Below are 115,343 nucleotides of genomic sequence, written 5' to 3'. Positions count from 1 at the left end.
CGACACGCACGGCGCCGAGGTGCACGTCACCCCCGCACCCCTCCACGGCGCGGAGATCGACTGTGGCCTCGCCGGTACGGTCATGCGTTTCATCCCGCCGGTAGCCGCGCTTGCCGATGGCCCCGTCACCATCGACGGCGACGACCAGGCCCGGCAACGACCGCTGAAAGTGATGCTGGACGCACTGCGCGAGCTGGGTGTGGAAGTGGAGGGCGACGGCCTGCCCGCCACGCTGAGCTCCCCGGGCGTTCCGGCCGGCAGGGAGATCACTATTGATGCGTCGCAGTCCTCGCAGTTCGTCTCCGGGCTGTTGCTGTCCGGCGCGCGCTTTACTAACGGGCTCACCCTCCGCCACGAGGGCGGCGCGCTGCCGTCGCTGCCGCACGTGGAGATGACCGTGGGCATGCTGCGCGCGGCCGGTGTCACCATCGATTCCGACGACACCTCGTGGACCGTGCACCCCGGCCCGATCAAGGGCGGGACGTGGAACATCGAGCCGGACCTCACCAACGCCGCGCCCTTCCTCGCCGCGGCGGCGGTCACCGGCGGGCGGGTAACCATCAAGGATTACCCGGCCTCCACCCGCCAGCCCGGCGACCGGTTCCGCCACATCCTCATGGATATGGGCGCGACCATTAACCAGGAGCCGACGTTTTGCACCGCCCTCGGCGCCGCAGACGGGCAGCTGCACGGCATCGACATCGACATGTCCGACATCGGCGAGCTCGTCCCCACTGTCGCAGCGCTGGCGGCCTTGGCAGATTCGCCCACCCGCATCCGCGGCGTGGCGCACCTGCGCGGCCACGAGACAGACCGCCTCAACGCCCTGGCCACGAACTTGAACTCGCTTGGCGGCGACGTCACCGAAGAAGCCGACGGGCTCACTATCAACCCCGCCCGCCTGCACGGCGGCACGTGGCAGGTCTACGGCGACCACCGCATGGTCACCGCCGGCGCCATTCTGGGCCTGCGGGTAGAAGACGTGGTCGTCGACGACGTCGCGGCAGTATCCAAGACCATCCCGGGATTCGACCGGATGTGGCAGACCATGCTCGACGAGGGCATGCAGGAGCGCAATGGCTAAACGCAACCTCTCTTCCTACGACGAATCGGACGTGCGCGTCCGCCCGAAGAAAACCTCCCGCCCGCGCACCAAGGACCGCCCCGCGTACAAGAACGCGGAGTACGGAATGGTCATCACCAAAGACCGCGGCCGCTGGGGCGTGGCCCTCGATAACGGACCCGAGGTCACGTGCATCCGCGCCCGCCAGCTGGGGCGCACCTCCATCGAGGTCGGCGACCGCGTTGGCGTTGTCGGCGATACGTCGGGGAAAAAGGACACGCTGGCGCGCATCGTCAAGCTCGCGGAGCGCCAGTCAGTGCTGCGCCGCACCGCGGACGACACCGACCCCTACGAGCGCATCGTCGTGGCCAACGCGGACCGGCTGCTCATCGTCACCGCGGTGGCGGATCCCCCGCCACGCGCAGGGTTTGTGGAACGCGCGCTCGTCGCCGCGTTCGTGGGCAACGTCCACCCCGTGTTGTGCCTGACCAAGACGGACCTTGCGGATCCGGAACCGTTCGCCCGCGAGTTCGCCGATCTTGATATCACCGTGGTGCACGCGGGTGTCGATGACGACCTCACCGAGGTCAAGGACGTCATTGCCGGCCACGTGACCGCCCTGGTGGGCCACTCCGGCGTGGGCAAATCCACCCTGGTCAACCGGCTCGTCCCCACGGCCGCCCGGGAAACGGGCGAGGTCTCCGCGGTGGGCAAAGGCCGCCACACCTCGACTCAGTCGGTGGCGCTGAGCCTGCCGGCCAACGCCGGGAACGGGGACGGAGACGGGGACGGGCACGGCGGGTGGATCGTGGATACCCCCGGCATCCGTTCGTTTGGGCTCGCGCATGTCGATGCCGACACCGTCATCGGGGTCTTTTCCGACCTGGCCGCGGTTACCGATGCCTGCCCCCGCGGCTGCACCCACATCGGACCGCCGGCCGACCCGGAGTGCGGGTTGGACGATCCGGAGCTCATCCCGCCGGGGACCGCGACCGCGCGGCGCCGCGATGCCGTGCGCAAGCTGCTGGTCGCGCTGCGCACGAACGTCGAGTGGGAGAACTAAAAGCTAGAGCAGCTCGACGATAAACGGCAGCTCATCCGGGTGGTAGAACGCCATGAAGTTGTCGAGCGCGTCGCCCACGATGAGCTCGGCGTCCTCGTCGGCGAGATCGGCGGCGTCGATGGCCTCAATGGCCTTCTGGGTAGCCGCCTCGGATTCTTCGATGTCGACGTGGATCGCCGCGAGCATGTCCGGCGTGATCTCGGCCGGATCGAGCTTGACCACGGCCTCGCCCATCTCCGGGTCTGGGTGGACGGCGGAGGAGTTCACGTCCGCCGAGATGACGACGCGGCGGTGTGGGAAGGTTTCATCGCCAATCGCCAGCAGGCGGATGGACGCCAGCGCGGCCTCCTGGAACGCCGAGTAGGCGATCTCCTCTTCATCACCCGAGGTGAAGTACTCCTCGAGCGCCGGGGTCACGCTGAAGGCCCAGCCGTTGCGCGCGTGGACCGCGCCCTGTTTGCTCAGCTGGTCGAGCATCTCGAAGGTGGCGGGGACGTACACCCGCGTCTTCGTGGGCACTTAGAATTCCCCCTCGATGTCGAAGACGGCCTGGACCTCCACGCTGGTGCGGTCGAAGACCGTGTACAAGAGGCCGAGCAGGCCGAAGTCGACCGCCGCGCGGATGTTGAGCACGGAATCGTCAACGAACACGCAGTCGGACAGCGGCAGGTCGAGCGCGTCCGCCGCCGCCTCGAAGGCAGCCTTTTCCGGCTTCTCAGCCCCGATGTCACCGGAGAGGATCACCGCGTCGACGTCGCCGCGGAACTCCCACTCGCGGATGGGCTCCGCGCCCGGACCGCCCTCGTCGTTGGAGAGGATGGCGATGGACACGTCGGCAGCCTTGATCTCCTTGAGCAGCGTCCGCCAGCGCTTTACTTCTTCTTCCGGACCGTCCAGGACTCCGACGTAATCCACGATGAGACCGCGCATAATTCCTTCCCTCACAACGACACGGGGTGGGCACTTACTGTGGAGAAAGTATAACTAACTCGCTTATTACCCGTTCGGGCCTCCCCATGCCATCCGGGGCGTCCTAGGCCGTGCGGAACGGGGCGCGGCGTGGGAAGATGAGCGCCGAAGGAGCTGCCCTATGTATACGCCTATTCCCGGCTTCGTCCATTTGCACGCCTACCGGCCCCAGACGCGTGCCGTGCCGCCGCACCAGGCGCGACCACACGAGGCGACCCCACACGCGGAACTCAGTGCCGCCGACCTGCCGGCGGAATCCAGCATTCGTGCCGAGGTCACCGCCCTAGCGCGCCTGGCCATCGACGTGGTCGGCGGCCTACGGCCGGTTTCCCACCTCGACGAGGAGCGCTTCGATACGGCCGTGCTCCGGCACCTGCGTGCCTGGCGGCGCCGCAGCGGGCAGGGCGGCCACGGCGCGCGCATGCTGCGGCTGCACGTGCGTGCCGATGGCGAATTCTTCGGCACCGCACAGGTAGGTCCCCGCCACCATGCCTTTACCGGCACGGCCGACGGGGACCACTTAACGTCGTTCCGGCTCATTTAACCGCCAGAGCCGGCGACGCCTCTTCGCGCTTACTTCGCTTCTTCCTTGTCGAACTGCTTGCGCAGCAGGAACAGCTGGCGGACGGTCTCTTCCTTGATGCCGTCGTTCATGGCGTGAAACATGTCGCCGCCCTCGCGCTGGTACTCCACCAGCGGGTCACGCTGCGCCATCGCACGCAGGCCGATGCCCTCCTTGAGGTAGTCCATCTCGTAGAGGTGCTCGCGCCACTTCTGGTCAATGATCGGCAGGATGACCATGCGCTCGGTGTTGCGCATCTGCTTCTCGCCGCCGATCTCGGAGATCTTGTCCTCCAGCTCGTCGTACTGGTGCTCGGCATCGGTCACCAGCGCATCGCGAAGCTGCTCTGCGGATAGCTCACCCGGCTCGCCGTACTCGGAGCCGTCGACCAAATCCTCCGGGCGCATGGTCGGGCCGTACAGGGAGTCGAGCGCGTTCCACAGCTGATCCAGGTCCCAGTCCTCGACGTAGCCGTTGGCGGTGGCGCCCGCGACGTAGCCGGAAATGGTGTCGTCGATCATCGAGCGGATGTTGCCCTGGATGTCGTCGGCGTTCAAGATGGCGTTGCGCTCGCCGTAGACGACCTTGCGCTGCTCGTTGAGCACCTCGTCGTACTTGAGCACGTTCTTGCGCATCTCGAAGTTCTGGTTTTCCACCTGGGCCTGCGCGCCCTTGATGCGGTTGGACACCATCTTCGAGTCGATCGGCACATCGTCCGGCACGTTGAGGCGGTTCATCATGTTCTCCATCGCTTGGCCGACGAAACGCACCATCAGCTCGTCGCGCATGGACAGGTAGAACCGCGTCTTGCCCGGATCGCCCTGACGGCCGGAGCGGCCGCGGAGCTGATTGTCGATGCGGCGCGACTCGTGGCGCTCAGTGCCCAGGACGTACAGGCCGCCGGCCTCGCGGACCTCGTCACCGAGGCGCTTAGAGCGCTCGCGCTCCTCATCGATCTCGGCGTCCCACGCCTCCTGGTAAGCCTCCTCGTCCTCGAAGGGGTCGAGGCCGCGGTTGCGCAGCTTCTCATCGAGGATGACCTCGGCGTTGCCGCCGAGCACGATGTCGGTACCACGGCCGGCCATGTTCGTCGCCACGGTGACGGTGCCGGGGCGCCCGGCGCGCGCGATGATGCGGCCCTCTTCCTCGTGGTACTTCGCGTTGAGCACCGAGTGCTCGATGCCGCGTTTCTGCAGCAGCTGCGACAGGTACTCCGACCGCTCGACGGAGGTCGTGCCCACGAGCACCGGCTGGCCGGCCTCAGCGTGCTCGGCGATGTCATCGACCACCGCCGCGAATTTGGCCTCCTGGGTCTTGTAAATGCGGTCCGGCTCGTCCTTGCGGATCATCGGCTTGTTCGTCGGGATCTGCACGACGTCCAGACCGTAGGTGGAGTTCAGCTCGGCCGCCTCCGTCTCGGCGGTACCGGTCATGCCGGAGATTTTGTCGTAGAGGCGGAAGTAGTTCTGCAGCGTGATGGTCGCCAGGGTCTGGTTCTCGTTTTTGATCTCGACGTTTTCTTTCGCCTCGATCGCCTGGTGCATGCCTTCGTTGTAGCGACGGCCGGCCAGGATGCGGCCGGTGAAGCTATCGACGATGAGGACCTCGCCGCCGCGGACAATGTAGTCCTTGTCGCGGGTGAACAGCTCCTTGGCCTTCAGCGCGTTGTTGAGGTAGGACACCAGCTGCGAGTGCTCCGGGGCGTACAGGTTATCGATGCCCAGCTGGTCCTCCACGAACGCGACGCCGTCCTCGAGCACGCCGACCGTGCGCTTCTTGTGGTCCACCTCGTAGTGGATGCCCTCGCGCATGCGCGGCGCGAGCTGGGCGAAGACGCCGTAGAACTTGCCGGTGCCGTTCACCGGACCGGAGATGATGAGCGGGGTACGTGCTTCATCGATAAGAATGGAGTCGACCTCGTCGACGATGCAGAAGTTGTGGCCGCGCTGGACCACGTCGTTCAGGCTGCGGACCATGTTGTCGCGCAGGTAGTCGAAGCCGAGCTCGTTGTTGGTGCCGTAAGTGATATCGGCGTCGTAGGCCTTCTTGCGCTCCGGCGGGCGCATCTCGGACAGGATGACGCCCACGGAAAGCCCCAGCCAGCGGTGGACACGGCCCATCATCTCCGCGTCACGCTTGGCCAGGTAATCGTTGACCGTCACGATGTGGACGCCCTTGCCCTCCAGCGCGTTGAGGTAGGCAGGCAGAAGCGAGGTCAGCGTCTTACCTTCACCAGTCTTCATCTCGGCGACGTTGCCGAAGTGCAGGGCCGCACCGCCCATGATTTGCACCTTGAAGTGCTTCTGGTTGAGCACGCGCCACGCCGCTTCGCGCACGGTGGCGAAAGCCTCAATGAGGATGTCGTTGAGCGTTTCGCCGGCGGCCAAGCGTTCCTTGAATTCGTCAGTCTTCGCCTTCAGCTCTGCGTCGGAGAGGGCGGAGTATTCGTCATCCAGATCAATTACGTTTTGCGCCATCTTGTCGAGGCGCTTGACCATGCGCCCCTCACCGGCGCGCAAAAGCTTGGACAGTCCAAACACCTAAGGAAATCCTTCTTGTCTCGTCGCGACTGTAAGTTAACTCCCCGCTATTGTACGCACGCGCCGCTCGCCCACTGCGCGTACGGCCCAGGCGTTCCGATAACAAGTAACGACAAGGCCCCAGCAACCACGCTCAACACACACCCAGTGCTGGGTGTGCATAGCGGGTGGCTGGGGCCTCGGGTGCTGCGCGATGTGCAGGCGCCTGCCCTGTCGCTAGCGGTCAGCTTTACTGCGCATCCTCGGTCAGAGAGATGAGACCGTAGTCGTAGGCGTGGCGGCGGTAGACCACCGACGGCCGCTGGGTCTCTTCATCAATGAAGAGGTAGAAGTCGTGGCCGACCAATTCCATCTCGGACAGCGCGTCGTCCACGCTCATCGGGGTGGCCGGGTGCTCCTTGCGGCGCACGACCTGGCCGGGGCGGACGTCCTCGATGGAATCCGCGTAGGGGTCGACGTAGCGGTCTTCCTTCTGCTCTGCCGCCGCAGTCTGGTCCTCGGCGCGGGACTTCTGCGCTTCCGCGACCATCTCGGCCGCCATCTCGCCGGTGCCCTTGGCGGCGCGGTGACCGGACTTCACGTGCTCGCGGCGCACCTTGACCTTGCGCAGGGAGCGCTCCATCTTCCCGATCGCCGTTTCCAGCGCGGCATAGAAGGAGTCTTCCTTTGCCTCGGCGCGCGCGAGGTGGCCCTTGCCGGTCGCGGTGATCTGGATGCGGTCCGACTCGGAATCCCGGCGCGGGTTCGGCTCGTGCTGGAGCTCGACGTGGAAGAACGTCAAGGTGGGATCGAGGCGCTCGATCTTGGACAGCTTGCCGGCCACGCGCTCTTGGAAGTGCTCCGGCACCTCCACATTGCGTCCCGTGATGGTGACCTGTGCGTTGAGATCGCCCGTTGGCTCGGTCATGACGTGCCTTCCTTTCCCATGACTGGACGGTTCTTTATTATGTTGTCGTTCACAACGAAGAACTGCTGTGACACTTCACATTCTAGCAACGTAGAGTGCGCTGTTAGGCATTGGGTGTGCTGTTAAGCGTCTGCGAGAACCAGCGCGCCTGCCACGGAAATCCCAGCTCCGCGCAGGCGCCGCGCGCTTGCCGCGAGAGTGGCGCCGGTGGTGATGACGTCGTCGACCACAACCACGGGCCGCGGCGCGCGGCCGGATATGCCCGCCTGCGGCACCAGCTCGATGGCGTGCACCATATTCGCCCACCGATCCGCGGCGCTCAGCGACGTCTGATCCGCCACCCTGCCGCGGATGCGCAGCACCGAGCGCACCTGTGTGTGACCACCGAGCTGCTGCGCGGCAGCCTGGCACATGTGGGCGACCGGATCCCCGCCGCGCTGGCGGGCCGAGCGTGACCGTGTCGGCGCGGGCACCAGGTCCACCGCGCCTGGAAGTTCACCGCGGGCCTGCAGGTGCGCTATCCCCGCCGCCACCACCGCGCCGACAAGCGGGCGGACCGGCTGGTTGTTTTTCTCCTTCATCCCGATGATCAGGTTGCGCCGCATCTGCGAGTACGGCCCCAGAGCGAAGACGGGCACGCCAATATCGTTCGGCCGCGTCACCGGGTGCGGCGGGCGGCGCAGCTCCTCGCGGCAGCGAGCGCACAGGACGTCTCCGGGCCGCTCGCAACCGCAGCACTGCCGCGGCAAGATAAGCTCCCCGATGCCGCGCAGCACATCCCCCGTCCGCATTGCGTGTCTGCCTAGTGCGCCACGATGGGCGCTGAGCGCACGCCCTGCATGCCGGGGACCTCACGCCAGAAGCTGGAGTCGGCGTCTTTGTGCAGCTGCAGCATCGCGTGTTGGTCGGTGACGTAAAGGGCCGAGGCCGAGGCCGCGAGCGTGACCACCGGGGCGGTGATGTTGCCGCTGGCCAGTGCGCTTGCCGATGACCCGTCCTCCTCCACGCGCCACACCGGCGTCTCGGAGGTATTCGTGCCGATCGCCAGCGACCCGTCTGCCTGCCAGTCGAGCGTGAGCGCGGCCCCACCGATCTCCGGGGCGACCTCGCGCACATTGACAATCCGCAGCTCTCCGGAGCTGCGGCGCTCGACGACGCCGATGTAGATGTTGCCATCGACAAGCATCGCCACGCGGGAGCTGGTTGGGGAAAGCCGCAGCACCGAAATGTCGCCGTCGATGCCGGCCTCGTCCAGCGCGGAGGTATCCACGCGGGTCTCGGCAGCCTCGCCGGTGGTCGACGACCGCACGACGCGGACCACCTTCTCGCCGTCCACAACGACCCACGCCGCCTGGCCGCTCAGCTCGAACGAAGGGCGCGAGATCGTTTCGGCGGTCATCGCCTTGGCCTGCTCGCCGCCAATCTCGCCGATGCTGAGCTGGTATTTGTCCTTCGGCGCCCGGCGCACCGCCGCCACATTGCCGTCGCTGCTGATGTCCGCCGACTGGATGTCGCCGCCCGTACCCAGCCCGTCAGGGAGCGGCTCCGCCTTGTCCGAGCCCACCTTGAGCAGGTTGCCCTCGTGCAGCGCGAACAGCGGCTGGATGGTGTCGTTGGGCTCGCGCGGGTTGAGATCAGCAAAGTCGTCGGGCTGGAGCTCCTCCAGGCCCTCGGCCAGCGGCGCGCCATCCACGCTGACCCGGTACGGGGCCGGAATACCCGCGCTGGCCAAAGTCCAGGTTAACTGCGCGCCGAAGTGCAGCCGATCCTTCTCGCTCATTTTGCTCATGCCGGTGAACTGGTACGTGCCGTCCTCGATACCGGCGAACGCCGCTCCCTCGGACGCGGCCGTGGACGCCGCCGGTTTGAGATCCTCCGACGGGCCCTGCATGAGCAACGTGATGAGCTCGGTATCGAGCTGATCCTGCCCGCCGTAAATCCACCGCCGATCCGAGACCAGCGCCTGCCCGGTCTTGTCCATGAAGTACAGGGAGTTCGGCTGGTACTGATTGCGCAGCTCGTTGCGCTCAATAACCACGCCGGCCGGCAGATCGGAGATGCGCCACTCGCCGTTTTCGCGCTGCATCTCGATGGTCGACTCATACGACGCGCGCTCCGGCACGTAGGACCCGCCCGTTTGCAGCGTGCCGATGACCGAGCCGCGCACCTGATAGGAGCGCTCATCGGTTTGCACCCGCTCGCCCGGCGGGGTGGTGATATCGATGGAATCAACCACGATGATGGGTCCCTGCGGCGTCCACTGCGAGGCGGCCTTTTGGGTGAGGAACTGTCGGGGAGCCTGGTAGTCCCCGGCAGGCACCGCCGAGGCGCTGAAGAAATCGCGCAGGAGCAGATCCGGTTCCTGGCCCGGCTGTGGACCCACCGCCGGCTGATCCTCGCGGGAGGGATCGAAGGTGCGGATCACCTGCGGTGACGCATCTCGCGGCAGCGTGGAACACCCCGTGATGACGAGGCAGCTGGCCGCGATACAGGCCATGGCTGGGCGAGCGTGCTCTCGCGCCGTGCGCTTCATGTGGGCCACTACGCCTCTCCCTCCGGCTCGGTGTCGCGCGGCATGTCGGTTAACTCCCCACTATGCGCGTCAAAGCGGTGCGATGTCGGCTTACGGAACTGGGTGGTGCGCTCAGCGGCGTCCGCAGGCTCGGAGTCCGCGGCAGCGGACGCGATAACCGCGCTCGAGGTGCCCGCCACTGCCATGGTCTCGCCGTCGGTCGTCTCGCCTTCTGCTTTCTCACCAGCCGGCTTCTCGCCCTGCGCTTGAAGCTCCTTGCCGTCCGTCATCCCGGGCAGCTCGAGGGCGATCGGCTCGTCGTCCACCTGGCCATTCGGCGTGCGCGGAATGATGAGGCGGAAGCGGGATCCCACCCCGGCCGCACCCACGGCATCGAGCGTGCCGCCGTGCAGCACGGCGTCTTCGCGGGCGATGGCGAGTCCCAGGCCGGTGCCGCCGGAATGACGCTTGCGGGAGGAATCGGCGCGCCAGAAGCGGTTAAACACCAGCTCTTCTTGCCCTTCCTTAAGGCCCACGCCCTGGTCGGTGACGGCCACACCCACGGCCCCGTCGTTTGCCGCGAGGTCAACCGTGACGGGGTTGCCCTCCGAGTGATCGATGGCGTTCGCGAGCAGGTTGCGCAGGATGCGCTCGATGCGCCGTGAATCCACCTCCGCGGTGACCGGTTCTTCCGGCATGCGCAGGCGCACCTCCACGCCGAGCTGTTCGGCGAGGTGATCCACCTGGGTGAACGCCGATTCCACGCAGCGCCGAATGTCCACCGGGACGGCAGACAGGTCGGCCACGCCGGCATCGTGGCGCGAGATCTCCAGCAGGTCGGCGAGCAGCTCCTCGAAGCGATCGAGTTCGCGGGTCATGAGCTCGGCGGCGCGGCGGTGGTGCGGGGCCAGCGATTCCGGATCGTCGGTGATCATGTCCGCGGCCATGCGCACCGTTGTGAGCGGCGTGCGCAGCTCGTGGGAGACGTCCGAGGTGAACTGCCGCTGCAGATCGCCGTACTCCTCCAGCTGCGTGATCTGCTTGGACAACTTGTCGGCCATGTCGTTGAACGAGCTGGCCAGCCGGCCCATCTCGTCCTCGCTGTCCACCGGCATGCGCTCGCGGAGGTGGCCGGCGGCGAAACGCTGCGCGATGCGGGAGGCGGAGCGGATCGGGGTAATGGCCTGCTGGGTTGCCAGCCACGCGATGCCCACGAGCAGCACCACCATGACCACGCCGGCAGCGGAGAGGAGTCCGCGCATCAGCGCCATCGTGGACTCTTCGCTCTCCATCGACATCACGAGGTAGACCTGCGCGTCGCGGATGTCCGAGTGGGTCGGCGAGCCCACCATGAGCGCGTGGTAGGAGCTGCCGTCGGCCTGCTCGATCGTGGTGAATTGATCCGCGATATTGCCGTCGCTGACCAGCTCGCGCAGGTTATCCGGGACGCGGTAGCCCTCCGGCGAGGTGACGATGGACCCGTCCGGGTTTTCCACCACGATGACCGGCTCGTACGTCGCCTGGCGGTCGCCGCCCTGGGCGGAAAGCTGGCTGAGCGCCGCGCGCGCAGAGTTGATGCGCACCTGCGTGGAGTTGGCGGTGCCCGACGCATCGATCTGCTGCTCCACCGCCACACGCGCGCGATCGATCTCCTGGCTGGCGATGTCCCGCTTTTGGTCAACGAGGCGCTGGGTAAGCACCGAGATGAGCGCGTACGCCAGGATTGAAATCACCACGGTCGAGGCCACGAGGATCATGCCGATCACTCGCAGCTGCAGCGAGGTGCGCCACGCTTCTACAAAAGCGTCCTTGAACTGTTGGAGGCGACGGAGGATGACTTAGTCCTCCGCAATTTTGCCGGTCTTGTACCCCACGCCGCGCACGGTGAGAACGATCTGCGGATCCTCCGGATCGCGCTCAATCTTGGCGCGCAGACGCTGTACGTGCACGTTGACCAGCCGGGTGTCGGAGGCGTGGCGGTAGCCCCACACGGACTCCAACAGCGCCTCGCGGGTGTGCACCTGGCCGGGCTTGCGGGCCATTTCCACCAAGAGATCGAACTCCAGCGGGGTCAGCGAGATTTCCTCGTCCTGCCCATCCGGGTTCTTGCGCACCACGGTGTGCTCCGGCACGTCGATGCAGGGTTAAGGGTCAAAAAGTGTGTCCGGAATCGCGGATTTTCACGGATTGACCTGTAGGTTTCCGGAAAGTATATGCTCCGGAAGCATATATCTAGCCCCCGACGGGAAATCCTCGGTGTGGCAGCCGTGATGTGCTATGCGCGGCGTGGTGTGGTGTCGCAATGTCGAAGAACCAACCACGCTGCCACTGCGGCGGTGAAATGAAACGCAACGGCACCACCAGCAAAGGCACCACCAGATGGCGCTGCAAACAATGCGGCGCCTCCAGCGTCAAACGTCGAAACGACATCACCAACGCGGCAGTGTTCACCCAGTTCATCGAGCATTGCACCACCGCAATATCACTCGACGACCTAGCCAAACGAAACGGTGTTAGCCGCGCCACCATGAAGCGGCGCTTCAAGTGGTGCTGGCTCGTTGATGTGCCTGACCCCACCGCCGGCCACCACAAGCGGATCTACGACCAGGTATTTCTCGATGGCACCTACACCGCCGGTGGCTGCCTGATCGTCGCGGCGACCATCGACCACGTGATCGCCTGGCACTGGTGCAAACACGAAACCACCCGCGACTACCAACTGCTGCTTGAACGCATCGAAGCCCACTCATCGCCGTCATCGACGGCGGCCAAGGCGCATACAGCGCAATCAAAAAGTGCTGGCCGACTACGAAAATTCAACGCTGCCTCGTCCACGCCCAACGCGTGGTCCGCCGCCACCACCACCAACCCACGCACCGATGCCGGGCGCACCATCTACCGACTTGCGCTGAAACTGACCCGGATCACCACACTGGATGAAGCCGCCGCGTGGGGTGTGCAACTGCACGAGTTTTCAACGATCTACCGGGAATGGATGAACGAGAAAACCATGATCAAAGACCCCAAAACAGGTGCATGGACCCGCGTGTGGACCCACCACAACGTGCGCAAGGCCTACAACAGCCTCAACCATCTTTGGCGGTCCGAGATGCTGTTTGTCTACCTCAACCCGCCAGCAGGAGTCCTTGCGCCCGAGCGGATCAAATCCACCACCAACAGCTTAGAAGGCGGCATCAACGCCCAGCTCAAACTGCTCGCCAGAACCCACCGCGGCAGATCAGGCGAACGACAACGCCGCATGCTGGATTGGTGGCTCTACTTAAAAACGGAACTGCCTGACGATCCAGTACGAATCGCCAGGCAGTCCGACTGGGGCCAGGGCCAACTCGCCAAAGTATCCACCCTGACCCAAACCGAGAACCAAGCCGACCACGAAACAGGACGCCCAGCCCTCTACGACAACGCTATCGACACCGACTACACCCACTCAATCGGCATTCAAAAAGGCCAAATCTAACCCCCGCGACACGCCGAGCCAGACACACATTTTGACCCTTAACCCTCGATGCACAGATCCCCGATCTCCAGGGTCTCGCCGGACGACGAATCGCTGCGGCGCAGACGCGCGCGGATGCGGGCGATGAGCTCTTTCGGCTTGAACGGCTTGGTGATGTAGTCGTCCGCGCCCGACTCCAGGCCCAGCACGACGTCGACCGTGTCGGTCTTGGCGGTGAGCATGACGATGGGCACCGCCGACTCGTGGCGGATGGCCCGGCAGATGTCCACGCCATTCATGCCCGGCAGCATCAAATCCAGCAGGATGAGCTCCGGGGCATGCTTGTGGAATGCGGGCACCGCATCGTTTCCGTCCGCGACGGCGATAGGATCCATGCCCTCGGATTCGAGGACGATGGTAAGCATCTCCAAAATCGCGGGATCATCGTCAACTACGAGAATCTTCGGTGCCACTGCCACTCCCTACTATCTCTTGTACGGCTCGGATAATCTTATCGCCATCAGCAGTGGCTATCCAACGCCCTGCCCACTCTTCCTCCGCCAGCCGGCTGTAGTACTCGGCGGTGCGGCGCTGCAGCCCCGAGTCTTTTTCGTATTCGTCTTTCGCGCGTGACGCGTCTGTCGATGCCCGGTCCGCAGCCCGCACCGCCGCAACCTCGGGCGCGGTGTCCAAGAAGATCTGCAGGTCCGGCACCGGCAGCTCGAGCCGGGAAAACTCCAGTTCGCGCACCCACTCGATCACGCCGGCATCGCCCAGCCGGGCGGCGCTGTAGGCCGCATTGGACGCCACGTAGCGGTCCAAGATGAGCAATTCCCCGCTGGATCGTGCAGCCTTTTGCAACGTCTCGCGGGCGCCGTGGCGGTCGAGCGCGAACAGCGTGGCCATGGCGTAGACAGAATCGGTGAGATCCCCCATCCGCCCGTAGAGCGCCTCGCGTGCCAGCTGGGCGTGAATGGACTCGGCATACCGCGGGAACGCGAGCGTGCGCACTTCTACCCCGCCGCCGAGCTCTCCGCGGATGCGCTCCACCAGGGTGTTTTTGCCCGCGCCGTCAATCCCCTCAATCGCAATGAGCACTTAGGACAGCGCCTCCAAAAACGGGTCGAGGTCGAAGTCGCCTTCCACCCCTTCCAGTAGCTCCGCGGCCTTCTCATTGAGGTCCTCGTCGCCGGAGCCTGCGAGATCGCGGATAAACGGGTAGTCCTCGACCGTCTTGCCGGCGGAGAAGGGCGCGCCCGCCCAAATGGCGGCGATGGTGGCGGCGGCCAGTCCATTGGACTCTTCCTCGTCCGTTTCGATGTCGCCCTGCGCCGCCAGGGTCACGGCGTCGCGGACGGCCTCGACCGCCTCGGCATCGTCAAGCGCTGCCAATTCGTCCAAGAAAGCGACGTTGTCATCGCTGGAAAAGATGGTTTCATCCCAGGTGGTCATTATCTCCTTCTCCTTTTCTCGAGGGGTACTGTACGGCGCGGGCGAGTGCGTCTGCTACCTGCCGCACTCAACACGGTTCTCATAAGTTGCGGAAGATGGTACTGTCGTTACCGACTTGTTACCAGATTTTGATGAGGTGGGACGGTGAACGCAGAAAAACGCGGCTTTATCACCTTCGTCTCCCTCGGCCTGCTCACCGCAGCCGGGGTGGGCGTCGGTGTCTGGCACGCCAGCTCCCCCAAGCCTGCTTCCGTCGTGAGCCAGGGCGCCACCTCCTCCATGGAGCAGCCGACCTCGGAGGCTTCCACGACGAGCGAGACTCACTCGGAAAAGCCGACGGACGACAAGTCCGATGGCGATCAAGATCGGGACCGCAAAAAGTCCGGCGACGATGAGGTAGAAAACAACGCCGCGGCGGGCAACCGTACGGGCGCCGGCCGCGCCCCCGGCATGGAAGACGATCCCTTCCTCGCGCCGCACGCTCGGGTCAACACCGAAAAGCGCGAGGTCGAGCCGACCTATTACTACCACCCCGGCAACATCTCCGATTCCGCAGGCGATGCCGAACCGGTCAACCCGAACGGCACCGGTAACGGCACCGGTTCTGGTTCTGGCGCGCAGAACCAGAACGAGCCGACGCAGCAGCACAACCAGAACGGCACTTCCCAGGGCCACACCGGGGAGCCGACCGATCCGAACACCCCGGCCAATCCGGACAACCAGGACGGCTCGGGCGACTCGGGCACCACGCCGAACGATCCGAACCAGCCGGACCGCCCCGGCGACAATGGTTCGCAAGGCGAGTCCAACGGCAACCAGCCAACGCCGACCCCGACTCCGAGCCCGGAGCCCAACGGCGGGTCGGACAAGAACAACCAGTCCCCGAACCGCCCGACGGAGACCACCCGCCCGGACGGAAACGGGAGCGGCACCAACGGCACGTCACCGCAGCCGCGGCAACGCAACGCGCAGCCGCAAAGCGACCAGCAGGGCGAGCAGTATGGCCCAGAGCCGACGGCCGATGGCGCGGCGTCGCAGGCGCCTGCCGATGCCAACGGCACCGAAAACGGCAATGGCGCAGAGCCCTCCGCCCCGGGCGAGGTTCACCCGGCAGGACCCGCGCACTCGCTGTCGAGCCACTAAGCGCGCGGTAAAAGCCCTAGCCGGGCGGCAAGCTCTAGTCGTCCACGCCGACGCGGACGACGAAGATGGTGGCCGGGCCGCCGGCCTGGACAGCCGAATCGCTCGCCGACATCCAGGCGGCCTGGCCGGGCTGCAGCTCGAGTTGGTCGCCTTCCCCCGCAGCAGCGGAAGCAGACGAAAGGCGCGCCGTGCCCGCCACGCACAGGGCGATAACCGGCCCGCGGGACGGGAGCGCGAAGGTGGATTCAGCGTCGGGGAGCTCGACGCGGGTGACCGCAAACTCATCGACCGGCACCGGGTAGTTCCACGCTTTGACGCCACCGGTTGTCCCCGCGTCTTGTCCTGATACCGAATCGGTGGCTTCGAGCTCGGCCGCGACGCGCGGGTCATCTGCGGCGGCGAAGTTCAGCACCTTCACCAGCTCTGGGACGTCGACGTACTTCGGGGTCAGACCACCGCGCAGGACGTTGTCGGAGTTGGCCATGACCTCGACGCCGAGGCCGCGCACGTAGGCGTGCAGGTGGCCTGCGGCCAAGAAGATCGACTCGCCGGGCGCGAGGTGGATGTGGTTAAGCAGCAAGGCGCCAAGCACGCCGGCATCGCCCGGGTAGCGCTCGTTGAGATCCACCACGGTGCGCAGGTCATCGACCATCCACTGGTCTACCCTCGCGGGCAGGCTGTGCGCCGCCTCAGCGATGAGCCGGCGGGCGGCGTTCACCACGGCATCGACAAGCTCCTTGCGGGCGGCAGTGGGAATGGAGATCCACGTGGTAAAAAGCGCCCGCAGGCCGGCCTCGTCGTCGTTGTCCGCGGCAGTGCCGTCGAGCATGGTCACGTACCGCTCGAGCTCCGGGCACTTGAGCGCGCCGAGCAGCTGACGGGTGCGCGCGACCGGGCGGAATCCGGCCATGGCGTAGAAGTCCGTCAGGGCGATGATGATCTCCGGCTTGTGGGACGGATCCTTGTAATTGCGCTTGCGGTCCGTCAGCGGAATGTCCGCTTCGTTTTCGCGGGCAAACCCCTCCTGCGCCTGTTCCATCGTCGGGTGTGCCTGCAGGGACAGCGGTTCCGCGGCCGCGAGCAGCTTGACCAGGTAAGGCAGGCGCTCGTGCGGGAACTTGTCCGTCACCGCGAATCCCAGCTCCGCCTGCGGGTCTGCCGCGATGATGTCGTCGAGGTTCTTGCCGTCCACAGTGGACGGATCGTTGGGGTGCGCCCCGAACCAAATTTCCGCGACGGGGCTATCCGTCGGCTCCTCCCCCACGAGCTCCGGGATGAGCGTGCGTGAGCCCCACGAGTAATTGCGGGGGATGCCGTGCAGCAATCGCATTGGTTGTCCTTTCCACACCACGAATGGGCTGGCGGGAGGTGATAAACGAGCAGGTCGCGGGAGACATTTCCTCCCGCAAAGCACTCATTAGGGTAGCAAAGCCTGGCGGCAAGATACGGCCGGCCACCGCAACAGGCACCAACTTCCCACCCGGCGCGCAGACCGCACCCATGTCGCGGCGCTGAGCCCCCACTGAACCACTTGGTTTCCTAGCAGTGAACTACACTGTCTATCCATGTTGTCTCCCACCGATACCGCAGACCACCCCACCGACGCTGGGCATCACGCGCCCCACCCGCGTGTCACGCTCATCGGCGGCGGCCCCGGCGCGTGGGATCTCATCACGGTCCGAGGCATGCACGCCCTCCAAGACGCCGACGTCATCCTCACCGACCACTTGGGCCCGGCGCCGGAACTGCACCGCCTGTGCGACGTCGATGCCAAACAGGTCATCGACGTGTCCAAGCTGCCGTATAAAAAACAGACCTCCCAGGAGAAAATCAATTCCCTGCTTGTTGAGCATGCCCGCGCCGGCCGCGCCGTCGTGCGCCTCAAAGGCGGCGATCCCTTCGTCTTCGGCCGCGGCTTCGAAGAGGTACAAGCTCTTTCCGCAGCGGGCGTCTCCTGCGAGGTCATCCCGGGCGTGACTAGCGCCGTCGCCGTCCCCGGGTTGGCCGGTGTCCCGCTGAGCCAACGCGGCGTGGTCCACGGGTTCACGGTGGTCTCCGGGCACCTGCCGCCCGGCCACGAGCGTTCCCTGGTGGACTGGCGGGCTATCGCCCAGTCGGGCGCGACCATCGCGGTCATCATGGGCGTGCGCAACGCCGGCGCCATCGCGGATGCCCTGCACGAAGGCGGGCTCGCCGCAGACACGCCCGCCGCGATCATTCAGGAGGGAAGCCTCGCCACCGAGCGCGCCTTCCGCTGCTCGCTGGGCTCGTTGGCAGAAACCATCGAGCGCGAAGAGATCGGCCCGCCGGCGGTCTACGTCATCGGCGAAGTCGCGGGGTTGCGTGCCTAGGGGATTGCGCGCCTAGTTCGCTGACTGCGGGGCGGGATCGGGGTCTTGCGCCGCGGGCTCGTGCTCGTTTTCCGCGTCCACCCCTGCCGCCCGGGCCCGGCGGGCACGCAGCGCTCCGCGGACGGTGGCGGCGACGCCGATTGCCCCGACGAGAAGCTTCGCGGCGGTGAGCCAGCCGGCGGAGATATCCACATCCGCGAGCTGCTCGACACCGCCAGCGACGCGGTCGATGTTGAGCACCACGATGGCGGTGCCCACCAGCCCGCCGAGAAGCACCGGGTTGATGCGCGAGATGAGCCAGGCGGCGATGGGCGCGGCGATGGCGCCGCCCACCAGGAGGGCCACCACCCACGAAAAATGCGTGACGATGTCGTCCCAGAGTCCGACGACAAAACCGGCCGTCGCTCCGAAGGAGACGAGGAACTCCGCGGTGTTGACCGTGCCGACGATGCGCCGCGGTTCCTCCCGCCCGACGGCCATCAGGGTCGACGTCGTCACCGGGCCCCATCCCCCGCCGCCGGAGGCGTCGACGAAACCGCCGAGTGATCCCAGCGCGACCAAAAACGGGGTCGAGTGCGCACGGGCGGTGTGATCGCGGCGGACCCGCCCGCGCGAAAAACGCCACACCAGGTTGCAGCCCACCGCAACGAGGATGGCGGAAGTGACGGGCGCGGCGGCTTCCATCGAGATGCGGGACAACACCGTCGCGGCCACGCAGGCGGCAATCCCGCCGGGCAGACCGAGGGTTAACACCACGCGCCAGTCGACGTTGCCGAACCGCCAGTGGCTCATGCCGGACACGACGGTCGTGCCCAGTTCCGCGGTGTGCACGACTGCCGATGCCTGCGCCGGCCCCAACCCCGCGAGCAACAGGATGGTGGTCGAGGTGACGCCGAAGCCCATGCCGATGCCACCATCGACAAGCTGGGCAGCCAGACCCGCCAGCGCAACAAGAATGAGCTCAAGCATTAGCCCTGCCTTTCGCTAGTGGGCATCGCGGCTGAAGGCGTAGTCGCCAGCGCCGCGGCGGTGTCAGCGTAGCGCTGGGCCACGACATCCGCCAGCGCTTCCCGCAGCGGCGGGAGCACCACGATCCGGTCGTGCACCGTGTCGCCGGCCTCCGCATCGCCGCCCTCGCGGACGGCTTGGGAGAGCCGATCGAGCAGGAGACCGGCGGTGACAAACAGCGGGATAACCACCACTCGTTCGCCGGGCTGGCACGCCCGCGCGGCGTCGAACACGGCCTTCACCCCGCCGCGGGTGGCAAAGGCCGCGGTAGCCGGCACGCCAAGGCGACGCCCGACGCGCTGGGCAAACTCGCCGACTGCCTCATTCGCGCCAGGGGTGGCGGATCCGACCGCGTAGACCACGACGCGCAGCCGCTGACCGCTATCGGTGTAAGCGGACCGCCGCACGTGGCGGGCGAGGCACTCTTCCACATCGGCGCCGAGGCCCAGCCCCGGCGCGCGAAGCAGCGTCAGGCCGGAGGCCGCATGTGCTGCGTCCAGCTCCGCGGGAACGTCGACCCGTTGATGGTAGCCGTTGCTAAACAGCAAAGGCACGACGATGGCCGCGCGGTGGCCGCGTTCGGCGAGGGCAATGGCGGCATCGCCAAGCGTCGGCTCGTTGAACTCCAGGTGCGCCGCGGCGAAATCACCACTCCCAAACCCCTGGGCCTGCGCAGCCGTCTGTGTGAGCGCCTCGATGCCGCGGGCGGCGGCGGGGTGGCGCGAGCCGTGGGAGAGGGTGAGAAGGCTAGGCCGTGCCAGGTGTGCCAGGCTCATCGCTTTTCCTTGCTTCGTCTTCCCCAGCCGCGCTTTGGCCCGGCTCCACGGCCGTGGAATGCTCGCGCTTGCGCAAAGACTCCTGCAACGCCTCATTGGTCGAGTGCGCCGGCAGGGGCGCGGAATCCAGCTCATCCTGGCCGAAGAAACGCACGCTGAAGACGCGGAGGCACTCCTGGCAGGACCACGCGAAGTCGTCTTCCTCGTTGGGAAACAGCTGCGTGCCGCTGCAGTACGGGCAGAACTGCGGGTGGTTGCGGTTGGGGTTGGGGGTGCGCCGGAACTTCATTTCAGCAACTCCTCGTCTGCGTGCAGGACCCAGTCGCGGAAGGACTCGCCGGAGGCGCGGTCGTCCTTGTAGTTGGACACCACGCGCACGACGTAGTCGGCCACCTCGTCGCCGCGCACCTTGTGGGCGCGTACCTTGCGGCCAAAACCGGGGTCGATGCCCAAGGCGCCGCCCAGGTGCACCTGGAATCCTTCCAGGCGGTTGCCGTCGTCGTCCGTGATGGTTTGCCCCTTGAACCCGATGTCGGAGACCTGCGTGCGCGCGCAGGAGTTCGGGCAGCCGTTCAACGTGATGTTCAGCGGGACGTCGAGATCGCCCAGGGCGTCTTCCAATTCATCGACCAGCTTGATGGCCGTCGCTTTCGTGGTGGTGTGCGCGAGTTTGCAGAACTCTAGGCCGGTGCACGACATGACGCCGCGGCGGAACTCCGACGGGTTGGAATACAGCCCCGTCTCGTCCAGGGCGTTGCGCAACGGCTCGAGCTGCTCTTCCTCCACATCGAGGAAAACCAGTTCCTTGTACGGGGTGGTGCGGATGCGCTCGATGCCGAATTTTTCGGCCACGTCCGCAATGGCGATGAGCTGCTCGCCGGTCGCGTGCCCCACCGTCGGCTTCACGCCCAGGTAGTACTTGCCGTCCTTTTGCTTGTGGGTGCCCAGGTGATCGCGGCTGCCCGGGTTAATCCGGGTCGGTTCGTTATCCACCAGCGGCGCGTCCAGGTACTCGGTTTCGAGCACCTCGCGGAACTTGTCGATGCCCCACTGCGCCACGATGAACTTCAACCGCGCGCGGTTGCGCAGGCGGCGAAAGCCGTAGTCGCGGAAGATGCCGGCCACACCAGCCCATACCTCGGGCACGCGCTCGAGCGGGATCCACGCCCCTAGCGATTGCGCGAGCATCGGATTGGTAGAAAGGCCCCCGCCCACGAAGCAGTCGAAGCCCGGTCCGTACTCCGGGTGGTTCGCGCCGATGAAAGAGACGTCCTGGATCTCGTGGGTGACGTCCTGGCGGGCGTTGCCGGAAATTGCGGTCTTGAACTTGCGCGGCAGGTTCTGGAACTCCTCGCGGAGGATGAGGTCCTGCTTGATCTTGTCGATGGCCCACGTGCCGTCGATAATTTCGTCCTCGGCCACGCCCGCCACGGGAGAGCCCAGGATGACGCGGGCGACGTCGCCGCAGCCGTTCAGCGTGGACAGCCCGACGCCCTCGAGCTTGTCCCAGATAGCCGGTACGTCCTCGATCTGGATCCAGTGCAGCTGTACGTTCTGCCGGTCCGTGAAGTCCGCCGTCGAGCGCGCATAATCGCGGGAGACCTCCCCCACCGCGCGCAACTGCCGCGGCGTGACGCGCCCGCCGTCGAAGCGGATGCGCATCATAAAGTAGTTGTCCTGCAGTTCCGTGTTGGACAGCTTGGCGGTCAGCTCGCCGCCTAAGTTCTGGTTGCGCTGGGTGTACAGTCCCAGCCACTTAAAGCGCGGCGCCAGGTCGTCGGCGGGGATGGAGGAAAAGCCCTCCTTGGAGTAGATGTCGATAACGCGCTGCCGGGCGGCCATGCCCGGATCTTCCTGCTTGACCTCTTCGTCGTGGTTCAGCGGGGTTCGGCCATCGATCTTCCACTGCCCCTCCGGCTTTTTCTTCCGCGCTCGGGTTCCGGTTCGAACAGCCATGACAACGCCTTTCCGCCTTGAGGGTACGAGTAATCTACGTTGCACCAAACGTATCCACACCGTGCGGTCTACACAATCTAGACCGCTTGGTCTTTATGGGCGTGCGGGCTCAGCCCGCCCTACTGACTGCGGGAATGCCGCGTCGCACAAACAGAAAGGCTGCGAATTAAAATTGTGCGGTCCTGGAAGGACGCACTTTATGGGCGCGCCCCGCGCAGGTGCGCTGGGGCTACCCCGGCGGCGCCTACGTGCGGATGATGCCCAGCACCTCGTCGACGATGCGGTCCACTTCGTCCTTGGTCTCCGCCTCGGCGTTGAGGCGCAGCAGCGGCTCGGTGTTGGACGGACGCAGGTTGAACCAGGCCTTGGAGTCCCGCAGTTCCACGGTGACGCCATCCAGCTTGTCGATGTCCGCCCGATCCGCGAACGCCTCCACCACCGCGTCCATGGAGGCCTGCTGGTCGTCCACGGTGGAGTTGATCTCGCCGGACGCCGCGTAGCGCGAGTAATCCTGCATCAGCTCGCTGAGCGGCTTGTCGGAGGTGCCCAGCGCCGCCATCACGTGCATCGCAGCCAGCATGCCCGAGTCGGCGTTCCAGAACTCCTGGAAGTAGTAGTGCGCCGAGTGCTCGCCGCCGAAGACGGCCTTCTGCTTGGCCATCTCCGCTTTGATGAAGGAGTGGCCGACGCGGGTGCGTACTGCCTTCCCGCCGTGCTCTTCGATGATCTCCGGCACGGTGTGGGAGGTAATCAGGTTGTGGATGATGGCCGAGCCTGGGAACTTCTCCAGGTAGCGCTCTGCCACCAGCGCGCAGATGGCCGACGGGGATACCGGCTCGCCCTTCTCGTCGACGACGAAACACCGATCCGCATCGCCATCGAAGGCAAGGCCGATGTCCGCCTTCTGCTCGGCGACGAACTTCTGCAGATCCACGAGGTTCTTTGGATCCAGCGGGTTTGCCTCGTGGTTCGGGAAGGTGCCGTCGAGTTCGAAGTACAGCTCGCGGATATCCAGCGGCAGGTTTCCAAGTACCTCCGGGACAGTGTGGCCACCCATGCCGTTGGCGGCGTCCACCGCGACGGTCAGCGGGCGAACGTCTGAGAGATCCACCAAGTCATTGAGGAACTTCGCGTAGTCTTCCAGAACATCGCAGCGGTTGTTGGCCCCCGGCTCGTTGCTGCTGTCCGGCACGCCATCGAGAAGCATCTGCTTGATCTCCCCCAGGCCGGTGTCCTGCCCCACCGGCCGAGCCCCGGAGCGGCACAGCTTGATGCCGTTGTACTTAGCCGGGTTGTGTGAGGCGGTGAACATCGCGCCGGCGCAGTCGCGGTCGCCGGAGGCGAAGTACAGCTCATCGGTGGAGGTCAGCCCCAGGTGGAGCACGTCCAGCCCCTGGGAGCGAACGCCCTTGGCAAAGGCGACGGCCAAATCCGGCGAGGACGGGCGCATGTCGTGGCCGACGACCACGCGGTGCTCGCCTTCTTGCCCCACGATGTGGGCGAAGGCCGCTCCGACATCCTGCACAAAGTCTTCGTCGATATCCTCGCCCACGACGCCTCGCACGTCGTAGGCCTTCACGACTGAATCAATCTGTTCACGGGTGCGCATAGCTCCACACTGTACTGTGCTTTCGCCCGCTACGCGCTGCAACGCCGGAGGCGTTTTACTGTGAATCCCCTTGGTTTTCTTCGTCCGGGACAACGCTCAAGTGTGCCCGGCGGTGCGCACGCATATCGGCCACTCGGCGTGACCGGAACACCGGGTGGTTTGAGCGCGACGGGTCGGCTCCGTCGAAGGTCGGAGCATACGAAATCGGATCGTCGCCCGAGCCGACAGACGAGTCATCGACCAGCCCCGTGGTCACCCGGCCGCCCTCGCGGACGGCCTCGGCCAGCGCCATCAGTTCCTCGTCGCCGTCTTCTTCAATTTCGATGTGGTCGACACGGACCAACTCCCAGCCGCGGGGCGCGGTGATGCGCTCGGAATGCGCCTCGCACAGATCCCAGCTGTGCGGGTTTTCCTCCGTGACCAATGGGCCGACGACCGCGGTCTGTTCGGAATAGGCGTACGTCAACGTGGCCACAGCCGGGCGGCTGCAGCCGGGGCGGGAGCAACGACGAAACTCATTCACGCCGAATAAGTCTAAACCCTCAGTTGATGTTTTCCGGTCTGCTGTCTCGGCGCGCCACACCAGGAACGGCGCCGTGCAGGCCGTAACATGACCCACCGTGACCACGCAGCGTACCCACCTCCGCCCCTTCCACGACCGCCGTGGGCGCGGTGTGCGCGGGCCGCTGCTTCCACCGCAGACACCGCGCTTTCGCACCCGGCGGGAGGAATTCGACGCGGCCGTCCTGGAGGCCTACAGCCCGATCCAGAACGCCTTCACCCAGGAGCTGTCGGGACTCGACTTGGCTGTCGATACCGTGCCGCGCATGCGGTTGCGCGCAGACTTGACCATCCTGCCGGACGAAATCGTCGCCGACGGCCCCGTCCCCCTCGGGCGAATCCTGCCGGCCGGCGTCAATGCCGAGGGCAACCCGACGCGCGCCCGCCTGGTCATTTTCCGCATGCCTATTCAGACGCGGTGCGCTACCCCGGATGAGCAGGCCAATCTGTTAAGCACCGTGCTCACCGCGCTGGTGGCGAACTATCTCAACGTGGAGCCGCAGGATATCGATCCGCGGTTTAGCTGGGAATAAGATACCGGCTGCCAGCCGGATTGGTGACCGATCAAAAAGGCGGCGGTGTTATTCAACCGCCTGCACACAATCACCCTCGGGCTGGAGAAATCTCTACCGCCTAGCCGATCTCACGCTTGAGGCGCCGGCGTTCGCGATCCGACAGCCCGCCCCAGATGCCGAAGCGCTCGTCATGCTCGAGCGCGTACTCCAGACATTCGTCGCGGACAGGGCACGCCTGGCAAATCCGCTTCGCCTCACGGGTCGAGCCACCCTTTTCCGGGAAGAATGCCTCCGGGTCAGTCTGCGCGCAGAGGGCCTGATCCTGCCACTCTTGCTCGACCGCCCCAAACAGCTCGTCTAGAGATAACTCCGCCGCGGCACCGCCACGGAGAATGGCGTTATTTGCCATGTCTTCCACGCCGAACCCTTTCTCCGTAGTGTCAATTCCTCAAAGTGCCAGCTTCCCCGCGCCGCCAGTGAGTGACGGCTTGGCCGCGGGGTTGTTTCTTACACTGATGTCATTTCACACCGGAGCACTAAATATCGTCAACCTAGAAAGAACGGTTCTGGGAGAAAAACTGCGAAAACCCACGCCATTAATCCCATTAGTCACATCAACCACACGCCACTGATCGCGGGGGTGGGAGCCGGGGGTACTACATATAGGTGTGGGGAGGATCTCCACTCACAAGCGCGCAGCTGACGGCGCTGCCGCGCAAGTAAGGGGATCCTTTTTGGCGTGGGATACCGTTTACGCGTCGGAGGAAAAGCGCACGCCCGCGTCCGGGATGTCCACCCCGGGGAACACGCGCATGCCGTCCTTCAGCTCACAGCGCGCGCCCACGTGCGCGCCCTCGCCGATGACGCAATCGGTGATATGCGCGTTGGCGCCGATGTGCGCTCCGGACGCGATGATGGAGTTGGTGATGACTGCGCCCGGTTCGACGGTCACGCCATCGAACACGACGGTCCCCTCCAGGCGGGAGCCGGCCCCAATTTCGCAGCCGCGGCCTACGGACGTGCCGGAGAACAGGAGGACCCCACCGGCGATACCAGCCGACTCGTCCACGATGGACTCACCAGTTCGCCCCTCGAGCAGCGGCGAGTAAGCAATGCCGCGGACGAGATCCGACGAGCCGCGCACAAAGTCCTCCGGCCGGCCCATGTCGCGCCAGTAGGCGTTGTCCACGTGGCCGATGACCTTCTTGCCGGCGGCCAGGACCGACGGGAACGTCTCGCGCTCGACGGAAACCATACGCCCTGCGGGGATGGTCTCAATAAGGGACTTGTCAAAGACGTAGCAGCCCGCGTTGATCTGGTTCGTCGGCGGATCTTCGGTCTTTTCCAAAAAGGCAGTAACGCGCCCCTCCTCATCGGTGGGCACGCAGCCGAACGCGCGCGGATCCGCGACCTTGAGCAGGTGCATGGTCAGATCGGCTTCCTTCTTGCGGTGCGTTTCCAGGATGCCGTGAAGATCCATGCCGGACAGGACGTCACCGTTGAACACCATGGCGGTGTCGTGGTGCAGATGATCGAGAACGTTGCGGATGCCGCCGCCGGTGCCGAGCGCCTCTTCCTCGACGACGTACTCGATGTCCAGACCGAGATCAGAGCCGTCACCGAAGTATTCCTCGAAGACCTCGGCCTTGAAGGAGGTGGACAACACGACGTGCTGGATGCCCGCGGCCTTAATGCGCGCGAGCAGGTGCTGCAGGAAGGGGAAGTTTGCAGTCGGCAGCATCGGCTTCGGCGTGCCAATGGTCAGCGGGCGCAAACGCGTTCCACGGCCGCCGACCAAAATAACCGCGTCGACAGACGCACCGAGCGATTCCCGCCCGTCCAGATCGGTACGGGAGGTGTCCTGTTCAACCATCAAAAGTCCTTGTACATCTTCCTGTAGACGACGAAAAGTCCGAGCAGGCCGTCAGCATGCCACGGCGCCACCGCACTTCTTAAGCAGAGATTGTAAAAGCCACCCCGGACAAAACCGGGCTACGACATTTCAACGGCGTGGCGCAAAAAGGCCACACCGCATCGCCTCCCTACCGCGAACCGGCGAGGCGCTCGAGCACGAGTCGCGCCTTGAGCCCGGCACGCAGCGCCCATCGCAGGGGTGCCTGCCACCACTTTGGGTGGCGATCGGCTTGGAAGCGGTAGGCCGATGCGTGGTGCGCCTTCAGCATCGGGCCGGCGTGCGCTTTGGTGGAGTGCCCCTGGGCGTGGGAAATACGGGCCGCCGGGCAATACACGTTGGTGTACCCGGCGCGCTGCAGGCGATCGCCGAGGTCGACGTCTTCGAGGTACATGAAGTAGCGCTCATCAAAGCCGCCGATAGCCGCGAATGCGTCCCATCGCAGGAGCAGGCACGATCCGGACAGCCAGCCGGCGGTGCGCTCGGTGTCCATGTCCTCTCCCCGGCGGTACCGGGCCGTCCACGGGTTCTGCGGCCACAGGCGCGAAAACACCGCGTGCCCAATACCGTCCCGCAGCGTGGGCACCTCCCGCGCGGAGGGATAGGTAGATCCGTCCGGCTCGACAATGCGGGGGCCTGCCGCCGCCGCTTCCGGGTGGCGCTCCAGACAATCGATGAGCGCGTCAATACTTCCTGGCGTGAACTCGACATCGGGATTGCTCAGCAGAAGATAGTCCGCGCCCACCTCGCCGCGATTGCGCGCCGCGCGGAGGTAGCGCTCCCCGGCATTCATCCCGCCGCCGTAGCCGACGTTGCCGCCAGTAGGAAGGAGCGTCACGCCGGGGCGTTTACCCGCGCGCTCGGGGACGCCGTCGCGCGAGCCGTTATCGGCCAACACGGTGAGCGTCTCCCTGTCGGTGGCGGCAGCCAGCGAGGTGAGGAACCTATCCAGGTACGCACCCGGTGAGTACGTCACGGTCACCACCGCGAGCGGCAACGCATGTTCGCGGGACGTAGATTCATTCAGTGGGCTCACGGTCTGTAGAGACTAGACCCGTACAACGGGCGGGATACCGACCGACACATCGCACCCGCTCCCCACGCTGGTTGGTGCTTAGACTAGGGCTGGTGCGCGATCTGACTTAAGATAAACAGATCGCATTGTCGTCCTCGTTGTTCTTGCCCGTCTACGACCTACTGGAAGATCTCGCTCGTGAGCTTTGAAACCCCGCGCCGGGCCCGTGATATTCAGGCCGCCCCCTCCCGGTCCGTCGATCTCAAGCAAATCGGTTCTACCCCGGTGAAAGCCGTTCTGGCCATCTTGAGCGTCATCATCTTGACCGTGACGGGCGTCGCGTACGCGACCATCGGCCGCCTCGGCGGCGGGCTCTCGTCGGTCAACAACCTGGATCTCAACGACGAGGGGTTCTCCCAGGGCAACGCCCCAGACGGCGCGGTGGACATCCTCTTGGTGGGCAACGATTCGCGCACGGACGCTAAGGGCAATGAGCTGAGCAATGAGGAGCTGGAAAAGCTGCATGCCGGCTCCGACGAGGGCGAGTCCAACACCGACACCATCATGCTGATCCGCGTGCCTAACGATGGCTCGCGGGCCACCGCCGTATCCATCCCGCGCGATACTTATGTTCATGACGCGGACCTGGGCAACACGAAGATCAACGGCGTTTTCGCAGGCCACAAACAGGCCAAGGTGGACGAGCTGGAGGCCAGCGACTCTGGACTTACGAAAGACGAGATTGAAAAGAAAGGCATCGAGGCGGGCCGTAAGGCGCTGCTCGACCAGGTGCACTCCCTCACCGGCATCGACGTCGACCACTACGCCGAGGTGGGCCTGCTCGGCTTCGTCCTGCTCACCGAAGCCGTAGGCGGCGTGGACGTGTGCTTGAACGAGGACGTCAAGGACCCGATGTCTGGCGCGGACTTCAAAGCGGGCCCGCAGACGCTGCAGGGTGCCGATGCCCTCGCTTTCGTCCGCCAGCGTTACGGTCTGCCGCGCGGCGATCTCGACCGCATCACCCGCCAGCAGGCGTTCATGGCATCGCTCGTGTCCAAGGCACTGGCTACCAACACGCTGACGAACCCGAACAAGCTGCGCAAGATCTCCGCCGCGGTGGAGCGCTCTGTGGCCATCGACGAGAACTGGGACGTTACCCAGTTCGCCACCCAGCTGTCCGACCTGGCGGCCGGCAACGTCACCTTCAACACCATCCCGGTGACCTCCGTCGACGGCGTCGGCGACTACGGCGAATCCATCATCACCGTCGATCCGGACGAGGTCCACGAGTTCATGGAGGAACTCGCAGACCCGAAGGACAAGGCGGACGACGCCGACGGCAAGGGCAGCGAAGGTGCCGCAGCTGACGGCTCCGCGCTTGACGATGCCACGACGGTCGACGTCCTCAATGCCGGCACCCGCGAAGGCCTGGCCGGCGGGGTCGGCTCCTGGTTGAAGGACAACGGGGTCAAGGTCAACAAGACGTCCAATGCCCAGCCCGGGGTGTACACCTCCTCGCAGATCGTGACGGCCAACGCCGACGACGAACGCGCGCACAAGTTGTCGGAAAAGCTGGGCGGCATCCCCATCACGGTGAACGAAAACCTAGATGCGGATTCGCTCATCGTCGTCACCGCCGATGATTACGCGGGCCCGCTGGATGAATCCAAGACGAGCGATGCCGACGACAGCACCGCAACCGATTCAGACTCGGACGGTGCGGATTCTGACACCGACTCGGGCTCGAAGGCCCCGGTGGGCACCCCGGGTGGTGACTTTGGCGCGGCCGAGGTCTCCCCGGAGATTGATGCAGGTGGCAACGGCCCGCGGTGCGTGAACTAGAAAGCACATCACCGTAAGTTACACACCTCACATTCAGGCTTCACATACGATGTAGGTCACATCGGTTTGAAGCTACTACGTGAGGAGTGCTCCCCCATGCCCACTACCGATACTGACTCCGATACCGCACATCATTCCGCGCGTATCGATGCCGCGGACATCGATACCGGGAACATCGATACCGGGGACAACGACCGCAAGCCCGCTGGTTCCACCGCCACCTGGGTGATGACACTCTTCGGCACCGCGGTCGGCGCCGGCATCCTCTTCCTTCCCCTAGACGCCGGTAAGTACGGATTCATCCCCCTAGCATTCGCCACTGTCTTTATCTTGCCGCTGGTGTATTTCTCGCACCGCACATACGCGCGCATCGTCAGTGGCGCACCGAAGAAAGACCACGGCAAGGACGTCCTCGAACTCGTCACCAAGTACCTGGGCGATAAGAAGGGGCTCGTCGTCGCCATCTTCTACTGGCTTGGCATCTACCCCACCGTGCTGATTTACGGCGTGAGCATCACCAACGCGGTCAACAGCTTCATCGTCAATCAGCTCAACGGCCCGGAGGTTCCACGCCCCATCCTGGCCACGCTCTGCGTCGGGATCATGACCGGCGCATTCGCCTTCGGCCGGCGCCCCATGCTGTGGCTGGCGCAAATCTTGGTCTACCCGCTCATCATCGCCCTGGCGGCGGTGTCCGTCTACCTCATCCCCCGGTGGGATTTTCAGAGCTTCTTGCACTACGAGAGCAGCGCCCATGACTTCGGGGTCCTCCAGGGAATCCTGCTTATCCTGCCGGTTCTAGTGTTTTCCTTTAGCCACATGGCAGGCCTGTCCCAATTCTCCTTGGACATGCAGCCCACCTACGGCGACAAGACCGAAAAGCGCGTCTCCCGCACGGAGCTGTACACCGCCATTGCCTTGGTGTTTTTCACCATGTTTTTTGTCTGGTCCTGCGTTCTCGCACTCGGCGCGGACGGCATGGAGGAAGCCTCTGCCCAAAACGTTCCGGTGCTGTCCTACTTTGCCAACGTCACCGGCACGCCGTTCATGCAGTACATGACCCCGGTGCTCGTGATGTGCGCAATCATCACCTCCTACTTCGGCCACATGTTGGGCACTGAGGAGGGCACCGAATACCTGCTCAAGTCGGCGGCACCGCAGTGGACTGAGCGCCTCAACCCCACCGTGTTGAAGCACGGCATCTACGTCTTCGTCTTCGTCACGGTCACGCTCGTTGCCATCCTCAACCCGTCCATCATGGACCTCATCTCTGTCGTGGGCGGTATCTTCGTCGTGTTCCTCGTCTACTGGCTGCCGGTCTATATCTTCAAAACGGTGCCGGAATACAAGCGCTTTGGACGCGATCCGTGGAACTACTTCGTCGTCGGCATGGGTGTGCTTACCGCCGGTGTCACGGTGTGGAACCTGTTTCACTAACCGACCGGGCTCGACGCCTGGGCGTGGCCGGACTGCCGCAGCCTCTCTACTATGGGGCGCCATGCAGTTCCTGGCTCACCTGTTGCGCTCCGATCCGAATTGCCCGCGCCTGACCGTCTACAACGAATCAACGGGCGCGCGCATGGACTTTTCCGCACAGACGCTGGACAACTGGGTCGCCAAAATCTCCAATATGCTCGATGAAGAACTCGAGCTCGACGCCGGCGACGCCATCGCGATCGATCTTCCGGTCTCTTGGCAGGCGGCGGTCATCGCCCTGGGCGCCGCAGCCCGCGGAGTGGATTTCCACTTCCGCTCGGCCACTGCCACCCAGGACGAAGACCTCGACCCGACCACGTGCGCTGCAGTCTTCACGGAGCCGGATAAGTTCGGCGCCTACGCCGACGGCGGCGACATCGTCCTCGTGACCAATAACCCGTTCGGCCGCGGCGTGGAGGAAATCGGCCAGGAGCTTCCCGTCGGCGCCATCGATTTCGGCCCGACGGTGCGTTTCTTCCCCGACGCGTACGGCTCGCGCACGCCGGCGCTTCCCGATGTCTACCCCACCGAACAACCGGCAGAACGCGCTCTTTCCACGGGGTGGACCACCACGGACGAATTCGTGCGCACCGTCGTCGAACCACTGTCCGCGGGCGGATCCGCTGTCATCGTTGCTGGCCTTGTCGCTGCTGAGCGGCTGGATGAAATTGCTCGCAACGAAAAGGTGACCTCGCGGCTGTAATCGTCTATCCTTGGGCACCGTAAGGTTGTGTGGCGCTCGGTGTACCACCCCCCGAGTAGCCGAGCAGCCCCGCCTTACTTTCCGACTGCCCCGTCGCGCATCCCCCCGAAGCGCGGCGGGGCAGTTCCCTTTTGCCGCGGGCACCTCCACCGTCACCCACGTGGCGGCGCGCTATTAACAGTGCTTCGGCAGAAATTACACTTTCATCCAGCTTTTCACATGCAGAACTTCCGGCACTTCAGTTTTGCTGCCTCCCACTATCCCGGAACGTTGATCCGTACATATTTTCACTGACACGTAAACAAAATTGGGGAGCGTTTACCCCGCCCAATCCATGACTAACCCACCGTTTGTCAGACTTTTATGCCCTTCAATCTGGCGCGAAATGGGTCGAAAATACGCAGTTCACAGCAGGGTTCGTCGCCTCGGCCAAGACGGCGCCGACGCGTCAGGCTCACCCCCGAAATGACGCGCCGCCCGCCGTGCGTTCGGATCATCACGGGCAAGCACCCGCCCCAACCCCGGCTAATTACCCCCACAATAGGGTATTTTGACCCGATGACGTCGCTAGCGATTTCCGATCAAAAATCCGGCGTATGAGCCGAGAATTTCCGTTGTATTCGCAGGGCTACCGGCATACACGGCGACGGCCGGGCCGGGCCGGGCGGAGTCAACAACCGTTGCAGTTTTTCCTGTCTTTCAGCTTTAAACCCTTGCCACGTTCTGAGGATCCCCTTAGCCTACGAATATCGCATTCAGGTCAATGCGTTTGAACTTCACTAGCTGGTTTCCAAGGAGAGTAAGTCATGAATATTCGTCGCCGCGTTTCCGGCATCGCCGCCGGCGTCGCTCTGGCTGGCACTCTGTTCACCCCGCTCGCGGGCGCAGATACCCAGACCGAGTCCCACCCTGAGACCCCGACCACCAACCCGGATCTGCCGATCGTCCACACCTCCCACGGTTCGGACCACATCAAGGCAAACATCCTGAACCCGCACCCGGTCTGCAACTCCGCCGAGGACTTCCGCACGGTCGTCTACAAGGCCACCGACACCTTTGCCCCGGCTGGCACCATCTCCACCACTAACCAGACCGACAAGAGCATCAAGCTCCAGCAGGATCTGTCCAAGTCGCAGGAGATCAGCGTCTCCATCAGCGGTGACCGCACCGAGACCACCGGCTTCAACCTCGGTGGCGAGGGCTCCAAGAGCGGCCTGACCGGTTCCGCCGGCATCTCCCACGAGATCGCCAAGAAGATCAGCGGTTCCGCTTCCTACTCCCTGTCCTGGGAGGCTGGCCAGTCCATCGGACCGTACGACGTTCCGCCGAACCACACCGGTGAGGCCACCTACGGTTTCCGCGTTCTGAACATGACCGGCACCCAGCAGTACTGCAAGCCGAACGGCACCTGGTCCACCCCGACCTTCTGGTCCGCGCTGCAGCCGATCAAGAACGAAGTTCGCGTTAAGAACTACGACAAGCTGTCGGATTCCTACGCGCCGAACAAGAACGCCCAGACCACCACCGACGCGAAGAACCCGCAGGTTGGTCAGGAAGACAAGGATCCGGAGAAGGACGCCGAAGAGCTGAACTCCACCGAGTCCAACGAGGGCGATGCCCCGAAGGACAAGGTCGGCGACGAGATCGAGGGCGTCGAGGATCAGGATCTGGATTCCGACGGCAACAGCAAGGACAACTCCGACGTCAAGGAGTCCGAGGACGAGGGCGACAAGGAGTCCGACTCCAAGGAATCTGACAAGAAGGAGACCGAGGCTACCGCCGACGACGAGACCCAGAAGATCGGCGAGGACGAGGATTCCGACTCCGAGGACTCCGACAAGGTTGAGACCAACCAGGACGAGAACGCCGAGGAGAACCAGGGCCCGGACGTCGACTCCGAGCCGGCCGACACCGACGAGATCTCCGACGCGAAGGACCGCGACTCCGAGTCCGCCGAGGACCTCGACCTGAAGCCGTACCTGCAGACCTCCGGCATGAAGGCTGAGGGCTTCGCAGGCACCGTCGCCCTGCACGTTGAGAACGTGGGCAAGAAGCGCTACTACGGCGAGTACCCGGCAACCCAGTTCCGCGTCGACGTCAAGACCGACGAGGGCCCGGAGAAGGTTGACCGCCTCATCACCCCGCGTTCCTCCAACGGTGCGCACATCCGCGACCTGGGCTACGACTACGACAAGGGCGTTCGCTCCTTCGAGGTCACCCTGTCCAACCCGGTCAACCCAGGCGACAAGGCCCGCGTTGCAAACCTGGACTTCGGTGACGGCCTGACCAAGGAAGGCCGCATCAAGAACTACATCGAGGTCACCCAGACCAGCCGTCTCGATGGCGACAAGTCCAAGGACAACGACCAGAACGTTGACTCCCACGACAAAACCGTCACCGACTTCGGCAAGAAGCACAGCGGCCTGTTCTAAGGCCCGCTAGCTAGCTCCTCCCCTGTGAGGGGCTAAAGCTTCACCCGGTTTCCCGCCCGCTTTACAAGCGGAAAGGAAACCGGGTTATTTTTATGCAAAATTCGCCTTTTTGTGACGGCGATCATATAGCCTGGATCACACCCCTGACATCAAGCATGAGGAGTCATTCAGGCATGCAGGAAAAACTACACACACCCCACCCCGACGCGGAGGACACTCCGCTCCATAGCGGACGCTCGCAGGTCAGCCACAGCGCACAGGGCGGCCACGACCAAGGCAGCCACGGCCAAGGCGGCAAACGGGGCATGGACGCCATGTGGACCATCACCCTGTTTGGCACCGCGGTCGGCGCGGGCATTTTGTTCCTGCCCATTTCCGCCGGCAGCTTCGGATTCTGGCCGCTGCTCATAGCCACGGTCCTCATCGGGCCGATGACCTTCTGCGCGCACCGCGCCTTTTCCTGGATGATGAGCTCCTCCCGCCTCTCGGGAGAAGACGTGCTCGAGGTACTCACGGATTACTTCGGCAAAAGCTCCGGTGTCATTCTCGCCGTCATCTATTGGTTCACTTTCTTCCCCGTGGTTCTCATCTACGGCGTGAGCATCGTCAACACGGTCGACAGCTTCATCGTCAACCAACTCCACGGCCCAGAAATCCCCCGCGCAATCCTCGCCCCTGTACTGGTCGGACTTATGACCCTGGCGCTCGCCTTCGGGCACAAGATCATGCTGGCTATTGCCCAGTTCATCGTGTACCCGCTCATTTTCGCGCTCGCGGCGGTCTCGCTCTACCTCATCCCCCAGTGGGACCTGGGTTCTTTCATGGAGGCAGGAGACTCCAGCGCGGGCGGGCTAATCCGCTCGATGTTCCTCATCCTGCCGGTGCTTGTCTTTTCCTTCTCCTTCGTGGCGGCCCTGTCTCAGTTCTGCCTGGAAATGGAAAAGCACCACGGACCAGATCACCAGGAGCGCTCTACCCGCGTCATTGGCTGGACCACCCTGCTTCTGACCGTATTCACCATGTTCTTCGTCTGGTCGTGCGCTTTGGCGATGGGCGCAGACGGCATGGCGACCGCCAACGAGAACAACCTGCCGGTGCTGTCCTACTTCGCCAACGTCACCGGCACGCCGTTTATGGCCTACATGGCGCCGGTCGTGGTGGTTTGCGCCATCGCGTCGTCGTACTTCGGCCACGCGCTGGGCACGGTCGAAGGCACCCAGTACCTGTTCAACCTCGTTGCGCCCCGCGCTACGAAAAAGCTCAGTCCGCGCGCGCTCGACCTCTGGACCTACCTGTTCATCTTCATCTGCGCGAGCCTGGTGGGCATTTTCAACCCGTCGATCCTGGACATGATCACCCTGGTCGGCGGCATCTTCTTCGCGCTGATGACCTATCTGCTTCCCATGTACGCGGTCCACCGTATGGATGCACTGAAGAAGTACCGCGGTCGGCCGAGCAACTACTTCGTCATCGTCATGGGCTCCATCGTGCTGGTGGCCACCATTTGGTCCCTGTTCGTATAATCCGCCCCCACACACTAAAACCCGGTCGGAGGTTGGCCCTCTGACCGGGTTCTTGACGTGGAAAGCCTTCGTTCGGGTTCTTAACGTGGAAAGCCTTCGTTCGGGTTCTTGACGTGGAAAGCCTCCTGAGGGCTTTCCACGTTAAGGCTTGGCGATGTAGTGCACTTCCACGTACTCGTGGATGCCCTCCGGGCCGCCTTCGCGGCCAAAGCCGGAGAACTTTACGCCACCGAAGGGCGCAGCGGCATCGGAAATGCCCGCGCGGTTGATACCCACCATGCCGGCGTCGAGGTGGCGGGCGAAGTACTCGGACGTCTCGAAGTCCTTTGAGAACGCGTAAGCGGCCAGACCGAACTCGGTGTCGTTGGCCTTGCGCACGGCCTCCTCGACATCCGAATAGGTCGTGATGGTCGCCACCGGGCCGAAGATCTCCTGGCGGAGGATGTCGGCGTCGTCCGGGATGTCGGTGATGACCGTCGCCGGGTAGAAGTAGCCCTCGCCCTCAATCGGCGCGCCGCCGGTGCGGATGGTGGCGCCGGCGTCGCGGGCGGCATCGACAAGCTCGGCGATCTGGTCGCGCTGCTTGGCGGAGACCAACGGGCCCTGCGTGGTGCCCTCAGCAAGACCGTGGCCACGGGTGTAGGACTCCATCATCTCCACCATGCGGTCAGCGAACTCGGCGGCGATGTCCTCGTGGACGATGAAGCGGTTCGCGGCGATGCACACCTCGCCGCCGCCGCGCATCTTCGCCGTCTTCGCACCCTCAATGACCTCGTCAAGGTCGGCGTCGCGGTGCACGATATACGGCGCGTTGCCGCCCAGCTCCATCGAAGTACGCTGCAGGTTCTCGGCGGACTGTTCCACCAGCTTCTTGCCCACGGCCGTCGAACCGGTGAACGTCACCTTGCGCAGGCGGGGATCCGCCATGAGCTCGCGGGAGAGATCGGTGGACGACTGCGACGGGACGATCGAAATGACCCCGGACGGGACGTCGTACTCCTTGAGCACGTCGGTGGCGATCTGCCCGAACAGCAACATCGTCAGCGGGCTTTCCTTCGCCGGCTTGACGATGATGGGGCAGCCCGCCGCCAGCGCCGGACCAATCTTGCGGGTCGGCATAGCGAGCGGAAAGTTCCACGGGGTGATTGCCAGTGCCGGGCCGACCGGGCGCAGCGACGTGGTAATCGAGCCATTGCCCGCCGGGGACGCGTAGTGGTTGCCGTACATACGCACGGCCTCCTCGCCGAACCAGCGCAGGTAGTCCGCACCGTAGGTGACTTCTGCCTTGGCGTCGGCGTAGGTCTTGCCCATCTCCAGGGTCATGAGGGTGGCAAAGTCATCGGCCCGGTCCATGACGCGGTCGAAGATCTCGCGCAGGATGTCGGCGCGGGTCCGGGGCGCAACGGCAGCCCATTCGTCGCGGACGGCATCGGCAAGCTCGAGTGCGCGCATCCAGTCCGCCGACTGGGCGTCGGCCACCTTGGCGATGACCTCCCCCGTGGCCGGATCCTCAACCTCGAATGTGCCGTTACCCGTGGCCGGGGTGTCCTCGTGGCCCAGGCGAATGCCGGTGGGGACCCCGTCCAAGAGGTGGGTGACCTCCGAGTAATCGAACGTAGCCATTGCTAACTCCTTCCGTATGTGCGTGTCCTCCTTTCTACACTGCCGCAGTCCAGCCCCGCTCCCGCCCGCCGCGGCGGGAAATGCGTATCGTCGGCACCACGCGACGGGCACGCATGGAAGAGACATGCGCGCCGTACCCAAACGCGTAATAGATAAGGAGTACGTGTGATGAATAACCTCAACGATCCCCGCACTCTCTACCCGTCCATCGAACCGCGCCGCCAGGTTCAGGAAGAGCCAGGGCTGGATACCCACATGGATCCGGTTCCGGACATCGGCCTGGATACCTACGAAGGTTCCGGCAAGCTCAAGGGCCGCCGGGCGCTGGTGACCGGTGGTGACTCCGGCATCGGCGCGGCCGCGGCCATCGCCTACGCCCGCGAGGGTGCCGACGTTGCCATCGCCTACCTCCCCGCCGAGGAAGAAGATGCGCAGCGCGTGATCAAGGCCATCGAGGACGCCGGCCAGAAGGCGCTGGCCCTGCCCGGTGACCTGGCCGAGCGCAAGCAGTGCGAGAAGATCGTCGAAGAGACCGTGAAGGCCTTCGGTGGTCTCGACATCCTGGTCAACAACGCCTCCCGCCAGATCTGGCAGGAAAACCTGGAAGACATCTCGGACGAGCAGTTCGACCGCACGATGAAGACCAACATCTATGGCTCCTTCCGCGTGACCAAAGCCGCGCTGAAGTACCTGGAGGCGGGTTCGTCCATTATTTTCACCTCCTCCATCCAGGCCTACGACCCGACCGAGACGCTCATGGATTACGCCATCACCAAGGCCGCGCTGAACAACTTCAGCAAGGGCCTGGCCCAGTCGCTCGGGCCGCGCGGCATCCGCGTCAACGCCGTGGCACCCGGCCCAGTGTGGACCGCTCTGCAGCCCAGCCACGGCCAGCCGCAGGAAAAGATCGAGAAGTTCGGCAAGGACACCCCGCTGGGCCGCGCTGGTCAGCCGGCGGAACTTGCCGCGGCGTACGTCCTGCTGGCCTCGGACGACGGCTCCTTCATCTCGGGCGAGACCCTCGGTATCGCCGGCGGCCGCCCGACGCCGTAAGTGGCCAAGCGCACTCGCTGGGGCCTTAAGCTCACCTGAACCTGCGGTCTAAGATGCTGTTATGCATCAAGACTCCAGTGATTCAAGGGAGCATCCCCTCATCCTGGCGATCACGGCGTGTCCCACCGGGATCGCCCACACATATATGGCGGCGGAAAACCTGCAGGCCGCCGCGGACAAGCTCGGCTACGAACTCAAGACCGAGACGCACGGGTCCATTGGCGTGGAGGGGACGTTCACCGACGACGACATTGCACGCGCGGCGGGTGTGGTGGTGGCGGCGGACACCGTCATCGACAAGCACCGCTTCGCCGGCAAACGGCTCGTGGCCACCGGGGTGGACGCGGCCATCGACACGCCCGATACCCTGCTTGAGCAGGCGCTGAGCTCCCCCGAGTGGCACGAGGACGCCCACTCCGCGCACGCCGATGACGACAGTCCCGCGCTGGGCGCGCCCAGCGCGAGCGGCGTGGGCTCTAACCTGTACAAGGCGCTGATGAACGGCGTCAGCCACATGATCCCATTCGTGGTCACCGGTGGTCTCCTCCTCGCGGTCTCGCTATCCATTGGCGGGCAACCCACCCCGGAGGGCCTGGCCATCCCGGAGGATTCCTTCTGGTTCACCATCTCGCAGCTGGGCCAGTTGGCATTCTCCCTGATGGTGCCGGTTCTGTCGGGCTACATCGCGATGGGTATCGCGGACCGACCGGGGCTCGCCCCCGGAGTGATGACGGGGCTTATCGCCACCACCGGATCCCTGTACGGATCGGAGGCGGGCGCCGGCTTTATCGGCGGCATCGTCACCGGCATTCTGTCTGGCTATGTGGCGCTGGCGATCAAAAAGATTCCGGTGCACAAGTACATCCAGCCGATCTGGCCCATCATCGTCATCCCGATCGTCACCACGCTCGTCGTGGGACTGGCCTTCGTCCTCCTCATCGGCGCGCCGCTGTCGTCCCTGTTCGGTCTGCTCACCCACTGGCTGTCCGGGATGGAAGGCGCGTCCACCATCGCATTGGGCGCGGTCATCGGCGCGATGATCGCGTTCGACATGGGCGGGCCGTTTAACAAGACGGCGTTCCTCTTCGGCGGCGGCATGATCGCGGCCGGCAACGCGGGCCCGATGGGCATGGCCGCCACCGCGATTGCGGTTCCCCCACTGGCAGTGGGCGTGGCCACGCTTGTGCGGCGCGGCTGGTTCACCAAGGCCGAAAACGACTCCGGCATTGCCGCGCTGTTCATGGGCTTTTTCGGCATCACGGAGGGTGCCATCCCGCTCGCCGCGGCGCGCCCCTTCCAGGTCATTCCCGCGAACGTCATCGGCGGCGCGGTCTCCGGCGCGCTGGCCGGCCTGTTCATGGTGGAAGACAACGTCATGCACGGCGGGCCCATCGTCGCCGTCCTCGGTGCCGTGGACCACGTGGGCGGGTACTTCCTCGCGCTGGCCGCCGGCGTGGCGGTCACGGCCCTGCTCATCGTCGTGCTCGTCGGCGCGTCCCGGCGGAAAGACCTAGCCACAACCGCAGCCGCGGCTGGTACAAAGAAGGCAGCAGCCGATGCGGATGCGGATGCGGCCGCAGATTCAAGCGCGCATGCAGGGGCCGACAGCCAGCTGCTGCCCGAGGACGCGATTCTGTTGGACGCGGAGTTTGAGTCCCGGGACGCGGCCATCGAAGCATTGAGTGCTGCCGCGGTCCGCGTCGGGCGCGTCAGCAATGCGCGGGAGCTTGCCAGCGCGGCGCTTGACCGCGAGGCGCAGCATTCGACGGGCGTGGGCCACGGGGTGGCCATCCCGCACGCCCGGTCGGCCGCGGTGACCGCCCCGGTGCTGTGTTTCGCACGCGTGGCCGAGCCCGGCATCGAATGGGCGGCGGGTGAAGACCCGACGCGCCTGGTCTTCCTCATCGCGGTGCCCGAAGACGCCGGCAAAAAACATCTCAAGCTGCTGTCCACACTGGCGCGATCGCTGATGAAAGATACGTTCCGCTCCGAGCTCTACGCGGCGCGCACCCGCGCAGAGGTCAGCGACGTCGTGCGGGGTGTACTAACCACAAAGAAGAAGGCGGCGGCGCAGGCGAGCTAGTTTGCATATTATCGCTATGCACGTATAACTTTGAGCTCATGTCGAAGTCCGAGTCCGCTGCCGAGCACTCTTCCGCGCTCACCGATCCCGCCACCAGCGCCCCCGGCGCCGCGTCCGGTACCACCACCGACGCGGTGCCGGTTTCTGCGTCGGGCGGGGCATCGGCAAGCACGGGCGCCGGAGTCGGTGCTGATACCGACTCCGCAACGGGCACGAGCAAGGCCAGCGGCTCCACGGCAACGTGGGCTATCACCCTGTTTGGCACCGCGGTCGGCGCGGGCGTGTTGTTCCTGCCCATCGACGCCGGCGCCTTCGGCTTTTGGCCACTTTTGGCCGGCACCCTATTAATCGCGCCGATCTGCTTCTACTCGCACCGGATGTACTCGCGCATCGTCAGTGCGTCGTCGGTGCACGGCGAGAACCTCTTGGAGCGCGTCACCAACATCATGGGCCGGCCCTTCGGCCTGGCTCTGGGGTTTTGTTACTGGATGGGCTCCTACCCCACGGTGCTGATTTATGCGATCTCGGCGACGAACACGCTCGATAGTTTCTTAAGCAACCAGGTGGGCGTGGACGTGCCGCGCAACGCCATCGCCATCGGCTCGGTCTTGCTGCTCACCGGGGCGTACGCACTGGGGCGGCGGCCGATGTTGTGGCTGGCCAACCTGATGATTTACCCGCTCATCGCCACGCTGTTTATCACCTCGGTCTACCTCATCCCGCGCTGGGATTTCTCCAGCTTCTACCACTACGCCGACTTCGGCCTGTGGGACTTTGTGAAGGCGACCTTCCTCATCCTGCCGGTGCTGATGTTTTCCTTGAGCCACGACGCGGCCCTGTCGCAGTTCTCGCTCGACATGCAGCGCGCGCACGGCAAGAACGCGGAAAAGCAGGTCACCAAGACCGAGCGTTACGCGACCGTCTTGCTCGTCGTCTTCGTCATGTTCTTCGTGTGGTCGTGCGTGCTGGCGCTCGGTGCCGACGGCATGCACGACGCCGAGGCGCAAAACATTCCGGTCCTGTCCTACTTTGCCAACGTCACCAACACCCCGTTCATGTCGGTGATGACCCCGGTCATCGCGCTGTGCGCGGTGTGCTCGTCCTACTTCGGGTTCATGCTCGGCTCGGAGGAGAGCACGCAGTACCTGTTCAAGACGGCCGCGCCCAAGACCGCGGAGCGCATGGGCGCGAAGAAGCTGAACTGGGCGACCTACCTGTTTGTCATCGTCACGGCGTCGGCGGCGGCGATTATTAACCCGTCGATCCTGGACCTCATCTCCATCGTGGGCGGCATCTTCGTGGCCACCACGGTGTTCATCTCCCCGATGTTCGTCTACCAAAAGCACAAGGACTACGCGAAGTACCGCCACCTGCCGTCGAACTACTTCGTTTTCGCCTGCGGCATCGCGCTCATCATCACCACGCTCATCGATCTCTTCGGCTAACTGGCCGCGACCTGGCTTATAATAAACCGGGTCAACACCAGTTGCGTGAAGGAGCGAGATTGTCTGATTCTGCGAAGCGGTCCGGTGGGAAGAAACCTGGGGCGCGGCCACGGTTGCGCACCAGGTTCCCGGGCCAGCGCACGCGCGACCGGATAGGGCGCGTAGTAGACAGCACGGACCCCAGCGGCAAGAAGGTCTCCATCGGCCTTTTGGCCCTGGTCACCACCCTGGGCGGGTTCCTCTTCGGCTACGACACCGGCGTCATCTCCGGCGCCCTGCCGTACATGCACATGCCCAAGGAGGCGGGCGGCCTCCACCTCACCGCGGTGGAGGAAGGGCTCATCGGCGCATTACTTCTGCTGGGCTGCGCGTTCGGCTCCATTATCTTCGGCGCGCTCTCCGATCGCATCGGGCGCCGCCGCAACCTGCTCGTCCTCGCCGTCGTGTTCCTCATCGGCGCGGTGGGCTGCTCCCTGGCGCCCAACCTCGCGCTGCTCTACCTCGCGCGCTTCGTCCTGGGCCTCGCGGTGGGTGGCGCGTCCGCCACCGTCCCGGTCTTTCTGGCCGAGATGGCCCCGAAGAACCTGCGCGGGTCGATGGTGGCCATCGATCAGCTCATGATCGTCACCGGCCAGTTCGCCGCCTTTGCCATGAACGCCCTCCTCGCCGCCCTCCAGGGCGGCCCTGAGGCCACCGTGGCGGACGATCCGTCCGGGAAATTCGCCGCCGGCGAAACCGTCGCCTGGGACATGCTCGCCGGCATCAACGGCGTCACCGTAGACGGGGGCAACGGCGCAGTGTGGCGCTGGATGCTCATCGTGGCCAGCCTGCCGGCCATCGGCCTGTGGTTCGGCGTGCGCCTCATGCCGGACTCCGCGCGCTGGCACATGGCCCGCGGCGAGATTGCTGCGGCGGCCGCCGAACTCAAGCGCGTGCGCAGCAACGAGCAGGAAGTCGAAACCGAGCTGCGCGAGATGTACACCAGCCTGCGCAAGGAAAAGCGCCGCAAGAACTTGAGCCTGCGCAAGGCGATGCAGGTGAAATGGCTGCGCTCCCTTGTCATCCTCGGCGTTTCACTGGCGGTGCTCCAGCAGCTGACCGGCGTGAACACGATGATGTACTACGCACCCCGCGTGCTCCACGCCGCCGGCTTATCGTCGGAGGCGTCCATCATCCTCAACATCTTCACCGGGCTGGCCTCAATCATCGGCGCGGTCATCGGCATCGTGGCGCTGCGTAAACTGCCGCGCCGCACGGTGCTCCTCGGCGGCCAGACCATCCTCACTATCGCTCTGCTGCTCATGACGCTGCTGTTCCTCTTCGGCATCTCGCCGTACATGCAGGACGACGGCACCATCTCGCAGGACATCCCGAACTACCTGCCGTACCTGGCTGTCGGCGTCATCGTCATCTTCATGATCGGCATGCAGGGCGGCCCCGGCCCGGTCATGTGGGTCATGCTCTCGGAGCTGTTCCCCAGCAAGATCCGCAGCTCCGCCACCGGCGTGTCCGTGTTCATGAACTGGATGACCAACATGCTGGTCACTCTGCTCTTCCCCGTCATCATGGACGGCGTTGGCCCGGTATTTACCTACGGGCTTTTCGTGGCCATCAACGTCGCGGCGTGGATCTACTACTCCCGCCACGTGCCCGAGACCTTCAACTCCTCCCTGGAGGAGCTGGAAGAGCGCTTCAAACAGGAAGGGATCACCGCCGGCAAGTAGGCCCTGCCGTATCCTGGGCTGCCATGAGCGATCCCAGGGAATACACGGTGGACTACGACTGGCTGTGGGATAACCCGCCGCACAACGACGGCACCCCGGCCACGGTGCGGTTGACGGTGACCAACGGCCAGCGTGACGATGCCGAAAGCCACGTCGACGCCTGGCTGGCCCAGCTGGATTCCGACGGCGAGGGCAACTACTTTTCCGGCGGCTGGGGCGTGCGCGAGGCCATGCGTGACGATGCCCAGGTGGTCCTCGAGATCACCTCCGGCGGCGAAGACGTCGCCGACGGGATCGAGGACGGCACCCAGTCGGCCTACGCGCACCTCGGCGAGGGCACCGATCTTGACCTGCACTGGGAGCAGTTACCGCGCTGCTAACCTGCCGTTCATGTGAATGTTACAGTTCAGGAGCCATTATTAGTTCCTGAAAGGTATCCCCATGGACGCAGCTACGTGGGAGCCGACCTTGGATGCCGGTCCCCTACTCGGCGTTGCAGCCGCCGCCATCATTGTGAGCCTGGTTCTGATCATCTGGTTCAGAATCCACGCGTTTTTGGCACTCATCATCGTCTCCGCACTGACCGCCATCGCGGCCGGAATCCCGCTGAGTGAGACCGTCGGCATCATGACTGACGGCTTCGGCGGGACCTTGGCGCCGGTCGCCCTCTTGGTCAGCCTAGGCGCAATGACCGGCCGCCTGGTCGAACAATCCGGGGGCGCGCAGTCGCTTGCCGATGCCCTCGTGCGGAAATTCGGCGAGGACAAAGCGCCCCTGGCGTTGGGTGTCGCCTCCCTCATGCTGGGCTTTCCCATCTTCTTCGACGCCGGGCTCATCGTCATGTTGCCCACCATCTTCGCAGTCGCCCGCCGCTTGGACGGGCCGGTGCTCGCCTACGGCATCCCTGCCGCCGGCGCGTTTTCGGTCATGCACATCTACCTCCCGCCGCACCCCGGCCCGGTGGCGGCCAGTGAGTTCTTCGGCGCGGACCTCGGCCTCGTCCTCCTTTTCGGACTCTTAGTCGCGCTGCCCACTTGGTACTTCTCCGGCTACCGCTGGGGCCTGTTTCTGGGCAAGAAGTATCCCGATTTCAAGGTCACGGATGTGCTTATCGGCCGGGAGACCGCGCCGGAGGAGCAACCGGCACAGCCGGCGACCGCTGGCGCGGTCATCAGCATCCTGCTCATCCCCCTGCTCCTCATCTTCTGCAATACGGGCCTGACCGCGCTCACCAAGACCGGAGCGGTCAACGGGGACGCGCGCTGGGTGCACCTCTTGGTCTTCCTCGGCCAGACCCCCATCGCGCTCCTCATCACCACGCTCGCGGCTATGGTCATCCTGGGCACCGCGCGCGGCATCCGCGCCAAGGAGATTGAAAAGTCCCTGGAGTCCGCGGTGGGTCCGGTGTGCTCGGTCATGCTGCTCGCCGGCGCGGGCGGCATGTTCGGCGAGGTGCTGCGCGCCTCCGGCATTGGCGATGCCCTGGCCGACAGCATGGCGGGCCTGGGCATCCCGGTCATCGTGGCGTGCTACCTCACCGCCGCCCTCCTGCGCGTCGCGCAGGGTTCGGCCACGGTGGCGCTGACCACCGCTGCCACGCTCATGGTGCCCGCGGTGGAGGCGGGCAACTTCACCGAGCTGCACGTCGTCTTCATCGTGCTCGCCACCGCCGCTGGCTCCATCTTTGCCAGCCACGTCAATGACTCCGGCTTCTGGCTCATTGGCCGGCTGATGGGCATGGACGTTGCCACCACCCTGCGCACCTGGACGATGAACCAGGTGCTGGTCTCGGTGATCGGCTTCGCCTTCGTATTGCTCTACTACGGCATCTACCAGCTGGTGCTGTAGCAGCCCCCGCAAGGCGGGAACTCCCTTCCCGGGCCGCTACCCCGAACCTCGAAACCCGACACCCGCGCTCGTGCCTAGCGCCTCGCCGCGGAGGCATCCAGCGCCGGCGGCGGCACCGGGGCGCCCGCCGGCGGGGCAATCTTCGGGTACTGACGAGTGGCCGCAGGCCCGGCTGCCGCAGACCCACCTTCCGCAGCAACGTCTGCGTCGCTGTCCGTATCGGCCTCCGTATCCGTGCCACCGCGGTGCGGGGCCGGATCCCACCGGCGCTCGACCAAGCGCTTCTGCGACCACAGGCCCAGCCCGAAGATGACGGCGCCGATGACGAGAATGAGCGCGGTTCCTGCGCCCTGCCCCAGGTGGGACGCCCCACCGAGCAGCAGGCCGAACCAGCCGAAGTCGGTATCGCCGAACGTGGTGTCCGCCTCGCGGAAGCTGCCAAGCACGCCGAGCAAAAACGCCGGCAGGAACGTGATGAGCAGGCCGTTGGCAAAGCCGCCGAGCACCGCACCGCGGCGCCCGCCCGTGGCGTTGGCGTACACGCCCGCCGCGCCGCCGGTGAAGAAGTGCGGCCCCAGTCCCGGCAGGATGAGCGCGACGCCGAAGGCGGGATTCAGCCACAGCGACAAAACAGCAAGGCCCACCAGGCCGCCGACAAACGAGGTGAGGAAGCCGACGAGCACCGCGTTCTGCGCGTACGGGAAGACGATGGGCGCGTCCAGCGCCGGGATGGCGCCGGGAACGACCTTGGCGGCAATGCCCTGGAAGGCGGGCACCAGCTCGCCGAGGATGGTGCGCACGCCGAAGAGGATGACGGCGACGGATACGCCGAACTGCAGGCCCTGGGTCACCGACTGCATGAGGTAGTTGCCCACGTTTTCCGCGCCACCCTCGAAGGCACTAAACGCCTCCTCGGTCCCCGCGCGAGCGATGAACAGCACGGCGAGAACGACGTACATCAGCGCCATCGACAAGGCAGTGGCCACCATCGAGTCGCGCAGGAACCGCAGCCCCTCCGGGAGTTTGAGCTCCTCGGTGGACGTGCTCTGGCGGCGGCCCTTACCGCCTACTGCCGCGCCGATCGCCCCAGCGGTGATGTAGCCGGCGGTACCGAAGTGTCCGATAGCAATGGAGTCATCACCCGTTACCTTCCGCGTCCACGGGTGGGCGATGGCCGGCAGGGACACCATGAGGATGCCCAGGAGTAACGCCCCGGCGAGCACCACGATCCAGGAGTTGAATCCGGCCGAGGCCAAAATGATGGTGATCATGGTGGCCATGAACAGCACGTGGTGGCCGGTCAGGAAGACGTAGCTCAGCGGCGTAAACCGGGCCAAAAGCAGGGAGACGACGAACCCGAGGATCATCAGCCAGGCGACCTGTCCGCCGTATTCGGCCTGCGCGATGCCGGCGATTGCCTCGTTGGTGGGCACAACACCGTGGGCGCCGGTGGCGCCCTCGATCATCGCGCCCAGCGGTTCGAGCGAAGCCGTGACCAGTCCGGCGCCGGCGCCAATGAGCAGAAAGCCGAGCGTCGCTTTGATGGCGCTTCCCAGCACCTGCCCTGTCCCGCGCTTCATGGCGGCCATGCCCACGGCGGTAATGATGCCGATGAGGAAGGCGGGGACGGCGAGGATGTCGTTGACTACGAATTGCGCAATGTTGAGCAGAATGTCCATGTCGAGCGTCCCTTCCAGTTACACCGCGTACAGCGAGCGCAGCGCGCGGTCGATTTCGATCTCGTCGGTGAAGTCGTCGATGACGTAGACGGGAACGCCGACATCGCCCAGCGTGCGGGCGATCTCCCCGGAGGTCAACAGGAAGTCGGCCTCCTTGGCCCGGCCCTTGGCCGAAATCGTGTCGGTCGCCTCCACGGTCAGGTACTTCGCCCAGCCCCACTGGGTAAGCACGTCTTCGAGGGTGTTCTTTAAAAACAGCGAGGTACCCAGCCCGTTGCCGCACACCGTGAGGATCTTGCCCTTGGACGGGACGGTTTCCTCGTCTCGCGGTGCCGATGTGTCAGCCGCCGGATCCGCTGCGGCGCCGGTGCTTGCCGATGCCGCCTTGTGCGCCGCCGCCGTTTCCGCCGCGGGTTTGTCCACCGGCGCCTGCTTCTCGGACCCGTCGAGCACCTGGCGCAGTTCGCTGGCCGAGGTGACGGTGTCGAGGCGTTCGCGCTTGGCGCGGTTGCCCAGCAACTTGGCCAGGTCTTTCATCGCGGAGGTGTGCGCGGAATCGTTCTGTGCAGCCAGCGCCACGACGAGTGTGACCGGATCGTTTTTCGCATGGCCGAAGTGGATGGGGTGTTTCAGCCGTACCCAAGACAGGGCGGTTTCTTTCACCGCCTCACTGGGTCGCGCATGCGCGAACGCGAATCCCGGCGCGACCACGATGTACGGGCCATTCGCGTCGACGCTATCGACCATCGCGTCCGTGTACGCCGACGTGATGCTCCCAGTGTCTTCCAACAGCCCGCCAGCCACACGAATGGCTTCACGCCAATCGCGCACAGTCACATCGAGTGCGACGGCGTCGTCTCTTAAGAGACCACTGAGGTCGGACATTGCACACCCACTCCCCTTGTTTCGACTCGGCCGTGCGGCGACGAAGCGCCGGCACGCGGCCGGGTAACCTGCAGTTCACTGAATTTTAACCTGACGTCGAAGGTGCGCCGAAAGGGAAAGGGGGGCTGCGAAATGCAGCCCTCGGCCTTAGCGCGTCGCCTTTTCCAGCAGCTCGAGGATGTGGTGGTAGTCCTCGCCGGTGGCGCGGGTCAGCCCCAGCTCGCAGGTGCGGTTGGTGGAGGCGTGGTACTGCGCATTCAGGCGCTTGGCCTCAGCGGCCTCGGCCTTGGTGGCGGAGTGCGTGAGCTCCGGGTGGAGCATGCCGCGGTCGCCCGCGTAGCCACAGCAGTTCCAGTTCACCGGGAAATTAACGGTCTCGGCGGCGGCTTCGGCGACGGTGCGCAGGTCATCGAAAAGCCCCAGCTGGTACGCCGAACAAGTCGGGTGCAGGGTGACGGACTCAGCCTTGTGGGCCGGCTTTAGCCGTGGCACGACGTGCTCCGCGGTAAAGGAAATGGCGTCGATGACGGTGATGCCCACCTCCTCGGCGATCTCCTGGAAGCCGGCGGTACAGCTGGACGCGTCGACGACGACGGGCAGGCGCGCGTTGTCGGAGGCGCGCATGAGGGATTCCTGCACACGCTGTTTCATCACGTCGTGACCTGCGGCCATGCCCTTCGAGGTCCACGGGGTGCCACAGCACAGGCCGTCGATGTCGTCTGGGACAACCAGCGAGACCCCGGCGCGCTCCAGGAGCGCCACGAACGCGTCGGTGACGCCCTTACCGTCGCCCTGCGGGCCGAACATGGAGTTCACGCACGCCGGTGCGTAGACCGCGATCGGCTTTTCAAAGCGGTTGCCCACCTGGGCGCCAAACCGGCTGCGGGGCTTGCCGCCCTTGGTCAGCTCCGGCTGGTACTCCGGCACCAGATCCGTGCTGGTGAGCGCGCGGGCCACGTCGGTGACCTTCTGCACCAGGCCGGTGGGCAGGTAGTGCGCACCAGTCAGCGCCAGGGAGGCGGCCCGATTACCGGGCGCCCACACCTTCGCGGCGGCCTCCCAGCCCGCCTTGACCGGGGCGGCGTTTTTCTCCTTGCGCAACTCCTTGATGAACTTGCCGGTGTCGATGCCGACCGGGCAGGCGGTGACACACATCGAGTCCACCGCGCAGGTTTGGATGCCGTCGTAGTCGTAGTCGCGGTCCAGCTCGCGCACGGTGTCCATATCACCGTCCTCGAGGGCCTTCGCGCGGGCGCGGCGGATGACGATGCGCTGGCGCGGCGTCATGGTCAGATCCCGCGACGGGCACACTGGCTCGCAGTAGCCGCACTCCACGCAGCTGTCGATGCGGTCTTCGACCTTTGGGTTGAGCTTCATGTTCCGCATGTGCTCTTTGTCGTCATCGGTGATGATGACGCCCGGGTTCATCGTGTTCGCCGGGTCGACGGCGCGCTTGAGCGCGCGCATGACGTCGTACAGTTCGTCGCCGTACTGACGGCGCACGTACGGGGCCATGACGCGGCCGGTGCCGTGTTCCGCCTTGAGGTTGCCCTTGGCGGACAGGATGAGGTCGACCATCTTCTCGTTGAAGCTGTCGTAGCGCCCCAGCGCCTCGTCGCCCTCGAAGCGGTCGGTGATGAGGAAGTGGATGTTGCCGTCCTTGGCGTGGCCGAAGATGACTGCTTCGTCGTAGCTGTGGGCATCGAAAAGCTCCTGCAGGCCCCCGCACGTATCGGCCAGGTCGGCGACCGGGACCACGACGTCTTCCAGCAGCGCGGTGGTGCCGGACGGGCGGGCCTCGGCCACCTGCGCGTAAAGCCCCTTGCGGAAGTTCCAGGCCTTGGCCGCCTGCTTCTTGTCGGTGGAAAACTCGGCGGCGGACTCCAGGTCCAGCTCGGCGAGGATGTCCGCGCCGGTCTTTTCGTACTCGCGGAGTTTTTCTTCCTCATCCGCGTGGTACTCGATGAGCAGGGCGGCCTGCCCGTCGACGTCGAAGCCGGTGATCTCCTCCGGCACGGCATCGAAACCGCGGCCGACGGTGATCGAGCGCGAGTCCATCAGCTCCAGGGTGGCCGCCTCGGAATCGAAAAGATCCGGCAGCGCCCGGGTGGCGGCGTCGATGCTTTTGAACACGGCGATGCTGGTGGTCTTCAGCTTCGGCACCGGGATGGTGCGCAGGACGGCCTCGGCGATGAACGCCAGGGTGCCCTCGGAGCCGACGAGGAGGTGCTCGAAGATCTTGACCTGCGAATCGAAGTCGAGGAACGCGTTGAGGGCGTAGCCCATCGTGTTTTTCAGCGAGAAGTGCTGCTCGATGATCCGCACCGACTCGTTGTTGTCCCGCACCCGGCGCTGGAGTTTCTGGAGGGTATCGAAAAGTTCCGGCTCCTGCGCCTTGAACTGCTGGTCGGCGTCCGCATCGGCGGTATTGATGACCGTGCCGGACGGCAGGACGAAGGTCAGGGACTCCAGGGTGCGGTAGGTGTTGTACTCCGTGCCGCAGGCCATGCCGGACGAGTTGTTGGCGATGACACCGCCCATCGTCGCGGCGCTCTCGGAGGCCGGGTCGGGGCCGAGCTTCCGGCCGTACAGGTTGAGCCGCGCGTTGACCTGCCGCACCGTCGCGCCTGGCTGGACGCGCACGCGCTTGCCGCCGTCGAGGACCTCGACGTCACGGAAGTGCTTGCGCACGTCCACCAGAATGCCGTCGCCGGAGGACTGCCCGGACAGCGACGTGCCGCCCGCGCGCAGGGCTACCGGAACACCGCGGGTTGCGCCCGCGCGGAACGCGGCGGCGACGTCGCGCGCGTCCTTGGCCTCCACCACAGCCTGCGGCGTGTAGAGGTAGTGCGACGCGTCGTGGGCGTACTTCAAGCGGTCGATGAGCCGGGTGTGGATCGCCTCGTCGCGGCCGATTTCGGACGCGAGGGCGTGGGCCACATCGGCCCGTTGTTGCCGGGGCTTTTGACCGGCAGACGTGCGGGAATTCAAAACTGGGGTGCTCATAGTTAAAAAATTACGCCGCGGCGCGCGAGCGTCGAAACCGAATGCGGTGGGACAATTGTCACGACAGCGGGGCGACTGTCGCCGCGATACCACTTCCGGCAATAAGGGTGAACGGCCGCATAGTTTTTCACTACTATGTGCCAAAACACATACGGACGGATGTATCCCCACACACGCCGGAAGGCCGTTTCCATGAACACCTCGCTCACCACCGACCAGAGCACCCAGACCGAAATCGCCCACAACATCTTCACCTTCATCGCCACCTGCGATTTTTCCGCCCGCACCAAGGGCCGGGCGATGGCATCGAAGGTCTTCACCGACACCTCCAGCGTCGGCTGGGTGCCGGCGAACCTGGGCATCGGCCCGCTCGGTCACATCGTCGACGACCTGCCCTACGGCGCGTCCGGGGATTTGCGGTTGCTTGCCGATGCCTCCTCGCGCGCCACCATCACCGGCATCCCCGGGCAGGCGGATCTGGACTACTGCTTTGGCAACATCGTCAACACCGACGGCAGCCCGTGGGAATCCTGCTCCCGCACGTTTCTGAACAACACCGTGCGTACCCTGCGGGACAAGTACGGCATCACCTTCACTGCCGCGTTCGAGCACGAGTTCGTGGAGCGAGCCACGACCCGCTACCCACACCCGTTTTCTTTTTCCAACTTCATGTCCGCCGAACCGGTAAGCAGCACGCTGTTCAAGGTGCTTGAGGACGCGGGAGTGGAGCCGGAGTGCTGGCTGCCGGAGTACGCGCAGCACCAGTACGAACTGACCATGAAGCCAGCCGAGCCCGTGGTGGCCGCCGACCGGGCGCTCCTGCTGCGCGACATCACCACGAACGTCTACCGCGCCTTCGACCGTGAGGTGACGTTCACCCCGGTCACTCATCCCGAAAAGGGCGGATCGGGTGTACACATCCATTACGGTCTTTACGCCGAGAACGGCGACTCACTCGCCTTCGACGCCGATCGCCCCGGCCGCGTATCCAAGCTTGCGGGCGTGTTCAACGCGGGCATCATCAAGTACGCGCCAGAGCTCACCGCGATTTTCGCTCCCCTGACCGTGAGCTACCTGCGCCTAAAGCCCGACAACTGGTCCACCGCCCGCGCCTTCTGCGGACTGCAGAACCGCGAGTCGCTGGTGCGCGTGTGCCCCACCAACGAGATTGGTGGCAAGGATCCGGCACAGCAGCTGCACTTCGAGTTCCGCGGCGCCGACGCGGGCGCGAACCCGTGGCTGCTGCTGGGCGTCATCCTGCGCGCCGGGTTGGCGGGGCTGGACGAGGGGCTCGACCCAGTGGACATCGTCGAGGGCGAGCTGGACCTCGAAGACGATCACTCGGAGCTGGCCAAGCTGCCGGAAACCCTGTCCGAGGCCCTAGACGTGTTCGAGGCCTCCGAGACGGTGCGTTCTTGGTTCGCGCCGGCATTTTCGGACACCTACCTCAAGGTCAAGCGCGACGAGGTCGAGCAGCTGCGCGGCAAGTCTTTCGAGGAGCAGTGCGATATCTATGCCGCGGTCTACTAATTCTCAGCGCGAAATGGTTGACGGGCTGCCGCTTTTTGATCACCACTGTCACGGGGTCATCGAATACGACCTTTCGGCGGCCGAATTCGAGTCGCTCATCTCGGAGTCTTCTCGCCCCGCAGCGCCGGGCACCACGCGCTTCGACTCGCAGATTGGCGTGCAGGTGCTGTCGCAGTGCGCGCCCGTGCTCGGCGCGGAGCGTTTTTGTTCGCCCACGGCCTACCTCGACGCCCGCGCCGCGCTGGGCGCCGATGAGGTAGACCGCCGACTGCTCAAAGCGGCACGCCTGACAACCCTGGGGGTAGACACCGGCCACGCTGCCGGGCTCATCACGGGACCGGAGCGACTCGGCGAGCTCGCGGGCGCGACAGCCCACGAGGTCGTGCGCTTGGAAAGCCTCGCGGAAGGCGTCGCGCACACGATGCGGGCAGAAGAAAACCCGCTTCCCCCCTCCCGGGATAACGCCGCGCTCTTCCTGCAGAAACTGGAGGACCCGCTGGATATGCGGCTCGCGCGGGCCATCGGGGTGAAGTCCATTGCCGCGTACCGCTACGGGCTCGACTTTCTCGCCGCGCGCCCCGCCACGGACGAGGTCATCGCCGCCGCCGTAGAGTTTTTATCCCAGCCTGCAACCATGCGGCTCGACGACCCGGTACTGATCCGGCACCTGCTCTGGCTCGCCATCGACAGAAAGCAGGTCATCCAGCTGCACATCGGCTACGGCGACGACGACGTCGACCTGCACCGCTGCAACCCGCTGCTGCTGACAGAGCTGTTGCGCACAACCCGCGACACCGGCGCGCGCTTTGCCCTATTGCACTGCTACCCGTTTGTGCGCGAGGCCGGCTACCTGGCAGACGTGTACGAACACGTCTACTTCGACGTCGGCCTAGCCATCAACTACACCGGCAGCCACTCGCCGCGCGTGATCGCGGAATCCTTGGAGCTCGCCCCGTTTGGAAAGATCCTGTTCAGCACGGACGCGTTCGGCCTGCCGGAGTTGTACTTCGTGGGCGCACAGCTGTTCCGCCGCGGGCTTGCGGAAGTGCTCGACTACTACCAGCGCGAATGGGGCTGGCCGGACCACTACTGCAGGAAGGTCGCCGAGCTCATGTGCTACGACAACGCCGCCCGCCTCTACGGAGTGGATGACCGGAAGAACTAACCAAGGAGCGTGACCATGTCTGATCTTTCGCAGTTGCTTGACACGTGGCTGCGCCGCCTGCCCGCGCAGCTGCCGGCCGCGCACGAGCTGCGCCGCGCAATCCACGCGAACCCGCGGGTAAGCGGTGACGAGCAGGCAACGACCGATGCCGTCGCCCGGGCGATGAGGGTTGAGTTCGACCAGGTCGCAAATACCGGGGCGATCACGCGCTTAGGCCCTACAACCGGTCCGTCGGTCGCGCTGCGCGGGGAGCTCGACGCCCTGCCCGTGCGGGAGGAGACGGGGGTGGGGTGGGCATCGACAAGCGGGGCCATGCACGCGTGCGGGCACGACGTCCACCTGGCGGCGCTGACCGCGGTGGTGCGCGCCGCGGCGGACCTCGACCTCCCCTACGGCCTCGTGCCTTTCCTCCAGCCGCGGGAGGAAACCTACCCCTCCGGCGCGCAGGACATTAAGAACTCGGGCCGCTTCGCCGATCTGCAGGTCACCCACGCGATTGGCGCCCACGTGCACCCAGGCGTGCCGCTGGGCGCGGTGGCGGCAGGCGACGGGTTCGTCAACGCCGCGGCCGGGGAAATCACCATCGAGGTCACCGGCGCGGGCGGGCACGGTGCCTACCCGCACCAGGCCACGGACGTCGCCGTGTGTGTCGCCCAGATCGTCACCGGGCTGGCGGAGGTCGTCCGCCGCTCCAACGATCCGATGGAACCAGCGCTTATCAGCGTGGGCACGATCCAGGTGGGAAACGGCGCGGCGAACGTATTACCCCACAGCGGCCGAGTCTTCGCCACCATCCGCACCACCAGCACGGCGGCCACGGAACGCGTCGTCACCGCCGTGGACCGCTTTGCCCGCGGCACCGCCGAGGCCTTCGGTTGCCGGGGTGAGGTCACCCACGTTCCGGGCGAGCCCGCGCTCATTAACGATGCCGCCCTGTCCGCCCGTTTCGCAGACACCGCGCGCCGCGCCGGGCTGGGGTCCGCCCCGATCATGCGGTCGCTGGGAGCGGACGACTTTTCCTTCTACGGCGACATCGTGCCGACGCTGATGTGCTTCGTCGGTGTCGGCACTGGGGCTAAGAACGCGCCGTCACTACACGATGCGAAATTCCTGCCGCCGGAGGAGGCAGTGGAGATGACCGCCCGCGCACTCATCGCCGGCTACGTGGCGGCGGCAGAAGAAATCCGGGGCGACTAACGGGGCTCGATTACTTCCAGTCCGGCCTCGCGGCACGCCTCCCCGAGCCGCTACGCACCGCGCCGGGGCCGAGCACAATTGATGTGCGTAACCGAGTTCACAGGGCCACGTGGGCGGCGCTACACTGTCCGTGGCTTAGTCCCATACCACTTAAATTTTTATTCATTAAGGAGGGCGCATGGCAGGCTCCGACCTGTGCATTGACCTCAACGCTGACTTAGGTGAAACGACCGGCGGAAACCCGGTGGCTGATGACGCGGCGATGCTGGAGATGGTCTCCAGCGCGAACGTGGCCACCGGCTTCCACGCCGGCGACCCGTACTCGATTTCGAAGACGGTCAAGGCCGCTGCCGAGCGCGGCGTTGTCGTGGGCGCCCACGTGGGCTACAACGACATGGCCGGTTTCGGCCGTCGCTTCATTGACTACAACCCGGCCGAGCTGGCCAGCGAGGTCACGTACCAGATCGGCGCACTCGAGGCGCTGGCCCGCGCAGCGGGCACCCGCGTGCAGTACGTCAAGCCGCACGGCGCGCTGTACAACACCATTGCGCGCGACGAGAAGCAGGCGAAGGCCGTGGTCGACGGCGTGCGCGCCTTCGGCGACATCCCGCTGATGCTGCTGCCGGGTGGCGTGGCCGTCGACGTGGCCGAAAAGGCAGGGCTGACCGTCGTGCGCGAGGCCTTTTCCGACCGCAATTACAACCCGGACGGCACCCTCGTGCCGCGCAGCGAGGACAACGCGGTGATGCACGACGCCGACGAGGTGGTCAAGCGCGTCTACGACGTGGCCACCACCGGCTCCATCACGGCGGTAGACGGCACCACCTTGCAAGTCGACGCGCAGTCGGTGTGCACGCACGGCGATTCCCCCGGTGCGGTGGAGCTGCTGCGCGGTATGGTTCGCCGCCTCGCGGACGATGGCATCGAGATCCGGAGCTTCCTGTAATGCAGATTCACAAGGTAGGAACACGCTCTCTCCTCATTGACTTAGACGACCTCAACCAGGTCATGGCCTGGCACGCGGGGCTGACGGCGCAGCCGCTGCGCCACCAGGTGGACTGTATCGCGGCGGCGACGACGATCCTGCTGAGCTTCGATTCCCCGGATGGCGCGACCGACGCCGCCCGCGACTTGGAGGACTACCGGCCGTCGAAGTCGGCGCACCGCGATCCGCGCACGGTGGACATTGACGTCCAGTACAACGGCGAGGACTTGGACGAGGTGGCCGATTTCCTCGACATGTCCCGCGAGGCCGTGGTCGACTGGCACACCTCCACGCTGTGGACCGCTGCGTTCGGCGGCTTCGCCCCGGGCTTTACGTACTGCGCCCCGGAGGATCCGGCAGATAGCAAGGCGGTCCCGCGCCGCCAGGATCCGCGCACGGCAGTGCCCGCCGGCGCGGTGGGCATCGCAGGTGATTTCACCGCGGTCTACCCGCGCCGCTCCCCCGGCGGCTGGCAGCTCATCGGCACCACGAACACGCCGATGTGGGACTCGCACGCCGAGCCGCCCGCGCTGGTGCAGCCCGGCGACCGGGTGCGTTACCAGGCGGTGGACAAGCTGCCGGATATCTCGGATAACTCCGACCGCGTGAAGCAGTCGCCGCCGCGCCTGCCGCGCCTGGAGGTCGAGGACGCCGGCCTGCTCACCCTGTATCAGGATCTGGGCCGCCCCGGCTTCGGTGACTTGGGCGTGACCCCGTCCGGTGCCGCCGACCGCGGTGCTGCGGCCACGGCGAACATCGCGGTGGGCAACCAGCGCACCGCCACCGTGCTGGAAAACGTCGGTGGCATGGAGCTGCGCGCGCTCACGGACACCGTGGTGTGCGTGACCGGTGCGCGCACCCGCATCCTCTACAACGACTACCCGGTGCAGCTGGCCAAGCCGATCCTCATGACCGCGGGCAGCCACCTGGTCATCCAGCCGCCGGTACTCGGCTTCCGCAACTACATCGCGGTGCGCGGTGGCATCGTCGCGGAGTCGGAGCTCGGCTCGGCGGCCACGGACATCCTGTCCGGCCTCGGCCCGGATCCGGTCCGCACCGGCGACGTCATCGGCGTGCTGCCGTTTACGCACACCATGACCGATGCCCAGCTGTCCAACCCGCTGCGCATCCAGGGCAAGCCCGGAAAGACCGAGGGCGTGCTGCGCTGCATCCGCGGCCCGCGCGATGACTGGTTCGCCGAAGAAGAGCTCGCGCGCTTCGTGGACACGGAATGGACCGTGACCACGGAGTCCAACCGCGTCGGGCTGCGGCTGGCCAACGACGAGGTGACCTTGGAGCGCAACCGCGACGGCGAGCTGCCGTCGGAGGGCATGGTTGCCGGCTCGGTGCAGATTCCGCCGAACGGCAAGCCGGTCGTCTTCATGCGGGATCACGCCGTCACCGGTGGCTACCCGGTTATTGCAACTGTTGTGAAAGAAGATATTGATATCGCGGCGCAGCTCCCGCCGGGGGCGCGCGTTCGTTTTGAACTCGTAGGAGAAGAGTAATGGCCATTCAATCTGTTCTCATCGCCAATCGCGGTGAAATCGCCGTGCGCATCGCGCGCGCTGCCCGCGATCTGGGCATCCGCTCCATCGCCGTCTACTCCGAGGCGGACGCCGGTGCCCTGCACACCCGCGTCGCCGACGAGGCCTACGCCCTGCCGGGCAATTCCGCGGCGGATACCTACATGAACGTGCCCGCGCTTCTCGATGTCGCCGTGCGCGCCGGCGCCGATGCCGTCCACCCGGGCTACGGCTTTTTGTCGGAGAACTCCGAGTTCGCCCGCACCGTCACCAGCGCCGGCCTGACCTGGGTTGGCCCGTCCCCGGACGCCATCGACCTGCTGGGCGACAAGATCGCCGCCCGCCGCGTGGCCACCGAGGTCGGCGCCCCGCTGGCCCCGGGCACCTCGGATCCGATCGATGACTGGCAGCAGGCCCGCGAGTTCGCCGAGGAGCACGGCCTGCCCATCGCCATTAAGGCGGCCTACGGCGGCGGCGGACGCGGCCTCAAGGTGGTCGACGAGATGGAAGGTATTGAGGACGCCTTCAACTCCGCCGGCCGCGAGGCCATGGAGGCTTTCGGGCGCGCCGAGTGCTACGTGGAGAAGTTCCTCACCCACCCGCGCCACGTGGAGGCGCAGGTGCTGGCCGATACCCACGGCAACGTCGCCGTGCTGGGCACCCGCGACTGCTCCACGCAGCGCCGCTTCCAAAAACTCATCGAGGAGGCCCCGGCCCCGGGGCTCACCGACGAGCAGCTCAACGGCATCCACGAGGGCGCCCGCGACATCTGCCGCAAGGTGGGCTACACCGGCGCCGGCACCGTGGAGTACATCGTCTCCGAGGACGGGACCATCTCCTTCCTCGAGGTCAACACCCGTGTCCAGGTCGAGCACCCGGTCACCGAGGTGGTTACCGGCGTGGACATCATCGCCGAGCAGTTCCGCATCGCGGCCGGCGAGAAGATCTCGTTCGTCACCGAGGATCACCCGGATCCGGAGATCCAGGGCCACGCGTTCGAGTTCCGCATCAACGCCGAGGACATCTTGAACGGCTTCGCGCCCTGCCCCGGCACCGTGGTCTCCTTCGAGCCGCCGACGGGGCCGGGCCTGCGCATCGATGCCGGCGTGCGCTCCGGTTCCATCATCCCGCCGTACTACGACTCGTTGATGGCCAAGCTCGTCGTGTGGGGCCCGACCCGCGAGGTGGCCATCCGCCGCGCGCAGCAGGCCCTCGCGGAGTTCGAGATTTCCGGCGTGCGCACCGTGCTGCCGTTCCACCGCGACATGATCCACAACGAGGCGCTCATCGGCGAAGAGCTGGGCGTTTACACCGACTGGGTGGATCACAACTACCGCCCGGCCGCGGCGAACAAGACCGAGAAGGTCGACGCCATCTACACCCAGCGCCGCAACGTCGCCGTGGAGATTGACGGCAAGATCATCAACGTCGGCCTGCCGGTCGAGTTCTTCAACGCGCCGACCAACGCCTCGGGCGCCGCGTCCACCGCCCCGTCCTCCGCCGGCCCGCAGGCCGCCGACGACAACGCGGTGACCTCCTCGTTCGAGGGCAACCTGGTGGAATGGAAGGTCTCCGACGGCGACGAGGTCTCCGAGGGCGATGCCATCGCCACCATCGAGGCCATGAAGATGGAGTCTTCCATCAAGGCGCCGAAGTCCGGCACCATCTCCCTTCAGGCCAAGGCGGGCGACCGCCTGACCCCGGAGACGGTGATCGCCACCATCGACTAGAAAGTTCTGGCTGGGACTTTCCGAGCGTGTCTATCGTGGAGTGCGATAGACACGCTTTTTACTTTTTAGGAGAGTTCCCACCATGAAGATTGCAGTTGTAGGTGCCAGCGGCAACGTCGGCACGGCGGTACTGCGCGCGCTGCACCGCGATGCGGAGGTCACCGAACTGGTCGGCATTTCCCGCCGCGTGCCGCCGCAGGTTGAGCCGTATACGGACGTGGAGTGGCACAGCATCGACGTCACCGCCGAGAACGCACCGGAGCGTCTCGCCGACGCGTTCGCGGGTGCCGATGCCGTCATCCACCTCGCCTGGCTCATCTACCCCAACCACGACCGCGAGCTCATCCGCCGCATCAACGTCGCCGGCACCGAGGCGGTTCTCGATGCCGTAGAGCGTGCCGATGTCCGCCGCGTTGTCGTCGCCTCCTCCGTCGGGGCGTACTCCGTGGATGCTGCGCGCCAGGAGGTCTCCGGCCCCGAGGACACCCCGCCGCTGCGCGCGGAGGACTTCCCGGCCCGCGGCGTCGAGGGCTCGCACTACAGCGAGGACAAGGGCAAGGTCGAAGAGCTGCTCGAGCAGTTCACCGCCGCCCACCCGGACATCTCCGTCGCCTGGCTGCGCCCGGGGCTCATCTTCCAGGACGACGCCGCCTCGGAGGTGCAGCGCTTCTTCCTCGGCGCAGCAATGCCCGTCGAGCTGCTGGACAAGGGATCGCTGCCGGTCCTGCCGCTGCCGAAGAAAATGGTCACCCAGGGTGTGCACGCCGACGACGTCGCGCAGGCCTACCTTCTAGCCGCCAAGAACCCGGCGGCAACCGGCCCGTTCAACATCTGCGCCGACGACATCCTCCACCCGCAGGACTTCGCGGACATCTTGAGCAACGGGCGCTTCATCGAGGTGCCGCCGCAGGTCGCCCGCGCGGGCATGGCCAGCGCCCACAAGTCGGGTGTGCTGCCCGCCGATCCGGGCTGGCTCGACATGGGGCTCGGCGTGCCGCTGATGGACAATGCCCGCGCCAAAAGCGAGTTGGGCTGGCAGCCGGCGACCTCCGCGAAGGACGCGCTGGCCTCGTTTACCCGCGCGATGATCGAGGGCGCCGGCCACCCCTCCCCCAGCCTGTGGGCACTGGACGATTCCGAACGCTTCGTGCCGGCACTGGGCCTGCCGATGGACGATGCCGTGGCCGCCCCCACCTCCGGCCCGCGCACGGAGGCGGGCTCAGACGACAACATCGAGCGCGAGCTCGTTTCGACCTACCTGGCCAACCACCTGGCCGCCCAGCGCGGCACGGTCGAGCGCGCCGACCAGATGACGCTGAACTACCAGGACACCCCGGTATTCAAGGAGATCGGCGAGGTCGCCCAGGCGGAGCGCACCGACCGCGCGTTCCTCGAGCGGGTGATAAAGCAGCTGGGGCTGGAGACCAAGCCGACTCAAAGCGCCGCCGCGTGGGCCGGGGAGAAGCTCGGGCGCTTCAAGCCCAACGGCCGGGCGGTCTCCTCTTCCCCGCTGGCTCTCCTCGTGGAATCGGAGGCGCTGTACGCCGCCGCAGCCGCCAAGCACTCGCTGTGGCGCACGCTGTTCTTGCAGGCCGATAACCTGGGGCTCAACGCCGATGCCTGCCACGCACTGGCGAAGAGCGCGCAAAAGCAGCTGGAGGCCACCGAGGCCATCCACGCCTACGCCGCGCAGACGGCATTCGCTGACTAGGGCCAGGGTTACACCTACAGGTTATTTGTGCGCTGAATCACTGCGGGCGCCGGTTTTTCGGCGTACAAATGGCCGTATGACTGAATTCCACCTTGAGAACCCGAACAACGGCCAATCCGAAGAAGCTTTCTCCCGCATCGACAATGACGGCATCCAGGATGTCCTGACCCGCACCACCAAGGCATTCGCTAGCTGGCGCGAGACGGACATCGACACGCGCGCTGCCGTGCTGGAAAAGACTGCCGATATCTACGAGCAGAAAACCGACGAGCTCGCCGACCACATCGGCCGCGAGATGGGCAAGCCCACCGACCAGGCCAAGGCGGAACTGCAGATCGTCGTCGACATCTACCGCTACTACGCGCAGCACGCCCACGAACTGCTTGCGGACCAGGAGCTCTACTCGGACGACGCGCAGCGCACCTTCGTGGCCAAGGAGCCGCTCGGCCCGCTCGTGGGCGTCATGCCGTGGAACTTCCCCTACTACCAGGTCGCCCGCTTCGCGGCGCCCAACCTCCTGCTGGGCAACACCATCGTGCTCAAGCACGCGTCCATCTGCCCGCTGTCGTCACAAGCCTGCCAGGACATCTTCGCCGAGGCCGGCCTGCCTGACGATGTCTTCATCAACGTCTACGCCTCCGGCAAGCAAGTGGCAGAGTTCCTGGAGGACAAGCGCATCAAGGGCGTCTCGCTGACCGGTTCCGAGGTCGCGGGTGCCTCCGTGGCGGAGACCGCCGGCAAGCACCTGAAGAAGTCCCTGCTGGAGCTCGGCGGCAACGACCCGTTCATCGTCCTCGATGACAGCAACCTCGAGTGGGTGCTCGACCAGTACGTGGCCATCCGCATGACCAACACCGGCCAGGTGTGCAACGCGCCGAAGCGCCTCATCGTCATGGAAGACATCTACGACCGCGTGCTCGATTACCTCACCGAGAAGATCGGCAACCTCAAGCCGGGCGCCTACAACGAGCCGGACGCGGACTTCGGCCCGCTCTCCTCCGTCGGTGCTCGCGACGAGGTCGTCGAGACCATCACCGCGGCGGAGCAGAATGGCGACGCCCGCATCGTCGTCGGTGGTGACAAGCTGGACCGCGAGGGCGCGTACATGAACGCCGCGCTGCTCACCGACGTCAACCGTGACGCCGACATCGCCAAGGGCGAGGTCTTCGGCCCGGTTGCCCTGCTGTTCAAGGTCAAGGACGTCGAGGAGGCCGTCGAGCTGGCCAATGACGTCGACTACGGCCTGGGCGGCTCCGTCTGGGGCTCCGACGTGGAGACCGCCGAGAAGGTCGCTCGCCGCCTCGAGTGCGGCATGTCGCTGGTCAACGAGGCCTCCACCATTAAGCCGGATCTGCCTTTCGGCGGCATCGGCCGCTCTGGCTACGGCCGAGAGCTCAACGAGTGGGGCGTGGAGGAGTTCGTGAACCAGAAGCTCTACCGCTTCTCCACGCAGGACTACAAGCTCAGCCAGGAGAAGTAGCCCGCACCCGCGCGGTCTACGGCACCTGCACGTCCGTGTCGCGCATATCCGTCACCAGCATCTTGCCCGGTGAGTGGGTAATCGCGAACGACGGGCGGGAGGCCATGACCGCCGCCTGCGGGGTGACCCCGCAAGCCCAGAACATCGGGGTCCATCCCTCCGGGATATCAATGGCGTCGCCGTAATCGGGGGAATTGATATCGGCAATGCCGATGCCCGCTGGGTCGCCCACGTGCACGGGCGCCCCGTGCACGGACGGGTAACGAGACGTAATCCGCACCGCGTCCGCCACACGATTAGCCGGCTGCGGGCGCATTGAGACCACCAGCGGTCCCGCGAAGGCGCCCGCCGGGGTGGTCTGCACATTGGTGACAAACATCGGCACGTTCTTGCCCTGGTCAATGTGGGCGAGGTGCAGCCCGGCATCGTCAAGCGCGTTTTCAAACGTGAACGAGCAGCCGATGAGGAACGTCACGAGGTCATCGCGCCACACGTCGGTGGCGTCATCCACCTCGTCGACGAGCTCGCCGTCGCGGAAGACCCGATAGGCGGGAATGTCGGTGCGGATGTCACCGCCGGGCAGCAGGCTGGAGTTCACCTCGCCCTCCTCCAGCACGCCGACAACCGGGCACGGCTTCGGGTTACGCTGCGCAAACAGCAAGAAGTCGAAGGCGTATTCACGCGGCAGGGCGATCATGTTCGCCTGCAGATAGCCGTGGGCGAGGCCGGAAGTGGTAACGAGCCCGCCCTTGCGGGCGAGCTCGCGTGCCTGGTGCGGAGTGGTCATTATGACTGGAACAGATCGATCAGCGCGGTAATCGCGTTGATGCCGATGTAAGTGCTGACCAGGAAGGCGATGACGCCCAGCACGCCCAGCCACGCCGGGTACTTGTAGCCCTGCAGCAGGTCGCGGCGCAGGTAGATGACCCACAGGATGATGATGAAGCCGATGGGCAAAATGAGGCCGTTGAACGCGCCGGCGAAGATGAGCAGCTGCTGCGGCGGCGAGTCCAGGATGATGAACGCGAGGGTGCAGACCGTGACGAATGCGACGGTCATGAGGTTGGTCGTCCGCTTGGACACGTTCTGGGTGGTCACGAAGGTCACCGAGGTGTAAGCGGAGCCGATCACCGACGACAGGCCGGCGGCGAAGAGCACGAGTCCGAAGGCGCGCAGACCGATCTCGCCGGCGGCGTGGTAGAAGACGTCCGCGGCGGTGTTGTCCTCAGACAGCGCGACGCCGGTGGCCACGACGCCGAGGACGGCGAGGAAGAGCAGGATGCGCATCAGGCCGGTGACGATGATGCCGGAGATCGAGGTGTAGGCGATGCGCCCGACGTTCTCGCGGCCGGTGATGCCCGAGTCGATGAGGCGGTGGGCACCGGCGAAGGTGATGTAGCCGCCGACGGAACCGCCAATAAGAGTGGTGATGACGAAGAAGTCCATCTTCTCCGGGGCGACGGTGTTCTTCAGCGCCTCCCCCACCGGCGGGTTGGAGACGATGGCCACGTACAGCATGAGCAGGATCATGATGGCGCCCAGCGCGCCGACCAGGCGGTCCAGGGCCATGCCGGCGCGCTTGGACAGGAAGACGAACACGGCGATGGCGCCGGCAATGATGCCGCCGATCTTCGGATCAATACCCAGCATTGCGTTGAGGCCCAGGCCGGTGCCGGCGATGTTGCCGACGTTGAACACCAAGCCGCCCACGAACACGAAGGCCGCCATGACCCAGCCGAGGCCCGGCAGGACGGTGTTGCCCAGCTCGTTGGCGCGCATGCCGGTCACGCCGAGCACGCGCCAGACGTTGAGCTGGATGGCGATGTCAACGAGGATGGAGATGAGAATCGCGAAGGCGAACGACGCGCCAAGCTGAACGGTAAAGACGCTGGTCTGCGTCAAAAATCCCGGGCCAATGGCCGAGGTCGCCATGAGGAACATGGCGCCGATCATCGGGCCAATGCCTACCTTGGCGGGCGAGGGAGAATCATTACCCACCGGCTGCGCAGCCGGGGTCTGTGCGGTCTCAGAGGTCACTAATTTTTACCCTTCGTGATGTGGATCGCATGTATCGCGGAACATCATAAAGGGGGTGCAGACCTCGTGCAAAGGCGGACCGGCACGCGGGTGCACCATTAGTGCAACTTTCGCGCTCCCTGCCCAGGTAAGCCAAGGTAGAAGGTCGGTTCCGGGAACCCGCGGCGCGCGGCCGCGGCGGCAATATCGGCGGCCACACGGTCCACTTTTTCGGCCTCCACCAGCGCGATAACCGCCCCGCCGAAACCGCCACCGGTCATACGCGCACCGAGTTCCCCCGCGGCGCTAAACGCGCAGTCTAGCTCCGGGGTGGTCACCTCGTAATCGTCGCGCAGCGAGACGTGGCTGTCCCGCATCAGGGAGCGGAACGTGTCGATGTCGCCGGCGCGCAGGGCCTTTTCCGCCGCGAAGGTGCGGTCGGTCTCCCGGGCGACGTGCCGCACGCGTCGCGCCACCAGCTCCGGATCCTCCCCGGCAGACTCTGCCCACCGGCGGACCTCCTCCTGCGAACGAATTCCTTTCGCTCCCAGGTCCCCCATCACCCGGTCGATGAGGCCGCGGCGCGACGCGTACTGCCCGTCGCTCAGGGTGTGCGGGGCGTTAGTGTCCGCGATGACCAGGGCCATGCCCACTTCTTCTAGATCGAAGGGAACGCGGTGCTTGTCCCCGGTGGCGAAGTCCAAAAACAGTGCCTCGCCCGCACGGCAGAAAATACTCGCGTTCTGATCCAGCCCGCCGGTGGCGGCTCCTACCACCTCGTTTTCGGCGCGGATCGCCGCCGCCACGATGCGCTCGCGGTCGGCATCGCACGGCTCGCGCCCCTCCACCAGGTCGAAGGCCGCCAGCCCCACCGAGCACTCGAGAGCCGCCGACGAGGACAGCCCCGACCCCAGCGGCACGTCGGAGACAATGGCGAAGTCGAACCCGGTCCCGGTGCTCTCCGGGAACAGGGCCCACACGGTGCCCGCGATGTAGCCGAGCCAGTCTGCGGGGTGGCCCGGGTGGACATCGGCAAGCGCCACCTCGCCGCGCACCATGCCGGCGGCGGAAACGGCACGCACGCGGCCATCGTCACGCGGGGCGGCAGCCACCGCCGTGCTGTGCGGGAGCGCGAACGGGATGGACGCGCCCGCCGCGTAGTCGACGTGCTCGCCGATGAGGTTCACGCGCCCCGGCGCGGCATAGACGCCCGCGCACTCGTAACCGTATTCGCTGCTAAACAGCTCCGCTGCGGCGCGGCCTAGCTCTTGGTCGCCGCGGGAGGTCACCCACTGGTTCATTGCGGCCACACCTCCCGGAAGCGTTCGGCAATCTTCTCCGGCGTGGTGTCACTAATCCACACCGCCTGCGCGGACTCCGAGCCGGCGAGATACTTCAGGCGGTTCGGCGAGCGCATGAGCGAAAACAGCTGCAGGTGCATCCGCACCGCCTCCCGCTCGGGGCCCGCGACGGGCGCCTGCGTCCACCCGGCGATATACGGGGTCTTCTCCACGCCCGGGAAGAAGCCGTCGATGGCGGTGTAAAGCTGTTTGAGCAACGGGGCGAGCTCGTCTTTTTCTGCGTCGGTGAGCTCGGTAAAGTCCGCGACCTGGCGCTTGGGCATGACCATCGCCTCGACCGGCCACTTCGCGGCGGCGGGCACGTAAACCAGGAAGTTGGCGGTCTCTTTCAGTACGCGGTCGCCGTTCGACTCGCGCTCGACAATCTCGGCGAACAACCCCGGGTTGTCCTTCACCTTCTCCACGATGCGCGAGAGCCGGGGCGACAAGAAAGGATAGGAATAGATCTGGCCGTGCGGGTGCTGCAGGGTCACGCCGATTTCTTCCCCGCGGTTTTCAAACGGGAAGACCTGGCGCACCCCGTCGATTGCGGACAGCGCGGCGGTGCGGTCCGCCCACGCCTCGATGACGGTGCGGATGCGGCGCGGGCTGAGCTCCTTGAAGCTCGATCCCGGATCGGAGGTAAAACACACCACCTCGCAACGCGCGGCGGCCGGCCTGCGCTCTACCCCATCCACCTCGTAGGCGAAGTCGCCCGGCACGTCCATGTGCGTGGAAAACGACGGGAAGCGGTTTTCAAAGACCACGACGTCGTAGCTGGGCGACGGGATTTCCGTGGGCAGCTGTCCCGGCTGGCTCGGCGCGAGCGGGTTTTCGTTGGCCGGCGGCATGAACGTGCGGTTCATACGGTGGGCGGCAAAGGCCACCCACTCGCCCGTGAGCGGGTCGCGCCGCATTTCGGAAGCGGCGGTCACCTGCGGCAGCTCGCGGGGATCGTCTAGGACGCGCTCCCCGGGCGCGGGATCCGAGTCGTCGAAGTAGATGATTTCGCGGCCATCGGCAAGCGTGGCACTCGTCACGGACACAGACATTTACTCCTCGCTTTCCTGTCCTTCCGCAGCGGGGACGACGGGGCGCAGCTTCGCCCACGCCCAAAACGCTGCGGCGGCCACCAGCATGGCCACTCCAGCCCACAGGTTATCCATCGGGTCTTTCGCCTGCCCGGTATCCGGGTTGATGCCCGGATCGAGCGCGAAGGAGCAGGCCACCAAGACGATGCCGTACAAACCGATGAGCGCGGCGATGACGTTGCGGAGATCGAATGCGGAATTCATGAAATGCTCCTTTTAGGCGAAGATCACGTTGAGAGCGACGACGCAGATGAGGCCAATGATGCCCAGCGGGACGGTGCGCTGGTACCACGGCAGGGACTTTTCGGTGAAGTCTGCGAAGTGGTCCTTCGGGGTCACCGAGGAGACGAAGCCGACCAGCTCGTGGTCCGGTTTGGGCGTGGTGAACAAGGTGACGGCGACCGAGACGATGACGTCCACGGCGAAAGCAATGCCCGCCGCGACGAACGCGGTGCCCTGGCCCGGCAGGTTGAACAGGGCGGCCTCCGCGCCGCTGAAGTTGGCGACGGCCCAGTACGCGATGGCCGAGACCGTGCCGGAGACCAGGCCGGCCCAGCCGGCGTGCGGGGTCATGCGCTTCCAGAACATGCCCAGGATGAAGGTGGCAAACAGCGGGGCGTTGAAAAAGCCGAACAGCGTCTGCAGGTAATCCATGACGTTGCCGAAGTTCCGTGCGAGCAGCGCGGTGAACACGGCGATGCAGGTCGCCACCACCGTCATCCAGCGACCGAAGCGCAGGTAGTAGCTGTCCTCGCGGTCTTTGACCACGTAGGTTTCCCAGATGTCGTAGGACATCACGGTGTTGAATGCGGAGATATTGGCCGCCATGCCCGCCATGAACGACGCGAGCAGGCCGGCGATGGCGACGCCCAGAAGACCGTTGGGCAACAGGTCGCGCATGAGGTACAAGATGGCCTCGTTCGGCGCGGCGGAGCCATCGGCAATGTCACCGACGATGACCGAGGCGACCATGCCCGGCAGCACGACGAGGAACGGGATGAACATCTTCGGGAACGCGCCGAGGATGGGCGTCTTCCGCGCGGCGGAAATCGAGTCGGAGGCCATCGCGCGCTGGACCTCGACGAAGTTGGTGGTCCAGTAGCCGAACGACAGCACGAAACCGAGACCCAATACGATGCCGATGACGGACCAGATGGGGTTTCCGAACCCGGAGATGTCCGTGCCCGGCCAGGTGTGCAACATGCTTTGCGATGCCACCGACTCCTTCAGCCCCTGCCAGCCACCGACGCGGTTGACGCCGATGACGGTGAGCGGCGCGAGTGCCGCGATGATGACGAAGAACTGCAGCACCTCGTTGTAGATCGCCGCCGACAGCCCGCCCAGGGTGATGTAGGACAAGACGATGATTCCGGCCACGACGAGCGCGACCCACATCGGCCAACCCAAAAGGGCCTCCACAATGGTGGCGAGCAAGAACAGGTTCACGCCGGCGATAAGCAGCTGCGCGAGCGCGAAAGAAATGGCGTTGACCAAATGTGCGCCGTTGCCGAAGCGCCGGCGCATGAACTCCGGTACGGAGCGGACCTTCGAGCCGTAGTAGAAGGGCATCATCACGATGCCTAAGAAGATCATGGCGGGCACGGCGCCGATCCAGAAGTAGTGCATGGTCTGGAAGCCGTATTCGACGCCGTTGGCGGACATGCCGATGATTTCCACCGCGCCCAAGTTGGCGGAGACGAACGCCAGGGCGGTCACCCAGGCCGGCAGGCCGCGCCCCGACAGGAAGAAGTCAATGGAATTCGACACCTTGGACTTCGCCATCCAGCCGATGCCCAAGACGAAAAGGAAATAGATCAACACCAACAGGTAGTCGACCCACGTTGCGTCCAAGCGCAGCGCTGATTCAGCAGTTGCCATCTGCTTGCCTTTCTAGTTTTCTACGTTCCCGTGCCCGAAAAAGCCTGTATCCGCGGCAGTACCTGTATCCGCAGCGGAAAGTCGCACCCAGTCCGTCGCGGGCAAGGTTCGCACACCGGTGCCGGTGGCGAACGCGTTGGGCGGGGCGCTCATGGGCTCGACCGCGATCGCTCTCCCACGCCCCGGGTAATCGTGCGGGGTGTATACCTGCGCCCACCGCACGTCCCCGGAGCATTCCAGGCGGGTGCGGAGACCGTGGGCATCGGCAAGCTCGGCTCGCACCCCGGTCGGGGCGGAGAAACAGTGATCTAACTCGAGGCCTGCCACGGCCGCGTCCTTAAACTGCGCTGGGCGCTCCACCCCCGTCGGGAGGTTGCGGGCACCATCGAGCTCGACGTCGGTGGTCGTGTTGAGCGTGAGCCGGCACGTATCGGTGGGCGCTCCGCCGGCGGTGAGGTAGGTGTGCCAGCCGAAGGCGTAGGGCACTTCGGGGTGCGGGGACTCGGCGTGGAAGGTGGCGGTCAGCCCGTCTCGCCCCAGCGCGTAGCGGGCGACCAGCCGCACAAACCAGGGATACCCGGCCTGCGGGGCGATGTTCACCGCCAGGGTGACCGAACCGACCGAGTGGGACACGCACTCCCAGACGCGGTCAGCGACGAACCCGTGGATGGCGTTGTTGCGCTCCGGCTCGGTAATGGGAAGCTGATGCCGCTCGCCGCGCCAGGTATAGGTGCCGTCGGCGATGCGGTTCGGCCACGGAGCGAGTACCACGCCGGCGGCTAGCGGCGGGAAACCGTCGTAGGTCTCCACGAGCGGGGCACCGCGAAAGGTCAGCGACTTTACCCCGCCGCCGAACGCCGCGATCTGCGCGGCGTAGCCGTCTGCCCGGATGGTGTACACGGGCGTGAGGTTATTCAACTTAGCGTCAACCTTCTGTAACCATAGGTTCACTTTTTGCTCCACACCTTATGCCCAGGCACGCAGCTCGGCATAATCTTTGTGAGATATATTGCCCGGTTACTACCCCCGAATCCGCCGCCAGAGGATGCGCGCGGCCGAGTGCGGGGTGGCCACAACCTCCCGCGCCCAGTGCCCCAGCCGGACGCGCCACGGCGTCGGGGTCGTATGGACCGTGACCGGAATCCCCAGATGCCAGGCCCACAGCCGGGTCCGCAGGGCGTGGAATTCGTTGGTGACCACGTCTAGACGGTCCGCGCCGGCGAGAGCCCACGCGTTCTCCAGGTTCTCGTTCGTGCTGGTGGCGGCGTCTTCTTCCACGATGCGGCTGGGGTCTATTCCCAATTCCACCAAGGTGCGGGCCATCGCAGCGGACTCGCCGGCGCCACTGACGATGACCGGCCCCGGCACCTCCCGGGCCAGCTCGGCAGCCCGAAAAAGCCGGGACCGCAACACGGCCTCCGGCTGCCCGTTGGTAACCCGGGCTCCCAACACGACGATGCACGACACGAGCCGAGATCCTACCGCCCACCGTGGCATCATAGGGCGCATGGAAGGCACCCTCGTTGTAGTCGGTTCAATCAACGCGGACTTGGTCACGCACGTCGAACGCCACCCCCAGCCCGGCGAGACCCTCCTCGGGCGCGGCGATGACATCAAGGCCGGGGGCAAAGGAGCGAACCAGGCGGTGGCCGCGGCCCTGCAGGGCGCGCACGTGGAGTTCGTCGGGGCGGTCGGTGCCGATCACTACCGCAAGCCCGCGGTGCGGAACCTGCACTCGTCCGGGGTGGATATGACCGCCGTAACCGAAATCGATGACGAGCTCACCGGCCTAGCGGTCATCACCGTCGACGAAAAGGGCGAAAACACCATCATCGTCGTGCCGGGCGCGAACGCGCGCGTGGATGACCAGTACGTCTCTGGCCACCGCGAGCGCATCGCCGCGGCGGACATCGTGCTGCTCCAGGGTGAGATTCCCCCGAGCGGGTTCCGGGAGGCGGTGGCTGCGGCTCAGGGAAGGGTCATCATCAACTTGGCGCCGGTGGTGGACGTGGATCGCGAGAGCCTCTTGCGCGCCGATCCGCTCATTGCCAACGAGCACGAGGCCGGGCTCATCTTGGATCAGCTGGGAACACCGGCCGACGACGATGACCCACACGCCCTGGCCGCCGCGCTTATCGATGCCGGCTTTTCCTCCGCCGTCATCACCCTCGGCGCGGCCGGCGCGCTGGTCGCAGACCCGGAGCTGACCGATATCCCCACCCCGCAGGTCGAGGCGGTCGACACCGTGGGCGCGGGTGATGCGTTCGCCGGGGCACTGTGCGCGAAGTTGCTCGCCGAGCCGGGCATCGCGCTTGCCGATGCCGCGCGCCACGCCGCCCGCGTCGGAGCTTTCTCCGTCACCCGGTCCGGCGCCCAGGATTCGTACCCGGGCGCAGGCGACCTACTCCCCGAGTAGCTTGTCGCGCAGGCGCGCGTCCTTTTCTTCCACCGCGGCGGCCATGTCCTTTTGGTACGCCTCCATCTTGTCGGCGACCTCGGCATCGCCAGATGCGAGAATGCGCGCGGCGAGCAGACCAGCGTTTTTCGCCCCATCGATGGAGACGGTCGCAACCGGCACGCCGGCGGGCATCTGCACGATGGACAACAGCGAGTCGAGGCCGTCCAGGTTCTTCAGCGCCCGCGGGATGCCGATGACCGGCAGCGGCGTAGCGGCCGCGACCATTCCCGGCAAGTGCGCCGCACCCCCAGCGCAGGCGACGAGCACCTCGAGCCCCCGCGAGCGGGCGTTTTTCGCGTAGTCGAGCATCTTCTCCGGCGTGCGGTGCGCGGAGACCACGCCTACCTCGAAGGGAATGCCAAACTTCGTAAGTACGTCGGCCGCCGGCTCCACGGTCGGCCAATCGGAATCAGAACCCATGATGAGTCCTACGCGCGGGTTAGCCATGTAAGAAATGCTCCTTGTCTCAAAAAGGTGTCGTTACTCAGCGTAGCCGTCAGCCCACACCGCATCGCGCAGAAAACCGGCGGCCAGGCGCGCATCGCGGCGAGTGGCGTCCGCGTCGTTGCCGGTGAGGTTTACGTGCCCGATCTTGCGGCCCGGGCGGTGGGTTTTGCCGTACAGGTGCATCTTCGCGTTGGGGAAACGGCGGGCGACGTGCACCATGCGGTCTTGCATTTCCATGTCCGGATCCGTCTCGGCGCCCAGCACGTTCGCCATGACGGTCACGGGCACGGTCCGGGTCGTATCTCCTAGCGGCCAGTCCAGGACTGCGCGCACGTGTTGCTCGAACTGGCTGGTCACCGCCCCATCCTGGGTCCAGTGTCCGGTGTTGTGGGGGCGCATGGCGAGCTCATTGACAAAGATGTCGCCCGCCTTGTCCTCGAAGAGCTCGACCGCCAGCACGCCGGTGACCTCGAGCTTCTCCGCTACCGAGCACCCCAGGGCCTCCACCTCGCGGGCGGTCTCCGCATCCAGCCCCGGCGCCGGTGCAATGGCCTCGGAGCAGATGCCGTCCGCCTGCACCGACTGGGTGATGTCCCACGCGCGGGTCTCCCCCGACGGGGTACGCGCGACCAGTGCCGAAAGCTCCCGGGCGAAGTCGATCTTCTCCTCGGCCAAAAGCGGCGAATCGATTTCTTCTACCAAGCGGCACAGCTCCTCACGGCTTTGCGGGAACCACACGCCCTTGCCGTCGTAGCCACCGCGGCGGGTCTTCAGGCACACCTGGCCGCCGGTCTCGTCCCAGAAGGCTTCCGCATCCTCCAGCTTGTCGATGCCCACGAAACGCGGCACCGGCGCCCCCAACTCGGAGAGACGCTCGCGCTGGACGAGCTTGTCCTGCGCGTTGATCAGCGCGGCGGGGCGGGGGTTGACGTTGTAGCCGGCATCGATAAGCGCCAGCAGGTGCTCATTGGGCACGTGCTCGTGGTCGAACGTGACCGCGTCCGCGCCCTTCACGGCAGCGAGAAGATCGTCGTAGTCGTGGTAGTCGCCGACCACCACGTCCGCGCACACCTGGGCGGCCGAGGAGTTCTTGCTACCAGCCAGAAGACGAACCGACTGGCCGAGCTCAATCGCGGCCGTCTGGGTCATTCGTGCCAGCTGCCCGTCGCCGATAATCGCCACGACGGGAAGCCCGGGGGCATGTACTTCGATGTTTCCTTCGTCCTCAATCACAGACGACGAGTTTAGTCCATGCAGCTAGCGCCCCTCCCCTCCTGCACCTCCCGAATCTTCCGCTTCGACCCACCTCAGCACCCGGCCTCAGCACATCAGCTCTTTATCGCCTCTCGGATATCGCGTTTCCGCAGCTTACGGTACGTGTCCGGGGTGTACTATACGCTTAAACCGAAACGAACATACAAGCGATTACCTCTTAAAAATCCGACGCCAACCCGCATACACGTATTGATATCCGAACGATTGGACGAACCCCGTGAACAACTACTACCGCCATCTCACGCCGGGCGATCCCCTGTGTGAAGCCGCGCGCGATTTGCGCCGCGACGAATACTGGCTTTGGCAGAAATACCGGCCCCCTTTAGATGCCGATATTGAACTTGCTGCCCACGACCTCGGGAGTCGCACCGGCGAATCACCCCGCCGGATCATCAACATCACGTGCGCGCTCCACCGTCTCGACGAATTACCGCGCCTGAAGGCTTCCCAGGAAGAGCACTTCCACCTCAACTTCCCGCGGCTTATCGCCATCGACGATGTCTTAAGCAAACTCGGCCACCCAGAAGACGATGTTCTCGAACGCCTAGATGCGGCCATTACCGCGTACCTCACGCCGAAATCCCCGGGCGCAGCGCTTCCTTCCCAAGCCAACCTCCGGCGCAAGTTGCACACGCTCATCATGACCGAAGACGACACCATCCTGCGCAAACCGCGGAAAACCGAGGACGACCCAGACACCCCGGCGGAGCCTGCCGGCGAAAGCGCCTATTCCGTCTCTCGCAGCTCTGGTGCCTCTACCGCTCTTATCGCAGAATTCCCCGATGAGATCGCCGCTTCACTCGATGCGGTCATCACCCAGACCGCCCGGGAGCGCAACATCTCCGCCGCCGCAGCCCTGGCAGGGCTCATTACGCGGAAGTTCGACCCCTCCCCCGACGTCACCTTGCACGTCTACCGCGCCTGCGACGTGGACAGTGCCCCGGTGTACGTGCGCGGTTTCGGGTGGATTGACCCTCTCATTGGCGACGTACTCACCGCTTCGCCCTCCCGCGTGGTCGACCACACAAGCGGAGCGAAAGCGAAGACCACGAACTACGTCACCCCGAACCGCATGCGCGCCTACACGGAAGGAAGAGACGGCACCTGCCGCTTCCCGCAGTGCACAGTACCGGCAATGCGCTGCCAGAAAGACCACGCCGTCGACCACCACAGCGGCGGCCCCACCGCGCCGTACAACCTGGTCAACCTGTGCCAGCACCACCACAACATCAAGACCGACGGCCGCGCGACCTACGTCATCGACCCCGCGACAGACGACCTCATCTGGCTATTCGACAACGGAACGTGGCACCGCACCCATGCCACCGGACCGATGTCCCAGCGCTCCAAGCGGTGGCTGCAAACCACCGCACAGAGAATCCACGCCCGCCGAACCCGAGCACACGAGGGAGCAACGACCTAAGCCCCGGAAGACCTAGCTTTTACCCCCAGATTGGATCGCGATATTCCTGCACCGCGTCATCGATAATCCGCTCGAGCTTCCGGTTCTTCGGCAGTTCCGGAAAGTACATCGCTCGGTCGTAACCCCGGATGGCGAGGGAGATGCCGCCCCGGCGACGGCGCACGCCCGCGATGTCCCCTAGGGGCACGGACGCAGTCCGCTTGCCCTCGCGTGCGATGACGCGTTGGTTCGTGACGATGAACCGCTTCCGTCGCGCCCGCACGAGGGGCAGGAGAAAACGCCACGCAGCCAGCACGCCCCAAAGGACGACGAGGCCGTTGTGCACCAGCGGGTTAAAGATATTCACGTCCGCCCACCCGATGGCGATCCACGCAACACCCGTAATAAGAATGAGCTCGAGCAGCGGGAATACCAACGAGCGGTACGGCGCGCTGACGTCCGCGCGCGTATATTCCCCGTGGCCGAGCTTCTCCATGGGCGCTTAGTCTACAACCCGCAGGTGAGTGACATCCCCGGCGGAGTAGCTCACCCCGTCAATAGTGATCTGCCCCGTCTCCGTCACCCCGTCGACCGTGCCGTGAATGTCGCCGCCGGGAGCCTCGAGGCGCACGCGCTTGCCGATGCTCGAGCACACCTCCCGGTAGTCCACCATCAACTGCGGATCGTTGTGTTCCCACTGGTCGATCCGGCGGCGTAGGTTCCGCAGCACCCCAATGATGAGCTCGGTGCGGTCGGTGTCTCGCCCCTCCAGTGCCAAAGACGTCGCCGCCGCAATGGGCAGCTGCTCTTTGGACAAGGTGACGTTAATCCCCATGCCGATAACCACGCGGGAGCCCGCCTCACACAGGATGCCGACTAGCTTCTTTCCGTTGAGGTGCACGTCGTTAGGCCACTTGAGCACGGCGCCGGGGATGGTGTCGGTGACGGCGAGCCCGGCTGCGAGCGGAAGCACGCCGAGGCGGTCCACGCTTTCCGGTTGCAGGGCTACCGACAGAATCGCCTGGGCCCCCTTCGGCGAGGACCACGCGCGACCGAGTCGGCCTTTGCCGGCCACCTGTTCATCGGCAAGCAGGACGGTGCCGGAGGCGACATCGTCACGCTCCAGCAGATCGGTGTTGGTGGAGCCGGTTTGCTCGACGTAGTCGACGGCGGTGAAGTAGCCGGCATCGACAAGCGCGGAGCGAATGCGGGAGAGATCGAGTGTCATAGAGATCACCTTAGCGGCCGGCGGGTGGTGTTACATTGCAATACGTGGACGCGCGCGAACGACTCGACTACCTCCTTGATTCCGATTCCTTCGAGGAAATCGGTGCCCAGGCGATCCATCGAGCCACCGCGTTTGGCATGGGAGAAAAACGGGTACCCGGCGACGGCCTCATTGCCGGCTGGGGCACCATCGACGGCCGCGAGGTGTGCGTGTTCGCCCAGGACGAGAAGGTCTTCGGCGGCGCCCTCGGCGAGGTGCACGGCGACAAGATGTGCGCGGTCATGGAGATGGCCGTGCACATGGGGCGCCCACTGATTGGCCTGTACGCCGGCGCCGGTGCGCGGATCCAGGAAGGTGCCGATTCCCTAGACGCCATTGCCCGCACCCTGCGCTGGAATACGCAGGCCTCAGGCGTCGTTCCGCAGATCTCGGCCATCATGGGCCCGTGCGCGGGCGGCAACGCGTATTCCCCGGCGCTGTCGGACTTCGTCGTCATGGTCGACGGCCAGGGGAAAATGTTCGTTACCGGCCCCGGCGTTCTGCGCGATGTCACGGGCGAAGACACCACCCAGGAAGAGCTGGGCGGCGCGCACCTGCACCTAACCACCGCGGGGTCGTGCCATTACGTGGCCCCGTCGGAGAGGGAGGCACTGGACTGGATCCGGGACCTGCTCGACTACCTGCCGAACAACTGCCACGCGCTGCCCCAGCTGCACTCGGCGGAACCCGCCTGCGGGGACTTGGCGGTGCCCACCTCCCCCGAGGTTCCCTACGACATCCACGAGGTCATCGCCGCGCTTGTCGATGCCCAGGATTTCCTCGAGATCCAGGCCGGACGCGCGGACAACATGGTGTGCGGATTCGGGCGCATCAGCGGCCAGCCGGTCGGCATCGTGGCCAATCAGCCACTCGTGCTCGCCGGCGCCATCGATGCCGCCGCCGCGGAAAAGGCCGCGCGGTTTACCCGCACCTGCGACGCGTTTTCCATTCCTCTGCTCTACCTGGTGGATGTGCCGGGATTTTTGCCTGGAACGGACGAAGAACACGGCGGGCTCGTGCGCCGCGGGGCGAAGTTGCTGTACGCCTACGCGGAAGCCAGCGTTCCCAAAATCACCGTGGTGCTGCGCAAAGCCTATGGCGGCGCCTACTGCGTCATGGGATCGCAAGGATTGGGCGCGGACGTGAACCTCGCCTGGCCCACCGCGGAGATCGCCGTCTTGGGCGTGGACAGCGCGGTGCGTTTCATTTTCCGCCGCGAGCTGGAGGACGCCTCCCCCGCGGAGGTCACGCGGCTCCGCGACGAGTACTCGACGATCCTTTCCCCGCAGGCCGCGGCAGAAAACGGACTTATCGATGCCGTCATCGAACCCCACACCACCCGCCGCACTATCGAACGCTATCTGCGATTGTTACGCGACAAGAAAGTCGCCCGGCCCGTGCGGAAACACGGGAATATTCCGCTGTAAACTACGGCACCATGGATGCGAAACCGGACCTGAAAACCACCGCTGGCAGGATCGCCGATCTGCACAACCGGACCGCGGAAGCCCCGGACAGCGCGGCGCGCCACCGCGTGGAGAGCTTGCTGGATGAGGGAAGCTTCGTCGAGATCGACGCACTCGCGCGGCACCGCTCGACCGACTTCGGCCGTGAGCACGACCGCCCGGTCACCGACGGCGTGGTCACCGGTTACGGCACGGTGGCTGGCCGCAAGGTCTGCGTATTCAGCCAGGACATCACCGTCTTCGACGGCACCCTCGGCGAGGTCTTCGGCGAGAAGCTGACCAAGGTCTACGACCTGGCCATTAAGACGGGCACGCCGATTGTGGGCATGTACGAGTCGGCGGGTCCGCGTGTGCAAGAGGGCATCGTCACGCTGGCGATGTACGCCCAGGTCATGGCACGCATCACCGAGGCGTCCGGCCTCATCCCCCAGGTTTCGGTCATCTTCGGCGAGACCCGCGATATGGCGCAGTTCCCGCCGGCCATGGCAGACATCGTCATCGGCGGCGCGGGCGCACACCTGCCTGCGGAGTCCGATGACGACGCGGTGGCGGCGACCCGCTCCGTGCTGGGCTACCTCCCGCAGAACAACCGGGCGGAAGTACCGCGAACGAACGCCGAGATTTCGCACGGCTCCATCGCTGACCGCATCACCGACTCCGACCGCGAGCTCAACGACATCGTCCCGGACGACGCCCACTACGACATGCGCGAGGTCGTGGAAAAGACCGTGGACGCGGACTCCTTCCTGGAGCTGACCGCGGCGGACTCGCCGAACATGCTCACCGGCTTCGCGCGCATCGAAGGACGGTGCGTCGGGCTGGTGGCTAACCAGCCGCTGAGCTCCAACGGGGAAATCGATGACGCGGGCGCGGAAAAGGCCGCGCGGTTTATCCGGGTGTGCGACGCGTTCAACATCCCGATCATCGAATTCGTCGACTCCGCCGGCGTGACGGCCAGCGCCCGCCGCGCCTCCAAGCTCGCCTTCGCGTTCGCCGAGGCGACCGTGGGCAAGGTGACGGTCATTACCCGCCGCGCCGTCGGCCCCGCCTACGTCTTCATGGGCGCGAAGGACCTGGGCGCGGATCTCGCCTACGCCTGGCCCACCGCCACCATCGCGGTCGCGGACAACCCGGCGGCGGAGATCTACGGCGACGACGCCACCGCAGAGCAGGAGGAGGAGCTTGCACACCAGTTCCTGCACCCCTACGCGGCGGCGGAACGCGGACTTATCGATGCCGTCATTGAGCCCGCCGCCACCCGCGGCTACCTCATCGAGAGCCTGCGACTGGTCGAGCGGAAGATCCACACCCCGCAGCCGAAGAAGCACGGCAACATCGCGCTGTAAGCCGCGAGAAGACAACACCGGGAGGACACAGACACACCATGAAGATTGTGCGCGGAAACCCCACCGAGCAGGAAGCCAAGGCGGTGGAAAAGCTCGTCGAGCAGCTCACCGCCGCCTCGCGCGCGAAAGCTGCCGGCGCTACCGAGCCTGCCGATGCCTGGGGCCGCACCGCCGAGCAGTTCGACCCGGCGCACCCGCAGTTCAATCCGTCGGCCTACCGCAACATTCGGTACTACTAATGCGCATTGTCCTCGCGTCCCAGTCCCCGTCCCGCGCCAGCATCCTGCGCGGGGCCGGAATCGAGCCGGTGCTACACCCGGCTCACGTCGACGAGGAGGCGATCCGGGCGCGGCTCGGTCACGCGGCACCGGACGTCGTCGTCGCGGAGCTCGCGCAAGCGAAGGCCGCTGCCGTCGACTACCCCGACGACGTGGTGATCGGCGGCGATTCCATGCTGCTTTTAGACGGCGAGTTGCAAGGTAAGCCGCACACGGTGGAGGCGACCATCGAAAGGTGGAACGCCCAGGCCGGGAAGACGGCGGAACTCCTGACGGGCCACTGCGTTCGATTCGGCGGCCGCGAGGTGGTGGAAACGTCCCGCACGACGGTCCACTTCGCCGCCGCGACGGAGGAAGATATTCGGGCTTACGCCGCCACTGGGGAGCCGCTCGAGTGCGCGGGCGCGTTCACCTTGGAGGCACTCGGCGGCTGGTTTATCGACCGTATCGAGGGCGATCCCTCGTCGGTCATCGGTTTGTCGCTGCCGGTTGTTCGGCGCGCGCTGTACGACTTCGGGTTGAGCGTGTCCCAGTTCTGGGACAACTAGCAACGGGCGCCTATCAGCCGACTATTAGTAGCGCTCTCCGTGCTCGGTGCGGCGCTGATGTTCGACCATCTCACCGGTGTTTTGCGCGGTGCGGATCGCGGCCACGATGAACTCGATCTGCACGCGAACCAGGATCGTGGTGGTGAAAAACCACAGGGTAGCCAAGACGAGGGTCACTAGGAATGCGATGAATCCGAGGGCGAGCTCTGAGCCGCCTTCCTCCATACCTTCGAAGAGCGCAATCAGCCCGAAGATGACCCATCCGATAGTAACGATACTGTTGAGAGCAATCGCGATGATGTAGATAATCTTCGCAAAATCGATGGTCACAAAGTTCCGGAATTCGAAATCAAAGAGCGCGCTGAAAAAGCCTTTGGGCTTGTTAAGCTGTCCGTGCATCGGCGGGCGGGGCGGTTGCATCGGCCCCGGCTGCATCGGCCCCGGCTGCGGCATAGCGCCCTGCGGCGGGAACCCTTGCGGGCCCATCCCCTGCCCGAATGGAGGCTGCTGCTGGTTCTGCTGGCCGAACTGAGATTGCTGGCCGAACTGGGTCTGCTGAGCGCGGGGCTGGGAGTGCGCTTCTTCATTGTTCGAGCTGGCCGAGTAAGGCTCCGCGTTCGCGAACCCGGAGTTGTCGACGTGCCCCGAGTTGTCGGAGTTATCGGAATCGTCGAAACCGCCGTGCGGATACTGGTGCTCAGACATGCGAAACCAGTCCTTTCAAAAGGTAAGGGAATGGGATTGGGGGCATTCCGGAGACTACCAGTTCACAACGGCACTAGAGTGTTACGCATGGAATTCAACGACATGCTCGCACCGAAACCGCTCCACCTGCCGGAAGACCCGGCGCAGAACGACCGCGACGCGCTCCGCCACCCGGACAGCCCGCTTGCGTGGGCAGAGCTGGCCGAGCGCGAGCTGGACAAGGACAACCCGGACAAGCTGGTCGCCTACGCCTTTGCACGCACCGGCTACCACCGCGGCCTGGATCGCCTCCGCGGCAACGGCTGGAAAGGCTGGGGCCCGGTGCCGTTTAGCCACGAGCCCAACCAGGGCGTGCTCCGCGCCATCGCGGCGCTGGGCCGAGCGGCAAAGCTCATCGGCGAAGACGACGAGTATGACCGCATTGAGCAGATGCTTAACGATGCCGACGCGGACGCCACTCAACCCTTGTTGACTGGCCGCGTACAATAATTCCTCCCACATCCCCAACTAGCTTTCGAGGGCGGTACTAGCTGTGTTCGATCTCGATCCTTACCCACCGTTTCAGGAGTACGCGCACCCCGGCCGTCTCGTATCCGCGCCGTGGCTGTCAGCCCGCCTGGGCATGAAAGGCCTGCGCGTCATCGAGGTCGACGAGGACGGCCTGCTCTACGACATCGGCCACATCCCGAGCGCTACCCGCATTAAATTCCGAGAGGAATTGCTGGATCCGCTCACCCGGGACATCGTCACGCCGGAAGGGTTCACCGCCCTGATGCGGGACAAGGGCATCAACCGCGAGGACACGGTGGTGCTCTACGGCGACAAGTCCAACTGGTGGGCCGCCTTCGCCCTGTGGATCTTCCAGCTGTACGGGCACCCGGACGTGCGCCTGCTCAACGGCGGGCGCGACGCCTGGATGGCCGAGGAGCGCGACACGTCCTTCATGGTTGACGCACACCCGGAGAGCAACTACCCGGAGGTCTCCTACGCGGATGCCGACGAGCGCATCTTCGTAGAAAAGCTGCAGGAGATGCTGCACGCGGGCACCATTTCCCTGGTGGATACGCGCACCCCGGAGGAGTTTTCCGGGCAGCCGACCGCGGAGTCCCCGCAGGGCGATTCGCGGTACGGCACCACCGCGCGCCACGGGCACATCCCGGGTGCGACCAACCTCGAGTGGAGCCGCGCGGTCCTTCCCAACGGGTGTTTTCGGCCACTTTCTGATCTGCATGTAGCGTTTGGGAACCTCGAACCGGATACACCTACAGCGCTGTATTCCCACGTCGGTGCGCAGGCGGCACACACCTGGTTTGTACTGAAGTTCCTGCTGGGCTTTTCTGATGTGCGCGTCTACGACGGTTCGTGGGCGGAATGGGGCAATATGATCAAAATGCCCGTCGAGCGCTAGAATCACCCCGGTTAATTAATCCGACAATGCAGGAGGCTTCGGCCCGTGGCGAATAAGAAGAGGAAGATCACCAAGGTTCTCGTCGCAAACCGCGGCGAAATCGCGGTGCGCGTCATCCGTGCCGCGCGCGATGCGGGCATCGCATCCGTGGCGGTGTATGCGGAACCGGACGCGGACGCTCCCTTCGTCACCCTCGCCGACGAGGCGTTCGCCCTCGGCGGGCAGACCTCGGCCGACTCCTACCTCGACGCGGACAAGATCTTGGACGCCGCCCGCAAGTCCGGCGCGGACGCCATCCACCCCGGCTATGGCTTCTTGTCCGAAAACGCTGACTTCGCCGCCGCGGTGATCGAAGCGGGCCTTATCTGGATTGGCCCGTCGCCGAAGTCCATTGCGGATCTGGGCGACAAGGTCACCGCGCGCCACATCGCGCAGCGTGCCGATGCCCCAATGGCCCCCGGCACCGAGAACCCGGTGGCGGACGCCGCGGAGGTCGAGGCCTTCGCCGCCCAGCACGGTCTCCCCATCGCGATCAAGGCTGCGTTCGGCGGCGGCGGACGCGGCATGAAGGTCGCCTACACCCAGGACGAGGTTGCTGACCTGTACGATTCGGCCACCCGCGAGGCGGTCGCCGCGTTCGGCCGCGGCGAGTGCTTCGTCGAGCGCTACCTGGATAAGGCCCGCCACGTGGAGGCGCAGGTGCTTGCCGATGCCCACGGCAACGTCATCGTCGTAGGCACCCGCGACTGCTCGCTGCAGCGCCGCTTCCAGAAAGTTGTGGAGGAGGCCCCCGCCCCCTACCTCACGGACGAGCAGCGCACCGCCATCCACGAATCGGCCAAGCGGATTTGCGCCGAGGTCGGTTACGTCGGCGCGGGCACCATTGAGTACCTGGTGGGCTCCGACGGACTCATCTCCTTCCTCGAGGTCAATACCCGCCTGCAGGTCGAGCACCCGGTCACGGAGATGACCACGGGCATCGATCTGGTGCGCGAACAGTTCCGCATCGCCGAGGGTGAACCGCTGCGCTTTACCGAGGATCCGGAACCTACCTGCCACGCCTTCGAGTTCCGCATCAACGGCGAGGATCCCGCGACCGGCTTCTTGCCTGCCCCGGGCACCATCGTGAGCTACTCCGAGCCGTCTGGCCCAGGCGTACGCGTGGATTCCGGCGTGCGCGAAGGATCCGTGGTGGGCGGCCAGTTCGATTCCATGCTGGCCAAGCTCGTGGTCTACGGCGAAAACCGCACCGAGGCGCTGCGCCGCGCCTCCCGCGCGCTCGCGGAATACCGCGTCGAGGGCCTGCCCACGATTATCCCGTTCCACCGCGACGTCGTGGACAACCCCGCATTCATCGGTACCGATTCCGGCTTCGACGTCTACACCAAGTGGATCGAGGAAGAGTGGGACAACCAGCTCGAACCGTACGCGGGTGAGACCGCGGAGGCGGAGGAGACCACGTCCCCGCAGACCTACACGGTCGAGGTGGACGGCCGCCGCCTCGAGGTCGCGCTGCCTGCCGATCTCATCATCGGCGCCGGCGGCCGCAAGAAGAAAAAGCGTCGCCGCAGCGCCGCGGCCGCCGCGGTGTCCGGCAACACCATCGCCGCCCCGATGCAGGGCACCGTCATCAAGGTCAACGTGGCGGACGGCGACGAGGTCGCCGAGGGCGACGTGGTGGCCATCCTAGAGGCGATGAAGATGGAAAACCCGGTCAAGGCCCACAAGTCCGGCACGGTGGCCGCGCTTACCGCCACCGAGGGCGCGCAGGTGACCAAGAACGACGTGCTGATGGAGATCGAGTAATTTCCCGTAAACTCGCGGGACATGGACTTAACTCACGTTAACGACACCGAGATCACTTTCCGCGCGGCCACCGACGGTGACCGCACCTACCTGAAGCGGCTGTACTTCCTCGCCTACGTCTTTGGCGATGAGTACGCGGAGCTCGACGCCGGTTTCGAGACCGATCTGCCGCACTACCTCGAGGAGTGGTCCGCCGACCACGACGGCGCGATCATCGCCGAGAGCAACCTGGGCGTTCCCGCCGGCGGCGCGTGGCTGCGCTTCTTCCGCGGCGCGACCCAGGGTGACGCGTACATGGCCAACCGGAAGGATCCGGACAATCCGGAAGAGCGCGCCACCGAGCACGACCCGCGCACCATCCCGGAGGTGTGCATCGCCGTCGAGCGGCGCTACGCGGGTCTCAAGGTGGGCCAGGAGCTACTGCGCCGCGCCTGCGACCTGGCCAAGGAGCAGGGCGCTCCCGCCATCGCGCTGTGGGTGGATCCGGACAACCCCCGCGCCCGCCGTTTGTACGAGCGCGAGGGCTTCGAGGACATCGACGTGCCGGGCCACGTCGACGAGCCGACGATGATTAAGCGTCTGCGATAACCGCGATGAGGTCGCCACCCTCCACCTGGGTGGCCTGGCCGATGGCGACCCGTTCGACGGTGCCCGCCCGCGGCGCGGAGATCGCCGCCTCCATCTTCATCGCCTCGATGACGGCGATCTGGTCGCCTTCCGCGACCTCGGTGCCCGGATCAATGGTCACGTTGACCACGCCCGCGAACGGCGCGGCGACGTGGCCCGGGTTGTCCGGGTCGGCCTTTTCCACCGTAGAGGTCACCGAATCGACGGAGTGATCCCGCACCTTCATCGGGCGCACCTGCCCGTTGACGTTGAGGATGACCGAGCGCATGCCCTTCTCATCCGGCTCGCCGATGGCGTCGAGGCGCACCACCATCGCGTTGAGCGCGTCGCGGTCGCCGTCCTCGCCGGCGAAGTAGTGCACGACGGTCTCCTCGCCCTCGGTGAGCCCGTAGAAGAACACCGCGTCCGTGAGCGCTTCCGTGTTGCCGTACTGGCGGCGGAACTCGTTGAACTCCGCGTACTGCGTGGGAAACAGCAGGTGGTTCAGGTCGGCGCGGATGTTTTCTGCGGACAGCTCCCCTGCCTCGCTGACCTGCGGGCCGGTCGACTTGCCCTCCAGGATCTTGTCGCGCAGCGGCGGCCAGCCCCCGGGAGGGGTTCCCAGTTCACCGTTGAGGAAACCGATGACAGACGCCGGGATGTCGTACTTGGTCGGGTTCGCCTCGAAGTCGGCCGGGTCGACGCCCGCGCCCACGAGGTGCAGCGCCAAGTCTCCGACCACCTTCGACGACGGGGTGACCTTGGTGGGGCGGCCGAGCATCTCGTTGACGGCGGCGTAGGTGTCTTCGATGACTTCGAAGCGATCCGCCAGCCCCAGCGCGCGGGCCTGCGCACGCAGGTTGGACAGCTGCCCGCCGGGGATTTCGTGCTGGTAAACGCGTCCCGTGGGGCCGGGGATGCCGTTTTCAAACGGGGCGTACATGTGGCGCACGGCCTCCCAGTACGGTTCCATGTCGGCGACATCGGCAAGCGCGATGCCCGTGTCCCGCTTGGTGTGGCTGAACGCGGCCACGATGGCCGACAGCGACGGCTGTGAGGTCGTCCCGGCCAGCGGCGCGGAGGCGCCGTCGACGATGTCCGCGCCCGACAGGGCCGCCGCGTAGTAGGTGGCCAGCTGGCCGCCCGCCGTGTCGTGGGTGTGCACGTGGACCGGCAGGTCGAAGTTCTTGCGCAGCGCCATCACCAGCTTCGAAGCGGCGTCCGGGCGCAGCAATCCGGCCATGTCCTTGATGGCCAGCACGTGGGCGCCTGCCTTGACGATGTCCTCCGCCAGCCGCAGGTAGTAATCGAGGGTGTAGAGATCCTCGGCGGGCGACATCATATCGCCGGAGTACGCCATGGCCACCTCGGCGACAGTGGTGTTGGTCTCTAGCACCGCGTCGATGGCGGGACGCATCTGGGAGACGTCGTTGAGGGCGTCGAAGATGCGGAAGACGTCGACGCCGGACCGCGCCGCTTCCTGGACGAAAGAGTGGCAGACCTTGTCCGGGTACGGGGTGTAGCCGACGGTGTTGCGCCCGCGCAGGAGCATCTGGATGTTGACGTTGGGCATGGCCTCGCGCAGCAGATCCAGGCGCACCCACGGGTCCTCGTGGAGAAAGCGCATGGCCACGTCGAAGGTCGCGCCACCCCATGCCTCTACCGAGTAGAGATCCGGGGTGAGCCGGGCGACGTGCTCCGCCGCGGAGACCAACGCGGTCCCGCGCACGCGGGTGGCCAGCAGCGACTGGTGGGCATCGCGGAACGTGGTGTCCGTCAGCGCGAGGGCGCTCTGGTTACGCACGCGCTCCGCGAACTTCTCCGGGCCCAGGTTCAGCAGGAGATCCCGGGAGCCGCGCGGCAGGTCCGCGCTGCGGTGCGAGCGCTGCGGCAGCTTGTCAAAGGCCCGGATGTTGGTCGGGCGCTTGCCGTGCGGCCGGTTGACCGTCACTTCCGCGAGGTAGTCGAGGATGCGGCCGGGCTCATCGTCAGCCGGCGGCGCGCCCAGCAGGTGCGGGTGGTTGGCAATGAAACCGGTATCGATCCGCCGCGCCGTGAAGTCCGGTTCGCGCAGCAGCACTCGGAGGAAGCCGATGTTCGTAGCCACGCCGGAGACGTGGAATTCGTTGAGCGCCCGGATGGCGCGGGCGACCGCCTGCTGGAAGTCCTTGCCGCGGCAGGTCATTTTGACCAGCAGCGAGTCGAAGTTCGGGGAAATTTCCGCGCCGACGAACGTGGCGCCATCGAGGCGCACGCCCGCACCGCCCGGCGAGCGGTAGGCGGTCAAGGTCCCCGAGTCGGGGCGGAAGCCGTTATTCGGATCCTCGGTGGTGATGCGGCACTGCAGGGCCGTGCCGGTCACCGTGATGTCGTCTTGGACCAAGCCCAGCTCAGTCAGTGACGCGCCGGCCGCGATCTGCATCTGTGCTTTGACGATGTCGACCCCGGTGACCTCCTCGGTGACCGTGTGCTCGACCTGTACGCGCGGGTTCATCTCAATGAAGACGTGGTTGCCGCGATCGTCCACGAGGAACTCCACGGTGCCCGCGCCGGTGTAGTTGATGTGCTCGCAGAACTTCACCGCATCGGCGCAGATGCGATCGCGCAGTTGTGGATCGAGGAAGGGCGCCGGGGCGATTTCCACGACCTTTTGGTGGCGGCGCTGCACGGAGCAGTCGCGCTCGAAGAGGTGGATGACGTTACCGGCAGAATCGGCGAGGATCTGCACCTCAATGTGCTGCGGGTTGAGAACGGCGGTTTCGAGGTAGACGTGGCCATCGCCAAACGCGGCGGCCGCCTCGCGGGATGCCTCTGCCGCCTTCGTCTTCAGCTGGTCCGGGGATTCCACGAAACGCATGCCGCGGCCACCGCCGCCGGCGACGGCCTTGACGAAGACCGGGAAGGTGAAGTCCTGGGCATACTCCGCCAGCTCGTCCACGTCCGTGGAAGGCTTCGAGTCCTGCAAAGTGGGCAGGCCCGCTGCCTCCGCGGCGGCGACCGCGGCCGCCTTGTCGCCGGTCAGCTCCAGCGTTTCCGGGGTCGGGCCGATAAACGTGATGCCGTTGTCCCGGCACGCGCGCGCTAAGTCCGCACGTTCAGACAAGAAGCCGTAGCCGGGGTACAACGCGTCCGCCCCGGTCTTCTTTGCCGCACGGATCATCTCCTCGATGTCGAGGTAGGCCTTAACCGGCTGGCCTTCCTCGCCGATCTGCACCGCTTCTTCGGCGAAGGAACGGTGGAAGGAATTGCGGTCTTCCCGCGGGTAGACCGCCACGGTCGACGCCCCTGTTTCGAAGGCGGCGCGGAACGCACGCACGGCGATCTCACCGCGGTTGGCCACCAGCACCTTGTCGAACGAGGGAAGTGTGTGGTTAGACATGCAGACTGTCCTTTCTGCTCCGAGAGCAACCTGTTCATCTCATCTTCGCAGACGGACTCTGCGCTGCACCGATTTTCCCGCGGGGATTTTTGTTTGTCGCCTGCCGGTCTAGAACGACTTCGGAGGAACGGGCCGCTGCTCCTCGCCCACGTATGCCGACAGCGGGCGGATGAGCAGGTTGTTTTCGTTTTGTTCGATGATGTGCGCGGTCCATCCCACGATGCGCGCCATGACGAAGATGGGCGTGAAGAATTCGATGTCGAATCCCAGGATGTGGTAGGCCGGCCCAGCCGGGAAGTCGAGGTTCGGGCGGATGTGGATCGACGTGTTGTCGTACATCGTCTTTTCCATGGCCTCGTACATCTCTACCCACTGCGTCTGTCCATGCTTTGCGGCAAGCTCCCGGAAGGCCGCCTCCATGGTGGGCACGCGGGAGTCGCCGTTTTTGTACACGCGGTGGCCAAATCCCATGACCTTTTCCTTGTTGGCCAGGCGCTCCTTGGTCCACTCCTCGGTCCTTTGCGGGTCGGCGATCTCGAGGAAGTTCTTCATCACGGCCTCGTTGGCGCCACCGTGGAGAGGCCCTTTCAGCGCGCCGATGGCTGCGGCGATAGCCGAGTAGGTATCCGACATCGTGGAAGTGACCACGCGGGCAGCGAAGGTCGACGCGTTGAAGGAGTGTTCCGCGTACAGGATGAGGGACTTGTCGAAGGCCTCGATATCTGCCCGGTCCATCGCCGGCGAGGTCTCGCCGTCGCCGAAGACCATCCACAAGAAGTTTTCCGCGAACCCTTTCTTGCGGGACGGCTCGATATAGCCCTCCCCGCGGCGGCGCCGGATATCGAGGGCGATGATGGTGGGGATCTTCGCCATGAGCTCCAGCGCGGTGCGGCGCACGTGCTCGGAGTCGCGGGTGTAGGCCTCGGCGTCTTGGGCGCCCAGGAAGGACACGGCGGTGCGCAGCACGTCCATCGGGTGGCAGGACTTGGGCATCGAGGTGATGAGGTCGATGAGGTCGATGAGGTGGCGGTCCAGGTGGCGCAGCGCCTTCTCGCGGGCGGAGAAGCGCACGAGCGATTCCTGCTTGGGCAGCCGCCCGTTCCTCAGCAGGTAGGCGACCTCCTCGAACGAGCAGTAGCGGGCAAGCTCCTGGACGGGGTAGCCGCGGTAGGTCAGCGAGTTGGTCTCCGGCACGACCTTGGACACTTTCGTCTCGTCGACCACGACACCGTACAGTCCCTTGCGGATCTCGGGGGCGTTAGTGTCCTGCGCGTTGTTTTCTGCAGTTTTAGACATCGTTTATTCCTTTCGAGTAGGTGAACACGTCGCTGTCGAAGGCGTTGTATTCCGCGTAGCGGACGAGCTCGTAGAGGCGGGAGCGGTGTTGCATGCGGCCCAGCCAGTCGGTTTGGATGCCGGTCTCTTTCACGTCGCGGAGAAATTCCTCGGTCTGTCCCATGGCGACGCGGAAGGTGGAGACCGGCCAGATGACCGCGTTGTAGCCGATGTCTTCGAGCTGCTGGGCGGAAAGGAGCTGGGTCTTGCCAAATTCGGTCATATTCGCCAGCAGCGGGGTGTCTATCGCCGCGCGGAATTTCTCGAAGTCCTCCGGCTGGCGCAGCGCCTCCGTGAAGATGAGGTCGGCGCCCGCCTCGGTATAGGCCCGGGCGCGGTCGATGGCCTCGTCGATGCCGTGGGTGCCGGCGGCGTCGGTGCGCGCGCAGATGACGAAGTTATCGTCGCGACGCTCCGCCACCGCGGCGGAAATCCGACGGACCATCAACTCGGTGCTCACCACCTCTTTGCCGTCGAGGTGCCCGCACCGTTTCGGGTTCACCTGGTCTTCTAAGTGGCAGCCGGCGAGGCCGGCGTCCTCCAACGCCGCGATGGTGCGCGCGGCAGACATGGGTTCACCGAAGCCGGTGTCGGCATCGACAAGCACCGGCAGATCCGTGGCCCGGGCGATGTGGCCGGAACGCTGGGCAACCTCCGTAAGGGTGGTCAGCCCAATGTCGGGCAAACCAAGATCGTTGGCCAAAACCGCGCCGGACACATACACGCCGCCGAAGCCGCCCACGTCTTGGATAAGGCGCGCCGTCAGCGGGTTGAACGCCCCAGGCAGGGTGGTGATGGTGGCGCTTTCCAGTGAGCAGCGGAAGTCCGCGCGCTTTTCGGTCGCCGGGATGGCGGAGCCGAACAGTCCGGACATTTAAAACACTCCCTTTCCGGTTTCCGGGGCGGTCTGCAGAGTCTGCGGGGTCACGCGAACGTTGAGCTCCCCCAGGTCATCGAGCGTGGCCAAAGACTGCGCCGCGGTGAGGAAACGTTCCTGTTCCGCGGGTGCGACGATCCCGTCGGCGAGGGTGCGGAGCTTTTCGATGTAGTTCTCGCGCGCAAACGGCCGCGCGCCGTACGGATGGGCGTCGGCAACGGCGATGGAATCTTCCACCACGCTGCCGTCGGGGAACGTGATGACCGCCTTGCACCCGAAAGCCTTCTCGTCCGGGTCCGGGGAGTGATAGCGACGGGTCCACTCCGGGTCCTCGACCGTGGAGATCTTGTGCCACAGCTCCACCGTTTCGGGGCGGTGGGCGCGCTCCGAGGCGTAGGAATCGACGTGGTGCCAGACGCCGTCCTCGAGCGCGACGGCGAACATGTACATCAGCGAGTGGTCGAGGGTCTCGCGCGAGGCGTCCGGGTCCATCTTCTGCGGATCGTTGGCTCCCGTGCCGATGACGTAGTGGGTGTGGTGCGAGGTGTGCAGAACAATCGACTCGATGTCTGCAGTGTCCCTCCCCTCTTCCGCCAAGGTCTTCTTCAACCGCCGGGCCAGGTCGATGGGGGCCTGGGCCTGGTACTCGGCGGAGTGCTCCTTGGTGTAGGTCTCTAAGGTGCCGCGCTTTTCCTCACCGCGGCCGGGCAGCGCGACCTCGTAAACGGCGTCCGGGGAGTGCAGCATCCACGCGATGAAGCCGTCTTCGCCTTCCCAAATGGGCGCGGGCGCGCCCTCGCCACGCATGGCTCGGTCAACGGCCTCGATGGCCATCTTCCCGGCGAAGGCAGGGGCAAACGCCTTCCACGAAGAAATAAGCCCCTTGCGCGACTGGCGGGTCGCCGTCGTGGTGTGCAGGGCCTGCCCGATGGCCTGATAGATCGTCGCGGTATCGAGCCCGAGCAGCGTGCCGATGCCCGCGGCCACCGACGGGCCCAGATGGGCGACGTGGTCGATCTTGTGCTCGTGCAGGCAGATCGCCTTGGTGAGGTCGACTTGGACCTCGTAGCCGGTGGCGATGCCGCGGATGAGCTGAGCACCGGACAACCCCTTGTGCTGCGCCACGGCGAGGATGGGCGGAATGTTGTCGCCGGGGTGCGAGTACTCCGCGGCGAGGAAGGTGTCGTGGAAGTCGAGTTCGCGGACGGCGGTGCCATTGGCAAACGCCGCCCACTCCACCGAGAAGGTGCCATCGATGCCGAAGACGTGCCCACCGCCTTGAGAGACCGGGTGGGACTGGGCCATCGCCCGTGCCACGGTCACCGGCCGGCGCGGCACGGAGGCGACTGCGACTGCCGCATTGTCGATGACCCGGTTGATCACCATGTCGGTGACCTCCGGGCCGACTTCTACCGGGTCGGCGGCAAGCTCCGCCAGCTGATAGGCGAGGTGTTCTTCCAGAGGGAAATCGTCGGCTGATTTACGGGTTCTGACGTTTAATGTGCGCACTCGTGTGTCTCCCTAGGTAGCCAAAAAGTATGTGAGTTGTGTGGATCACACTCTAGACCAAGGGAGTTATAGAACACACTGGTTTGGAGAGATTAGTTCATGTGTTCGATTCTTCGCGTGGTCATGTCCGCGGTGGGTGGCAGTGTATGTAGTCATCCGACGGGCGCACGGCGCGCGCGTCACTTCCCCGAAAGGTATGGCCCCGAAGACCATGAACTCCCAGACCCCTTCCCCTGCTTTCCCCTCCTCCAACCCCTACGCGGATGCGCCCGCGCAGCCGAAGAATAAGAAGAAGCACCGCCTGCTCGGCTGGGTCGCAGGTATCGCCGGCGTCTTCATCATCGGCAGTGCGCTCACCGGAACCGGCGACGGCTCCAGCTCCGGCCGCGACGCCGCCGACGCCACCGTCTCCACCTCCCCGACCGTTGCGGTAGAGGCCGCGAACATCGAAAAGTCCGCCCCGATCCAGGACGCCGTGCTTGCCGATGCCCCAGTGGCAGACACTACAAAGAACGATTCTGACGTCCCGCTCGAGTACAAGAACGCCCTGCGCTCGGCGAAGAACTACCTACGATTCTCCGGTTTCTCGGAGCGCGGCCTGTACGACCAGCTAACCTCCGAGTACGCGGAGCAGTACTCCCCCGAGGCCGCCCAGTACGCCCTGGACAACGTGGACGCGGACTACTTCGAGGAAGCGGAGCAGGCGGCAAAGAACTACCAGGACTTCATGCCCATGTCCGGCCCGGCACTGTTCGACCAGCTGACGTCCGAATACGGCGACAAGTTCACAGAAAAACAGGCCCAGCACGCCGTAGACGCACTGGGCCTGTAAAGGTGGATGACTCTGGGTTTATCTACTCCAGATCGTCGTGGGCGACGAGGCGGCGGGCCGCCTCAGTGATGGTGCCCGACAGCGACGGGTAGACCGAGAAGGAGTCCGCCAGCTGGTTGACGGTGAGTTGGTTGGTCACGGCGACCGCGATGGGCAAGATGAGCTCGGACGCGGTCGGAGCGACCACCACGCCACCGATGACGCGGCCGGAGGTCTCGCGGCAGAACAGCTTGACGAAGCCGTGCTGGAGCGACCGCATCTTGGCGCGCGGGTTGGTCTTCAGCGGCATCGTGATGGTGCGGGCGGCGACCTCGCCGCGCTCGATGGCAGCCTCGGTGTAGCCGACGGCGGCGATCTCCGGGCGGGTGAACACCGCGGTCGCGACCGTCTTCAGGCGCAGCGGATCCACGCCCTCGCCTAGGGCGTGGTACATCGCGATACGCCCCTGCATCGCGGCGACGGACGCCAGCGGGAACAGGTCGGAGCAGTCGCCTGCGGCGTAGACGTTCGGCACGTTGGTGCGCGAAACGCGGTCGACCACGATGTGGCCGGACTTGGTGGTCTCCACGCCGATGTGCTCCAGGCCCAGATCCTGCGTCTTCGGGATGGAACCGATGGACATCAGGACGTGCGAGCCGTAGATCTCCCGGCCGTCGGAGGTGGTGACGCACACGCCGCCGTCCTCGGTGCGGGTGGCGGACTCGACGCGCGCGTGCTTTTCCAGCCCCACGCCGCGCTCGGACAGGACGGTCTCGAGCACGTCGGCGGCGTCGGCATCGTCATGCGGCAGGATGCGGTCACGGGATGCGACCATGGTGACCTTCACGCCCAGCTCGGCGAACGCGGAGACGAACTCCGCGCCGGTCACGCCGGAACCGACCACGATGAGGTGCTCCGGCAGCTCGTCCAGGTTGTACACCTGCTGCCAGGTCAGGATGCGCTCCCCGTCCGGTTTTGCGCCCGGCAGCACGCGCGGGGTGGCACCGGTGGCGATGAGGACGAGGTCCGCATCGAGAACTTCTTTCTCCCCGGTCTCGTTGTGTACCGCGGTCACCTTGTGACCCGCGATGGAGCGTGCGTGCTGATCCTCGTCGAAGAAGCCGCGCCCGTTAATAACGCGCACGCCGGCCTTTTCCATGTCGCCGGCGATATCCGCCGACTGGTTGCCCGCGAGCGTCTGCACGCGGCGGTTGAGAGCCTCGAAGGCCAGCTCGGTCTCGCCCAGGTGCTCTTTCAGGCCCATGGCCTCGGCGCGGCGCAGGTCGGTCTTCACGTTCGCGCCCGCGATGAAGGACTTCGACGGGACGCAATCCAAAAGCACGCCGGAGCCGCCCATTCCCTGGTCCTCCACCAGGGTGATCTCAGCGCCGTACTTCGCGCCCGCCAGCGCGGCTTCGTAGCCTGCCGGGCCACCGCCGATAATGACAATTCGCTGCTGATACTGAGACAAGTCGAGAGCTCCTTTTAAGACGTCTTCACGGGAAGGTCAATCGCTCTGACAGTCTATCGCCTCGCTGGAACATTATCGCGTCAGCCCGGCAGCGGCCGCGACCTCGCTGCGAAATTGCTCAACCAACGATCCGAACAGCTTGATGCCTACGCCCAAGGCGCGCTCGTCCACCACGAGGTCGCCCTGGTGCAGATCGTGCATCTCGCCGTCCCCGGACCAGCAGCCCAGGCGCGCCATCGCACCGGGCACGTGCTCCAGGTACCACGAGAAGTCCTCCCCGCCCGACGACTGCGGCGCCTGCACCACCGCCTGCGGGTCGATGGCCTGGGCGGCAGAGGCGAGTAGCGCGGTGGCCACGTCGTCGTTTAACACCGGCGGCACCCCGCGGTGGTACGTCAGCTCGTGCTCCACCCCGATGGGTTCGAGCACGCCTTCGACCAGCTGGCTAAACAAGGTCTGCATGTCGCGCCAGATGGTGATGTCCGCGGTGCGCACCGTGCCGGTCACGCTGCCGGACTGCGGGATGGCGTTCGGCGCGTAGCCGGAATTGACCGTGCCGAACACCAAGACGGTGCCGGTGCGCGGGTCGACCCGGCGCGAGAGCAACCCCGGCAGATCGGTTATCAGTTTCCCCAGCGCGTAGATGACGTCGGCGCTCAAATGCGGGCGGGAGGTGTGCCCGCCCGGCCCCTTGACGTTGATCTCCACCACGTCGGTAGCAGAGGTAATGGCCCCCGCGCGCACGCCAATGCGCCCGACGCGCAGCTTTGGCTCGGCGTGGACGGCGAAAATGGAGTGGACACCATCGAGCACGCCCTGCTCGATGACGTCGGTGGCGCCACCCACCCACACTTCCTCAGCGGGCTGGAAGATAACGCGCACGCCGATCTCCAGTGAGTGAGCGCGAGCGTAATCCGCCAACGCGCACGCCAGCCCGAGGGCGATGGTGGTATGCACGTCGTGGCCGCAGGCGTGGGTGACGCCGCGGTTGACAGACGAGAATTCGAGCCCGGTCACCTCGGTAAGCGGGAGCGCGTCGATGTCGGCGCGAAACGCAATGCGCCCCAGCTCCGTATCGGGGCCGATGTCGACGAAGAGCCCCGTATCGGCCAGCAGCTGCGGCTCCAGCCCTGCTTTCGTGAGCGTGTCTGCGATAAAAGAGGTGGTGGCGAACTCGCGGTTGGCGGTCTCCGGGTGCTGGTGAATGTGGCGGCGCCAGCCGATCACCTCGGCGCGATGCTGGTCGAACCACTGGTTGACATAGCTCGAGATGTCCTTCGCCTCGGTCACAGTCGCCTCCTCACAGTCCAGAATGGCCTTGAGTCTACAACTAGACCATGCGGTTCAGTAAGTCCGCCTCCTTGCGGCGCTGCGCGACGTAACTCGCCGGGAACGGCGCGATATCGCGCAACTGGGTGACCGCGGGTTCTGCGCCGCCCTCCCCTTCCGCGGCGAGCGCGTCGCTTGCCCCGGGCAGCAGAAGCGCCGGCGGAATATTAAGTGCGAGCGCCAGCTTGTACACCGTGGACATCGCCGGGTCCGCCACCGCGGTGGCGTCGGCGCGTTCCAGGTTGGAAATCTGGTTGCGCGAGACCTTCGACATGTCCGCCAAGGCCTGCTGCGATAGCCCTCGCGCGAGCCGCAGCTGACGCAGGTTTCGGCCGAAGCCGAAACCGTAGCTAGCCCACATCAGTTGACCTGCAGACCCGGACACAGCGAGTCTCCTCTCCCCCGAAACTGGTTCCTCCCCGAACGGTTCCGAGTAGGGAGCCTAGCTTAAAGGTCGATGTTGCGCGGGCCGTAGAGGCGATCGCCGGCATCGCCAAGCCCCGGCACGATGTAGGCATCGTCGTTGAGGGACGGGTCGATGCACGTGGTCACCAGCTGGCGGACTGGGTATTCGGAGTTGGCCAGGGCGTCGACGCCCGGCTGGGCGGAAATCACGCAGACGGCCGTGATGTCGGTGGCGCCGCGGGCGGCGAGCAAGTCCATCGCGTGCAGCAGCGAACCGCCGGTGGCGAGCATCGGATCCACCACGAAGACGGTCCGGTTGGAAAGGTCCTCCGGCAGCGCCTCTAGGTACGGCACCGGCTCGTGGGTTTCCTCGTTGCGGGCCAGGCCGATGAAGCCGACCTGGGCATCCGGGATCATCGACAAGGCAGGATCGATCATGCCCAACCCCGCGCGGATGACGGGCACGATGATCGGCGGGTCCTCCAGGCGGGTGCCCTCCGTCGTAGCCACGGGGGTCTCCAGCGAGAAGTGCTCGACGGGAAGGTCACGGGACGCCTCGTAGACGAGCATGGTGGCGAGGTCGTTTAGTGCCGCGCGGAAGGTAGCGTTGTCGCTATTTTTGTCGCGCAGGATGGTCAGACGGGATACGGCCAGGGGGTGATCAACGACGTGGATGTCCATAGCTCCCCACTGTAGGACAGGCAGAAACGCGGGGAACCGATCACCGCGCAGCGCAGTCCAATAAACCATGACTGAATTTCTCGTAGACCCGGAATACACCCGCTCGCTTGCCACCGACCTGCACCGCGCCGCCCAGCCGACCTACACCCCACCGTTGTTACTCCCTAGTGTCCCCAGCCTTGCGGCCTTCACCACGGCCGTGCAGCAGGCCACCGACAGCGTGCAGGCCCGCGCGGAGGCCCTGCGTGACGATCTCGGCCACCTGTCACGGGCGGGGGCCGCGCTTGCCGATGCCGCAGTGGCCACCGATGACGCCGCCGCCCGAGCCTTGTCCTCCCCGGCACTTCCGACCGCACCTACCGCACCCGCGGTGGCCCAGGGGGTGTAGACGATGTTGCAGGTTATTGACGGGATCAAGGCCATTGGTGACAAGCGTCCGCCGCAGCTGCCGGCGGTGGATCTGCCCGCCCTTCCTGAGCTCGATGCGGTCGGCCCGCTCGCGGACATCGCCGGCGTCGACCCGTCCGCAGTACTAGAGGCAGGCGAAAAGTTGGTGGGCGACCGCGCGGCCATCGACGCCGCGGTGGAGCAAGCCCGCCCACTCATCGAGGCCGCGGGGAGGGACCTGGTCGCTCTCGCGCTCGAGTTGGGGCAGCAGGCCATCCCCATTGCTGCCGCCGCGCTCCTCCCAGTGCCTGGCATGCAGCAGCTGGCCGAGGCCCGCCTGACCGCTTTGGTCAACGAGTTCCTCGCCCGCGCTACCCAGCGCCTGGCGCAGCTGATGACGGAGCTCGCGGAGATTGCGGCCCCGCTCATCGACATCGCTGCCACCGAGGCCGAGCGGGTAATTACCTCGTCCGGTGAAAAGGCAGTGGACAAACTCGAGCAGACCGCCGCGAATCCCGGTGAATTCCATGCGACGGCGGGTACGGAAAGCACGCTCATCCCGGCCGCCGACACCGACGCGCCGGCGGGCAGCGCGCCCGCGGGCAGCGCGCCAACGGGCGACTCGCCTGGCGACAATGCGTCCGGTCAGGCGGCGGTGGCCGCCGCGATGGCGCAGATGGGAACCCCCTACGCGTGGGGTGGGACCGGAAACGGCGGCTTCGATTGCTCCGGACTGACCCAGTACGCGTGGGCGCAGGCCGGGGTCGACATCCCGCGCACCGCGGAGCAACAGGCCGTCGGCCGGCAGGTCACCGCGGAGGAGCTGCAGGCGGGTGACCTGGTGGTGTGGGACGGGCACGTTGCGATGTACGCCGGCGACGGCATGATGGTGGAGGCTGGCGACCCGGTGCAGACCAACCCGCTGCGCACGACGAATTTGGACATGGCGTTCAAGGGGTTTTGGCGGCCGACGGGGTAAGCGAATATGGCGAGGTGGTTCGCTACACTTACACGCCATGAAGACCCGCGCGATTGTCCCGATTAAGTTCTCGCTGTCCGAAGGCGACTTCTACACTCTCTGGGCGCCGAGCTGGCGCCAGAACGGTTCGGAGTGGCAGGCGTTCTTAGGTACTGCAGAAGACGTCCTCGTCTTCGAATCCGAGGGCGGGCTGCTGACCTACATCGACAACCACCGCCAGCATGACCTAGCCGACCACCCGCAGTGGGAGAATTTCAACTCCCGCCCGGCGGACCGCGTCGTCCCCCGCGAGCGGGACGTCTACGACCTCATCGGCATGCCGGAGTACCTGGCCGGGCGCCCGAGCCACGAAAACGTCTCCACCGTCGCGCGCAACCTGGAGCTCGCCCAGTCTCTGGCCGCTGTGGCCGGGGCGGAGCACACCACCATCTTCTTCGCTTCGCACTCCGTTTTGCGCAACGTCTCCCGCGGGTCGGATCACTACGCCGGTGAGCACGGCATGCACGAGTGGACCGGCGTGGGCCGGGTCGTGGCCGGCAACTGGAAGGACGTCATCGAAGAACTCGACGGCAAGGTGCGCGTCGTCCCCGACAGCGAGCTCGGGGCAGACGCCACGCAGGCCTCGGCGGACAGCATTGCCGCCGCCACCGCCGCGGCCGAGAAGTCCCGCGCGGAGGAAGAAGCCCGGCGCGAGCAGGAAAAGGCCCAGGCCGATCCGTACGACAACTCCGTGTGGGCTGCCGCGGGCATCGACCCGATCAAGATCACGATCGACAACCAGAGTGTCTACAGCCTGCGCACCTACGTGGACGGCAACCCGATCTTCCTAGGCAAGTGGGGCGAGATCCGCACCTTCGACTCGCCGAAGACGCTCATCCGGTGGATCATCGACAACGATGATCACGATCTCGCAACCGTGTCCACGTGGGAGGACATTGTCAGCGCGGCGAATGCGGGCGATATCGACTTCACCGTCCACCCCGACAACGAATACACGTTCAACGGGATTACCCAGGACATCGAAAAGGGCCCGGAAGCCGTCGACAGCGAGCAGATGGGCCGCTGCTACGAGGTGTGCGCGGACGCCGCCGACTGGGCCGGCGATGACTCGGTGAACTCGCTGATGCTGTCCAACCCGCGGTTCCAGGACTACCTCGGCTACATGCTCGGCTCCACCGAGCACGCCGGGTACGTGCCGTCCAAGCCGTACACCGACCACGCGGAGGCGTGGAAGAAGCTCGAGGACATCCTGGTCAAGCGCTTCTCTAAGTTCTAGGCCTCGGCACCCGAATCTGACTCTGCGTCCACGGAGTCCGCGTCCGCAAGCTCCGCGTCCTCGGCGAATTCGGCGTCGGAGAGCTCCTCGTAGGCGGGCAGGATCACCGTCTCGATGAGGTGCTGGCGCTCCGGCTCGGTGTGGAAGCTATTTTCCACCGCCTTGATGGTGAGATCGAAAAACTCCTCGAGGCCATAACCCAGCGCATCGTGCAGGGCGGCGAACACCTCGGTGAGATCCCCATCCCCGCCGAGGCCGACGGTGCAGGTGAAACCGAGCTGCTGCAACAGCGGCAGCGGGTGATCTGCGATTTCCCCCTCGGCGTCCAGCGGGGCCGTCTCCAGCGCGATGTGGCGGTCGCGCACCCACGCCGAAACCACACCGGGCTGGATGCCGTCGATGTCCGCCGTGAAGTCGTCGATCATGTTCTCAGCCAGGCCGATGCGATCCGCGCCGGCGCGCACGGCCGCCTCGATAGAATCCGTGCTGCCCGTGCGGCCGGCATCCAGGGTGACCGGAACGAACGCGGCGCGGGCCTTGTCGATGACCTCCTGCACCGCCGCGAAGTCGCCTCCCGCGACATCGCGCTCCGCGACGCGCACTCCGACGACATCGCGGCGATCCGCCGTGGCGCGCGCAATGGCTACGCGCACGATGTCCGCCGCGGTATCCGCGGTATCCTCGGCTGCCACCACGAGCACGAGACGAGCATCGATACCGTCTACTTCGCGCACCCCCGCCAGCGCCGCGTCCACGACCGCCTCAATATCGGCGGCGGGATCGAAGGCACGCGGGGAAACGTGCAGCTCGGCGTAGGCCACATTATCGCGAGCGAGTTCCTGCGCGCGTTGGCGCACGGCCTGGGTCACGTCCCCGCCGGCGTGCGCGGTGACCTCGGCGCGCAACGCCACCTTGGGCAGGGCGCGGAAATCGTCAGCGGATGAATCCTTGTTATCCGGGCTAATAGCTGGTGCGTCATGCATGCGCCCAATCGTATTCCCCCTAAGATGTTGCACGCCATGGATAATGCACAGATCTTCCCCCGTCTCTTCGCGGCAACGACCGCCGCCGCGCTCCTCGCCTCCCCCACGGCGGCGCTCGCCCAGGAACTGGAACCCGCTGCCCCGGCAGCCGCGCCGGCGACGCCGGGCGACGCAGATCAAGTTGGCGACGGTAACGCAGACGGGGACCAGGGCGACGACGCGGACAAGGAGTCGGAGCACCCCGACATCCGCACCGAGGCGCCGAACACGGATCAGTGCCCGCACCGCGAACATCCCGCGGAACCTGTCACCACCTCCGAGCGCCTCGCGCCGGGGCAAACCTCCCCGCAGGCGCCGCCTCCCGTGGACGACGCCCACTGCGGCGTGACTGCGCCGCCGGGGTTTACCGTGGACAAGGACGTGGTGGCCAGCGCGTGGGTCATTAGTGATATCGACACCGGCGAGATCATCGCGGAAAAGGACCCGAACGGGCGCTACCGGCCCGCCTCCATCATTAAGGTGCTGCTGGCGCTCGAGGTCATCGACAAGCTTGATCTGAATAAGAAGGTCACCGCCTCGGAGGAAGCGGCCGACGCGGACGGATCCGCCGTCGGCATCGGCGCCGGCGGCGAGTACACCGTCGAGGATCTGCTCCATGGCCTGCTCATGGCCAGCGGCAACGACGCCGCCCATGCCCTGGCGGACGAGCTCGGCGGCGAGAAGAAGACGCTCGACCTGGTCAACGAACGCGCGCGGAAAATCGGCGCGAAGTCCACGTACGTGGCCAGCTATTCCGGACTGGACGCGCCGGGCATGCAGACGACCGCCCACGATCTGTCCCTGATGTACCAGGCGGCGTTCAAAAACCCGACCTTCGCGGAGATCGTGCGCACCAAGACCGTCGAGTTCCCCGGCTACGACGATCATCCGGCCTACGAGATGGGCAACGACAACGGGCTGTTGCTTAACGATGCCGACGGCATCGGCGGCAAGACCGGATACACCGACGACGCGCACCACACCTTCGCCGGCGCCATGGATCGCAATGGCCGGCGCCTGCAGGTGGTTCTCCTCGACACGACCATCGAGCACGGGCCGCACGCGTGGGAGCAGGCGCAGAAATTGCTCCAGTCGGCTTACGACGTCGCCCCGGGTAAAGGCGTCGGCTCGCTCGAGCCGGCACGCGAGGAGTCTGCGAATCCCAGCACGCTCCCCTCCCCCGGCCCGGGCGAGGACGGCGCCGGCGGCCCAGGTCAATCCGGCCAGTTCGGCGATCTGGGCCGCTACGGACCCTGGATTGGCGGGGTCGCGGTGGGCGTTATCGCCCTCGCCGCTATCGCCGCCGCCGCTTTGCTACCTCGGCGTTCGCGAGGTCGTCATGCGAACCGGTGAGCTGGTTCTTCGGGCTGATCGTCATCAGCGAGACCACGCCGCCGATAAACCCGATCGGCCAGCCGATAAACGGCACCAAGGTGATAGCGCGGAACCAGTTGCGCTTCAGTGAAGCGCCGGCCGTGAGCTTCTTCTTCGTCTCGCGGTCACGGACCTCGTAGCCGAACATCATCTTGCCCGGGGTAGCCCCGGCCACCGACTCGCAGACGATGTAGTACAAGACCATCACGACGCTCAGTGCAGAAACGGGCAACAGCCCACCCACCGCGTCCGGCACCACCCCGTCCACGGCCGCAGCGGCGGCGCCGCCGACCATCGCGGCTAAGAACCAGTCCAGCAGGCACATGGCAATGCGTGTGCCGGCCGAGGGGCGCTGGGCCATCTCATCCATCGCGCTCAGTTGCTGGTTCTGATACGGCACCGGGACCTGCGCCGCACCGCCCGGGGCTTGCGCGCCCGGCGCCATGTTCCCTTGCACCTGGAAGGGGTTAAACGGCTGCGCGTACGGCGACGCGTACGCCGCGGCGTGCCGCTGGCGCTGCTGCTGTTTTGCCTCATACGAGCTGTATTCGGCCGGCGGCCAGTCACCGAAATTGCCCAGGTATTCCAGCTGGTTCCACGTCGGGGTAGTGCCGGCGGTCAAGGTTTGGTCATATCGCCGCCGCTTGTCCGGCGAGGACAGCACGGAATACGCAATCCCCAGGCGATGTCGCTCCGGATCCTCCGTCTTGAGCCCCGCGGATTCCGCTTGGGCGTCCTTTCCGGCGAGCAAAATGCCAATGGACTGGCAGGAATCCTGAGGTGAAACGTTGTAAGCCTGATATAGATTCGGCACGGCAGCGTAAGCGGTCATGCATATAACACTAAACCCCGGGTAGGACATCTGCCGTCCCACCCAGGGATGATATTTGTGCGCTAGCGTTCGACCGCCCCGCTTATCCGCTACTTCTTGCGGCGGAGCAGCGAGAATGCGCCAGCGCCCAGGGCACCGAGGGCCGCGCCCACGCCCAGCGTGACGCCGGTGTTGGAGCCCGCCGTGGCGCGGCCGCCGGCCGCGGCCTCCTGCCGCACGCGGATGATAGCCGGTCCCGGGGTCTCCGGGTTCTCCTCGACCATCGACTCCTTCGCGGTCGCCGCCCAAGCGGACGAGTAGAGCACCACGCGCCAGACCAGGTAGAGGGTAATCATCAGCACGATGATGGGGCCGAACGTCGCGCCCGCCGGGTTGGACGAGGCCGAGGAAATAAACAGCGTGGAAAACTGTTTGATGAGCTCGAAGACGATGGCGCCGAGCAGGGCGCCTTTGACGGCCGCCTTCATGGGCACGTGCGTGCGCGGCAGCATCTTGATGAGCCAGAGCATCACCAGGAAGTTGGCCACCAGACCGATGACCAGACCGGCGAAGAAGATGACCGCTCCCATGCCCGGGAAGGAATCCACGCCAACCCAGTGGAAGATCTTCTGCAGCAGGCCGGAGGTGCCGGCGATGGTGACGCCGAACGCGATGGCGAGGGCGATAAGGAGGCCGATGAGTCCGACGAGGTCGCTTAGCTTCTTCTTGATGAAGGAGCCGCCCTCGTTCGCGTCCACGTTCCACATCGCGGAGATGCCCACGCGCAGGTTGTTCATCCAGCCCAAGCCGGACCACAGGGCGGTAAGACCACCGATGCCGAACATGGCGCCACGCTGATCGATGGCGGTCTCCAGGATGGAGTTAATCGCGTCGCCCAAGTCGCCGCTAAACGCTGAGGTCACCTTGTCCTGCAGCTGGTTGAACAGGTCAGGGTTGCGGGCCAGGACGGTTGCGGCGGTGGCCACCACGAGCATGAGGATCGGGAACATCGCCAGCACCGAGTAGTACGTAATACCGGCCGCGTACTGGTTGCCGCCGTTCGAGCCGTAGCGCTCGGTCATCCGCATGACGTGATCGATAAACGGTGAGCGCTCGCGAACCTTATCCACCGCCCCGGTGTCATCGGAGTGGCTGCGCTCGATGCCGTAGTGATCGGTCTCGTCGGGGTGTGCCTTGGTACGTGGGGCCACGGCCTGAATCCCTTCTGTTCTTATTCTGCTTAGAGGAAAATGTGTACGCTTCAGCTTAACGTTGAGCCAGCTTAGCGTTAGTTAGTTCAATTTAGCGCCGCGGCCGCGGGATGAAGCCGACCTTGTCATAGACGGCATCGACAAGCGGCTGCGCAATCTCGGTGGCGTGCTCGGCGCCGCGGGCCAAAATGCGCTCGAGCTCGCCCTGATCCTCCATCAGCTCGTCGTAGCGCTGCTTGAGCGGGGTGGTGAATTCCTGCAGGGCGTCCGCGGTATCCACCTTGAGGTGGCCGTAGCCTTTGCCGGCGTACTTTTCCACGAGGTTTTCAATCTTCTCCCCCGTCAGCGCCGACTGGATGACCAGCAGGTTGGACACGCCCGGCTGCTGCTCGCGGTCGAAGTGGACCTCACCGAGGTCATCCGTCACGGCGGACTTGATGCGCTTAGCCGAGGTCTTCGGCGGGTCGAGCAGGTTGACGATGCCCTTGGGGTTCTCCCCCGACTTCGACATCTTGGAGGTCGGATCCTGCAGGTCGTAAATCTTCGCTGCGCCTTCCGGAATGAGCGGCTCCGGCACGTGGAAGGTCTCGCCGAAACGGGCGTTGAAACGCTCGGCCAGGTGACGGGTAAGTTCCATGTGCTGGCGCTGATCCTCGCCCACCGGCACGAAGTCCGGCGAGTAGAGCAGGATGTCCGCGGCCATAAGCATCGGGTAGGTGAAAAGCCCGACGGAGGTGCGGTCGGCACCGCGTTTTTGGGACTTGTCCTTAAACTGCGTCATGCGCGAGGCCTCACCGAAGCCGGTCAGGCACTGCAGGATCCAAGTCAGCTCGGTGTGGGCTGGCACCTGCGACTGGACGAAGAGCGTCGAGCGCTCCGGGTCGATGCCCAGCGCGATGAGCTGTGCGGCGCCCGCGATGGTGCGGCGGCGCAGCTCCTCCGGGTTCTGCTCAACGGTGATCGCGTGCAGATCCGGGATGAAGTAGAACGCGTCGTAGTCGTCCTGCAGGTCGATCCACTGTTTGACCGCCCCCAAGTAGTTACCCAGGTGGTACGAGTCGGCGGTCGGCTGGATGCCGGAGAGGACGCGCGGTTTGTGCGCGGAGTGGTCGGTGGATGCAGCAGTGTGGTCAGTCATGTTCTCGCATTCTAATGAGTGATAAGCATGGAAAACCCCGCCGCCTGGTTGGTCCTTCCAACTGTGGCGGCGGGGCTAAACGTCGTGGTCTATCTCGCGGCGCAGGAAAAGCGCGCGGTGGCTAGACCTTGCGCGAGGTCGGTGCGTGGGCGTCGAGGGCATTCGCGATGCCGATGACGATGAACGCGCCGCCGAGCCCCATGACGATGATGGGCGCCAGGAAAGCGAAGGACGGGCCGATGGCCTGCCACCACCACAGACCCAGGGCGAGAAGAACGGCACCGATGACGAAATCGATGATTGCGCGCGTCATGTACGACCCTCCAGTACAAGCGGGATAAAGCTGTAGAAAATCTGCACACAGTCTAACACCCGTCGTGCAGCGGGCTGCTACTGAGCTGGCGGATTTTTCCGCCCGTGCTTCTTCGGGCGCTTCGAATTATCGCGCTCGACCTGCCACTGCTGGCTGGTGTCCGCGGCGCGGGAGTGCCGGGCGTGCTTGCCCGTTTGCCGGTTGACGGAGGCGTACGCGGCGGCATCGAAACGCAGGCTATTAGACGCCCGGCGTTTGGCGGCGCGGGCACCGTCGCGCATGATGCGGGCGGACAGCCGCAAACGCGGATCGATGGGCTGGTTTTCGTCCTGGTACTCAAACACCGGCAGCCCTTTGCCCGTGTGGATGGCCAAAAGGCGGCAGACGAAAGCTATGACGACCGTGGTGATGGCGGCGGCCTCCTCCGGCATCGACAGGTGCATAAGCCCCCAGAAGATCAAGGTGGCCAACACGGAAATGGCTGCGTAATACTCGCCGGAGAACACAAGGGGAACGCGGTCGGAGAGGAGATCGCGCAGGATGCCGCCGAACACGCCGGTGATGATGGCCGCGACGACCGCGATGAGCAGGCCGAGGTCGAGGTGCAGGGCGACCTGGGCGCCGAGCATGGAAAACACCGCGAGCCCGATCGCGTCGGCAATGAGGAAGACGTGGCGGAAGTAGTGCATCAAAAACGACAGCGACATCGTAAACAGCGCCGCACACACCACGATGAGCAGGTACACCGGCTGGTTCACCCAGCGGATGGGATAGTGCTGCAAGACGATGTCGCGCACCGTGCCGCCGCCCAACGCCGTGATTGAGGCGATGAGGATGACGCCGAACAGATCGAGTTTCTGCCGCCCCGCGGACAGCGCGGCGGTCATCGCCTCAGCGGTGATCCCGATGACGTAGAGCGTCGTAATCAAAGGGGACACGCGCTACCTCCTGCTTGGTTTTTCTCCCACACTCGTGCCACGCAACTGCCTTTCGTCCCAGCTAGGCGTATTCCACCACTAACGGCGAGTGATCCGACCAGCGCTGCGGCACCGACGGGGCCTTGTCCACCCACATGCGCTGCGCGCGGTCCAGCATGTTCTTCGTCGCCGCCTGGTAGTCGATGCGCCAGCCGGCGTCGTTGTTGAACGCCTGACCGCGGTAGGTCCACCAGGTGTACGGGCCTTTGAGCTCCGGGTCCGGGTTGAGGCGGCGCGCCACGTCGAACCACGCCGGGTTCGCGGTCGGCTCCCACAGGCGCTGCGGGGAGTAGTCGACCGTGCCGCGCCACTCGCCCAGGTCCTTTTTCTCCTGTACGAGCGCGTCCGGGAACGCGCCGAAGACGGAATCCATAAACGCGCGCTCTTCCGGCAGGTGGCCGGAGACCTTTTCGTTCGGGCGGTTGTTCTTCAAGTCCTGGGCGCGATGGCAGATGTTCCAGTCGCCGCCGATGACCATGTCGGGGTATGCCTCGGCGCGGGCGGCGAGGACGTCGCCGAACTCGTCGAGGAAGGCATACTTATCGTCGAGCTTCTTCGTCCCCTCGTCGCCGGAGGGCAGGTACAAAGACGCCACGCGGATCCCGCCGGTAGTCGCCTCGATCCAGCGCCCGGAATCGGCAAAGCGGGTGACGTCGCTGTTGAAGCCCACGGCGACATCGTCAATCGGCGTGCGGGACAAAATACCCACGCCGGCGCGGCCCTTCATGCCGTCCTCCACGGCATCGGCCACCACCATGCACCAGCCGTTATCCAGCGCGGGTGCTAGCGCCTTCTCCGCTTGCTGCGGGGTGGCGCGCACCTCCTGGAACAGCACCACATCGGCGGGCGTGTGGCGCAGCCACTCGTTCATCCCCAGGTTGTCGTCGTTGCGCTTCTTGCAGGCGGCGCGAATTCCGTTGACGTTTACCGTCGCGATGGTCAAAGACATGCAGCTACCTTAACTTTCGGTCTGGACAACACTCGCGCGCGAGGTGCTCTTGCCCCTCCCCCGCGGCTTGAGCGCCATGGTCACGAACCACACGCCGATGGAGGCGATGGCAAGGCCGGCACCCGCGAGGGCGGGCGCCTGGTAGGAAAAGCCCGCTCCCACCACAGCGCCGCCGAGCGCGGCGCCCGAGGCGTTGGCCAGGTTGAGCGCGGAGTGGTTGAGCGCTGCGGCGAGGGTCTGCGCGTCGCCGGCGACGTGCATGAGGCGCACCTGCAGCGTCGGGGTGAGCGAGGAGCCGAAAAAGCCCACTACACCGAAGTTGATGGTTCCCAGCACCGCGCTGGAGGAGGTGAAGTAGAAGCACACGAGGGAGACCGCGATCATGACCAGGGAGAACAAGATGCCCTTCTCCAGGCTCCGATCGGAAAGCACGCCGCCGAAGTAGGCGCCGGCGACGTTGCCGATGCCGTAGGCCATGAGCACGATCCACATCGAGGACGGATCCATGCCCGCGTGGGTGGTCATGGTCCACGAGATGTACGTGTAGATGGCGAACATGCCGCCAAAGCCGACCGTGCCCATCGCGAGGGTGAGCCACACCTGCGAGCGCTTGAACGCGCCCAGCTCCGTGCGCACCGAGGTAGCCGGCATCTCCGTCATGTGCGGCAGAAGGAACCACAAGGAGGTCGCCGTGGCGATGCCGATGCAGGCGACCAGCACGTAGGCCGCGTGCCAGCCCAGCGCCGCACCGAGCGCCTGGGCGGCGGGCACACCAAAGACGGTGGCCACCGACAGGCCCATGCCCACCAGCGCGACGGATTTGCCGCGCTTTCCTTCCGGCGCCATGGACGCGGCAACCAGGCCGGCGACGGAGAAGTACGCGCCGTGCGGCAGGCCCGCGATGAAGCGCGCCGCGAGCAGAATCGGGTAGCTGCCCGCCACCACAGACAAGGCGTTGCCTAAGGTGAAGGCGCCCATGAGGATGAGCAGCAGCCGCCGCCGCGGCATCTTGCCGGTCACCGCCGTAATGATGGGCGCGCCCACCACCACGCCGAGGGCGTAGGCGGAGATCGCGTGCCCGGCGGTGTTTTCGGTGATGCCGAAGTCGTCCGCGATCATGGACAACAGGCCCATGGACACGAACTCGGTGGTGCCGATTCCGAACGCTCCCAGCGCGAGCGCGACCATCACCATGGCACGGCGGCGAGAATTAATTTGGGTCTGCAGCGGCAGCGGCCGCCGGCGGCGCGCCTTCTGCATGACTGACCTACCAGGGACTTCAGGGGTGCGTGGGAGGGGGAATTTCACCCCGGTAGGTTACCCGCATACGTCCAGCAGTGCATCTGAGGTGGCAGTGCGGCCACACCTTGTCCACACTGAATAGTTAGGTTAGTCTTACCCGGACAAGACTACAGAGGAGCTGCCTGCACCATGCCGTTTATCCCCTTTCGCGCCACGGTCGCCCACACCACGCGCTTGTCACCGAATTTCCAGCGCATCACTGTCACTGGACCTGACCTCGCCGACATGGGACCGGCCGGGCCGATCCGGGATCTGCGCATCAAGCTCATCCTCCCCGGCACAAACGGCCTGCCCGATTTCCCGGATACCGCGAACTGGTACGCGCACTGGACCTCACTCGACCCGGCCACCCGCGGCGCCATGCGCACCTATTCCATCCGCGACGTGCGGCGGGCAGCAGCTAGCAGCACCGCAGCGCCGGGCCCCACCGAGATCGACATCGACTTCGTCCTCCACACCGGTCCGGATAGCGCCGGCCCAGCCGCGACGTGGGCCATGTCTGCGAAGCCGGGCGACGAGCTTTTCCTTATCGCGCCCACGCGTGACGATGCCTCCGGTGGCGGCATCGAGTTCCAGCCCGGTAGCAGCTCCCGGGCGGTCATGGTGGGCGATGAGACCGCCCTGCCCGCCATTGCCCGCACGCTCGCGGAGTGGCCGGCGGGCCTTTCCGGCAAGGTGTTCTTAGAAACGCCCACCGCCGCCGACCGCCAAGAGGTGGACGCGCCGGATTCAGTGCGCGTGCACTGGTTTGACCGCGAGTCCGGCGCAGCGCACGGCGCGCACCTTACCCACGCGCTGGCATGCCTATGCGGCATCCGGACCGCTGCAGATGGATCCGCAGACAGATCTGCGCACGGATCTGACGCCACACTGCCGGGATCCGATGCCCAGGCTGCATCCTCCGCGCTCGTCTGGGAGACCCCGTGCTACTCCGCCGCCGGCGAACCGGTAGAGCCCACACACGCAGAAAACCCTGCCCCGGTTCCCGCCTCGGCCACGGACCTGAACGACTGCTACTTCTGGATCGCCGGCGAATCCGGCATGGTGACCCGTATGCGGCGGATGCTGGTGAAAGAAGTTGAGATCGCTCGCCGGCAGGTGTCGTTTATGGGCTACTGGAAGCGCGGCGTGGCGATGGCCGCGTGATACGACACTTGATCCTACCCCGACCTCGTCACATACGAATTGGGTTGTAGGTATTCTAGAACGCGTTAGTTTTCCACGTTTCCCATAGCTAAAAGGAGAATCATGGCAAAGATCGTCTGGACTCGTACTGACGAAGCCCCTCTGCTCGCCACCTACTCGTTTAAGCCGGTCGTGGAGGCTTTTGCTTCCCACGCGGGGATCGACGTGGAGACCGCGGATATCTCGCTGGCCGGCCGTATCATCGCCCAGTTCCCGGAGCGTTTGAACGACGACCAGAAGATGGACGATGCGCTGGCGCAGCTGGGTGAGCTGGCCAAGAAGCCGGAAGCCAACATCATCAAGCTGCCGAACATCTCCGCTTCCTTGGTGCAGCTGAAGAAGGCCATCGCCGAGCTGCAGGAGAAGGGCTTTGACCTTCCCGATTACCCGGAGAACCCGGCTTCGGACGAGGAGCGCGACATCCGCGCGCGTTACGATGCCGTGAAGGGCTCCGCCGTCAACCCGGTGCTGCGTGAGGGCAACTCCGACCGCCGCGCGCCGCAGGCGGTGAAGAACTTTGTGCGCAAGCACCCGCACCGCATGGGTGAGTGGACGAAGGACTCCAAGACCAACGTCGCCACCATGGCGGACAACGACTTCCGCCACAACGAGAAGTCCGTCATCATAGACGGCGCGGACGAGCTGAGCATCGTCCACGTCGCCGCCGACGGCACCGAGACCACCCTCCTGGAGGGCCTGAAGGTCGAGGACAAGGAAGTTATCGACGGCACCTTCATGTCCGCCAAGGCGCTCGATGAGTTCCTGCGCGAGCAGGTTGCCCGCGCCAAGGAAGAGGGCGTGCTCTTCTCCGCGCACCTGAAGGCCACCATGATGAAGGTCTCCGACCCGATCATCTTCGGCCACGTGGTCCGCGCGTTCTTCGCCGACGTCTTTGAAAAGTACGGCGACAAGCTCAACGAGGCCGGCCTCAACGGCGAGAACGGCCTGGGCGCCATCTACGAGGGCCTGGAGAACCTCGACGGCGGCGAGGAGATTAAGAAGGCCTTCGACGCCGCGTACGAAAACGGCCCGGACCTGGCCATGGTCAACTCCCACAAGGGCATCTCCAACCTGCACGTCCCGTCCGACGTGATTATTGATGCTTCCATGCCGGCCATGATCCGCACCTCCGGCCACATGTGGAACAAGAACGACGAGGAGCAGGACACCCTCGCCGTCATCCCGGATTCCTCCTACGCGGGCGTTTACCAGGCAGTCATCGAGGACTGCAAGGAAAACGGCGCCTTCGATCCGACCACCATGGGCACCGTCCCGAACGTCGGCCTGATGGCCAAGAAGGCTGAGGAGTACGGCTCCCACAACAAGACCTTCAAGGTTCCGGCCGACGGCAAGGTTCAGGTCCGCCGCTCGGGCGGTGACGTCATCATCGAGCACGAGGTCGAGGAAAACGACATCTGGCGCGCCTGCCAGACCAAGGACGCCCCGATCCAGGACTGGGTCAAGCTGGCCGTGACCCGCTCCCGCCTGTCCGGCATGCCGGCCATCTTCTGGCTGGACCCGGAGCGCGCCCACGACGCCAACCTCATCGAGCTGGTCAAGAAGTACCTCGAGGATCACGACACCGAGGGCCTCGACATCGAGATCCTGGACCCGGTCAGCGCCACCAAGAAGTCCATCGAGCGCATCCGCCGCGGCGAGGACACCATCTCCGTGACCGGCAACGTGCTGCGTGACTACAACACCGACCTCTTCCCCATCCTCGAGCTGGGCACCTCCGCGAAGATGCTGTCCGTCGTGCCGCTGATGGCCGGCGGCGGCCTCTTCGAGACCGGCGCGGGCGGTTCCGCCCCGAAGCACGTCCAGCAGGTGCTCGAGGAAAACCACCTGCGCTGGGACTCCCTGGGTGAGTACCTGGCTCTGGCGGAGTCCTTCCGCCACGAGGAGCAGAAGAACGACAACGCCAAGGCCGGCGTCCTGGCGGCGGCGCTGGACAAGGCCACCGAGCGCCTGCTCAACGAGGGCAAGTCCCCGTCCCGCAAGGCTGGCGAGATCGATGACCGTGGTTCCCACTTCTACCTGGCCACCTTCTGGGCCGAGGAGCTGGCCAACCAGTCCGACGACGCCGAGCTTGCCGATGCCTTCCGTACCTACGCTGACGACCTGAAGTCGAACGCGGACGACATCGATGCCGCGCTGCTCGACGTTCAGGGCCAGCCGGCAGACCTCGGCGGCTACTACTGGCCGGATGAGGAGAAGACCACCCAGGTCATGCGCCCGGTGGAGAAGTTCAACGACATCTTGAACAAGACCGAGGCTTAAACTCCCTCCACTTCTGGAAGCAGAAAGGGGGCTAGGCGGTTAACCCGCCTAGCCCCCTTTTCCTAGCAATGCCTCACCCCTTCCAGGACCGGGTTTTCTCAAAGCTGAAGGCGAAGACCGCACCCACCAGAATGGCAATGGTAGGCAGCCACAGGGAGTGGCTCATCGCGGTGGCGAACGGCTCGTGGAGGAACTCCGGCAGGGCGCCTTCGCCGCCTCCGCCAGCACCTGCTCCCGCACCGGCGCCGGCCCCAGCACCCGCGCTGTCGCCCGCGCCCTCGACGAGATGCTTGGCCAGCTGCGAGGACATGAGCACGGCAACGCCCGCGGAGCCGATGACGGCGCCGACCTGGCGGACGGTGTTGTACACGCTGGAGCCGGCGCCGGCGAGCTCGCCGGGCAGGTTGCGGGTGGCAATCATGGACAGCGGGCCCCACATCATCGAGTTGCCCAGGCCGGACAGGGCCGCGATGGCGAGCAACCACAGCGGGCTGATGTCGGGGTTGGTGATAAATGCGATGAGCCCGAAACTGATGCCGGTGATGGTAAGGCCAGCGATGGCTAACGGCTTCGGCGAGTGCACATTCGTCTGCTTGCCCACCAGCGGCGAGAGCACGCCGGAGATAATCCCGGACGGCACGAGCAGCAGCGCCGCGTCCGTCGGGGTGTACTCCTTGACCGTCTGGATGTAGATCATCCACGGGATAGCGAACGTGGAGATGCTCATGCCCACCGTGGCGATGGCGATGCACGCGAGGGAGAAGTTGCGGTCCTTAAACAGCGACAGCGGCACCAGCGCCGTCGCGCCGACGCGGGCCTGCCAGGCCACGAAGAGCGCCAACAGCACCAGCCCGGCGATGAGCAGCACCCAGAAGCGCCAGTCCCAACCTAAGTTGTCGCCCTCCTGGATGGCGAAGATGAGGCAGAACATCCCCACCGCGCTGAGCAGGACGCCGAGCACATCGAAGCGGCTGTTGGTGACCTCGAGACGGGGAACAAAGATCCACGCCAGAATGATGCCAATGATGCCGACGGGGACGTTGACGAAGAAGATCCACTCCCAGCCGGCGGCATCGACAAGCAAACCGCCTAGCAGCGGGCCCACGATGGTGGCCACGCCGGCCACGCCGCCCCACACGCCCATCGCGGCGCCACGCTGCGTGGGCGAGAAGATGCGGATCATCACCGACATGGTCTGCGGCGTGAGCAGCGCACCACCCAACCCCTGGAAGACGCGGGCGACGATGAGCATTTCAATGCTGCCCGCCAGGCCGCACCACAGAGACGACAGCGTGAACAGTAGGAGCCCCAGCAGGTAGATATTCCGGGGCCCGAAACGGTCGCCGAGGCGCCCGGTGATAAGCAACGGGACCGCGTACGCCAATAGATAGGAACTGTTGACCCAGATGACCTGGTTGACGTCAGCGTCGAGTCCGTGCTGAATCGCCGGGATGGCGACAGACACGATCGTGGAGTCGACCAGGATCATGAAAAAGCCGATCATCATTGACCACAGTGCCGGCCACGGGAAGCGCTGGTTCGCCGTGGACTCGTGCGCCTTTGTCATTTCTTCTCCTGACGGAAGTTTCGCATGCGGGACCCAGCCATCCTAGACCCGCCCGCGCACCCGCGCCCATTTTCGCACCACACAGCACCGGACCGTATTCATTTTAATTCACTGTTTGAACTGCGCAGATGCGACCGGAATGAACAAAGCGCCCGCACAGAATGAACCGCTTGGTCTAGCCTAAGTTGCCATGACGACGAAATACGACAACACCGAGACCAACCCGCAAACCACCGACTGGAAGCTCGCGACCCAGGCTCTGCACTCGGGCCAGGCGCTCGACGGGGCGACCAACGCCCGCAACGTGCCCATCTACCAGACCACGTCCTACGTGTTCGACGACGCCCAGCACGCACAGGACCGCTTCGCGCTTGCCGATGAAGGCCCCATCTACTCCCGCCTGACCAACCCGACCCAGGAAGCACTGGAAACCCGCCTCGCCGCGCTTGAGGGCGGCGTCGCCGCCGTCGCGTTCTCCTCCGGCCAGGCGGCAGAGACCGCCGCGATTATCAACCTCGCATCCGCCGGGGACCACATCGTGGCATCACCGCGCCTGTACGGCGGCACCAACACCCTCTTCGACATCACGCTGAACCGCCTCGGCATCGAGGTCTCCTACGTGGACAACCCCGATGACCCGGAGTCCTGGCGCGCGGCGGTGCGCCCGAACACTAAGGCCTTCTACGGCGAAACCTTCGGCAACCCAGTCGCCGACGTGCTGGACATCCCGGCGATTTCCGGCGTCGCGCACGACAACCAGGTCCCGCTCATCGTGGACAACACCCTCGCCACCGCGGCGGTGGCCCGCCCGCTCGAGCACGGCGCGGACATTGTTGTCGCCTCGACCACCAAGTTCTACTCCGGCAACGGATCCTCGCTGGGCGGCGTCATCGTGGACGGCGGCAAATTCGACTGGACCGTCCAGCGCGACGGCGAGCCGGTCTTCCCCTACTTCGTGAACCCGGATCCCGCCTACCACGGGCTTGTCTACGCCGACCTCGGCGCGCCGGCGTTCGCGCTCAAGGCCCGCGCGGGTGTGCTGCGCGATACCGGCGCGTCCATCTCGCCGTTCAACGCGTGGATCACCCTGTTCGGCCTGGAGACGCTGCAGCTGCGCGTGGACAAGCACAACGCCAACGCGCAGAAGGTCGCCGAGTACCTCGAGGGCCACGACAAGGTGGCCACGGTCAACTACGCCGGCCTCGAGTCCTCCCCGTGGAAGTCCGTCAAGGACAAGCTGGGCTACCGCTACACCGGTTCCGTGCTCTCCTTCGACATCGCGGGCGGTAAGGACGAGGCGTGGGCGTTTATCGATGCCCTCCAGCTGCACTCCAACCTCGCCAACGTGGGCGATACCCGCTCCCTGGTGGTCCACCCGGCCTCGACGACACACTCGCAGTCTGACGATGCCGCGCTCGAGGCCGCCGGCATCACACAGGCAACGGTGCGCCTGTCGGTCGGCATCGAGGACATTGACGACATCCTCGCTGACCTCGAGCAGGGCTTCAACGCTATTTAACTGCCGTAGACCAGCGAAAGGAACCCGCCTCGCATGACACCTCCCGCGCGCACCACAAATCCCCGGCAGGACACCAGCCATGATGCGCCAACGGATCTGCTGGCTGCCGAGGGGCAACTTGCCCACGTCGACCTCGGCCGGTTCCGGACGGAGGCGGGCGCTTTCATCCCTGGTGCGCAACTGGCGTACCAGCGGTGGGGCAAGTTCCGCGGCGACCCGGCGGGCAAGAACAACGTGCTGTTGGTCGAGCATGCCTTAACGGGTGACTCGAACGCCGCCGACTGGTGGGGCGGGCTCGTCGGCCCCGGCAAGGCTCTCGATACCAACGAGTGGTGCGTCATCTGTTTCAACGCGCTGGGCGGCTGTTCCGGTTCCACGGGCCCGTCTTCCCCGCACCCCGACGACGGCCGCGCGTGGGGCTCGCGGTTTCCTGCGGTCAACATCCGCGATCACGCCGCGGCTGAGCGCAGCGCGTTGGAAGAACTGGGCATCCACCACGTGCACGCGGTGATCGGCGGTTCCATGGGCGGGGCGCGCGCCTTGGAGTGGACGCTGCTCTACCCCGATTTTGTTACCGCCGCGTGTGTCATCGCTGTTTCCGCCCGGGCGTCCGGCTGGCAGATCGGCATCCAGTCGGCGCAGATCTCGTCGGTGACCAACGACCCGGCCTGGCACGACGGCGACTACTACGCGTCTGGCGATGTGCCGCTGGCAGGGCTCGCCGCGGCCCGGCGGCTGGCGCACCTGACCTACCGCGGCGAGTTAGAGATCGACGAGCGCTTCGGCGCGCGGGCCCAGCAGGGCGAAAACCCTTTGGGTCCACACCGTGATCCGCAGCAGCGCTTCGCCGTGAACTCCTACTTGGAGCACCAGGGCGCAAAACTCGCGCAGCGTTTCGATGCCGGCAGCTACGTCACGCTGACCGAGGCACTCAACCGGCACGACATCGGCCGGGGCCGCGGCGGGCTGAACAAGGCGCTGGCCGCGTCCCGGGTGCCCACCATGGTCGTCGGCGTGGACACCGACATCCTTTACCCCTACCACCAGCAGGAACACCTCTCCCGCAACGTGGGCGAGCTCTTGGCGATGGCCAAGGTGGTCTCCCCCGTCGGCCACGACGCGTTCCTCACCGAGGACCGGCAGATGGATCGCATCCTGCGAAACTTCCTGTCGCTGTCGGAGCAGACACCCTCCGCGACGGAGCGCGCCGTCACCGGCGGCATTTACGCCATCTAGTACCGGCCGAGGCTGCCACAACCGCGCACCACCGAAAGGAGCGGCCTTCGATATCGCTAGGACCCGAGCGCGTCGACGGAGACCGCGAGCCACACCAGCGCAGCGCCCGTGATCAGAGAAAAGGCCATGTCGAAGCGCCGGGAGCGGACCGCGAGAACACCCATGACGCGGGAGTCACACACCAGGCGGCAGATAGCCAGCCACAGCATGCCCACGCCCAGGGCGAAGGTGGCACGGCGCCAGTGCTCGAGGAAAGAAAAGAGACCGGACGCGACGACGAGCACGACAAAAGCGCCGACGCAGATCCATTGCACTGCGTCCGGCAAGCGGGAAGGCGGCAGCGCCCGGTCATGCGGGTTGTCCAGGTTCAGCGGCTGCCGCTTCGCGTGTCGTCCGGTTCCGGCCATAAGGAGTGCTAGCCCTAGCGCTCTTCCGCCTGCCGCTCGGCGTTTTCTACGACGTTCTTGACCAAGAACGCGCGGGTCAGCGGACCCACGCCACCCGGGTTCGGGGAGACAAACCCAGCCTTGTCCCACACGTCATCGGCAACGTCGCCGGCGAGCTTTCCATCGACGCGGGAGACGCCAACATCGAGAATCGCCGCACCCTCCTTGACCATGTCGGCGGTGAGCATGTGCGGCTTGCCGGCCGCGGCGATGATGATGT

General features: G+C 65.5%; 99 protein-coding genes and 3 pseudogenes (2 of these 102 running past the window's edge). 45 read left to right on the top strand and 57 right to left on the bottom strand.

Annotated features, from left to right (window positions below):
- Window positions 1–1,084 carry the 3' portion of a 3-phosphoshikimate 1-carboxyvinyltransferase gene (aroA, locus tag CMASS_RS02750; protein WP_022863608.1) on the top strand. 218 nt of this gene lie to the left of the window's left edge, so 1,084 of the gene's 1,302 nt are visible here — the last part of the coding sequence; its start codon lies off the left edge, out of view; it ends in the stop codon at window positions 1,082–1,084.
- On the top strand, window positions 1,077–2,126 hold the full coding sequence (rsgA, locus tag CMASS_RS02745) for a ribosome small subunit-dependent GTPase A (protein WP_022863607.1): 1,050 nt from the start codon (window positions 1,077–1,079) through the stop codon (window positions 2,124–2,126). The genes aroA and rsgA overlap by 8 nt, the downstream gene beginning before the upstream one ends.
- A 3-nt stretch (window positions 2,127–2,129) precedes the next feature.
- On the opposite strand, the gene CMASS_RS02740 is transcribed toward rsgA, so the two are convergent.
- Together CMASS_RS02740 and CMASS_RS02735 are read right to left on the bottom strand one after the other, a co-directional pair.
- Window positions 2,130–2,645 (bottom strand): DUF6912 family protein, encoded by a 516-nt coding sequence (locus CMASS_RS02740; RefSeq protein WP_033399690.1) that lies wholly within the window; start codon window positions 2,643–2,645, stop codon window positions 2,130–2,132.
- Window positions 2,646–3,056 carry an HAD-IA family hydrolase gene (locus tag CMASS_RS02735; RefSeq protein WP_022863605.1) on the bottom strand — a complete coding sequence of 137 codons (411 nt, stop codon included), beginning with the start codon at window positions 3,054–3,056 and terminating at the stop codon, window positions 2,646–2,648.
- 160 nt (window positions 3,057–3,216) lie between these two features.
- Here CMASS_RS02735 and CMASS_RS02730 point away from each other — a divergent pair, with 160 nt between their 5' ends.
- Window positions 3,217–3,639: a hypothetical protein gene (locus CMASS_RS02730; protein WP_022863604.1), complete on the top strand. Its 423-nt coding sequence runs from the start codon at window positions 3,217–3,219 to the stop codon at window positions 3,637–3,639.
- Between the two features lie 29 nt (window positions 3,640–3,668).
- On the opposite strand, the gene secA is transcribed toward CMASS_RS02730, so the two are convergent.
- The 6 genes and pseudogenes from secA to CMASS_RS02700 form a co-directional block, all read right to left on the bottom strand.
- Window positions 3,669–6,197, bottom strand: coding sequence for a preprotein translocase subunit SecA (gene secA, locus CMASS_RS02725; protein ID WP_022863603.1), 2,529 nt, complete (start codon window positions 6,195–6,197; stop codon window positions 3,669–3,671).
- Between the two features lie 229 nt (window positions 6,198–6,426).
- Window positions 6,427–7,104 carry a ribosome hibernation-promoting factor, HPF/YfiA family gene (hpf, locus tag CMASS_RS02720; protein ID WP_022863602.1) on the bottom strand — a complete coding sequence of 226 codons (678 nt, stop codon included), beginning with the start codon at window positions 7,102–7,104 and terminating at the stop codon, window positions 6,427–6,429.
- A 122-nt stretch (window positions 7,105–7,226) separates the two neighbouring features.
- Entirely contained in the window at window positions 7,227–7,895 is a 669-nt protein-coding gene (locus CMASS_RS02715) for a ComF family protein (RefSeq protein ID WP_022863601.1), read from the bottom strand.
- Window positions 7,896–7,906: 11 nt separating this feature from the next.
- Entirely contained in the window at window positions 7,907–9,637 is a 1,731-nt protein-coding gene (lpqB, locus tag CMASS_RS02710; RefSeq protein ID WP_027018792.1) for an MtrAB system accessory lipoprotein LpqB, read from the bottom strand.
- Window positions 9,638–9,645: 8 nt separating this feature from the next.
- Window positions 9,646–11,394: an MtrAB system histidine kinase MtrB gene (mtrB, locus tag CMASS_RS02705; protein WP_337955852.1), complete on the bottom strand. Its 1,749-nt coding sequence runs from the start codon at window positions 11,392–11,394 to the stop codon at window positions 9,646–9,648.
- 60 nt (window positions 11,395–11,454) lie between these two features.
- Window positions 11,455–11,754 (bottom strand): annotated as a pseudogene (locus CMASS_RS02700) (winged helix-turn-helix domain-containing protein); the annotation flags it as partial.
- Window positions 11,755–11,918: 164 nt separating this feature from the next.
- On the opposite strand from CMASS_RS02700, the pseudogene CMASS_RS02695 reads away from it, so the two are divergent.
- Window positions 11,919–13,094: pseudogene (locus tag CMASS_RS02695) on the top strand (IS256-like element IS1249 family transposase).
- A 44-nt stretch (window positions 13,095–13,138) separates the two neighbouring features.
- On the opposite strand, the pseudogene CMASS_RS02690 reads toward CMASS_RS02695, so the two are convergent.
- The 3 genes and pseudogenes from CMASS_RS02690 to CMASS_RS02680 form a co-directional block, all read right to left on the bottom strand.
- Window positions 13,139–13,546, bottom strand: a pseudogene (locus tag CMASS_RS02690) (response regulator); the annotation flags it as partial.
- Window positions 13,521–14,171, bottom strand: a complete 651-nt coding sequence (locus CMASS_RS02685; RefSeq protein ID WP_022862580.1) for a dTMP kinase — start codon at window positions 14,169–14,171, stop codon at window positions 13,521–13,523. The gene CMASS_RS02685 and the pseudogene CMASS_RS02690, both read right to left, overlap by 26 nt.
- Window positions 14,172–14,525, bottom strand: coding sequence for a DUF4259 domain-containing protein (locus CMASS_RS02680; RefSeq protein ID WP_022862581.1), 354 nt, complete (start codon window positions 14,523–14,525; stop codon window positions 14,172–14,174).
- 144 nt (window positions 14,526–14,669) lie between these two features.
- Between CMASS_RS02680 and CMASS_RS02675 the strand changes: the two genes are divergently transcribed.
- Window positions 14,670–15,668, top strand: coding sequence for a hypothetical protein (locus tag CMASS_RS02675; protein WP_022862582.1), 999 nt, complete (start codon window positions 14,670–14,672; stop codon window positions 15,666–15,668).
- 34 nt (window positions 15,669–15,702) lie between these two features.
- Here the strand turns inward: CMASS_RS02675 and manA are convergent, their stop codons facing one another.
- Window positions 15,703–16,998 carry a mannose-6-phosphate isomerase, class I gene (manA, locus tag CMASS_RS02670; protein ID WP_022862583.1) on the bottom strand — a complete coding sequence of 432 codons (1,296 nt, stop codon included), beginning with the start codon at window positions 16,996–16,998 and terminating at the stop codon, window positions 15,703–15,705.
- A gap of 235 nt (window positions 16,999–17,233) precedes the next feature.
- Between manA and cobA the strand changes: the two genes are divergently transcribed.
- Window positions 17,234–18,019 carry a uroporphyrinogen-III C-methyltransferase gene (cobA, locus tag CMASS_RS02665; protein ID WP_022862584.1) on the top strand — a complete coding sequence of 262 codons (786 nt, stop codon included), beginning with the start codon at window positions 17,234–17,236 and terminating at the stop codon, window positions 18,017–18,019.
- Between the two features lie 12 nt (window positions 18,020–18,031).
- On the opposite strand, the gene CMASS_RS02660 is transcribed toward cobA, so the two are convergent.
- From CMASS_RS02660 to CMASS_RS02635, 6 genes are all read right to left on the bottom strand, one after another.
- On the bottom strand, window positions 18,032–18,988 hold the full coding sequence (locus CMASS_RS02660) for a sulfite exporter TauE/SafE family protein (protein WP_022862585.1): 957 nt from the start codon (window positions 18,986–18,988) through the stop codon (window positions 18,032–18,034).
- On the bottom strand, window positions 18,988–19,803 hold the full coding sequence (locus CMASS_RS02655; RefSeq protein ID WP_022862586.1) for a sirohydrochlorin chelatase: 816 nt from the start codon (window positions 19,801–19,803) through the stop codon (window positions 18,988–18,990). Before CMASS_RS02655 ends, CMASS_RS02660 begins: the two co-directional genes overlap by 1 nt.
- Window positions 19,775–20,092, bottom strand: coding sequence for a hypothetical protein (locus CMASS_RS02650; RefSeq protein WP_022862587.1), 318 nt, complete (start codon window positions 20,090–20,092; stop codon window positions 19,775–19,777). Before CMASS_RS02650 ends, CMASS_RS02655 begins: the two co-directional genes overlap by 29 nt.
- Window positions 20,089–21,759 (bottom strand): nitrite/sulfite reductase, encoded by a 1,671-nt coding sequence (locus CMASS_RS02645; protein ID WP_022862588.1) that lies wholly within the window; start codon window positions 21,757–21,759, stop codon window positions 20,089–20,091. Before CMASS_RS02645 ends, CMASS_RS02650 begins: the two co-directional genes overlap by 4 nt.
- Window positions 21,760–22,003: 244 nt before the next feature.
- A complete protein-coding gene (locus CMASS_RS02640; RefSeq protein ID WP_022862589.1) occupies window positions 22,004–23,368 on the bottom strand; it encodes a phosphomannomutase/phosphoglucomutase in 1,365 nt (454 codons plus the stop codon).
- Between the two features lie 55 nt (window positions 23,369–23,423).
- Window positions 23,424–23,891 (bottom strand): DUF3499 domain-containing protein, encoded by a 468-nt coding sequence (locus tag CMASS_RS02635; RefSeq protein ID WP_084684375.1) that lies wholly within the window; start codon window positions 23,889–23,891, stop codon window positions 23,424–23,426.
- Window positions 23,892–23,988: 97 nt separating this feature from the next.
- Between CMASS_RS02635 and CMASS_RS02630 the strand changes: the two genes are divergently transcribed.
- Window positions 23,989–24,462: a metallopeptidase family protein gene (locus tag CMASS_RS02630; protein ID WP_022862591.1), complete on the top strand. Its 474-nt coding sequence runs from the start codon at window positions 23,989–23,991 to the stop codon at window positions 24,460–24,462.
- Between the two features lie 100 nt (window positions 24,463–24,562).
- On the opposite strand, the gene CMASS_RS02625 is transcribed toward CMASS_RS02630, so the two are convergent.
- The 3 genes from CMASS_RS02625 to CMASS_RS02615 form a co-directional block, all read right to left on the bottom strand.
- Entirely contained in the window at window positions 24,563–24,862 is a 300-nt protein-coding gene (locus CMASS_RS02625) for a WhiB family transcriptional regulator (protein WP_027018565.1), read from the bottom strand.
- Between the two features lie 333 nt (window positions 24,863–25,195).
- The gene (gene manB, locus CMASS_RS02620; RefSeq protein ID WP_022862592.1) at window positions 25,196–26,317 is read right to left on the bottom strand and encodes a mannose-1-phosphate guanylyltransferase; all 1,122 of its coding nucleotides are present in this window, start codon (window positions 26,315–26,317) and stop codon (window positions 25,196–25,198) included.
- Window positions 26,318–26,486: 169 nt separating this feature from the next.
- On the bottom strand, window positions 26,487–27,383 hold the full coding sequence (locus CMASS_RS02615) for a glycosyltransferase family 2 protein (protein ID WP_027018567.1): 897 nt from the start codon (window positions 27,381–27,383) through the stop codon (window positions 26,487–26,489).
- Between the two features lie 186 nt (window positions 27,384–27,569).
- On the opposite strand from CMASS_RS02615, the gene CMASS_RS02610 reads away from it, so the two are divergent.
- From CMASS_RS02610 to CMASS_RS02590, 5 genes are all read left to right on the top strand, one after another.
- Entirely contained in the window at window positions 27,570–29,213 is a 1,644-nt protein-coding gene (locus tag CMASS_RS02610) for an LCP family protein (RefSeq protein WP_022862594.1), read from the top strand.
- A 96-nt stretch (window positions 29,214–29,309) separates the two neighbouring features.
- Window positions 29,310–30,650, top strand: a complete 1,341-nt coding sequence (locus CMASS_RS02605) for an amino acid permease (protein ID WP_022862595.1) — start codon at window positions 29,310–29,312, stop codon at window positions 30,648–30,650.
- Window positions 30,651–30,711: 61 nt separating this feature from the next.
- The gene (locus CMASS_RS02600) at window positions 30,712–31,392 is read left to right on the top strand and encodes a TIGR03089 family protein (RefSeq protein WP_022862596.1); all 681 of its coding nucleotides are present in this window, start codon (window positions 30,712–30,714) and stop codon (window positions 31,390–31,392) included.
- Window positions 31,393–32,198: 806 nt separating this feature from the next.
- The gene (locus CMASS_RS02595) at window positions 32,199–33,824 is read left to right on the top strand and encodes a midas domain-containing protein (RefSeq protein ID WP_022862597.1); all 1,626 of its coding nucleotides are present in this window, start codon (window positions 32,199–32,201) and stop codon (window positions 33,822–33,824) included.
- A 305-nt stretch (window positions 33,825–34,129) separates the two neighbouring features.
- Window positions 34,130–35,347 (top strand): amino acid permease, encoded by a 1,218-nt coding sequence (locus CMASS_RS02590; protein WP_022862598.1) that lies wholly within the window; start codon window positions 34,130–34,132, stop codon window positions 35,345–35,347.
- Between the two features lie 141 nt (window positions 35,348–35,488).
- On the opposite strand, the gene CMASS_RS02585 is transcribed toward CMASS_RS02590, so the two are convergent.
- A complete protein-coding gene (locus tag CMASS_RS02585) occupies window positions 35,489–36,970 on the bottom strand; it encodes an NAD-dependent succinate-semialdehyde dehydrogenase (RefSeq protein ID WP_022862599.1) in 1,482 nt (493 codons plus the stop codon).
- A 165-nt stretch (window positions 36,971–37,135) separates the two neighbouring features.
- Here CMASS_RS02585 and CMASS_RS02580 point away from each other — a divergent pair, with 165 nt between their 5' ends.
- The 6 genes from CMASS_RS02580 (at window position 37,136) to CMASS_RS02555 (ending at window position 45,123) form a co-directional block, all read left to right on the top strand.
- Window positions 37,136–38,023, top strand: coding sequence for a glucose 1-dehydrogenase (locus CMASS_RS02580; RefSeq protein ID WP_027018570.1), 888 nt, complete (start codon window positions 37,136–37,138; stop codon window positions 38,021–38,023).
- 61 nt (window positions 38,024–38,084) lie between these two features.
- Complete coding sequence (locus CMASS_RS02575) at window positions 38,085–40,106, top strand: fructose-specific PTS transporter subunit EIIC (RefSeq protein WP_022862601.1); 2,022 nt, start codon at window positions 38,085–38,087, stop codon at window positions 40,104–40,106.
- A 38-nt stretch (window positions 40,107–40,144) separates the two neighbouring features.
- Window positions 40,145–41,551: an aromatic amino acid transport family protein gene (locus tag CMASS_RS02570; protein WP_022862602.1), complete on the top strand. Its 1,407-nt coding sequence runs from the start codon at window positions 40,145–40,147 to the stop codon at window positions 41,549–41,551.
- 59 nt (window positions 41,552–41,610) lie between these two features.
- Window positions 41,611–43,275, top strand: coding sequence for an MFS transporter (locus tag CMASS_RS02565; protein WP_169460795.1), 1,665 nt, complete (start codon window positions 41,611–41,613; stop codon window positions 43,273–43,275).
- Between the two features lie 23 nt (window positions 43,276–43,298).
- Window positions 43,299–43,655, top strand: coding sequence for a hypothetical protein (locus CMASS_RS02560; RefSeq protein WP_027018572.1), 357 nt, complete (start codon window positions 43,299–43,301; stop codon window positions 43,653–43,655).
- Window positions 43,656–43,716: 61 nt separating this feature from the next.
- Window positions 43,717–45,123 carry a GntP family permease gene (locus tag CMASS_RS02555; RefSeq protein WP_022862605.1) on the top strand — a complete coding sequence of 469 codons (1,407 nt, stop codon included), beginning with the start codon at window positions 43,717–43,719 and terminating at the stop codon, window positions 45,121–45,123.
- A gap of 74 nt (window positions 45,124–45,197) precedes the next feature.
- On the opposite strand, the gene CMASS_RS02550 is transcribed toward CMASS_RS02555, so the two are convergent.
- The 3 genes from CMASS_RS02550 to CMASS_RS02540 form a co-directional block, all read right to left on the bottom strand.
- The gene (locus CMASS_RS02550) at window positions 45,198–46,802 is read right to left on the bottom strand and encodes a PTS ascorbate transporter subunit IIC (protein WP_022862606.1); all 1,605 of its coding nucleotides are present in this window, start codon (window positions 46,800–46,802) and stop codon (window positions 45,198–45,200) included.
- An 18-nt stretch (window positions 46,803–46,820) separates the two neighbouring features.
- Window positions 46,821–47,687: a PTS sugar transporter subunit IIAB gene (locus CMASS_RS02545; protein WP_022862607.1), complete on the bottom strand. Its 867-nt coding sequence runs from the start codon at window positions 47,685–47,687 to the stop codon at window positions 46,821–46,823.
- A gap of 147 nt (window positions 47,688–47,834) precedes the next feature.
- Window positions 47,835–50,693 (bottom strand): FAD-binding and (Fe-S)-binding domain-containing protein, encoded by a 2,859-nt coding sequence (locus CMASS_RS02540; protein ID WP_084684377.1) that lies wholly within the window; start codon window positions 50,691–50,693, stop codon window positions 47,835–47,837.
- 192 nt (window positions 50,694–50,885) lie between these two features.
- Here CMASS_RS02540 and CMASS_RS02535 point away from each other — a divergent pair, with 192 nt between their 5' ends.
- The 8 genes from CMASS_RS02535 (at window position 50,886) to CMASS_RS02500 (ending at window position 62,017) form a co-directional block, all read left to right on the top strand.
- On the top strand, window positions 50,886–52,223 hold the full coding sequence (locus CMASS_RS02535; protein ID WP_022862609.1) for a glutamine synthetase family protein: 1,338 nt from the start codon (window positions 50,886–50,888) through the stop codon (window positions 52,221–52,223).
- On the top strand, window positions 52,207–53,388 hold the full coding sequence (locus tag CMASS_RS02530) for an amidohydrolase family protein (protein WP_022862610.1): 1,182 nt from the start codon (window positions 52,207–52,209) through the stop codon (window positions 53,386–53,388). Before CMASS_RS02535 ends, CMASS_RS02530 begins: the two co-directional genes overlap by 17 nt.
- Before the next feature lie 15 nt (window positions 53,389–53,403).
- Window positions 53,404–54,585, top strand: coding sequence for a M20 metallopeptidase family protein (locus CMASS_RS02525; protein ID WP_022862611.1), 1,182 nt, complete (start codon window positions 53,404–53,406; stop codon window positions 54,583–54,585).
- 178 nt (window positions 54,586–54,763) lie between these two features.
- The gene (locus CMASS_RS02520) at window positions 54,764–55,531 is read left to right on the top strand and encodes a LamB/YcsF family protein (RefSeq protein ID WP_022862612.1); all 768 of its coding nucleotides are present in this window, start codon (window positions 54,764–54,766) and stop codon (window positions 55,529–55,531) included.
- On the top strand, window positions 55,531–57,078 hold the full coding sequence (locus CMASS_RS02515; protein WP_022862613.1) for a 5-oxoprolinase subunit B/C family protein: 1,548 nt from the start codon (window positions 55,531–55,533) through the stop codon (window positions 57,076–57,078). Before CMASS_RS02520 ends, CMASS_RS02515 begins: the two co-directional genes overlap by 1 nt.
- Window positions 57,078–58,826, top strand: coding sequence for an acetyl/propionyl/methylcrotonyl-CoA carboxylase subunit alpha (locus CMASS_RS02510; protein ID WP_022862614.1), 1,749 nt, complete (start codon window positions 57,078–57,080; stop codon window positions 58,824–58,826). Before CMASS_RS02515 ends, CMASS_RS02510 begins: the two co-directional genes overlap by 1 nt.
- Before the next feature lie 82 nt (window positions 58,827–58,908).
- A complete protein-coding gene (locus CMASS_RS02505) occupies window positions 58,909–60,537 on the top strand; it encodes an NAD-dependent epimerase/dehydratase family protein (RefSeq protein WP_022862615.1) in 1,629 nt (542 codons plus the stop codon).
- A gap of 76 nt (window positions 60,538–60,613) precedes the next feature.
- The gene (locus CMASS_RS02500) at window positions 60,614–62,017 is read left to right on the top strand and encodes an NAD-dependent succinate-semialdehyde dehydrogenase (RefSeq protein ID WP_022862616.1); all 1,404 of its coding nucleotides are present in this window, start codon (window positions 60,614–60,616) and stop codon (window positions 62,015–62,017) included.
- Window positions 62,018–62,033: 16 nt separating this feature from the next.
- On the opposite strand, the gene CMASS_RS02495 is transcribed toward CMASS_RS02500, so the two are convergent.
- The 8 genes from CMASS_RS02495 to CMASS_RS02460 all read right to left on the bottom strand — a co-directional run bounded on the left by CMASS_RS02495 (window position 62,034) and on the right by CMASS_RS02460 (window position 69,809).
- Window positions 62,034–62,804 (bottom strand): putative hydro-lyase, encoded by a 771-nt coding sequence (locus tag CMASS_RS02495; RefSeq protein ID WP_022862617.1) that lies wholly within the window; start codon window positions 62,802–62,804, stop codon window positions 62,034–62,036.
- On the bottom strand, window positions 62,804–63,970 hold the full coding sequence (locus tag CMASS_RS02490; RefSeq protein WP_022862618.1) for an NRAMP family divalent metal transporter: 1,167 nt from the start codon (window positions 63,968–63,970) through the stop codon (window positions 62,804–62,806). Before CMASS_RS02490 ends, CMASS_RS02495 begins: the two co-directional genes overlap by 1 nt.
- A gap of 182 nt (window positions 63,971–64,152) precedes the next feature.
- Window positions 64,153–65,334 (bottom strand): galactokinase, encoded by a 1,182-nt coding sequence (galK, locus tag CMASS_RS02485; RefSeq protein WP_027018575.1) that lies wholly within the window; start codon window positions 65,332–65,334, stop codon window positions 64,153–64,155.
- Complete coding sequence (gene galT / locus CMASS_RS02480) at window positions 65,331–66,419, bottom strand: galactose-1-phosphate uridylyltransferase (RefSeq protein WP_027018576.1); 1,089 nt, start codon at window positions 66,417–66,419, stop codon at window positions 65,331–65,333. Before galT ends, galK begins: the two co-directional genes overlap by 4 nt.
- A gap of 6 nt (window positions 66,420–66,425) precedes the next feature.
- A complete protein-coding gene (locus CMASS_RS02475; RefSeq protein WP_022862619.1) occupies window positions 66,426–66,668 on the bottom strand; it encodes a hypothetical protein in 243 nt (80 codons plus the stop codon).
- A 12-nt stretch (window positions 66,669–66,680) separates the two neighbouring features.
- Window positions 66,681–68,342 (bottom strand): sodium:solute symporter family protein, encoded by a 1,662-nt coding sequence (locus CMASS_RS02470; RefSeq protein WP_022862620.1) that lies wholly within the window; start codon window positions 68,340–68,342, stop codon window positions 66,681–66,683.
- Window positions 68,343–68,354: 12 nt separating this feature from the next.
- Complete coding sequence (locus CMASS_RS02465) at window positions 68,355–69,242, bottom strand: aldose epimerase family protein (protein ID WP_027018577.1); 888 nt, start codon at window positions 69,240–69,242, stop codon at window positions 68,355–68,357.
- Window positions 69,243–69,362: 120 nt separating this feature from the next.
- Window positions 69,363–69,809, bottom strand: a complete 447-nt coding sequence (locus CMASS_RS02460; RefSeq protein ID WP_022862622.1) for a YdcF family protein — start codon at window positions 69,807–69,809, stop codon at window positions 69,363–69,365.
- A gap of 40 nt (window positions 69,810–69,849) precedes the next feature.
- On the opposite strand from CMASS_RS02460, the gene CMASS_RS02455 reads away from it, so the two are divergent.
- Window positions 69,850–70,758 (top strand): ribokinase, encoded by a 909-nt coding sequence (locus CMASS_RS02455; RefSeq protein WP_022862623.1) that lies wholly within the window; start codon window positions 69,850–69,852, stop codon window positions 70,756–70,758.
- Here CMASS_RS02455 and purE read toward each other — a convergent pair.
- Together purE and CMASS_RS02445 are read right to left on the bottom strand one after the other, a co-directional pair.
- Window positions 70,744–71,247, bottom strand: a complete 504-nt coding sequence (gene purE / locus CMASS_RS02450; protein WP_022862624.1) for a 5-(carboxyamino)imidazole ribonucleotide mutase — start codon at window positions 71,245–71,247, stop codon at window positions 70,744–70,746. The genes CMASS_RS02455 and purE overlap by 15 nt on opposite strands.
- Before the next feature lie 33 nt (window positions 71,248–71,280).
- On the bottom strand, window positions 71,281–72,480 hold the full coding sequence (locus CMASS_RS02445) for a 5-(carboxyamino)imidazole ribonucleotide synthase (protein ID WP_022862625.1): 1,200 nt from the start codon (window positions 72,478–72,480) through the stop codon (window positions 71,281–71,283).
- Window positions 72,481–72,739: 259 nt separating this feature from the next.
- Between CMASS_RS02445 and CMASS_RS02440 the strand changes: the two genes are divergently transcribed.
- Window positions 72,740–73,945, top strand: a complete 1,206-nt coding sequence (locus CMASS_RS02440; protein ID WP_022862626.1) for an HNH endonuclease signature motif containing protein — start codon at window positions 72,740–72,742, stop codon at window positions 73,943–73,945.
- Window positions 73,946–73,964: 19 nt separating this feature from the next.
- Here the strand turns inward: CMASS_RS02440 and CMASS_RS02435 are convergent, their stop codons facing one another.
- The gene (locus CMASS_RS02435) at window positions 73,965–74,420 is read right to left on the bottom strand and encodes a YdbT family protein (RefSeq protein ID WP_022862627.1); all 456 of its coding nucleotides are present in this window, start codon (window positions 74,418–74,420) and stop codon (window positions 73,965–73,967) included.
- A 6-nt stretch (window positions 74,421–74,426) separates the two neighbouring features.
- Window positions 74,427–75,152 carry a biotin--[acetyl-CoA-carboxylase] ligase gene (locus CMASS_RS02430; RefSeq protein ID WP_022862628.1) on the bottom strand — a complete coding sequence of 242 codons (726 nt, stop codon included), beginning with the start codon at window positions 75,150–75,152 and terminating at the stop codon, window positions 74,427–74,429.
- Window positions 75,153–75,196: 44 nt separating this feature from the next.
- Here CMASS_RS02430 and CMASS_RS02425 point away from each other — a divergent pair, with 44 nt between their 5' ends.
- From CMASS_RS02425 to CMASS_RS02410, 4 genes are read left to right on the top strand one after another with little or no spacing between them, the layout of a single operon-like run.
- Complete coding sequence (locus tag CMASS_RS02425; protein WP_022862629.1) at window positions 75,197–76,618, top strand: acyl-CoA carboxylase subunit beta; 1,422 nt, start codon at window positions 75,197–75,199, stop codon at window positions 76,616–76,618.
- Between the two features lie 11 nt (window positions 76,619–76,629).
- Entirely contained in the window at window positions 76,630–78,003 is a 1,374-nt protein-coding gene (locus CMASS_RS02420) for an acyl-CoA carboxylase subunit beta (RefSeq protein ID WP_022862630.1), read from the top strand.
- Between the two features lie 38 nt (window positions 78,004–78,041).
- Window positions 78,042–78,242, top strand: a complete 201-nt coding sequence (locus CMASS_RS02415) for an acyl-CoA carboxylase epsilon subunit (protein ID WP_022862631.1) — start codon at window positions 78,042–78,044, stop codon at window positions 78,240–78,242.
- Window positions 78,242–78,829 (top strand): Maf family protein, encoded by a 588-nt coding sequence (locus CMASS_RS02410; RefSeq protein ID WP_022862632.1) that lies wholly within the window; start codon window positions 78,242–78,244, stop codon window positions 78,827–78,829. The genes CMASS_RS02415 and CMASS_RS02410 overlap by 1 nt, the downstream gene beginning before the upstream one ends.
- Window positions 78,830–78,853: 24 nt before the next feature.
- Here CMASS_RS02410 and CMASS_RS02405 read toward each other — a convergent pair whose 3' ends face one another.
- The gene (locus tag CMASS_RS02405) at window positions 78,854–79,534 is read right to left on the bottom strand and encodes a DUF4282 domain-containing protein (RefSeq protein WP_022862633.1); all 681 of its coding nucleotides are present in this window, start codon (window positions 79,532–79,534) and stop codon (window positions 78,854–78,856) included.
- Between the two features lie 87 nt (window positions 79,535–79,621).
- Between CMASS_RS02405 and CMASS_RS02400 the strand changes: the two genes are divergently transcribed.
- From CMASS_RS02400 to CMASS_RS02385, 4 genes are read left to right on the top strand one after another with little or no spacing between them, the layout of a single operon-like run.
- Window positions 79,622–80,023, top strand: coding sequence for a DUF3151 domain-containing protein (locus CMASS_RS02400; protein WP_022862634.1), 402 nt, complete (start codon window positions 79,622–79,624; stop codon window positions 80,021–80,023).
- Window positions 80,024–80,066: 43 nt separating this feature from the next.
- Window positions 80,067–80,942, top strand: a complete 876-nt coding sequence (locus CMASS_RS02395; RefSeq protein WP_022862635.1) for a sulfurtransferase — start codon at window positions 80,067–80,069, stop codon at window positions 80,940–80,942.
- 45 nt (window positions 80,943–80,987) lie between these two features.
- Window positions 80,988–82,748, top strand: coding sequence for an acetyl/propionyl/methylcrotonyl-CoA carboxylase subunit alpha (locus tag CMASS_RS02390; RefSeq protein ID WP_022862636.1), 1,761 nt, complete (start codon window positions 80,988–80,990; stop codon window positions 82,746–82,748).
- Window positions 82,749–82,769: 21 nt separating this feature from the next.
- Window positions 82,770–83,336, top strand: a complete 567-nt coding sequence (locus tag CMASS_RS02385; protein WP_022862637.1) for a GNAT family N-acetyltransferase — start codon at window positions 82,770–82,772, stop codon at window positions 83,334–83,336.
- On the opposite strand, the gene CMASS_RS02380 is transcribed toward CMASS_RS02385, so the two are convergent.
- From CMASS_RS02380 to prpD, 4 genes are all read right to left on the bottom strand, one after another.
- Window positions 83,320–86,733 carry a pyruvate carboxylase gene (locus CMASS_RS02380; RefSeq protein ID WP_022862638.1) on the bottom strand — a complete coding sequence of 1,138 codons (3,414 nt, stop codon included), beginning with the start codon at window positions 86,731–86,733 and terminating at the stop codon, window positions 83,320–83,322. The two genes, CMASS_RS02385 and CMASS_RS02380, sit on opposite strands and share 17 nt — an antisense overlap.
- A gap of 108 nt (window positions 86,734–86,841) precedes the next feature.
- Window positions 86,842–88,029 (bottom strand): bifunctional 2-methylcitrate synthase/citrate synthase, encoded by a 1,188-nt coding sequence (locus CMASS_RS02375; RefSeq protein WP_022862639.1) that lies wholly within the window; start codon window positions 88,027–88,029, stop codon window positions 86,842–86,844.
- On the bottom strand, window positions 88,022–88,942 hold the full coding sequence (gene prpB / locus CMASS_RS02370; protein WP_022862640.1) for a methylisocitrate lyase: 921 nt from the start codon (window positions 88,940–88,942) through the stop codon (window positions 88,022–88,024). Before prpB ends, CMASS_RS02375 begins: the two co-directional genes overlap by 8 nt.
- On the bottom strand, window positions 88,943–90,454 hold the full coding sequence (prpD, locus tag CMASS_RS02365; RefSeq protein WP_022862641.1) for a 2-methylcitrate dehydratase PrpD: 1,512 nt from the start codon (window positions 90,452–90,454) through the stop codon (window positions 88,943–88,945).
- Between the two features lie 211 nt (window positions 90,455–90,665).
- Here prpD and CMASS_RS02360 point away from each other — a divergent pair, with 211 nt between their 5' ends.
- Complete coding sequence (locus CMASS_RS02360; RefSeq protein WP_027018580.1) at window positions 90,666–91,286, top strand: Ltp family lipoprotein; 621 nt, start codon at window positions 90,666–90,668, stop codon at window positions 91,284–91,286.
- A 22-nt stretch (window positions 91,287–91,308) separates the two neighbouring features.
- On the opposite strand, the gene CMASS_RS02355 is transcribed toward CMASS_RS02360, so the two are convergent.
- The 4 genes from CMASS_RS02355 to upp form a co-directional block, all read right to left on the bottom strand.
- Window positions 91,309–92,736 (bottom strand): NAD(P)H-quinone dehydrogenase, encoded by a 1,428-nt coding sequence (locus tag CMASS_RS02355; protein WP_022862643.1) that lies wholly within the window; start codon window positions 92,734–92,736, stop codon window positions 91,309–91,311.
- Window positions 92,737–92,808: 72 nt separating this feature from the next.
- Entirely contained in the window at window positions 92,809–94,026 is a 1,218-nt protein-coding gene (locus tag CMASS_RS02350) for an amidohydrolase (RefSeq protein ID WP_022862644.1), read from the bottom strand.
- A 40-nt stretch (window positions 94,027–94,066) separates the two neighbouring features.
- Window positions 94,067–94,450 (bottom strand): helix-turn-helix domain-containing protein, encoded by a 384-nt coding sequence (locus tag CMASS_RS02345; protein ID WP_022862645.1) that lies wholly within the window; start codon window positions 94,448–94,450, stop codon window positions 94,067–94,069.
- Between the two features lie 62 nt (window positions 94,451–94,512).
- A complete protein-coding gene (gene upp / locus CMASS_RS02340; protein ID WP_022862646.1) occupies window positions 94,513–95,151 on the bottom strand; it encodes a uracil phosphoribosyltransferase in 639 nt (212 codons plus the stop codon).
- 67 nt (window positions 95,152–95,218) lie between these two features.
- Between upp and CMASS_RS02335 the strand changes: the two genes are divergently transcribed.
- From CMASS_RS02335 to CMASS_RS02325, 3 genes are read left to right on the top strand one after another with little or no spacing between them, the layout of a single operon-like run.
- Window positions 95,219–95,539 carry a hypothetical protein gene (locus CMASS_RS02335; RefSeq protein WP_022862647.1) on the top strand — a complete coding sequence of 107 codons (321 nt, stop codon included), beginning with the start codon at window positions 95,219–95,221 and terminating at the stop codon, window positions 95,537–95,539.
- 3 nt (window positions 95,540–95,542) lie between these two features.
- Entirely contained in the window at window positions 95,543–96,517 is a 975-nt protein-coding gene (locus tag CMASS_RS02330) for a C40 family peptidase (RefSeq protein WP_022862648.1), read from the top strand.
- Window positions 96,518–96,554: 37 nt separating this feature from the next.
- The gene (locus CMASS_RS02325) at window positions 96,555–97,793 is read left to right on the top strand and encodes a hypothetical protein (RefSeq protein ID WP_022862649.1); all 1,239 of its coding nucleotides are present in this window, start codon (window positions 96,555–96,557) and stop codon (window positions 97,791–97,793) included.
- Here CMASS_RS02325 and CMASS_RS02320 read toward each other — a convergent pair.
- On the bottom strand, window positions 97,790–98,776 hold the full coding sequence (locus CMASS_RS02320; RefSeq protein ID WP_051126816.1) for an amidohydrolase family protein: 987 nt from the start codon (window positions 98,774–98,776) through the stop codon (window positions 97,790–97,792). The two genes, CMASS_RS02325 and CMASS_RS02320, sit on opposite strands and share 4 nt — an antisense overlap.
- A gap of 36 nt (window positions 98,777–98,812) precedes the next feature.
- Between CMASS_RS02320 and CMASS_RS02315 the strand changes: the two genes are divergently transcribed.
- A complete protein-coding gene (locus tag CMASS_RS02315) occupies window positions 98,813–100,168 on the top strand; it encodes a D-alanyl-D-alanine carboxypeptidase family protein (protein WP_022862651.1) in 1,356 nt (451 codons plus the stop codon).
- On the opposite strand, the gene CMASS_RS02310 is transcribed toward CMASS_RS02315, so the two are convergent.
- The 7 genes from CMASS_RS02310 to CMASS_RS02280 all read right to left on the bottom strand — a co-directional run bounded on the left by CMASS_RS02310 (window position 100,110) and on the right by CMASS_RS02280 (window position 106,848).
- Entirely contained in the window at window positions 100,110–101,021 is a 912-nt protein-coding gene (locus CMASS_RS02310; protein ID WP_022862652.1) for an RDD family protein, read from the bottom strand. The two genes, CMASS_RS02315 and CMASS_RS02310, sit on opposite strands and share 59 nt — an antisense overlap.
- Window positions 101,022–101,110: 89 nt before the next feature.
- Window positions 101,111–102,211, bottom strand: a complete 1,101-nt coding sequence (locus tag CMASS_RS02305) for a YhjD/YihY/BrkB family envelope integrity protein (protein ID WP_022862653.1) — start codon at window positions 102,209–102,211, stop codon at window positions 101,111–101,113.
- 91 nt (window positions 102,212–102,302) lie between these two features.
- The gene (gene trpS, locus CMASS_RS02300; protein WP_022862654.1) at window positions 102,303–103,349 is read right to left on the bottom strand and encodes a tryptophan--tRNA ligase; all 1,047 of its coding nucleotides are present in this window, start codon (window positions 103,347–103,349) and stop codon (window positions 102,303–102,305) included.
- 121 nt (window positions 103,350–103,470) lie between these two features.
- Window positions 103,471–103,662 (bottom strand): hypothetical protein, encoded by a 192-nt coding sequence (locus CMASS_RS02295; protein ID WP_022862655.1) that lies wholly within the window; start codon window positions 103,660–103,662, stop codon window positions 103,471–103,473.
- A gap of 77 nt (window positions 103,663–103,739) precedes the next feature.
- On the bottom strand, window positions 103,740–104,600 hold the full coding sequence (locus CMASS_RS02290; protein ID WP_022862656.1) for a trimeric intracellular cation channel family protein: 861 nt from the start codon (window positions 104,598–104,600) through the stop codon (window positions 103,740–103,742).
- A 61-nt stretch (window positions 104,601–104,661) separates the two neighbouring features.
- Complete coding sequence (locus CMASS_RS02285) at window positions 104,662–105,588, bottom strand: exodeoxyribonuclease III (protein ID WP_022862657.1); 927 nt, start codon at window positions 105,586–105,588, stop codon at window positions 104,662–104,664.
- Window positions 105,589–105,597: 9 nt separating this feature from the next.
- The gene (locus tag CMASS_RS02280; protein ID WP_022862658.1) at window positions 105,598–106,848 is read right to left on the bottom strand and encodes an MFS transporter; all 1,251 of its coding nucleotides are present in this window, start codon (window positions 106,846–106,848) and stop codon (window positions 105,598–105,600) included.
- A gap of 171 nt (window positions 106,849–107,019) precedes the next feature.
- Here CMASS_RS02280 and CMASS_RS02275 point away from each other — a divergent pair, with 171 nt between their 5' ends.
- Both CMASS_RS02275 and CMASS_RS02270 read left to right on the top strand, forming a co-directional pair.
- On the top strand, window positions 107,020–108,036 hold the full coding sequence (locus CMASS_RS02275; protein ID WP_022862659.1) for a siderophore-interacting protein: 1,017 nt from the start codon (window positions 107,020–107,022) through the stop codon (window positions 108,034–108,036).
- A 102-nt stretch (window positions 108,037–108,138) separates the two neighbouring features.
- Entirely contained in the window at window positions 108,139–110,355 is a 2,217-nt protein-coding gene (locus CMASS_RS02270; protein ID WP_022862660.1) for an NADP-dependent isocitrate dehydrogenase, read from the top strand.
- A gap of 73 nt (window positions 110,356–110,428) precedes the next feature.
- Here CMASS_RS02270 and CMASS_RS02265 read toward each other — a convergent pair whose 3' ends face one another.
- On the bottom strand, window positions 110,429–111,922 hold the full coding sequence (locus tag CMASS_RS02265) for a DHA2 family efflux MFS transporter permease subunit (protein ID WP_022862661.1): 1,494 nt from the start codon (window positions 111,920–111,922) through the stop codon (window positions 110,429–110,431).
- A gap of 190 nt (window positions 111,923–112,112) precedes the next feature.
- Between CMASS_RS02265 and CMASS_RS02260 the strand changes: the two genes are divergently transcribed.
- Complete coding sequence (locus CMASS_RS02260) at window positions 112,113–113,441, top strand: O-acetylhomoserine/O-acetylserine sulfhydrylase (RefSeq protein ID WP_022862662.1); 1,329 nt, start codon at window positions 112,113–112,115, stop codon at window positions 113,439–113,441.
- A gap of 33 nt (window positions 113,442–113,474) precedes the next feature.
- The gene (metX, locus tag CMASS_RS02255) at window positions 113,475–114,677 is read left to right on the top strand and encodes a homoserine O-acetyltransferase MetX (RefSeq protein ID WP_022862663.1); all 1,203 of its coding nucleotides are present in this window, start codon (window positions 113,475–113,477) and stop codon (window positions 114,675–114,677) included.
- A 56-nt stretch (window positions 114,678–114,733) separates the two neighbouring features.
- Here metX and CMASS_RS02250 read toward each other — a convergent pair whose 3' ends face one another.
- Entirely contained in the window at window positions 114,734–115,084 is a 351-nt protein-coding gene (locus CMASS_RS02250) for a DUF3017 domain-containing protein (protein ID WP_022862664.1), read from the bottom strand.
- A 14-nt stretch (window positions 115,085–115,098) separates the two neighbouring features.
- Window positions 115,099–115,343, bottom strand: the end of a protein-coding gene (locus CMASS_RS02245) for a bifunctional methylenetetrahydrofolate dehydrogenase/methenyltetrahydrofolate cyclohydrolase (RefSeq protein ID WP_027018586.1). The gene runs 613 nt beyond the window's last position; the window shows 245 of its 858 coding nt (coding positions 614–858); its start codon lies off the right edge, out of view; it ends in the stop codon at window positions 115,099–115,101.

The organism is Corynebacterium massiliense DSM 45435 (genome assembly GCF_028609805.1).
Taxonomy (GTDB): domain Bacteria; phylum Actinomycetota; class Actinomycetes; order Mycobacteriales; family Mycobacteriaceae; genus Corynebacterium; species Corynebacterium massiliense.
The sequence above is the reverse complement of the archived record's forward strand: the minus strand, read 5'-3'. Positions and strand labels throughout refer to the sequence as shown.

Excerpts from the sequence above, each read along its gene's own strand:
- CMASS_RS02605 (WP_022862595.1), top strand. The coding sequence starts at position 29,310 with ATGCCCACTACCGATACTGACTCCGATACCGCACATCATTCCGCGCGT.
- CMASS_RS02430 (WP_022862628.1), bottom strand. The coding sequence starts at position 75,152 with ATGACACTCGATCTCTCCCGCATTCGCTCCGCGCTTGTCGATGCCGGC.
- CMASS_RS02310 (WP_022862652.1), bottom strand. The coding sequence starts at position 101,021 with ATGACCGCTTACGCTGCCGTGCCGAATCTATATCAGGCTTACAACGTT.
- CMASS_RS02325 (WP_022862649.1), top strand. The coding sequence starts at position 96,555 with ATGAAGACCCGCGCGATTGTCCCGATTAAGTTCTCGCTGTCCGAAGGC.
- CMASS_RS02595 (WP_022862597.1), top strand. The coding sequence starts at position 32,199 with ATGAATATTCGTCGCCGCGTTTCCGGCATCGCCGCCGGCGTCGCTCTG.
- CMASS_RS02655 (WP_022862586.1), bottom strand. The coding sequence starts at position 19,803 with ATGAGCCTGGCACACCTGGCACGGCCTAGCCTTCTCACCCTCTCCCAC.
- trpS (WP_022862654.1), bottom strand. The coding sequence starts at position 103,349 with ATGACTGACCACACTGCTGCATCCACCGACCACTCCGCGCACAAACCG.
- CMASS_RS02380 (WP_022862638.1), bottom strand. The coding sequence starts at position 86,733 with ATGTCTAACCACACACTTCCCTCGTTCGACAAGGTGCTGGTGGCCAAC.
- CMASS_RS02525 (WP_022862611.1), top strand. The coding sequence starts at position 53,404 with ATGTCTGATCTTTCGCAGTTGCTTGACACGTGGCTGCGCCGCCTGCCC.
- manB (WP_022862592.1), bottom strand. The coding sequence starts at position 26,317 with ATGGTTGAACAGGACACCTCCCGTACCGATCTGGACGGGCGGGAATCG.
- CMASS_RS02560 (WP_027018572.1), top strand. The coding sequence starts at position 43,299 with ATGAGCGATCCCAGGGAATACACGGTGGACTACGACTGGCTGTGGGAT.
- CMASS_RS02475 (WP_022862619.1), bottom strand. The coding sequence starts at position 66,668 with ATGAATTCCGCATTCGATCTCCGCAACGTCATCGCCGCGCTCATCGGT.
- lpqB (WP_027018792.1), bottom strand. The coding sequence starts at position 9,637 with ATGAAGCGCACGGCGCGAGAGCACGCTCGCCCAGCCATGGCCTGTATC.
- CMASS_RS02285 (WP_022862657.1), bottom strand. The coding sequence starts at position 105,588 with ATGTCTTTGACCATCGCGACGGTAAACGTCAACGGAATTCGCGCCGCC.
- CMASS_RS02650 (WP_022862587.1), bottom strand. The coding sequence starts at position 20,092 with ATGAAGTTCCGGCGCACCCCCAACCCCAACCGCAACCACCCGCAGTTC.
- CMASS_RS02270 (WP_022862660.1), top strand. The coding sequence starts at position 108,139 with ATGGCAAAGATCGTCTGGACTCGTACTGACGAAGCCCCTCTGCTCGCC.
- CMASS_RS02680 (WP_022862581.1), bottom strand. The coding sequence starts at position 14,525 with ATGACCACCTGGGATGAAACCATCTTTTCCAGCGATGACAACGTCGCT.
- CMASS_RS02435 (WP_022862627.1), bottom strand. The coding sequence starts at position 74,420 with ATGGAGAAGCTCGGCCACGGGGAATATACGCGCGCGGACGTCAGCGCG.
- galK (WP_027018575.1), bottom strand. The coding sequence starts at position 65,334 with ATGAACCAGTGGGTGACCTCCCGCGGCGACCAAGAGCTAGGCCGCGCC.
- CMASS_RS02540 (WP_084684377.1), bottom strand. The coding sequence starts at position 50,693 with ATGAGCACCCCAGTTTTGAATTCCCGCACGTCTGCCGGTCAAAAGCCC.
- CMASS_RS02275 (WP_022862659.1), top strand. The coding sequence starts at position 107,020 with ATGCCGTTTATCCCCTTTCGCGCCACGGTCGCCCACACCACGCGCTTG.
- CMASS_RS02500 (WP_022862616.1), top strand. The coding sequence starts at position 60,614 with ATGACTGAATTCCACCTTGAGAACCCGAACAACGGCCAATCCGAAGAA.
- CMASS_RS02405 (WP_022862633.1), bottom strand. The coding sequence starts at position 79,534 with ATGTCTGAGCACCAGTATCCGCACGGCGGTTTCGACGATTCCGATAAC.
- CMASS_RS02315 (WP_022862651.1), top strand. The coding sequence starts at position 98,813 with ATGGATAATGCACAGATCTTCCCCCGTCTCTTCGCGGCAACGACCGCC.
- CMASS_RS02575 (WP_022862601.1), top strand. The coding sequence starts at position 38,085 with ATGCATCAAGACTCCAGTGATTCAAGGGAGCATCCCCTCATCCTGGCG.
- CMASS_RS02400 (WP_022862634.1), top strand. The coding sequence starts at position 79,622 with ATGGAATTCAACGACATGCTCGCACCGAAACCGCTCCACCTGCCGGAA.
- CMASS_RS02385 (WP_022862637.1), top strand. The coding sequence starts at position 82,770 with ATGGACTTAACTCACGTTAACGACACCGAGATCACTTTCCGCGCGGCC.
- CMASS_RS02280 (WP_022862658.1), bottom strand. The coding sequence starts at position 106,848 with ATGCAGAAGGCGCGCCGCCGGCGGCCGCTGCCGCTGCAGACCCAAATT.
- CMASS_RS02415 (WP_022862631.1), top strand. The coding sequence starts at position 78,042 with ATGAAGATTGTGCGCGGAAACCCCACCGAGCAGGAAGCCAAGGCGGTG.
- metX (WP_022862663.1), top strand. The coding sequence starts at position 113,475 with ATGACACCTCCCGCGCGCACCACAAATCCCCGGCAGGACACCAGCCAT.
- upp (WP_022862646.1), bottom strand. The coding sequence starts at position 95,151 with ATGGACATCCACGTCGTTGATCACCCCCTGGCCGTATCCCGTCTGACC.
- CMASS_RS02730 (WP_022863604.1), top strand. The coding sequence starts at position 3,217 with ATGTATACGCCTATTCCCGGCTTCGTCCATTTGCACGCCTACCGGCCC.
- purE (WP_022862624.1), bottom strand. The coding sequence starts at position 71,247 with ATGGCTAACCCGCGCGTAGGACTCATCATGGGTTCTGATTCCGATTGG.
- CMASS_RS02375 (WP_022862639.1), bottom strand. The coding sequence starts at position 88,029 with ATGTCTAAAACTGCAGAAAACAACGCGCAGGACACTAACGCCCCCGAG.
- CMASS_RS02550 (WP_022862606.1), bottom strand. The coding sequence starts at position 46,802 with ATGGACATTCTGCTCAACATTGCGCAATTCGTAGTCAACGACATCCTC.
- CMASS_RS02360 (WP_027018580.1), top strand. The coding sequence starts at position 90,666 with ATGAACTCCCAGACCCCTTCCCCTGCTTTCCCCTCCTCCAACCCCTAC.
- CMASS_RS02640 (WP_022862589.1), bottom strand. The coding sequence starts at position 23,368 with ATGCGCACCCGTGAACAGATTGATTCAGTCGTGAAGGCCTACGACGTG.
- CMASS_RS02600 (WP_022862596.1), top strand. The coding sequence starts at position 30,712 with ATGCAGTTCCTGGCTCACCTGTTGCGCTCCGATCCGAATTGCCCGCGC.
- CMASS_RS02590 (WP_022862598.1), top strand. The coding sequence starts at position 34,130 with ATGGACGCCATGTGGACCATCACCCTGTTTGGCACCGCGGTCGGCGCG.
- CMASS_RS02520 (WP_022862612.1), top strand. The coding sequence starts at position 54,764 with ATGGCAGGCTCCGACCTGTGCATTGACCTCAACGCTGACTTAGGTGAA.
- CMASS_RS02735 (WP_022863605.1), bottom strand. The coding sequence starts at position 3,056 with ATGCGCGGTCTCATCGTGGATTACGTCGGAGTCCTGGACGGTCCGGAA.
- CMASS_RS02510 (WP_022862614.1), top strand. The coding sequence starts at position 57,078 with ATGGCCATTCAATCTGTTCTCATCGCCAATCGCGGTGAAATCGCCGTG.
- CMASS_RS02505 (WP_022862615.1), top strand. The coding sequence starts at position 58,909 with ATGAAGATTGCAGTTGTAGGTGCCAGCGGCAACGTCGGCACGGCGGTA.
- CMASS_RS02555 (WP_022862605.1), top strand. The coding sequence starts at position 43,717 with ATGGACGCAGCTACGTGGGAGCCGACCTTGGATGCCGGTCCCCTACTC.
- CMASS_RS02335 (WP_022862647.1), top strand. The coding sequence starts at position 95,219 with ATGACTGAATTTCTCGTAGACCCGGAATACACCCGCTCGCTTGCCACC.
- CMASS_RS02320 (WP_051126816.1), bottom strand. The coding sequence starts at position 98,776 with ATGCATGACGCACCAGCTATTAGCCCGGATAACAAGGATTCATCCGCT.
- CMASS_RS02455 (WP_022862623.1), top strand. The coding sequence starts at position 69,850 with ATGGAAGGCACCCTCGTTGTAGTCGGTTCAATCAACGCGGACTTGGTC.
- CMASS_RS02295 (WP_022862655.1), bottom strand. The coding sequence starts at position 103,662 with ATGACGCGCGCAATCATCGATTTCGTCATCGGTGCCGTTCTTCTCGCC.
- manA (WP_022862583.1), bottom strand. The coding sequence starts at position 16,998 with ATGCGATTGCTGCACGGCATCCCCCGCAATTACTCGTGGGGCTCACGC.
- CMASS_RS02535 (WP_022862609.1), top strand. The coding sequence starts at position 50,886 with ATGAACACCTCGCTCACCACCGACCAGAGCACCCAGACCGAAATCGCC.
- CMASS_RS02545 (WP_022862607.1), bottom strand. The coding sequence starts at position 47,687 with ATGTCCGACCTCAGTGGTCTCTTAAGAGACGACGCCGTCGCACTCGAT.
- hpf (WP_022863602.1), bottom strand. The coding sequence starts at position 7,104 with ATGACCGAGCCAACGGGCGATCTCAACGCACAGGTCACCATCACGGGA.
- CMASS_RS02645 (WP_022862588.1), bottom strand. The coding sequence starts at position 21,759 with ATGGCTGTTCGAACCGGAACCCGAGCGCGGAAGAAAAAGCCGGAGGGG.
- CMASS_RS02410 (WP_022862632.1), top strand. The coding sequence starts at position 78,242 with ATGCGCATTGTCCTCGCGTCCCAGTCCCCGTCCCGCGCCAGCATCCTG.
- CMASS_RS02420 (WP_022862630.1), top strand. The coding sequence starts at position 76,630 with ATGGATGCGAAACCGGACCTGAAAACCACCGCTGGCAGGATCGCCGAT.
- CMASS_RS02495 (WP_022862617.1), bottom strand. The coding sequence starts at position 62,804 with ATGACCACTCCGCACCAGGCACGCGAGCTCGCCCGCAAGGGCGGGCTC.
- CMASS_RS02260 (WP_022862662.1), top strand. The coding sequence starts at position 112,113 with ATGACGACGAAATACGACAACACCGAGACCAACCCGCAAACCACCGAC.
- CMASS_RS02330 (WP_022862648.1), top strand. The coding sequence starts at position 95,543 with ATGTTGCAGGTTATTGACGGGATCAAGGCCATTGGTGACAAGCGTCCG.
- CMASS_RS02515 (WP_022862613.1), top strand. The coding sequence starts at position 55,531 with ATGCAGATTCACAAGGTAGGAACACGCTCTCTCCTCATTGACTTAGAC.
- CMASS_RS02470 (WP_022862620.1), bottom strand. The coding sequence starts at position 68,342 with ATGGCAACTGCTGAATCAGCGCTGCGCTTGGACGCAACGTGGGTCGAC.
- prpB (WP_022862640.1), bottom strand. The coding sequence starts at position 88,942 with ATGTCCGGACTGTTCGGCTCCGCCATCCCGGCGACCGAAAAGCGCGCG.
- CMASS_RS02490 (WP_022862618.1), bottom strand. The coding sequence starts at position 63,970 with ATGATCGGCGCCATGTTCCTCATGGCGACCTCGGCCATTGGCCCGGGA.
- CMASS_RS02570 (WP_022862602.1), top strand. The coding sequence starts at position 40,145 with ATGTCGAAGTCCGAGTCCGCTGCCGAGCACTCTTCCGCGCTCACCGAT.
- CMASS_RS02585 (WP_022862599.1), bottom strand. The coding sequence starts at position 36,970 with ATGGCTACGTTCGATTACTCGGAGGTCACCCACCTCTTGGACGGGGTC.
- CMASS_RS02250 (WP_022862664.1), bottom strand. The coding sequence starts at position 115,084 with ATGGCCGGAACCGGACGACACGCGAAGCGGCAGCCGCTGAACCTGGAC.
- cobA (WP_022862584.1), top strand. The coding sequence starts at position 17,234 with ATGTTGTCTCCCACCGATACCGCAGACCACCCCACCGACGCTGGGCAT.
- CMASS_RS02530 (WP_022862610.1), top strand. The coding sequence starts at position 52,207 with ATGCCGCGGTCTACTAATTCTCAGCGCGAAATGGTTGACGGGCTGCCG.
- CMASS_RS02660 (WP_022862585.1), bottom strand. The coding sequence starts at position 18,988 with ATGCTTGAGCTCATTCTTGTTGCGCTGGCGGGTCTGGCTGCCCAGCTT.
- CMASS_RS02715 (WP_022863601.1), bottom strand. The coding sequence starts at position 7,895 with ATGCGGACGGGGGATGTGCTGCGCGGCATCGGGGAGCTTATCTTGCCG.
- rsgA (WP_022863607.1), top strand. The coding sequence starts at position 1,077 with ATGGCTAAACGCAACCTCTCTTCCTACGACGAATCGGACGTGCGCGTC.
- CMASS_RS02265 (WP_022862661.1), bottom strand. The coding sequence starts at position 111,922 with ATGACAAAGGCGCACGAGTCCACGGCGAACCAGCGCTTCCCGTGGCCG.